Below are 115,343 nucleotides of genomic sequence, written 5' to 3' on the forward strand. Positions count from 1 at the left end.
ATCTCGCTGTTGAGCTGGCGCAGGAAAGCGACGGCCTCCAGATTCTCGCGCCCGCCATGCGCGTTGGGCACCCACTCGCCTTCGGCACGGCCATAGTCGCGGTACAGCATCGAGGCCACCGCATCCACGCGCAGACCGTCGAGGTGATAATGGTCGATCCACTCCAGCGCGCTGCCCAGCAAGTAGGCGGTCACTTCCGGCCGGCCGTAGTTGTAGATCAGCGTATTCCAGTCGCGATGCATGCCTTCGCGCGGGTCGGCATGTTCGTACAGGGCCGCGCCATCGAATTGCGCCAGGCCGTGCGCATCATCCGGGAAGTGCGCGCTGACCCAGTCCAGGATCACGCCGATGCCGGCGCGATGGCAGGCGTCGACGAATTGGGCAAACCCGTCCGGGCTGCCATGCCGCGCGGTCGGCGCGTACAGGCCCAGCGGTTGATAGCCCCACGAGCCACCGAACGGATGCTCGGTGATCGGCAGCAGCTCGATATGGGTGAAGCCGAGCTGCTGCACATACGGAATCAGTTGTGCGGCAAGTGCCGGCCAATCCAGCGGCTGGTCATGCCCATCGCGGCGCCAGGAGGCGGCGTGCACTTCGTAGATCGACAGTGGCGCCGGCGCCGCACTCGCATCGCGCGAAGCGATCCAGGCAGCATCGGTCCACGCGAACGCCGCGGCGCCCGGTACCACCGAGGCCGTGGCAGGCGGCAATTCGCTTTGACGCGCCACCGGGTCGGCCTTGAGCAGCACGCGGCCGTCGGCGGCAGTGATGGCGTACTTGTAGCGGGTACCGGCTTCCACGCGCGGCAGGAACAGCTCCCAGAAGCCGCCGATCCGCTGGCGCATCGGATGCCGCCGCAGGTCCCAGCCATTGAAGTCGCCGACCACTGCCACGCGTTGCGCGTGCGGTGCCCACACGGCAAAACGCACGCCCGGCACGTCGTTGCAATGCAGATGCTGCGCGCCCAGGGCGCTGCGTAGCGCCAGGCCATCGCCTGCGGCAATCTGCAGCAGTACGGACTCATCCAGCGTGGCGGCAAAGGCGTACGGGTCTTCGATCTCCTGCACTACATCCGGCCAGACGATGCGCAACCGATAAGGGCCCTCCACCGCCAACACGCCTTCGAACACACCCTCGATCGCGCCGGGCTGCATGCGTGCCAACAACTTGCCGCGCGGATCGATCAACCCCATCGCCTCGGCGCCGGGCGCCAGCACGCGCACCAGGCGGCCGCCGTCGGCCTGTGTCTGCGGGCCAAGTACCGCGAAGGCATCGGCGGGCAATCCATCGGCCAGCGCCTGCACGCACCGCATGACTTCGGACGCCTCTTCCATGCTCACCGCCGCTGCTTCCGTTTCCTGCCCCTGCACGCCCAACCGTTCGCTCATGACACCGTCGCAAGCGCGGGCGCAGTGGCGGCGGTGCGTTCGTAGAGGGAGAGGTACTTCTTGCCCGCCACATCCCAACCGCTGGGGCGCAGCATCGCCGCACGGCGCATCGCCGACAGCAGGCTGGGCAGGCGGAAAGTGCGGAAGGCGCGCTCCAGGCAGCGGCGCAAGGCCTCCACGCTGGCCTGCTGGAACAGGAAGCCGGTGACACCGTCATCCACCGTGTCGATCAGGCCGCCGGTGGCGTGCGCGATCGGCAGGCAGCCAAAGCGCTGCGCGTACATCTGGCTCAGCCCGCAGGGCTCGAAGCGCGAGGGCATCAGCAGGAAGTCGGCACCGGCGAACATGCGCCGCGCCAGGCCCTCTTCGAAACCGATGAAGGCACCGACCTGGCCGGGATAACGCCGGGTCAGCTCGGCAACCTGTTGCTCGATCTCGGGCTCGCCGCCGCCGATCACTGCGATCTGGCCGCCGGCCGCCACGATCTGCGGGGCGACCTCGCAGATCAGGTCCAGGCCTTTCTGGTGCACCAGCCGCGAGACCACCGCAAACAACGGGCCGGTGCTTTCGCGCAGCCCGAACGCCTTGCGCACCTGCGCGGCGTTGGCCTGACGGCCCTGCCAATGATTGACGCTGAAATGCGCGTCCAGATGTGCGTCGGTACGCGGATCCCAGCTGGCGTCGATGCCGTTGACGATACCGGTGAGCGCGCCCTTGGCCGCGCGGCCGGCCAGCAGGCGATCCAGCCCGCAGCCCTGTGCCGGGCCGGTGATCTGCTGGGCATAGCTGACGCTGACGGTGTTGACGTGGTCGGCATGCACGATGCCGCCGCGCAGGAACGACATCTGCCCGTAGAACTCCAGCTCGGCCACCCGCTCGGCGGGGATACCCAGCGCGGCCGCCATCGAATACGGCACCAGACCCTGATAGGCCAGGTTATGGATGGTCAGCAGGCAGGGCGTGGTGCCGCCGGACCAACGCACATAGGCCGCCGCCAATGCGCACGGCCAGTCGTTCAAATGCAGCAGGCGCGGCTTCCAGCCCAATCCGGCATGGCCTGCGGCAATCTGCGCGGCAGCATGCGACAAGGTAGCGAAGCGGATCGCGTTGTCTTCGAACTCCGAACCACTGGTGCTCACATACGGTGAGCCGTCGCGTTCGAACAGTTCCTTGGACAACAGGATGTAGATCGGCAGGCCATCGGACTGCACGATGCGGCCGATGTCGCAGGCCGGCAGCGCAGCATGCGCCAACACCCGGCCGACGATCTCCACCTTGCCGGCGCGCGCCAGCACCGCGCGGTAGCCGGGGATCAACACCCGCACGTCGTAACGGTGGCGCAGCGCGCGTGGCAGCGCCGCGGCCACATCGCCCAGACCGCCGGCCTTGATGAAGTCCGCCATCTCCGACACCACGAACAGCGCACCACGCGTGTCGGCCAACGAGACCGGCAGGCGCTCGTGGTGCCGGATGAAACGCCCGCGTGCATCGCGCGGTCGCCCGCTCTTCTTCAGAGTAGGGATCATCGTGCTTCGCTCTAAGCGTGCGGTAGTAGCGTGCAGCGGCATCATGGCAACCATCTAAACGTCCGTCGTAAAGTGGGTGGAGACGGAAAAACAGCGAAGCGGAAACCATCGTCTGCCACTACGGCCAGGCGACCTGCTGCGAATGAGGAGCGGGGATGACGCGCGTACTCCACGTTGTCCTTGGTGATGAATCTACACCCCGACCAAATAAAAAATGCGTGAATACGTGCTGACTTTTCTGCGACAACCGACATTCCGTTGCGCATGGTTGCGCATGCACGCAGGCATAAGCCGCATATTGCAGGGCGATGACGTGCCTCCATCGATGCACCAACACTGCAATGCAGCGCAGGCGGGATCCTTCGGCGGCGCCCGCCGTCACTTGTATGACTTGTTCATGCGCACACGCGCGGCCCTGGTGCGCCCCCTGCCTGTCCGATGCGCGCATGCTGGTCATACGGACTCCTGTCTGGCCCGCTTAAGCCACCCGCCTGCGCGCCGATAACGAGCGATAGCACTACGACTTTGAGACCCTGGCGCATGGCAGACCAGCCTGAACTTCCAAGCCGCCCGCGTGGCGGGCTGCGCCGCCTGTTGCCCTGGGGCGGGGCGGACAGCGCGCACCCGGCTGCGGCCTTGCCGGCAGTGCTGAACGGCGAGCGCGGTGGGCAAGGCCTGGCGGCGCATCAACTGGTGCCGGCCAAGACCAAATCCGGCGCGCACGATCCTGCCGCCGCCACTGCCTTGCTGATACGCCTGTTCTCGCATGCGTCACATCCGGAGGCCTTGTTGCTGTCGTTTGCCGAAGGCATCGCCAGCCTGCACGGCGAACTCGGCGACATGGGCGTGCGGCTGAGCGCGGCCTACGCGGCCGGCGACTGGCCCGGCTATGGCCGCGGCCTGCGCCAGTTGATCGACAAGTACATCCGCACCGTCGATACCGGCGACTCGCTGGCCGAAGGCCGCACCGAAGCCGAGCAACTGCGCGATCTGCTGCGTCATGCCTTGGGCAATGCGCTGGCCACGCTGCTGCAACGCAGCCCGGAGCTGGCCGAAGAGGCGCAGACGCTGGCCTCGGCGCTGCGCCATTGGCGCCCGGGGCATGAGCTGATCACGCTGGAACAACGGCTGCGCGAGCTGAGCCACCAGATCGGCCTGCGCGCCGAGGATGCCAGCGAGCAACAGAACCTGTTGCTCGGCCTGTTCGACCTGTTGCTGGAGAACGTGGGTGAACTGCTCGACGACCGCAGCTGGCTGCAGGGCCAGATCTCGGTGGTGCGGCAACTGATTTCCGGCCCGCTGGACGTCGGCTCGATCGAACAGGCACGCGGCACCCTGCGCGAGGTCATCTACAAGCAAGGCCTGCTCAAGCAAGGCATCGCCGACTCCAAGACCGCCATGCGCGAAATGATGGTGTCCTTCGTCGACCGGCTCGACGGCATGGCCACCAGCACCGGCGAATACCATGATCGCGTTGCCGGTTATTCGCAGGCGATCGGCGACGCACGCGGCATTCCCGACCTCAATCGCCTGTTGCAGGACCTGCTGCAGGACACCGCCGGGGTGCAGGCGCAGGCACTGGCCGCACGCGACGAACTGCTGGCGGCCCGCCGCCAGGTCGAAGATTCCGAACAGCGCATCGCCTCGCTCGAACAGGAACTCAAGGACGTTGCCGGCCTGGTGCGCGAAGACCAGCTCACCGGCGCGCTCAACCGGCGCGGTTTCGAAGAACTGTTCCAGCGCGAAGCCGCTCGCACCCAGCGCAGCGGGCAGCCGCTATGCGTGGCGATGCTGGACCTGGACGACTTCCGTCGCCTCAACGAGACCCACGGCCATGCCGGCGGCGACGCCGCGCTGCGCCACACCGTCGATGTGGCCAAAGCCGTGCTGCGCACCACCGACGCCATCGCCCGCTTCGGCGGCGAGGAATTCGTGCTGCTGTTGCCAGACTCCACCATCTTCGAAGCCAGCGCAGCGGTGATCCGCCTGCAGCGCGCGCTGGCGCAACGCTCGTTGCTGCACGACGACGTGCGCGTGTTCATCAGCTTCAGCGGCGGCGTGGCATTGCGCCATCTCGACGAATCCCAGGACGATGTGATCCGCCGCGCCGACCGCGCCATGTACGACGCCAAGTCGGCCGGCAAGAACCGGGTGATCAGCGCGGATTAGCGGCACGTACCGACAGGTGCGTCCCCGCGCCGGACCCGACGCCTGCGTGTGGGGCAAGCAGAGTCAGCGCCCTCCGTCGCCTCATTGGCTGGGCAGGCGTCTTGCCAGTTGCTTCAAGGGCTCTGCCAACGCAGCCTGAGATAGTCCACCACCTGCTGCGTCTGGGCCGCAGCGAGAAATCCGTGGCGAAACAACATGCAGCCGCCAACCTCAGGCAGCGATGCATTCACGTCCAGCTGGCGGGCGATCTCGGGCACACCGCCGTCCACTGTCCAATCCGGCTCCAGCGCGTTGGCAGTGCCGACCTTGTACAACGCCATGCCGATATAGAGTTGCACGCGCCGACCGCGCACGGTGTCCGCCCACCAGCGTGCGATGGTGTCGTAGCGCACTGCCTGGCGCGCCAGCGGCCAGTAGATCTGCGGCACGATGTAGTCCACGAGTTCTTCGCGAACCCAACGGCGGGTGTCGGCGTAACTGGTATCGAATGCGGGCGCACCGGCCTGTGTGTCCGAGCCCAACGGATCATCCTGGCGATTGCGCCACACCCCGGCCGGGCTGACCCCAAATGCCACCCCTGGCCTGATCGCTCGAATGGTCCTGGCCACCGCTCGCATCAATCGATAGGTGTTGTCGCGGCGCCAGTACCCTTTGTCGGCAAATCCGGCCCCATGGGCGGCATAGGTCTGTGCGTCGTCGAGGGGAGACTGCGCCGATTCGGTGTAGAAGTAGTCATCGAATTGCACCCCATCCACGTGGTAGAAGGCCACCAGTTCGGCGACCACACCACAGATCCAGCGACGCACGGCCGGAATGCCTGGATCGAGCACCAGCCGATTGGCCGCCACGCCCACCCAGTCGGGGTGGCGCAGATACACGCTCTGCGGCGAATCGGTCGACGCAGTGGCAAACGCATCGAGCGTGGCCTGGTCCAGGCCGGTCGAAACACGATAGGGATTGAGCCAGGCATGCACCTGGATGCCCCGCGCATGCGCATGCCGCAGCAGGAATGCCAGCGGGTCGAAACCCGGGTCCTTGCCTAGAACGCCGGTCATGACCGGCGACCATGGCAGGATGCGCGAGCGGTACAGCGCATCGGCACAGGGCTTGACCTGAAAGACCAGGGTATTCAGATGCAGCGCCTGGGCCTGATCGACGATTGCCAGCAATTCCCGCTGCTGTACCGCGATGCGTTCGACAGGGTCGACGATCCGTGCGGACGCGGCGCTTGGCCAGTCGAGATTGAACACGCTGGTGATCCAGGTCGCGCGCATCTGAGCGCTCGATGGCGTGGCTGCGCTGGCTGGAACGCCCATGATGGCCGCAGTCATTGCTGCAGAGCCCAAACCGAGAAAGCGCCGCCGACCGATCACGGGGGAGCCGCCAACCGGTACCGCATCCCGATCCGCTGCAGACATTGCCTGGCGCGCTTGATCCGGCTGCTGCACGGCAGGCCGCGCCGCACGCGTGCTGTCTTGTTCTTCAGCCGTCTTCTTCACGCACCCCTCCTGCATCGCGCTGCTGCAGTGTGGCCCGGTCTCTACGCACGGCTGCCATCGTGCAGCACATTCCGATACCACCCACGAAGCACACCCTAGCAATGGCGACCGCCGCAACACGCGCGCAACATCGGAATCACGAACCTCGCTTCGTCAGGTACGCAGCCGCCGTGATGCAATGCCCGAAACGGCGGCGCCATCGTGCAGATGGGCACTCGCAAACGGCCGGCAGTCACTGGAGGATCGTTGGCAGCCAACGTCATCGCCCTTGCGCTCGACCGACGCCAGCCAACGACGCCACACCGGTGCCGAGCTCCCTCCCAACCCGGCGGCCGTGACGCGGCGTCAATGCGCTGGCTTCTTCCCGCGCAGCTTCTGGAACAGCATCACCGCGCCCAGCACGATCGCGCCAGCGATCACGCCGACCAGCATGTTGCCCAACGCATCGACCAGCCAGCCAAAACCGCCGGCCGACTTGGTCAGGTCCTGCACAACATGGTGCAGCGCCGGGATGTTGTGCACCAGGATGCCGCCGCCGACCAGGAACATCGCCAGCGTGCCGGCCACCGAGAGAAATTTCATCAGCCAGGGTGCGGCCACCAGAATGCCGCGGCCCAGCGCAGCCAACGCTGCGCCCTTCTTGGTCAGGTACAGACCCAGGTCGTCCAGCTTCACGATGGCCGCCACCAGGCCGTACACGCCGATGGTCATCGCCAGGGCGATCGCCACCAGCACCGCCACCTGCTGCCCGAACGACACGCCCGCCACCACGCCCAGCGACAGCACGATGATCTCGGCCGACAGGATGAAGTCGGTGCGGATCGCACCCTTGACCTTGTCCTTCTCCAGCGCCACCACGTCCACGCTCTGGTCGGCCAGCGCGCGGGTGCGTTCGGCATGCCGCTGCGCTTCTTCGTTTTCGCTGTGCAGGAATTTGTGCGCCAGCTTCTCCACGCCTTCGAAACACAGGTAGGCGCCGCCGATCATCATCAACGGCATCACCAGCGGAATGTTGTAGCCGCGCCCGCGCAGCCAGGCCTCCAGCGCGCTGATCGCCAGGGCTGCCGGCACCAGGATCACCTTGTTGACCAGCGAGCCCTTGGCCACCGCCCACACCACCGGCAATTCGCGGTCGGCGGTCACGCCGGTCACCTGCTGCGCGTTGAGCGCCAGATCGTCGCCGAGCACGCCGGCGGTCTTCTTGGCCGCGACCTTGGTCAGGATGGAAACGTCGTCCAGCAGGGTGGCGATGTCGTCGAGCAGGGTGAACAGGCTGGCACCGGCCATGCGGGGGTCCTTCGTGGGTGGCGCTGGATTCTCGCCGATCCAGCGCCCGCATGGGGTGATGGCTTGCGTCGGATTCACCACGTCACCACCCAGGGCTGGCCACACTCAGCGATTGCACGAGTGCCGGAGATGGCCTTGAGTCCGAACGATCCTTCCCGCACGCCGGCCCAGGCCGCGATTCCGGCCGATAACGCCGTGGTGGGCGGCATGAGCCGGCGTACCCAGATCCTGCGCCTGTTGCTGCGCTATCGCGGCTCGGGCGTGTTCGCCGGCATGAACCTGGATCCGGCGGCGATCAACGAGTACGAAGTGCCTGCCGAAGGCACCCCGGACCAATTCGTCTCCGACCTGGAGGCATTGGGCCCCACCTTCGTCAAACTCGGCCAGATGCTGTCCACGCGCCCGGATATCGTGCCGCCGGAATTCGCCACCGCACTGGAGCGCATGCAGGAAAACACCAATTCGGTGCCGGTGGAGCGCATCCGCCAGATCATCGAAGAGGAACTTGGCGTGTCGGTCAACAAGGCGTTCTCGTTTTTCGATCCGGTGCCGCTGGGCTGCGCCTCGCTGGCGCAGGTGCACCGCGCCGCCTTGCGCGACGGCACCCCGGTGGCGATCAAGGTGCAAAAGCCCGAAGTGGCCGCACAGGTGCGCTCGGACCTGGACGTGCTCAAGAGCTTTGCCACCGCCGCCGACCGGCTGACCGGTATCGGCCGGCGCGTGCGCTTTGCCGACTGGCTGGGCGAATTCGGCAAGACCCTGCGCGCCGAACTCAATTACGAGGACGAAGCCGAAACGCTGGTGCGCTTCGGCAAGCACCTCAAGCCGTTTCCGATGCTGTGGATCCCGCAACCGATCTGGGACCTGAGCAGCCGCAAGGTGCTCACCATGCAGCTGGCCGAAGGCGTGCGCGTGGACAAGATCTCCGGCCTGCGGCGCACCGAACAGCCGATGGACAACCTGGCCGCAGAGCTGGTCAAGGGCTATCTGGACCAGATGTTCGTGCATGGCGAGATCCATGCCGACCCGCATCCGGGCAACCTGCGCGTGCTGCAGGACGGGCGCCTGGCGATCTTCGACCTGGGCATGGTCGCGCATGTACCGCCGCGCCTGCGCGAGCGCCTGCTCAAGCTGCTGTTCGCCGCCGTCGATGGACGTGGCGAAGAAGTCGCCGAAGAGACCATCGCGCTCAGCACGCGGCTGGAGGATTACGACGAAGACCGCTACCAGCGCGAGACCGGGCAGATGATCGCGCGCTACGCCGCCCACGACACCACCTCCGAAGGCCGCGTGGTGCTGGATCTGGTGCGCATCGCCACCGCCAACGGCCTGCGCACGCCGCCGGAGTTGAGCCTGCTCGGCAAGACGCTATTGAATCTGGAAGGCGTGTGCCGCGCGTTGTCGCCCAACCTGGATACGCGCCGCATCGTCGAGCGCCATCTGCAGCACGTGATGCGTGCGCGCCTGAAAAAATCCCTGTCCGCCGCCAACCTGGCCAGCGAGGCGATGGAGCTTCAGCATCTGGTGCGCGAAGGGCCGAGGCGCATGTCCGAGATTCTCTCGCTGGCCGCAGAAAACCGCCTGCAGATGCGCGTCACCGGGCTGGAAGAATCGCATTTGATGGAAAGCCTGCAGAAGATCGCCAACCGGGTGGCGGCCGGCATCGTGACGGCGGCGCTGATCATGGCCTCGGCGCAGATGATGCGCATCGAAACCGGGCTGAAACTGTGGGGATATCCGGCGATTGCGATGGTGCTGTTCCTGCTCGGCGTCTTCCTGGGTCTGGGTATCGTGCTTAGCGCGTTGTTCTTCGACCGCCGCGTGCGTGCACGCGAGGAACGCGGGCACCGATAGCACTGCATACAGGCCACACCTCCGCGTAGGAGCGCACCCGGGCGCGACATGGCTTCACGCGGCGTCGCGTACCAAGACAGCCACGTCGAGCTGTCAAAGTAGAACCGGCGGTGCGGGGTCATTGCGACGTCGCTGATATGCGAGAAGCGCCAACTGCGTAATGCAGATACTGCGGATCTGTAGCGAGCGCCACCGCGATCAGGCGATCGTCAGCGCGTGCAATCCGACGCGCTGCGGCCATGGCTTAACGCAACAAACATTTCAGTCAGCTTCAGCGCGGCATAGTCCGTCATCCGGGTGTCACATTGCAGTTGGCGCACAGGACAGGCGAGCAAGGCGTCCGGTACGCGCTCGCATCATTCCCCCACGGACGCTGCCGCATGCATTGGATGTTGTTGTTCTCGTTGTTGCTGTTGCTTTGGTTGTTGGTCGCCTCGCCGCGCCTGGCGTGGTTGAAGGCTGGCCTGCTGTCGTTGCTGTTGCTGCTGCTTAGCGCCTGGGGTCTGGTCGACCGGCTCAGTGGCGATGGCATCAACGCCGCAACGCTGTACCACCTGCGCGCGGACATGGACGGCGCCGGGGTCAGCGATTTTTCCGGCTACATCGCCGTGTTCATCGGCATGGTGCTGCTGTCGCTCAGCCCGCTGGTGCTGCTCAAGGTGCGGCGTTTCCGTCGCCCGCGCGGTGGTGGCGCGGTGTTCGCTGCGTTCGTGACGATGTTGCTGATCAGCATCGCGGTCAGCCCGCTGTATCGCGATGGCAAGCGCCTGTACTACCAGTTGCGCCCGGTGGATTACGCCACCGTGGTGCCGGAATATCTGGTACCGCAGCAGCCGCTGCAGAAGCGCAAGAACATCGTGTGGATCTACGGCGAAAGTCTGGAACGCACCTACTTCGACGAAGACGTGTTTCCCGGCCTGATGCCGAACCTGCGCGCGCTGGCGACCGAAGCGGTGGACGTACGCAACCTCACCTCCACCGAGGGCAGCGGCTGGACCATTGCCGGCATGGTCGCCTCGATGTGCGGCGTGCCGCTGACCACCGCGCCCGGCGATGAAAACAGCATGGGCCGCATGGGCCTGTTCCTGCCGGAGGCGCGCTGTCTGGGCGACTATCTCAAGGATCAGGGCTACCGCAATCACTATGTTGGTGGTGCCGATGCCAGCTTTGCCGGCAAGGGCAGTTTTTTGTCCAGCCATGGCTTCGATGTGGTGAACGACGTCGGCTACTTCCGCGACAAGGGCGTGGCGCCGAAACATTTTTCCGCCTGGGGCGTGCACGACGATGTGCTGCTGGACGATGCCTGGGACAGCTTCCAGACGCTGTCGCGCGCCGGCCAGCCGTTCATGCTCACCACGCTGACCATGGACACCCACCATCCTGCCGGCCACTTGCCACTGGCATGCAAGGGCCAGCACTACGACAGCGCGCTGGGCGACATCGGTTTGTTGCATGCGATCAAGTGCAGCGATCGGTTGATCGGCGAGCTGGTCGCGCGCATTCGCAACAGCCGCTACGGCAAGAACACCATCATCGTGATCGCCTCCGATCACCTGGCGATGCCCAACGATCTCAGCGACGTGCTCGCCAAGCAGAAGCGCGAAAACCTGCTGCTGTTCCTGGGCAAGGATATCGCCCCGCAGCAAGTGGTCACGCGCGCCGGCAGCACACTGGATTCGGGTGCAACGCTGCTGCAATTGCTGGAACCGGGCATGCGCACGCTGGGCTTCGGCCGTTCGCTGCTGGCCAGCGATGCGCCGCCCAGCGCCAGCGTCGCGGCCAGTCGCGACAGCGGCAAGGACTACCCGCGTTATCTGGCCTACGCACGCACGCTATGGACCGGGCGCAGCACACGCATGCTGTGCATCAACGGCAATGGCGATGTGGTAGTGGGCGTGCAGCAGGTACGCCCGCCGGTACTGCTGGAATACGACGAGGACACCAATCTGAAAACCGTCTATCTGGAAAACACTTCGCGCCAGTTCGATCGCACCCACGCCGAGGGCACGCTGGCCTACGTGGACCGCTGCACGGCATTCGAAGACGGCTCGGCCGACGGCGACTGGTGCGCGCTGGTGGTCGATCGCCAGCAGAGCATGAAGCTGTATCGCGATCCGGACCTGACCCGCGGCATCGCCGTCGATGCGCCATTGGATGCCAGCCAGCAAGGTCCACGCCCGCGCGTGCGTCAGCCGATCATGCTCACCCAGACTGCGCGCAAGACCGAGGCCGGTCGTTACATGCTGGAGCTGTACGCCAAGCGCCGGCCGACGCGTGCGTTCTGGGTGGAAGCCGTCTCGTCAGAACGCAAGGTCGTGCTGGCCCAGCAATGGGTGGTGCCCGATGCGGCCGGTCGCATCCGCATGCCGGTAGGCCTGGAACATGCGGTGGACGATCTGGAAATCCGCGCCTGGCTGGATTACACCGAAGATGTCAGCGTGGACGATCTGGCACTGGTCAAGGACACACCCGTCGCAGACCGTTCCTGAGTTGCGGCGCTGTACGGCCATCAAGCGTGCGCCGCTGTTGCTCGATGCGGCTGCTCGGCGCTGGTTGCTCGGTGCGGCATGTACCACGCGTACATGCCGGTTCTGAGCGTATCGTCCACACTGGTTTTGCCAATTGCGCGCCACGTTTTTTGTCGGTCACTTCAAGGCCATAAGATCTCGGTCGTCTTGAAACGATTGGACAACATGATTGGACGGTGCTGATAGATCAGCTATGGAGCGGATGATCTTTGGCCTGGCTGCGGGGCCCTTGCCCGCTCACCATCGCGGGACACGCCGCAACTACGTCCCTCAGAACGGATGATCTTCGGCTTGGCTGCAGGGCCCTTGCCCGCCCACCATCGCGGGACACGCTGCAAGTACGTCCCTCAGAGCGGATGATCTTCGGCTTGGCTGCAGGGCCCTTGCCCGCCCACCATCGCGGGACACGCTGCAAGTACGTCCCTCAGAGCGGATGATCTTCGGCTTGGCTGCAGGGCCCTTGCCCGCCCACCATCGCGGGACACGTCGCAATCAGAGCGGATGATCTTCAGCTTGGCTGCAGGGCCCTTGCCCGCCCACCATCGCGGGACACGCCGCAAGTACGTCCGTGTAGCAACTGTGTTGTTGGAGGGGGTTCTGACCGTTGTGGAAGCCTGGCACGGGAACGCCGGCCGCTGGTCAGCAGCCGGCGGATCCATCGAGAGCATGGCCACTCAGGTCGGGACGGTTTGGACGTCTGCGGCGTGAGCGTCTCGTGCTCGTGCGTTGAGGATGACGAGCATCTTGCGCATCGCCGCCACGATGGCGACCTTGCCGGGCTTTCCGCGTGCCCGCAGCGATCGATAAAACTCCCGGATCCGCGGCTCGTGCTGGATCGCAGACAGGCACGCCATGTACAGCACGTTGCGCACCTCGATCCGCCCGCCGCGGATCCGGCGCAGGCCGCGCATCTGTCCGCTGTCATGGGCGATGGGAGCCACGCCGACCAGCTTGGCAATTGTCTTCCCATCGAGGGTGCCCAGCTCCGGCAGGTAGCTGGCGATCACCGCTTGCAGCGGTCACCCCGACGCCCTTGAACGAGCGCATTGCTTCCAACTGCGGTTGCTGGCCGACCTGCTCGGCAATCTGCTGTTCCAATCGCACACAGGTCTTTTTCATCTGCGCGATATTGGCATGCAGCACGCGGCGCAAGCGCGTGTCCGTTACCTGCTCCAACTGGTTGTGCGCGCTTGTTGTCAGCTCCACGAGTTGCTGTCGCGCACGCACAAACTCGCGCAGCCGTCGACGCCAAGGCTCCATCGGTTGATAGGGACGTAGCTCCAGCGTGTGGGCCATGCAAGCCAGATTGATCGCGTCTAGACGATCTGTCTTTGCCGGCAGGCCGACGGCGGCGGCGAACGCATGGCAGCGGTGCGCATTGGCCCGCACGATCCGGTGGCCGGCGTCGAACAAAGCATCCAGTACCCGCTGTTCATAGCCGCCAGAGGCCTCCAGGACAATCTGGCCAACCTCGCGCTGTGCCAGCCAGGACACTAGCTTGCGATGGCCTGCGGGGGTGTTGTGAAACTGCGCGCACGGGCCGCGGTAGACGGCCACATCCAACCGGGCCTTGCACACATCAATCCCGATGCCATTCATGGGCAAACTCCGTTAGGCTTGAAGGGTCGAGAGCTCCCCTGCCTGCCCAGCCTTACGTCTACGAGTGGCCACTCTGGCAACCGTTCGGGCGATACAGGGGAGAAACCGGCGTGGGCACCCAGCTACACGACGATCGGTAACGATCCAGGCTCTCACGGTGGCCCACGCCGGCTCTCGACGCCCAAACTGCCAGAATCCGAACAGATAAGGCTCTTACGCGGCATCCATGCCGCGTAAGGTCCCGCGACGGTAGGCGGGCAAGGACCAGTCGAGATGGTCGGTGTGCTTGGTGCAAGCAATGCACGATGCATGTTGTTCGGATAACGGAGCGTTCGGTCATCTTCCCAATACAGGTCGAGCAACAGACAAGCTTTTAAGAAAGCAGCCGACCAACTTTCTGGTGCGGTGCCCTCACCGATTGCGGGACCGTGTGGCGGCATGGATGCCGCCACCGAGCCTACATGGACGTACTTGCGGCGTGTCCCGCAAGCGGTGAGGGCACCGCACCCTCGACTCGAATAACCAAGCTTTTGACTTAATCGTTTGACTGTATCCAAACAAAGCGAAGCCTCGACATCCCGGTTATTTTGGAGCAGTTGGACAGTGCGGATAGATCAGTCGTACGGCAGCTGATCTACGGCGTGGCTACGGGGCCCATCCCCGCACACTACGTGCACTCGCAGGCTCAGTCTTCCGATGCAGGCGTGCCATCGCCTGCATCGCGCGCCACCGCAGCACCGGCTCGACTAAAGCGAATTTCCTGCGGCGATTGCAGCGCAATGCCCACGGTTTCCATCCGCTGCAGCAGCGCAAAGAACAACTCGCTGCGCACGCCATATGCATCGCGCGGGCTGCGGACATAGGCGAACGAATTGAAGTTGACGTGGCCGCCGGCCAGCGAATCGATGAACACCGCCGGCGCCGGCTCGGCCAGCACCTTGGTGTGCTCGGCGAACAGTTCCAGCAACATGTCGCGCACCTTGCCCACCTCGGCTTCCAGCGGCACCGAGAACTGCAGCTGCACCCGCCCCATCGGGTTGGACAGCGTCATGTTGCGCACGCTTTTGGTGATCAATTCCGAATTGGGCACGATCAGGGTGGAGCGGTCGCCGACCTGGATTTCGGTGGCGCGCACGCTGATCTTGCGCACATCGCCCTCCTGGTCACCAATGCGCACCCAATCGCCGATTTTCACAGGCCGCTCGGCCAGCAGAATCAGGCCGGACACGAAGTTCTGCGTGATCGCCTGTAAGCCGAAACCGATACCCACCGACAATGCGCTCAACACCAGCGCGAGCCGCTTCAAATCCAGGCCCAGTGCGGTCAGGCCCCAGATCGCCACGATCAACCAGCCCAGATAGCGCGCCACCGTGCTGATCGAATTGCGCGCACCGGCATCCAGTTCGGTCTTGGGCAGATAGGTATTGAGCAGCCACTGCTGTACCACGTGCACCAACCCCATGCCGAGCAGGAACACGCACAGCGCCCTGAACACATCGCTGGGGGTGATCACCAGTTCCTTGCCAATGGGGATGCCGTGGGTAATGTTCTCCGCCCAGCCGGTCACCACATTGATATTGGCTCCGTAAGGCGTCAGTAGCACTGCGATGCCCAACAGCACCAGCAGCACCCGCGTCGCTGCGGACATCAGCAGCCCCAGCTGGACCAGGCGTCCGCTCCCGATGCTCAGCGCATGCGACAGCGCGCGGCTGAAACGGCCGTCGGGATTGAACATCCAGCTCATCAGATCGTCGGCAAACACCACCAGCAAACCGAGCAGGCTGCAGATCAGGGTGATCCAGATGATCTGCCGCTCCACGAACAGCGCCAGATTGAGGTAGCCGAACAAGGCCGATATCAGGGCGAAGATCACCGCCAGATGGCCCAGCAGCCGAATCAGCACGATGAAGCCACCGCCCCGCGACACCACCGGCGTTGGTGCATCGCTGTCGGGATCGACTGCGCCCGCAGTCGCCGCCTGCGCCCGCAACGACAGGCTCAGGCCGGCCAGCGCCGACAGGATCAACCCCGCATACAACAACGCGGCGACCGCATCGGTGGCGGTCGTCAGCGCAGGGCTGCTGCCTGCGGCTTCACTGATCTTTGCGGCCATGCCGCTGAGCCAGATGACCGCAGCGGTAGCCAGGCAATGCACGCGCAGGCGATCGACAGTGGCATCGTCCAGCGGAAACAAGCGCCAGCTGGGTTGGTGCTTCATCAACAGGCTTGCACTGAGCGAACCGACGAAGGCGGCCACCAGACTGACGGCGACAAACCCGGTCAGCAGTTGATCCAGATCGTCCGGCAGCTCGCCGAGCGCGCGGATGCCTTCAACCAGCACGAACGCCGCAATCCCAAGGCTGAGCGTACCGACCAGCAAGAACCACAGTGCCAGCCCGGAGCGTCGCAGGCGTCCGCCGGGCGCACGCGAGGCTGCGTAACGGCGCCCCAGGTGGCGCAGGAAGATCCGCAGCGGGAGTGCCAGCAGCAACGCGATCACGGCGGCGGTGATCAGCCCGCCCACGCCGTTGGCTGCAGTTCCCGCCTGCACCATCTGCACCGTCTTGGCGGAAAGCGCCTGCAGACGGGCACGATCGTCAGGCCATTGCTGTGCGATCTGGTTCCACAATGTCGGCGACAGCGGTGAGGCGACACGCGTGGAGAGCTGCACGCTGAAGCGTTGCACCCGTTCGCGTTCGAGCCGATCGGCCAGGTCCTTGGCATTGGAGACCAGCAGCGTGGCGCGCTTGAACTCGGCATCCAGCCGATCGCGCTGCTTGGTCAGCGACTGGCGCTGCTCGCGCAAGTCGGTCGGTTCGTTCTTTTGAGCGACGCCAAGCCCCTCCAGCCGCACGTTGAGTTCCTTCAGCGGCGGCTCCAGCGTGCGCACCAGATCCTGCGCCTGCCGCTGCGCGCCGGTGACGTCGTCGGTCAGCTTGCCGAGCTGGTCCTTATCGGCCTTGTCCATGCCGGTGTCGGCCTGGCTCAGCACCTTCTGCATGCTGTCCAGCTGGGTCTGCACGTTCTCCAGCAGCGTGTCGTCGTCCTGCGCCACTGCGGCGCCCACGCACACCATCCATAACGCAGCCAGCAACAGCACACGCCGCAACACGCCGCGATGGGCACCCAGAACAAATCGGAATTCAGACACAGGCAGGCATTGGACAAGCGCGGACTACCGCAGTGACGGCATCTTAATCCACTGCTTCGGGTACAGCAGATCGCTGCTGCCGTGAGGATTCAGTCTGGCAGAGCTCGCCAGTGTCGGCTGGCAATCCGCGATTGGCGGTTCGTGCGCGACAGCCGCGACACAGCTGGCAGCCGCAGGAGATGGACGTCCCACCCACCCCGACCTGCGCATGAACGCGGTGCAGCTTGTCACCTCGCGGCAACGGTGCGCTGTCGCAGAATCGAGTCACCGCTACGGCAGACGCAGCGGATGACCGCGAAGGAGACACTCTATGCAGATTCAGATCCAGACCGACAAGCACGTGCCGCATGACCCCTCTGTCGTGCAGCATGTCGAGAAGACCTGCTCCGCCCAGCTGGCGCATTTCTCCAACGACATCACCCGCGTCGAAGTGCATTTGCGCGATGAGAACGGTCAACGCGGCGGCGCGGCGGATCGCACCTGCAGCATCGAGGCGCATGTCGCCGGCCTGCCGCCGATCGCGGCCACCAATAGCGCCGAAACCACCGCGTCCGCCGTCACCGGCGCCGCACGCAAGCTGCGCACCGCCATCGAACATGCGCGCGGCAAGCAGCACGCCAAGGCGACCGCACCGCCGCCGGACATGCTCTGACTCTGAGCATCTGAGCTACGGCAGGGCCGCATTACGCCCTGCCGTGCCAAACCGAAAAAGACATCGGCCCGCTGCGGTGACACTGCAGCGGGCCGCTTTGCTAAAGCGAGGTGGAGGCACCAGCCACTGCAGCGAGCTGGCGCTTGGACGCCGTCGTTTGCGGCACTACTTGCCGCAACCATGCGTGATGGCCTGCGCTTGCGCAACAACGCGGAATCACCGTTTTGCCGGCTGCCATCCGGCTTCCAAGGCTTCTCTGGAACTGCAGAACATCCGCTCGCCGCGGGCGGTCGCAATGGAGGTGCGTTCGTAGTCGCGCTGACCGGGCATGTGGAAAATCTTTTTCCCCTTGCCAGAGATATTCCCTTTGATCTTGCAACCCGCGATGACAACAGTCGATGCGTGGGATGACGCCTTCACCGATGACGCGCGTTTGGCGCGCCGGAAGTCCGATGGCATCTGAAAGGATCCGCTCCAGATGTTGCGCTTCTGCTGCTGGGCAATGCGTTCGTCTGCGACGAAGGAGGTGGCGTATTGGCGATACGCCACTGCCCAACCCGAGCGGACCATCCAGCCGTTGAGGGACTGTCCCTGGACGAAGCACTCCGCAACAACCCTTCCATAGCGATCCATGTCATGCGGTTCACAACGCACGGTTTTGTCCAGCAGATGGCTGTCCAGCGCTGCGGCTGAGCGTCGGCCACAAGGCCAGGCGCGCCCGTCCTTGGCTGTGCACTGCTGTGCGCTTTCCGGAGCATCGATGCCCCAAAGACGGATGCGCTTTTGAGCGACGGTGATGGTGTCTCCGTCGGTCACCGTCGCGCGGCCGCTGAGCTCTTGTGCGAAAACGGATGAAGCAATAAACGCGAGCGAAAAAAACAGCGAACATCTGAACAACATCAACAGCAACTTCCTTCAAAAAATCGGCAACGCGCGGTCCTTTCTGCTCGCCTTGTTGGCAACGTGTCAGCCGGTTGGCTGTGTCAGGTCGGCTCCGTCGGCCTGATCGCTGGGCAAGCAATAGATGCGTGCCAAAACGGCCCGGCACTGTAGCGGGAAGCGGCTGCGAAAGGGAGGGCGACCCCATCCCCTTGCCGCCAGGCTGACGTTCTTCCGGCCGCCGATGATCAGATGGTCAAGCGCTCCGATGTCGAGCAGGTCCGGTGATTGCTGCAGGCGCTCAATGAGCTTGCGGTCGGCTACGGGTTGAGCGAGCGGACAACAACCAGCCGGCCGCCGGCGCTGTCTGGCGGGGGTGAGGCCGGCGCACCTGCGAAGGTGGATCCGCATACTCGTCCCTGTCCTGGGGCTAGCGCCCTCATCCATGCCCCCAATCACGACGGATTCGAGTGAATCGAGGTGGACACACAAGGACCCACAGGCAACAAAAAACCCCTGATTTTTCAGGGGTTTTGGACTTTCTTGGATGTCCCCGGAGGGTTCATCTGGTGCGCCCGGAGGGATTCGAACCCCCGACCAATGGCTTCGGAAGCCACTACTCTATCCGGCTGAGCTACGAGCGCCTGGCCGCGCATTATGCCAGAACAGCCGCCGCCCGCGGGAAACCCCGCCGCGCAGGCTGCCGAGCGACTGGAGCATCCCGGTGTTGCCCCAACCTCGGCGTTGCCCGATTTGGGCGGTCCTTGAGGTCTGCCGCCTGCTGTGGTCACGGCTGCCCCATGAGCAACTGCCTCTACGGCACGCGCTGACAACGAGGTCACTGCAGCAAGCATCGGCTCGCATAGCGCGACCACCAACCGGCGCATGACCGCATCCAAGCCGCGCTGCTACCCTTTGCGACATGAGCAAGCATGGTTTCGAACACGTGCCCGTGGCACCCGGGCTAACCTGGACGCAGCGGTTGGGGCAGTACTGGCAGTTGATCCGCGGCGATCGCCCGATCGGCAGCCTGTTATTGCTGTGGCCCACGTGGTGGGCATTGTGGCTGGCCGCCGACGGCATGCCGCCGCTGTGGACGTTGTGCGTGTTCACCGCCGGGGTCTGGCTGACCCGCTCGGCCGGTTGCGTGATCAACGACTACGCCGACCGCTGGTTGGACCCGCACGTGGAGCGCACCAAATCGCGTCCGTTGGCCACCGGTGCGGTGTCCGGGCGCGAGGCGCTGTGGGTCTTCGTGGTGCTGATGCTGGTGGCGTTCGCGCTGGTGCTCACGCTCAACTGGCTGACCGTGGCATTGAGCGTGCCGGGTGTCTTCCTGGCCGCCAGCTACCCCTATCTCAAACGCCATACCCATCTGCCCCAGGTCTATCTGGGCATGGCCTTCGGCTGGGGCATCCCGATGGCCTTCGCGGCGGTGCAGGGCAGCGTGCCGCTGCTGGCCTGGCTGCTGTACGCAGCCAATATCCTGTGGGCCACCGCCTACGACACCTGGTACGCCATGGTCGACCGCGAGGACGACATCCGCATGGGCAGCAAGTCCACCGCGATCCTGTTCGGCAAGTTCGATCTGGTTGCACAAGGCGTGCTGTATGCATTGATGTTCGTAGCCCTGGTACTGGTGGGCCTGCGTGCCGGTCTCACCATCGCCTACTGGGCCGGGCTGGGCATCGCCGCGCTGCTGGTGGCCTACGAATTCCGCATCGCCCGCCATCGCGAACGCGGCCCCTGCTTCCGCGCCTTCCTGCACAACAACTGGGTCGGCCTGGCGATCTTCGTCGGCATCGCCGCGGCGCTGGCGTTGCGCTGACGGGCAGGTGCGGCAATCGCGCCGCGAGTTAAGCCCGGGACGAGAAGGTACTGTTTGCGCGCCTTGAAGCGCCCGCGAAACGCGGGCTGGGGCGCGGAGCGGGGTTTGGGGTACGGCATGGTTCCACTTGTCAGGTGCCGGCTTCGGTGGGATGCGACAGCGCGACCGGGAATTGGCTACTCGGCTCGGTCAGACATCCTGTCTGACTCGCCGCCGCGACACATCCCTGTGCCGCTCTCCGCCAATACCCGGTCACGCCGTCGCTTCGGCACGTCATTTTCATGACTTAGGTGGGCTCGCGACTTGATGACCAGTCGCATCAAACAGTGCTGGCGAAGCCACACGGTGCAGGCTACAACGCGCAAGCCACCAAGCCTCACGGCACACGCGCACATACCCACGCATCCACCCGTTGCACGCCTGCGCGGCGCAACGCCTGCGCTGCCGCGTGCAGCGTGGCACCGGTGGTCATCACGTCGTCCACCAACGCCACATGCGCTGGCAACACGCCGCGCGCCACGAACGCATCGCGCACATTGCGTTGGCGTTCGTCCGCATCCAGCTCCGATTGCGGTGCGGTCGCCCGCACGCGGCGCAATAACGGCAGGCAGGGCAACCGCAGCGCGCGGCCAATCGGTTTGGCCAGCTCCAGGGCCTGGTCGTAGCCGCGCTGGCGCAAGCGCTGCCGATGCAGGCTCACCGGCACCAGCGCCTGTGGGCGCGGCAGGCCTGCACAGCGCTTGGCCATCAACTCGCTGAGCAGGCGACCGGCGGCCAGATCCTGATGAAACTTGAAGCGCCGCAGCAAGCCATCCACCGGCCAGCGATAGGTGAAGCACGCATGCACGCGCTGCAGCGGTGGCGGATGCTGCAGGCATTGCCCGCACAGCAGCGCGCTATCGGAGGCGTACAACGGTGTCGCGCAGCACAGGCAGGCGTGGCCGTGATCGGGCAACGCGGCGCGGCACGACGGGCACAGATCGCAATCGGCGCGGCCGGCTTCCGCGCAGACCAGACACAGGCTCGGCAGCAGCAACCGCAACACCCGGCGCGGCCACCTGTAAACCGAACGCACCTCATCGAAGTTGACAGCCTCTTGCATGCTCACCAGACTGCCTGGCTTCCAAGCCGCTGACTGTCAGGAAACCCCGATGTCTGTTGTCGTACGCCATGACTGGGATCGCAACGAGCTGCAAGCGCTGTTCGATCTGCCGTTTCCGGAGCTGCTGCACCGCGCCGCCGGCGTGCATCGCGCCCATTTCGATCCGGCGGAAGTGCAGGTCTCCACGCTGTTGTCGGTCAAGACCGGCGGCTGCCCGGAAGACTGCGCGTACTGCCCGCAGGCGCAGCGCTACGACACCGGCGTGACCGCGCAGAAGCTGATGGAGACCGAAGAGGTCGTCGCCAAGGCGCGCCAGGCCAAGGCCGCCGGCGCCTCGCGCTTCTGCATGGGCGCGGCCTGGCGTTCGCCCAAGGAGCGCGACATCCCCAAGGTCGCGGCGATGATCCGCGAGGTCAAGGCGATGGGCCTGGAAACCTGCGCCACGCTCGGCATGCTCGACGCCGGCCAGGCGCGCGCGCTCAAGGAGGCCGGGCTGGACTACTACAACCACAATCTGGACACCGCGCCGGATTACTACGATTCCATCATCCACACCCGCCAATACCAGGACCGCCTGAACACCCTGGAGCACGTGCGCGATGTGGGCCTGAAGACCTGCTGCGGCGGCATCGTGGGCATGGGCGAAACCCGCGAGCACCGCGTCGGCCTGCTGCTGGCGCTGGCCACGCTGCCGTCGCATCCGGATTCGGTACCGATCAACCAGCTGGTGCAGGTCGCCGGCACGCCGCTGCATGGTACCCAGCAACTGGACCCGTTCGAGTTCGTGCGCATGATCGCGGTCGCCCGCATCGCCATGCCCAAGTCGATGGTGCGCCTGTCTGCAGGCCGCGAAGCGATGAGCGACGAACTGCAGGCGCTGTGTTTCCTGGCCGGTGCCAATTCGATCTTCTACGGCGAAAAACTGCTGACCACCGGCAACCCGGACACCGAACGCGACCAGGCCCTGTTCCAGCGTCTGGGCCTGCGCCCGATGCAGATCACCGTCGACGCCGCCGACCACGACCACCCCGGCACCGTGCATGCGGACATCACCCGCAGCACCGCCTGCGAGCACGCTGCGTAACCGCGAATCCAGCGCCCGGCACCGGCCGTCGGTGCCGGCTGGGCGGGCTGCGCCGGGCACGCTACGCTAGCGGCCCTTCCCGCCGTTGAACGCCCCCATGGCTCGCCCCGATCTGCACGAACGGATTTCGTCGCTGCGCACCTTGCGTGTGGCCCAGGAACGGGTGCGGGTACGGCGGCTGGTGGGCCGGCGCGATGGCGTGCGGCTGGAAATCGATGGCCGCTGGCTGACCGGCTTCTGCTCCAACGATTATCTGGGCCTGTCGCAGCAGTTCGAAGTGGTCGCCGCGCTGCAGGACGCCGCCGCGCGCGATGGTGCCGGCGCCACCGCCTCGCATCTGATCTGCGGCCACCACACGGCGCACGAAACGCTCGAACGCGAGATCGCCGACTGGCTCGGCTATCCCTCGGCGCTGTTGTTCGGCAGCGGCTTCATCGCCAATCTGGCGGTACAGCAGGCCTTGCTCAGCGAAGAAGACGATGTCTGCGTGCAGGACCGGCTCAATCACGCCAGCCTGCTCGATGCCACCCGCCTGGCCGGCTGCCGGCTGCGGCGGTATCCGCATCTGGATGTGGAAGGTGCAATGCGTCAGCTCAAGGGCGCACCCGAGGGCGCGGCGATGCTGGCCAGCGATGGCGTCTTCAGCATGGATGGCGACGTTGCGCCGCTGCGTGCATTGAGTCTGGTCGCGCGCATGCAGGAAGCGCTGTTCTACGTCGACGATGCGCATGGCGTGGGCGTGCTCGGCCCGCAAGGGCGCGGTTGCGTTGCCGATGCGGGGCTCGGCATGGCCGAAGTGCCGCTGCAATTGGTGACCCTGGGCAAGGCGCTCGGTGGCTATGGCGCGGTCGTCGTTGGCGACGAAGCGCTGGTGCGCCATCTGGCCGAAACCGCGCGCCCTTACATCTACACCACCGCATTGCCGCCGGCACAGGTCGCCGCGACCCTGGCGGCCGTGCGCCTGGCGCGGCGCGACGATTGGCGGCGTGCGCGGCTGACCGAATTGATCAGCAGTTTTCGCGATGGCGCGCGCCGGTATGGCTTCGAACTGGTGGCTTCCGATACGCCGATCCAGCCCTTGCTGTGCGGCGAAGAATCCACGGTGATGGCGATGTCCGCTGCGCTGGAACAGGCCGGCTTTCTGATCGGCGCGATCCGCCCGCCCACCGTGCCCGAAGGCAAGGCGCGCTTGCGCATCACCTTGTCTGCATTGCACACGCCGCAGCAGGTGCAGGCGTTGATCGAGGCCCTGGTACAGGCGCGCGATGTGGTGAGCCGGCAACCGCTGCGCGCCTCCGCCTGAGGGCGGCGATCGAAACGACTGCGCAACCGCCGGGCAGCGCAGCCGGTACGCGGGGTGACATGGACCACCCGGCCACTGCAGTGCCGAACGCGCAGTCCACGCCCAGCTGACACTTGCTGGATCAGTGGCGCTGGCGCGGTCATGGTCATGCGAGCACGCAACGGAACTGGCTCGAATTCAGGGGCAACGCGCCACGCGCAAGCGCCACGCACCGACTCAAGACTCACCGTCCCTTCCGCGCGGATCTGTGCACGCCGATCGGCGACAATGCGCGCATGCATATCGAAGTCATCGGCCACGGGCCTGCGCTGGTTCTTCTGCACGGCTGGGCGCTACACGGCGGCGTGTTTGCACCGCTGGTGGAGCGGCTGGCGCCGCACCATCAACTGCATCTGGTGGATCTGCCCGGGCACGGTTTCAGCCGCGACGACAGCACGCCGCTGGCGCTGCCGTACGTGGTCGCCGCGATCGCTGCGGCCACACCGCCGGCAGTGTGGATCGGCTGGTCGTTGGGCGGTTTGTTCGCACTGCATGCCGCCGCCACCCAACCGCAGGTACGCGGGCTGGCGATGATCGCTGCCACGCCGCGGTTCGTGCGTGGCAACGATTGGCCGGAGGCGGTCGAACGCGAGGTGTTCGTGCAATTCGGCCAGGACTTGTCGCGCGATTATCGCGGCACCCTGGAGCGCTTTCTGGCGCTGGACACGCTGGGCTCGGCGCATGCCCGCGCCGAGCTGCGCAGCCTGCGCGAGACGCTGGTTGCGCGCGGCGAACCGGCCGCCGACGCCTTGCAACAAGGCCTGAGCCTGCTGGAACGCACCGACCTGCGCCGCGCGCTGCCGCACTTGGCCCGCCCCAGCCTGTGGATTGCCGGCCAACGCGATCGCCTGGTTCCGGCAGCCGGCATGCACGCAGCCGCGGCGCTGGCCCCGCACGCGCAAGCACTCACCATCGCCGGCGGCGGACACGCGCCATTTCTCGGCCACGCCGATCAGGTCGCCGAGGCGCTGCAACGCTTCGTTGCGTCCGTACCGTGAGCGGATCGCCGATCATGCCAACTCACTGATCGAGGAGCAGCGCATGGACTTGGGAATCGCCGGACGCTGGGCGTTGGTATGCGCCGCCAGCAAAGGCTTGGGGCTGGGCTGCGCACGCGCGCTCGCCAGCGAAGGCGTCAACGTGGTGATCGTCGCGCGCGGCCGCGATGCATTGGAGCGGTCCGCCCATGCGCTGCGCGCGCTGCCGGGTGCCGGCGAGGTGCGCAGCGTGGTGGCCGATATCGCCACCCAGCAAGGACGCACCGATGCGCTTGCCGCCTGCCCGCAGGTCGACATCCTGATCAACAACGCCGGCGGCCCGCCGCCCGGCGATTTCCGGCAGTGGGAACGCGACGATTGGTTGCGCGCACTGGATGCCAACATGCTGGCGCCGATCGAACTGATCCGCGCCAGCCTCGATGCGATGCGCGCGCGGCGCTTCGGCCGCATCGTCAACATCACCTCCAGCGCGGTGAAGGCGCCGATCGACATCCTCGGCCTGTCCAACGGCGCGCGCGCAGGCCTGACCGGCTTCGTCGCCGGGCTGGCGCGCAGCACGGTCGCCGACAACGTCACCATCAACAATCTGCTGCCCGGCCAGTTCGCCACCGACCGGCTTCGCGGCAACTTCGCCGCGATCGCGCAACAGCAAGGCGGCACCGCCGAGGACGTCGCCGAACGCAAGCGTGCGGGCATTCCGGCCGGGCGCTTCGGCGAGCCGGACGAATTCGGCGCTGCCTGCGCATTCCTGTGCAGCGCACAGGCCGGCTACATCACCGGGCAGAACCTGCTGATCGACGGCGGCAGCTATCCCGGCACGTTCTAGCCAAATCGCATCGCCTCAGGCGAGCTGTGACACATCGCATGGCGGCTTGCATACCCCACACCCTGCAGCGCATCTTCGGTCCACGTCGCGCGAACGCAGCAAACGGCAGGCGGGCACGGATCAAATGCGCACAGCGGCGGGCGTGCAGCGAGATACCGATTCCGTGCGTCAAGGCACCGCGCCTTGCAATCAACGCGGCGATCTCTACCGCTGTCTGATGTCTGCTTGGCAACACACAGTGCACATCGCTCGAGCCTCCAGCCCCGGCCAATGCCGTATGACCACCTGCGCAGCGCCCAGCCCGAATGCCTTCTCGCACAACACATCGATTCCCTCCGCCGCGCGCAGCGGCGACAATAGCGACGCAATGAACAGTACTTTCGACCCCCGCCACGTCCGGCGCGCCTTTGCGCGTGCCGCCAGCAGCTATGCCGCCGCCGCCGCGCTGCAGCGCGAAGCGGAAACGCGCCTGCTCGAATCGCTCGACTACTTTGACGACCAGCTGCCCAAGGTGGTGCTGGATGTCGGCGCCGGCCCCGGCCATGCCAGCGGCGCGATCAAGAAACGCTGGCCCAAGGCGCAGGTGATCGCCCTCGATCAGGCCATGCCGATGCTGCGCCAGGCGCGCAAGGCCGCCGGCTGGTGGAAACCGTTCGCACAGGTCTGCGCCGATGCGCGCGCCTTGCCTGTGGCCGACGGCAGCGTGGATGTGATCTTCAGCAATCTGTGCCTGCAATGGGTGGAAGACCTGCCGGCGGTGTTCGCCGGCTTCCGCCGCGCGCTGCGACCGGGCGGGCTGTTGCTGTGCTCCACCTTCGGCCCGGAGACGCTGATCGAACTGCGCGAAGCCTTCGCCCAGGCCGACCCGGCCCCGCACGTCAGCCGGTTTCCGCCGATCGCGCAGTTCGGCGATGCCCTGCTGATGTCCGGCTTCCGCGACCCGGTGCTGGACCGCGACCTGTTTACGCTGACCTACACCGACCTGCCCGCCTTGATGCGCGAACTGCGGGCGATGGGCGCCACCAACGCGCTCAGCGATCGCCGCGCCACCCTGACCGGACGCGGTCGCTTCGCCGCCGCCAGCGCCGCGTACGAGCCGTTACGGCGGCCCGACGGCACCTTGCCCAGTTCCTGGGAAGTGATCTACGCGCACGCCTGGGCGCCGGCACCGGGCGCGCCCATTCGCGAACAAGGGCACGACATCGCCAGGGTACCGTTGGCCTCGATCCCGATCCGCCGCCGCATCGACTGAGCGGCGGTACAGATCGCTGGCCGCAATGCACCTGCTGCCGGTGAGACACACAATCTTGGGCCGATGCCAATGCCGACCTGTCAGGCTCGGCGGCGACACCCGGTAGAATTCAGTCGTTAACGGCCGCATGTTCCTGTGACGGCTCACCTTGTTCAACGCCTCAACCAGCAGAGTGGCTGACAAAACGTGGCAAGCAGTCGTCAGGTGCGTACAGACGGCGCGGAGGAACCGGTGTGCGTGCAAGTACATGCAGGTTCCGAGCACCGGCAGCGCCCGCCCGGCCACTGCACCATCGTTTTGATCCCGCTCTTGCGTTTGCGGCCCCCGCTCCCTAATTGGCCTTCTCCATGTTGAAGTGGCTCATCATCGCGCTGTTCATCGCATCGGCGCTGTACATCCATTACCGCGGTCGCGTGCGGCACCGGCTCAGCCGGCAGTTGCTGGACCATTCCACCTTCATGGCACCGATCAACACGCTGATGTATCTGTGTTCGCGGGTGCCGACCACCCCATTCATCGATCCCGGCAAGGAATTTCCGGAACTGGCCCCGTTGCGCGCCAACTGGTCGCTGATCCGCGACGAAGCGGTGGCCCTGCAGCAGATGCAGAAGATCCGCGCGGCCGACGGCTACACCGACATCGGCTTCAACTCGTTTTTTCGCCGTGGCTGGAAGCGCTTCTATCTGAAGTGGTACGGCACCGCGCACCCGTCGGCGTCTGAACTGTGCCCGCAGACCACCGCCTTGCTGAAGTCCATCCCCACGGTGAAAGCGGCGATGTTCGCCGAGTTGCCGCCGGGCAGCGAACTGCGCCCGCACCGCGATCCGTTCGCCGGGTCCATGCGTCTGCATCTGGGCCTGGCCACGCCCAACGACGACCGCTGCTTCATCGACGTCGACGGCCAGCGTCACAGCTGGCGCGATGGTGAATGGACGATGTTCGACGAAACCTACATCCACTACGCGCGCAACGATACCGATCAGGACCGCATCATCCTGTTCTGCGATATCGAGCGCCCGATGCGCTGGCGCTGGGCGGCGGCGGTGAACCGCTTCGTCGGCCGCAGCCTGCTCTCGGCCGGCGCCTCGCCCAATCAGGAAGGCGACAAGACCGGCGGCATCAACCGCGTGTTCCGCTATTTCTACGCCGGCCGCCTGAAGGCCAAGGCCTTGAAGGAACGCAACAACCCGCTGTACCAGATCCTCAAGTGGGGCATCTTCGTGCTGGTAGTGGTCGGCATCGTGTTGCTGTAATTCCGGACCACCCGCGTAGGAGCGCGCTTGCGCGCGATGAAGCGTTACCGAGAAAGCCTTATCGCGCGCAAGCGCGCTCCTACATAGGGATAGGTCCGGCCGCAATACCGCACCAACCACGTAGGAGCGCACCCGGGCACGACCAGGCATTCCCGGTAGCGCCTCATCGCGCCCAGGTGCGCTCCTACGCAGGTCTAGCCCGTGCCGGCCATGCAATCAGCGCGAGACCTGTGCGATCCATTCCTGCAGGTTGTAGTAGTTGGTGACGCGGGTGATCTTGCCGTCGCGCACATCGAAGAACGCACCACCCGGCAATACGTAGGTCTGCCCGTTGGCCTCCGGCAGGCCCTCGTCGGTGGTGTGGTAGACCCCGTGCACCACGTACTCGGCGCCAACCCGGGTGCCGTCGTCGTTGGCGGTGATCACGATGTCGCGCAACTGCTCGCGGTAACTGTCGTTCATGCGTTGCAGGAAGGCAGCGAATTCCGCCCGGCCGATCTCGCGCGGCCCCTGATTGAGGTCATGCGCCACATCGTCGGCCAGGAACGCCAACATGGCGTCCCACTCGCCGCGGTTGAATGCTTCGTAGTAGGCCTGGACCAGGCCGGTGGCGCGTTGCCGATTGCTCTCGCTCATGCTCGAACCTGCCGCTGGGAAAGCCGCATCATAGAGCGCGTCTTGCACTGCAACGTCATCGCACGCTGCAGACCCGGCATCAGGCGCCCTGCACCACCAGGTCGCGGTGGAAGTAATAGACCTCCTGCAGCAGAAAGCGCCAGCTGGTGTGGAAGCTGCGAAAGCGCGTGCTGGGGGTGGAGGAGGCCAGCGCATCCACCCCCAGCTCCTGGCTCAGCCGCAGCGCGCGCGCCATGTGCAGCGGGTCGCTGACGATGATGGCCCGATGCATGCCGTGGCGCTCCATCAGCGCGCGCGCCTGCTGCAGGTTCTGCCGGGTGGTGCGTGATTCGGTTTCGATCACGATCGCTTCCGGCGGAATGCCGTGACGCAGCGCATAGCGCCGCGCGACCTGCGACTCGGCAAAGCGTGCGCCATTGCCGAAGCCGCCGGTGAACAGCAGCCGCGGCGCATACCCCTGCGCGTACAGATCCAGCGCATGCCGGATGCGTTCTTCGAACACCGGCGAAGGCCGCGCGTCGTAGGCGGCCGCGCCCAGCACGATGATCACATCGGCCGGCGCGGCCTGGTCGCGGTCGCCGATCCACACGATCCAGCCCGCCACGCCCACCAGCCAGATCGCCGCCAGCATGCATAACCGCCAGCCCCAGCCCCACAGGCCGAGCCCGCGCGAGCGCCTGCTCACGCCGCAGCCCATGGCAGCGCGTCCAGATCGATATTGCCGCCGGACAGGATCAGCCCGACCCGGCGCCCGGCAAAGCGCGCCGGCTCGGCCAGCACCGCCGCCAGCGCAATCGCCGAGGACGGCTCCACGACTTGTTTGAGCACCTGCCAGATCAGCCGCATCGCCTGCACCACCGCGGCATCGTCCACAGTGATCACCTGCGCGCCGGCCGCCTGCAACAGCGCGAAATTCGGCGCGCCCAGGGTGCCGCGCAAGCCGTCGCAAATGGTGTCGGGGACAAAATCGACCAGGCGCTCGCCTGCCGCCAGCGAGCGCGCGGTGTCGGCCGCGCCGCTGGGCTCGGCCAGGACCAGTGCGCAACCCGGCGCGGCCTGCAGCGCCAAGGCCGCGCCGGCAGCCAGCCCGCCGCCGCCGACCGGCGCCACCAGCACGTCCAGGCCGCCGCTCTGGTGCAACAGTTCCAGCGTGGCGGTGCCCTGCCCGGCGATCACGGCCGGATCGGTGTAGGGATGGACCAGCGTCGCGCCGCTGCTGGCCTGCACTTCCGCGCACAGCTGCTCGCGCGCGGCGATGGTCGGTGCGCAGCGCCACAGCGTGGCGCCGTGCCGGGAAATATTGGCCAACTTGGCGGCCACCGCACCCTCCGGCACCACTACATGGCAACCGATGCCACGGGTGCGCGCGGCCAGCGCCAAGGCGGCGCCGTGGTTGCCGGACGAATGCGTGACCACGCCACGCGCGGCCAGCTCCTCGGGCAACGACCACACCGCATTGCAGGCGCCACGGAACTTGAACGCACCGCTGCGCTGCAGGTGTTCGGCCTTGAAGAACAGCTGCGCGCCGCAGAGCGCATCCAGGCTGTGCGAAGTCAGCAACGGTGTCGGCGCGCACTGCGGCGCGATGCGCGCAGCGGCTTGCAGGACGTCGGAATGGGCAAGAGAAACCGTCTCGATCATGCCCGCAAGATTAACGTATCCCCCACTCTTCACGGTTGCGCGCACAATTCCCGCGCATGCTGGATCGATGAAAAAGCGCCACATAGCGACACAGTTAAGGACCGATTCAATGCATCGGTTCGAAAGTGGCACCATGGTTGCAGGAGGGCACCATCCATGAAATTCCGTCTGATCTTCGTCGCCGGGCTACTGGCTTTGAGCGGCTGCGCGACTTACGACTACACCGGCGGTGGGTCGGGCGGCTATTACCGTGGCGCTCCGGCCGTGCAGTATCGCTACCCGCCTGGTTACTCGCCGTATTTCTACGGCAATCCGTACGGCAACCCCTATGGCGCCGGTTCGATCGGGTTGTACGACTACCCGGTGTATCCGGTCTATCGCGGCGGTGGCGGCTACTACTACCGGCAGAACGATCGGCGCCCACAATACCGACCGCCGCGCCCGAACGGCTCGTACCACAATGGCCCGCGTCCGAACGGTCCCCGCCCCAATGTCCCACGTCCGCCGCAGCCCAATCGTCCACCGGCAACCGGCGCTCCGCCGTCGCGGCCGCCGGCACGCATCGGTGCGCCGCCACGGGTGATCCGGCAGATTCAGCAGCAGACCGCACCCCGTAATACCCGTTAGCAGATCCCCTGAGTTGCTGACTGCGACGCGGCCCACAAATGGATAGATTGGGGGCTTGCGTTCAGCCGGCACTTGGTTGCAAGCTAGGTGCTCTGTGTGACCCGCCACGTCATTTTTTGACCTGACTCGCCGCACTGACTGCCTTATGTCGATGTCCGACAGGGAAATCTGGATCCCCCCTGTTCCGGCCCTGTCGGATATCGGCGCCTTCAACGCATAAAGCCCCGGCACGCCGGGGCTTTATGCGTTTGTCCTTGCTTAACCTGGCAGCGCCTGACCGCATCAGCTTGGCAGAGCGCATCGGCAGCGGCGCCAACCGCAGAAAAAAATAAGGGTCGGCAGTCCCCCGACTACCGACCCTTACGCTACCCCATCGCACGCGCGGCTGGCCCCTGTTCCAATTCCAGCCTTGCGCCCATGTCGCAATGCCACGACGGGTGCATTAGGGATATCCGCACGGAACATGCCAACTTGAGTGCCACTGTTCGAAAATGTGATTCACGTCACATTTTTATCGATTGAGTGACCTCAAGCGCCCTTCAGCCGATAATTCCGCGGCCGCTTGTCTTCCTTCCGCTTCCCAGTCCACGCCATGTCCGACTCCTTTTATCGCTACGACGTCATCGTGATCGGCGGCGGCCATGCCGGCACCGAGGCCGCGCTGGCTGCCGCGCGCGCCGGTGCCCGCACCTTGCTGCTCACCCACAACATCGAGACGGTGGGCGCGATGAGCTGCAACCCGGCCATCGGCGGGATCGGCAAGGGCCATCTGGTCAAGGAGATCGACGCGCTGGGCGGGGCGATGGCACGCGCGGCGGATCTGGCCGGCATCCAGTGGCGCACGCTCAATGCCTCCAAGGGACCGGCGGTACGCGCCACCCGCTGCCAGGCCGACCGCACCCTCTACCGCAACGCGATCCGCTGCATCGTCGAGGCACAGCCCAACCTGACCGTGTTCCAGGCGGCGGTAGACGATCTGCTCATCCACAACGGCGCCACCGAAGCCGACAGCGTGCGCGGGGTGATCACCCAGACCGGGCTGCGCTTCGAAGCGCCGGCAGTGGTGCTCACGGCCGGTACCTTCCTGGCCGGCAAGATCCATGTCGGCGAAACCCAGTACGCGGCCGGGCGCATGGGCGACCCGCCGGCCACCACACTGGCCGCGCGCCTGCGCGAGCGGCCGTTTTCGATCGACCGGCTCAAGACCGGCACCCCGCCGCGCATCGACGGGCGCACGCTCGACTACGGCGTCATGCAGGAACAGCCGGGCGACGATCCGTTGCCGGTGATGTCATTCATGGGCCAGCGCAGCGATCACCCGCGCCAGGTCAGCTGCTGGATCACTCACACCACCGAACAGACCCACGCCATCATCCGCAGCGCGTTGCATCGCTCGCCGCTGTATTCGGGGCAGATCGAAGGCATCGGCCCGCGTTACTGCCCGTCGATCGAAGACAAGGTGGTGCGCTTCGCCGAGAAGACCAGCCACCAGATCTTCGTCGAGCCCGAAGGCCTGGAGGTCACCGAGATCTATCCCAACGGCATCTCCACTTCGCTGCCGTTCGATGTGCAGCTGGCGCTGGTGCGCTCGATCCATGGGTTTGCGCAGGCGCATATCACCCGCCCCGGCTACGCGATTGAATACGACTTCTTCGACCCGCGCGGGCTCAAGGCCTCGCTGGAAACCAAGGCGGTAGGCGGGCTGTTCTTCGCCGGGCAGATCAATGGCACCACCGGTTATGAAGAGGCCGCCGCACAGGGGTTGCTGGCCGGCCTCAATGCCGCGCGTCATGTGCAGGCCTTGCCGGCGTGGTCGCCGCGTCGCGATGAGGCGTACCTGGGCGTGCTGGTGGACGATCTGATCACCCACGGCACCACCGAGCCGTATCGCATGTTCACCAGCCGCGCCGAATACCGGCTGCAGCTGCGCGAAGACAATGCCGACGCGCGTCTGACCGGTGTGGGCCGTGCGATGGGCCTGGTCGAGGATGCGCGCTGGGCGCGCTTTTCGGCCAAGCAGGAAGCGGTGCAGCGCGAAAGCGCGCGCTTGTCCGCGCTATGGGCGACCCCGGGCAATGCGCTGGGCCGCGAAGTAGCCCAGACCCTGGGCGTGGCGGTGAGCCGCGAGACCAACGTCCTGGATCTGATCAAGCGCCCCGAACTCAATTACGCCGCGCTGATGCGCGTGCCGACGCTGGGGCCGGGCGTGGAGGATGCGCAGGTGGCCGAGCAGGTGGAGATCAGCGTCAAGTACGCCGGTTACCTGGACCGCCAACGCGACGACATCGCGCGTCAGCAACGCCACGAAACCACGCCGATTCCGGAAGGGTTCGATTATGCCGGCGTGCGTGGCCTGTCGATCGAAGTGCAACAGAAACTCGAACGCGTGCGCCCGCAAAGTATCGGCCAGGCCCAGCGTATTGCCGGCATGACGCCGGCGGCGATCTCGCTGCTGCTGGTGCATCTGGAACGCGCGCGGCGTAGCCAGGTGGCGTAAGGGGCTTGTGGTCAGTTAATCGATTACGTCGCCGCCCGGCAAGCATGTCGTCCGACGGATTCCACGATGACGTCGGTCATCCATCGCGCTGCCACTCGGTCGCCAGCGAAGCGCTCGCGTACAGCTAGATCAATCAACCAGCCGTCGCTGGTCCCACAACCACCGACAACAGTCGGTGATGACTGCGCGCGTGCCGGCGTGGGACCTTATGCGGCAGGGACGCCGCATAAGCGCCTACAGGGACGTACTTGCGGCGTGTCCCACGCCGGTACGCGTGCAAGCACCCTCGGTGGACAAATGCGCGAAACGTTGCCAACAGATGTCAGCATGCGATGCCATGTCGCCACGTGCGAAGCCACCGGTACGCGCAGGCTTGCCGCTCGTCCGACGGACTCTAGCGGCACAGGGGAAGTTGCTATGCTCGATCAACTATGACGACTTTCTAATCCATGAACAGATCGAGTGCGATGTTGAAGGCAACTGTGCGCAGTGCCTGTCTGCTTTCAGTGCTGATGCTTGCGAACATCGCGCCGGCGATGGCCACTACCGAAGAAGATGGCCGTTACTGGTTAAGTGTGTATGCCCAGGGCAAGTTGCCGGTCGAAAATCTGTACTGGAGCATGGATATCCATCCGCGCTGGCGCGAGGAAGGCGAGCAGTTCGACCAACTGATCCTGCGCCCCGCCGTGTTTTACCGGCTCAATCCCAAAGCCAGTGTCTGGATGGGCTACGACACCATTATCAGCCACCCGGCCGGGCAATCCTCCAACCGCGAAAATCGCTGGTGGGGGCAGTTTCAATATCAGTTCGATCCGATTGCCAATATCACCATTACCAGTCGCACACGTCTGGAGCAACGCCACCGCGAAGGCTTCAGCGATGAAGGTTACCGGGTGCGCCAGATGATCCGGGCCGTGCGCCCCAGTGCGTTGTCGCCGCAATTGTCGTGGGTGGCGTTCAACGAACTGTTCGTCAATCTCGATCAGACCGAGTGGGGGGCGCGACGCGGTCTCGATCAAAACCGCGTATTCGTTGGCATTAACTGGAAGTTCAACGCCATCTCCAATGTCGATGTCGGGTATCTGAATCAGTTCGTCAACACACCTGCAGTGGACCGCGAAAACCACGTGCTGATGACCACCTTCCGCTTCAATTTCTAGTCACTCGCCCACCGCCCGATGGCGGGCAGCAAACGCTGGCGCAGCACCAGTGCCGCCAGCGCCAAGGTCTCATCGGCGGCGCGCAGTACGCCGCCCATGTTGATGAAACCGTGGATCATGCCGGGAAAGCTGTGCAAGGTGACTTCCACGCCGGCAGCACGCAGCCGCTCGGCATAGGCGCGTCCTTCGTCGCAAAGCATGTCGCGATCGCCCACCACGATCAGTGCGGGCGCAACGCCGGCCACATCCGGCACCAGCATCGGCGAGACGCGCCAGTCCTGTGCAATGGCAGGGTCGGGCAACAGATGTCGATTGAAAAAACGCACCGCATCTGCAGTGAGCGGCTGCAGGCCGGCATTGTGCGATCGCGACGGGTACACGCCCGTGTCCTCGCGTGCATCGGTGAGCGGATACACCAACACCTGGCAGCGCAGCGCGATCCCGGTGTCGCGCGCGGCCAGCGCTGCAACTGCGGCCATGGCGCCGCCGATGCTGTCGCCGGCTATGGCCAGGCGCTGCACATCGGCACCAACCGCATCGGGCTGGGCCACCAGCCACTGCAGGGTGGCAATCACGTCTTCCACGCCGGCCGGTGCGGGGTGTTCCGGCGCCAGACGATAGTCGACCGCCAGCAGCTGACAGCCGGCACGCGCGGCCAGTTGCCGGCAGACGTCGTCATGGGAGTCCAGATCGCCCACCACACCACCGCCGCCGTGCACGAACAGGCAGGTCGGGGCGGGGCCGGGGGCAAGATCGGATGGGCGATACACCCGCAACGGCACCGGGCCGGCAGCGGTGTCGGCACGCAGATCGCGCACCTGCGCCATCTCCACGCGCGGGAAGCCGAGCTGCGCGCCGAGCGCGCGCATCATCGCGCGCGCACCTTCGATCGGCAGGGTGTCCATGGCCGGTTGACCGGATTGTTGAAGCTGGGCAAACAGGCGCACGACATCAGGATCAAACGACATGACAGACCCTCCAGGAGACGAGGAGCGAGCCTGCCAGATACTTATGATCAATCACCATTAAATTGCATAAATAATTTCAATGGCATTGCCTGATGCACGCCGCAGCGCTGCAAAACCCTTGGCTGGCCTTGCATGGGGCGGCAAGGGCGGTACCCGGCGGGCTGTGCAACAGTTGCGCAGTCAGCGTCAGTTGGTTTTTTTGCTGCGCCGCATCGCGTCTGCACGCGCTGGCATCGATGCGCTCAGCGCGCACCGATACGTTGCCCATGAACAGTGCACGCTGGCAGCGCGCCATGTGCGCCGTTGCCAGTGTCGCGCCGCGTAGGGCGCGACAGCCGCTGGCTAATCTTCGTCTTCCGCAGCTGCCTCGCGGCCTTGCTGGCGAATGAGATTTTCCTGGCGTGCGTCTTCGATCGAGGCACGGATGGCGCGTACGTCGGCGCGGTGGGTGTCGAACTTGAAGCGTCCGGTCAGCACGCTGTCCGGGCGCAGCTCGCCCTTTTCGAACAGCGCCCACATCTCTTCGCCGTAGTAGGTTTCCAGCAACTCCGGCGCGAAGCGGCCGAGGCAATCGCGCAGGTTGTGCACGTCGCGCAGCAGCATGTCGCGCGCGGCATTGTTGCCGGCGGCGCTGACCACCTGGGGGAAGTCGATCAACACCGGGCCCTCGGGCGAGACCAGCACGTTGTATTCGGACAGATCGCCGTGCACCAGGCCCAGCGACAGCATCTTGACCACATCGCCGATCAGGCTGGTGTGGAACACGCGCGCCTGCTCCGGTTCCAGCTCCACTTCGCCCAGCCGCGGTGCGCTGTGGCCGGCTTCGTCGGTGACCAGATCCATCAGCAGCACGCCGTGGAAATAGCCGCGCGGCTTGGGCACATGCACGCTGGCATCCATCAGCTGGTAGAGCACCTCGGCTTCGGTGTTCTTCCACGCGGTCTCGGCTTCGCGCCGGCCGAACTTGGTGGCCTTGCCCATCGCGCGCGCCTGGCGGCTGCCGCGCACCTTGCGGCCTTCCTGGTATTGCACGCGCGCCTGGAAGCTGCGCTGCGCCATGTCCTTGTAGACCTTCGCGCACAGGATGTCGGCGCCCGTGCTGACCACATAGACGGATGCTTCCTTGCCGCTCTTCAGTGGTCGCAACACTTCGTCGATGATGCCGTCGTCGATCAGCGGTTGCAGGCCCTTGGGGGTTTTCATGGACTAAGAGGACCGATCCGGAACAAACCAGCGGCGATTATGCGGCAAGCAGGGTGAAGCGATTACATGTCCAGGCACAAGCTGCGACCGGGGGCATGCATCGGCGTGAGCGCTTACCATGCGCAAACCTGTCCAGCCTGCGACCCAATGCCCGAGCCCGCCCCCAGCCGACGCAAACGCCCCACCGCCGTGCCCGCAGTCGGGAGCGAACGCGGCCTGCCGCACGAGTTGATGCAGCAGATCGCCGCTGCCCAGGGCGACCCGGACTTCATGACCTCGCTGGGACGCGGGCTGGTGGTACTCAGCGTGTTCGCCCAGCACGCGCGCGAGGTGACGATGTCGCAGATCAGCCTGGAGACCGGCATCTCGCGCGCAGCGGTGCGGCGGGTGCTGCATACGCTGGCCAAGCTGGGCTATGTCGGCGAGCAGGGCCGCGGCTATGTGCTGCTGCCGCGCGTGCTGGGGATTGGCGGTGCGTATGCGGCCTCTTCATCGATGACCGCGGCAGCGCAGCCGGTGCTGGATGGCTTGCGTGACCAGCTGCACGAATCCTGCTCGCTGGGCGTGCTGGACGGCGACGACCTGTTGTACGTGGCGCGCGCCGAGACGGTGCGCATCATGTCGATCGGGCTGCGCCCGGGCACGCGTCTGCCGGCCTACTGCACCTCGATGGGCAGGGTGCTGCTGGCCGCCCTGCCCGGCGACACCTTGCAGGCGTATCTGGAACGCACCACGCTGCGCCCGCGCACCGACCGCACCGTGACCCAGGCCTCTGCACTGCTGGAGCTGCTGGCACGTACGCGCCGCGAAGGCATGTGCCTGACCGACCAGGAACTGGAAATCGGCCTGCGCTCGATCGCGGTACCGGTGCGTAACCTGCGTGGCGAGGTGATCGCCGCGCTCAACATCGGCGCCCAGGCCGGGCGCGTGAGCCTGCAGACGATGCAGACGCAGCTGCTGGAACCGCTGAAGCAGGCGGCGCAGCGGTTGGGGGCGTTGTTGAGTTAGGGCTTGTCGAACACGCTCAACGCGGCCGGCGCAGAAAGCCGACCACTGCATCCACCCAGGCGGCATGCGTGTCTTCGACATGCGCCACATGGTCGGCGTACGGCAGCGTGACCCAGCTGCGATCTTCGCTGCGCAGGCGTGCGTACAGGTGGGCATTGTCCGGCTGGGTCGCGATGGGATCGTCGACGCCCCGCAGCAGCAGCACCGGCAGCGTTGCCACCTGCTCGGGCTGGAAGGCGAACTGTTCCATCGCGCGCCAGTCGGTGCGCACCGGGTCGGCCGACACCGCCTGCGCAGCGTAGGCCGCACGCACGCCGGAGGGCGCGGCATTGGCGGTGATGAAATCCTCGCCGGCTGCTTCGACCGTGGTGCGTGCGCGCAATGGCTGGGCTGGCGTTGGTGTGGCATCGGGAGCCGCATCGACATCGTCCGGAAAACCGTACAACACCAGCGCAGACAGCGCCTGCGGGTGTTGCTGGCCGATCAGCAGCGCCACCCGCGCGCCGTTGGAATAACCGAGCAGCGCCGGCGGCGGCAAGCGCGCGTGCTTGCGGGCGATCCAGGCCAGCACCTCGCGGACATCGGCCACCGCGCGCGTGGGCGTGTTCCAGCCACTGCCATCGCGCGCACTGCCGCCATAGCCGCGCAGGTCCACCGCGTAGGCGGCATACCCGGCCTGCGCCAAGGCCGCGAGCACCGAGCGCGAATCGCGCGCTTCGCCGGGAACCTGCAGGTCGAAATTGGGCAGCGCACTCCAGGTACGCCCATGCACCAACAGAATCGTGCCACGCGGCTGTGCCGGTACGCGCGACCACACCGCCAGCGTCTGGCCATCGTCGGCGCGAACCTGCGACAACTGCGTGCCCGGTCCGGGATGCGGCTGTGCCTGCAGCGCACAGGTGGCGAGCAGCAGCATCAGCAGGCAGACGAAGCGCAACGTCATGAGTCATCTCCGTGAGACGTGATGTCCGATAGCGGCCATCTTGCCTGCGATGCTTGGCGGTGTACGAGTAGTACATGCCGATTCCGGGCACCGACCCTGCCCGCCTGGCGGCTGCGTAATCGTTTTTTGGCCGCTCTTGCTGCTCGCGCCTCGAGCACGGCACAGGTGGTTGCGCTGCCGGCATGCGCAGCGTTTTCCGGTTCGGCTTCACTCGGTCGCTCGGTCGCTTTGTCGCTCGTCAGAGCGTCTGACCCGATGCTAGCGGCTCAGCCTTCGGCGGCCTGTTCTTCGAGAATCGGTTTGGCCAGCGCGAATGCGTGATTGGCCGCCGGCACGCCGCAATAGACCGCCGCCTGCAACAACACCTCCTTGATCTGATCGGGCGTGACGCCGTTGTTGCGCGCCGCGCGCACGTGCAGCTTGAACTCTTCGTCATGGCCCAGCGCCACCATCATCGCCAGCGTCAGCAGCGAGCGGGTATGCGCGGGCAGGCCGTCGCGGGTCCAGATGCTGCCCCAGGCGTAGCGGGTGATCAGTTCCTGAAACTCTTCTGTGAACTCGGTGCGTGCGGCCAGCGAGCGATCGACATGCGCATCGCCAAGAACGCGCCGGCGCTCGTGCAGGCCGGCCTGATAACGCTCGTCTTCGTGCATCGGATCTCTCTTGCTTGGGGAATGGTTGGAGCGGCCGTGCAGCGCAGGCGTGTTGGCAGCTGCTTTAGTCGGCCTGGAGAAAGCGCAATACGGTGTCGTTGAACGCGGCCGGCGATTCCAGATTGCAGATATGCCGGCCGGGCACCCGCGCGTAATGGCCGTGCGGAGCGGCAGAGGCGATCTCGCGCAGATCGGTGGGCGGGCAGACCGGGTCGTCGTCGCCAGCGACTGCGAGCAATGGCAGCGCCAGCGTGTCGAGCGCGCCACGAAAGTCGGCATCTGCCACGGACTGGCAGCAGGCGATATAGCCGTCCGGCGAGGTCGACACGAACGCGGCCACGATCATCTCCAGCCGTTGCGCATGGCTGATGGCAAACGGCGGCGTGAACCAGCGCTGCAAGGTGGCATCGACCAGCACGGCCAGACCTTCGCTGCGCACCTGTGCGATGCGCGCGTTCCAGCTCTCGCTGCTGCCGATCTTCTGCGCCGTGGCGCAGACCACCAGCCGCCGCAGCCGTTGCGGTGCGTGCAGGCCCAGCCACTGCCCGGTGAGGCCGCCGATCGACACGCCGCAGAAGTCGCTCTGATCGATCTGCAACGCATCCCACAGCGCCAGCACGTCCTGGCCCAGGTCGGCGATGCTGTAGGGGCCGGGCGGCGTGTCCGAATCGCCATGGCCGCGGCGGTCGTAGCGCAGGATGCGGTAGTGCGGCGCAAAAGCAGCGATCTGCGTGTCCCACATGTGCAGGTCGGTGCCCAGCGAGTTGCAGAAGGTCAGCCAGGGGCGGCCTTCGGTGCCATCCAGCCGATAGTGCAGGCGATGCGTGGGCAACTGCAGATGGGTCATCGAAGTACCGTCAGCTAACAAGAAGAAGAAGCGGCCAGCACGCGGTCGATCCAGACCGAGGACATGCCGCGCCAGCTGTCCACATCGAACAGCGCCTGCAGTTGCGCATGCGTGAGCACCGCACTGACCAGTGCATCGTCGGCGAGGACCTCGCGCAGATGCCGTTGCTGCGCGTGCGCGCGTGCCACTGCCTGCTCCACCACCGTATGCGCCTGCGCCTTGCCAAGATGCGCTGCGAGCGCGAACACCGCCGCTTCGGCATACAGCACGCCGCTATGGCTCTCCAGATGCGCGCGCATGCGCTCGCGGTCCAGGTCCAGATCGGCCAGGCACAGCTGCATCTGCGCAAGACTTCCGGCAGTGAGGCACACGATCTGCGGCAAGGTCTCCCATTCGGCGTGCCATTGCCCGGCGGCGCGCTCATGCGGCTGCGCCATCGCACTGAACAAGGTCGCCACCAGGCCGGGCACCCGCGTGGCGGCGGCAATCGCGGCGACGCTGGAGACCGGATTGCGTTTGTGCGGCATCGCCGAGGAGCCACCCTTGCCGGCAGCGGCAGGCTCGAACACTTCGCCGACTTCCGATTGCATCAGCAGCACCACATCGCCGCCGATCTTGCCCAAGGTGCCGGCCAACAGGCCGAAGGCGCAGCCGACCTCGACGAGGCGGTCGCGCGCGGTATGCCACGGCAAGGCGGGCAACGGCAGCAACAGCGTCTTTGCCAGCGCTTCGGCGACCTCGAGGCCGCGCTCCTGCAGCGACGCCAACGTGCCGGCGGCGCCACCGAATTGCAGCACCAGGGAATCTTGCTGCAACCCCTGCAGGCGGTGGTGCGCGCGCTGCAGCGCATCCAGCCAGCCGGCGACCTTGAGCCCGAAGGTGACCGGCACCGCCTGCTGCAACAAGGTGCGACCGGGCAGGCCGGTGTTGCGTTCGCGTTCGGCCAGTGCGGCCAGGTCGGCGCACAGGTGTTGCAGACGCGGTAGCAGCAGGTCGAGCGCAGCGCGCAGCTGCAGCACCGTGCCGGTATCGATGACGTCCTGACTGGTGGCACCCCAGTGCACCCAGCGCGCGGCTTGCGCATCGTGTTCGGCCACGCGTGCAGTCAGCGCCTTGACCAATGGAATGGCGGGATTGCCGGCGAGTGCGGTGGCCTGCGCCAACGCAGCCAGATCGTAGTGCTGCACGTCGCAGGCAACGGTAATGGCCTGCGCGGCCTCGGCCGGGATCACACCGCATTGCGCCTGCGCGCGGGCAAGCGCGGATTCGAACGCCAGCATCGCCTGCACACGCGCCGCGTCGTCGAACAAGGCGTCGCACACAGGCTCGCCAAACAAGGATCCCAACAAGGAAGACGTCGCAGTCATGCAGGGCCTCTCTTGACGTGCGGGCAGCATGGCACCGATGCGCAGCAGTGCCAACTGGCATGCGCGGTGCGCACGCGCGCGCATCGCAGCATGGGCAAACGCGCAATGATGCTGCGATCAATAATGGAAGAACACCGTTTCCGCATCGCCCTGCATGTGGATGTCCCACACGTAGTTGCCACTACCGCGCGATTGCGCCAGCAGCGTGGCGCGACGCTCGGCCGGCACCAGGGCAAGGATCGGATCGCTGCGCAGTTGCGGATCGTCGGCGAAGTACAGCCGTGTCGACACCCCGCGCAGCAGCCCGCGCATGAACACCAGCACGGTCAGATGCGCGGCCTGCAGCTTGCCGTCGGGCCCGGCGACCTGGCCTGGCTTGATGGTGCTGAAGGAAAATCGCCCCTGCGCGTCGGTCGGCACGCGGCCCCAGCCATCGAAGCTGTGGTCATGCGTTTCAAAGCGGGTGTCGGCGGCATGCGCATAGATGCCGGCCGCATCGGCTTGCCACAGTTCCAGCACCGCGTCGGCCACCGGAGTGCCGGCGCCATCGAAGACACAACCGCTGATCTGCACGTGCGTGCCTATGGCCTGCGCAGATGCGAGCTGGTCGCGATACAGCGGCTCCAGCCCGAGCCGGTAATACGGGCCAACGGTTTGCGACGGGGTGGTGTGCAGGCTCATCGATTCACTCCCAGACCGTTTGCTTGCGACCGCGCAACACGATGTCGAAGCGGTAGGCCAGCGCGTATTCGCTCACCGCGTTTTCCCAGTCGAAACTGGACACCATGCGTTCGCGCGCCAGCGGATCGTCCACGCAGTTGTAGATCGGGTCGTGCGCCAGCAACGGATCGCCGGGGAAGTACATCTGCGTGATCAGCCGCTGTCCGATGCCATCGCCATGCAGCGAAAAATGGATATGCGCCGGCCGCCAGGCGTTGTAGTGATTGCGCCACGGATACGCACCCGGCTTGATGGTCTTGAACGCATAGCGGCCGTGGTCGTCGGTGAGCACCTGGCCAGTACCGCGAAAATTGGGATCCAGCGGCGCATCGTGCCGATCACCGGCGTGCTGATAGCGGCCGGCAGCGTTGCATTGCCACACTTCCACCACGCTGTTGCGCACCGGCTTGCCGTTCTCGTCGAGCACGCGGCCGGAGACGATGATGCGCTCGCCCAATGGCTCGCCGGCAAAGCCGGCAGTGAGATCGGCGGCATGCTCGCCCAGGGTCAGCCGATCCAGTCGCGGCCCGGTGACTTCCGACAGCGTGACCGGGATGTCGATCGGCGCGCGCGTGGGGCCGCGCAAGGCAGTGGATGCATAGGGAAGATGCAGATACGCCGGCTGCGTGCCGATCCGGATACGGCGATAGCCGAGCAGCGGATCGATTGGCGTGTCAGAGCTGGGGTCGCGCATGCGGGATCTCCATCGGTTGGGCTGCGGCGCGGTCGAGAATGCTGGCGTCGACGCTGCAAGCGTCGAGAACGCCATGTGTGTGCGGTAACGGCAGCGGTGGTTGCAACGGGCGCACTACACGCGCTCGATCGCCAGCGCCACGCCCTGCCCCACGCCGATACACATGCTGGCCAGGCCAAGCCGTCCGTTGCTGGCTTCCAGTTGCCGCAGCAAGGTCAACGCCAGCCGCGCGCCGCTCATCCCCAATGGGTGGCCGAGTGCGATGGCGCCGCCGTTGGCGTTGACGTGCGGCGCATCGTCGGCCAGCCCGAACGCGCGCGTGCAGGCCAGTGCCTGCGCGGCGAAGGCTTCGTTGAGTTCGATCGCATCGAACTGCTCGATGGTCAGGCCCAACCGCGCCAGCAAGCGCTGCGTGGCCGGCACCGGGCCGATCCCCATGAAGGCCGGCTCCACGCCCGCCGAGGCGAAGCCGAGCACGCGTGCGCGCGGGGTCAGCCCATGCGTCTGCACCGCCTGCGCGGAGGCCAGCAACAAGGCAGCAGCGCCGTCGTTGAGACCGGATGCATTGCCGGCAGTCACCGTGCCGGGCTGGCGGAAGACCGGCTTGAGCTTGGCCAGCATCTCGGCCGTGGTATTCGGGCGCGGGGGCTCGTCGCGATCGACAGCGGTTGCCTCGCCACCTTTGCGTGGGGCCACGGTCACCGGCGTGATTTCTCCATCGAAGAACCCGGCCGCCTGTGCAGCAGCAACGCGTTGCTGACTGCGCAATGCAAAGGCATCCTGGTCTTGGCGCGCAATGGCATGGCGCTGCGCCACGTTCTCTGCGGTTTCGCCCATCAGCTCCACGCCATAGGCGCCCTGCAGGCGTGGATTGACGAAGCGCCAGCCCATGGTGGTGTCTTCCAGTTGCTGGGTCCGGGCGAAGGCGCTCTCGGCCTTGCCCATCACCCACGGCGCGCGTGACATCGATTCGACCCCGCCGGCAATCGCCAGACCCAGTTCGTCGGCGCGAATGCCGCGCGCCACCGTGCCGATCGCATCCAGCCCGGAACCGCACAGACGATTGAGCGTGCTACCCGGCACCGAAGACGGCAACCCCGCCAGCAACAGACTCATGCGCGCGACATTGCGATTGTCTTCGCCGGCCTGGTTTGCGCAGCCCAGATACACGTCGTCGATCAGCGCCGGTTCCAGTTGCGGATTGCGCGCCATCAATGCGGCGATCGGGACCGCGCCGAGGTCGTCGGCACGCACGCTGGCAAGGGCGCCGCCGTAGCGGCCGATTGGCGTGCGGATGCCATCGATCAGATAGACCTCGCTCATGCCTCGGCTCCCGCAGCCTGCTTGCCATGCGCTGCATCGGTGCGTGCCTGCAGCGCGCGCAGCGCCTGCAATTCCGCAGCGCTCGGTGGCGTGGTCTGCGCCAGATCGGCGGCGAAGCGGATCGGCCAGCCGGTGGCCGCACTCACCTGTTGGCGGGTGCTGCCGGGGTGCAAGGCGGTGACGGTGAGTTCGCGGGTCACGGGATCGGGCTCCATCACGCATAGATCGGTAACCACCACGGTCGGGCCGGCGCCAGGCAGGCCGGCACGCTGGCGCGCATCGCCACCGTCCAGATGCCCGACCGTGGTGATGAAGTCCAGCGTGGGCACGAAACTGCGTGTGGATTGGCGAATGATGATGAACACCTGTTTGGCGCTGGCCGCGATCTCCGGTGCGCCGCCGGCGCCAGGCAGCCGCGTTTTCGGCGCGTCGTAGGGGCCGATCACGGTGGTGTTGAGGTTGGCATGGCGATCGATCTGCGCCGCGCCCAGAAAGCCCACATCGACGCGACCGCCCTGCAGCCAGTAGCGGAAGATTTCCGGCGTGGAGACCACGGTGTCGGCGGTGTCGGCCAGTTCGCCATCGCCGATCGACAGCGGCAGCACGTCCGGGCGCGCGCCGATCGGACCGGATTCGTAGATCAAGGTGACGTCCGGCGCATGTGTCAGCCGCGCCAGGTTGGCGGCAGTGGATGGCAGGCCGATGCCGACGAAGCACACCGCGTTATCGGGCAGACGCCGCGCCGCCGCCACGGTCATCATTTCATTGGTGCTGTAGTCGCTCATGCGGCCACCTGCAGCTGCGAGTGCGCGTACACGCGCTGGAAGGCAGCGAAATCCTCGGTGTCAAGAATATGCGCCTGGATCCATGCCTGGAAGCGCGTGCGGTCGCGTGCGATCGCATCCCAGGCCAGGTAGAAACGATTGTCGCGGGCGTAGTAGCCATGCGCATACGAGGGCGCCGCGCCGCCGGGCACGTGGCAGACCGCATCCACCACCCAGCGCGGCAGGATGCAGGCGTTGGGCGGCGCATCCAGCGTGTCGACAATTTCTTCCACCGTCACGATCACCTTGCGCGCCGCCAATGCGGCCTCTTTCTGCACGCCCAGAATGCCCCATAGCAGCACATTGCCGCGGCGATCGGCCTGTTGCGCATGGATCACGGTGACATCGGGATTGACCGCCGGCGTGGTGGCCAGCGTTTCGCCGGTGTACGGGCATTGCAGGAACTTGATACTGTCGTTGACGCGCGGCAAGTCCGAGCCGACATAGCCGCGCAGCACCGCGAACGGCAGGCCCGAGGCACCGGCCACGTAGGCATTGGCCATGTCGGCATGGCTGTGTTCGCGGATCTGCAGCGGCTGCGGCCAGGCATGTTCGACCGCATCGCGCAGCCGGTGCAGCGAGCCGACGCCGGGATTGCCGCCCCAGGAAAATCGCAATGCCGCCGCGCACCCGGCGCCGATGAGCTGGTCGTAGATCAGATCCGGCGTCATGCGCACCAGGCGCAGGTCGCGCTTGCGCTGGCGGATCACCTCATGGCCGGCGGCGTGCGGGATCAGATGGGTGAAGCCTTCCATCGCCATGCAATCGCCATCGGAGATCAGCTGGGACACCGCTTCTGAGAGGGAGACGATTTGGGCCATTGCAAGGGTCCTGCACAGCGAGCGTGCGGTCACGTTAGGCGCAGCGGCACGGCCCGGTCAATCCGATTATCGGTGTGCATATTCGATAATCGCACAATTTCGCTTGGCGACTGGCGCTCCAACATTGTCTCCGGTGTATACATAACTTCGCTTGCAAGCAGACGCCAGCGCTGGCAAGCGCGTCAACTGGTTGCCAGCCGGCGTACCACTGCCGATCCGCACCCCAGGTTGTATACAAACCCCAGGAGTCACGGTCATGTCCCAGTCCAAGCAGCTGTTTCCCCTCAACGCGTGGTATGCCGTCGCCTGGGACCACGAGATCAAGCACGCGCTGGCCCCGCGCAAGGTCTGCAACCTGGATGTGGTGCTGTATCGCAGCACCGCCGGGGCCGTGATCGCACTCGAAGACGCGTGCTGGCATCGCCTGGTGCCGCTGTCGATGGGCAAGCTGCGCGGCGACGATGTGGTCTGCGGTTATCACGGGCTGGTCTACAACACGCAAGGCCGCTGCGTGCACATGCCTTCGCAGGAAACCATCAATCCGTCCGCCTGCGTGCGCAGTTTCCCGGTGGCCGAGAAGCATCGCTATGTGTGGATCTGGCCGGGCGATCCGGCCCAGGCCGACACCCGCCTGATTCCCGATCTGCATTGGGCGCACGACCCGGCCTGGGCCGGCGACGGCCGCACCATCTACGCCAAGTGCGACTACCGGCTGGTGCTGGACAACCTGATGGACCTGACCCACGAGACCTTCGTGCATGGCTCCAGCATCGGCCAGGACGAGATCGCCGAAGCCCCGTTCGAGGTGATGCACGGCGACCGCTCGGTGGTGGTGTCGCGCTGGATGCGCAACATCGACGCGCCACCGTTCTGGGCCAGCCAGATCGCGCGCCATCTGGATTACCACGGCAAGGTCGATCGCTGGCAGATCATCCGTTTCGAAGCGCCCGGCACCATCGCCATCGATGTCGGTGTGGCCATCGCCGGCACCGGTGCGCCGGAAGGCGACCGCAGCCAGGGCGTCAACGGCTACGTGCTCAATACCATCACGCCCGAAACCGACACCACCTGCCACTACTTCTGGGCGTTCATGCGCAACTACGCGCTGCACGATCAGTCCTTGACCACGCTGACCCGTGCAGGCGTCACCGGCGTGTTCGGCGAAGACGAGGCGGTGCTGGAAGCGCAACAGCGCGCCATCGACGCGCATCCGGATCACACCTTCTACAACCTCAACGTCGATGCCGGCGGCATGTGGGCGCGCCGCGTGATCGACCGGCTGATCGCACAGGAACAGCGCGCGCAGGAATTGTCGCTGCGCATGGTGGGCTAAAGCACCGCGACGGAGGTTCGCATGTCACCGACCACCCCGTTTCGCAGCAGTGCCGCGCAGACCACGCGCGCGCTGCTGTCGCTACGCGAACTGATCCTCGACGGCACCCTGCCGGCCGGCGCGCGGCTATCCGAGCTGGCGGTGGTGCAGCGGCTGGGCATGTCGCGCACGCCGGTGCGCGCCGCGTTACAGCGGCTGTGCGAAGAAGGCCTGGCCAGCGCACTGCCGGGCGGCGGCTACGCGGTGCAGGCCTTCAGCGAACGCGATGTGCACGATGCGATCGAACTGCGCGGCACACTCGAAGGCCTGGCCGCGCGCATGGCCGCCGAACGCGGGGCATCCGCCGCGTCGCTGGCTCAGGCTCGCCAGTTGCTGGACACGCTCGACAACATCGTCGGCTCGCCGCTGCACGCCATCGACTTCACCGCTTACGTGCAGGCCAACGCGCAGTTCCATGCGTTGCTGGTGGCCATGGCCGGCAGCGATGTGCTGGGCCGCGAACTCACCCGTGTGCTGCAGTTGCCGTTCGCCTCGCCCAACAGCCTGGTCATGGCGCAGACCACCAGCGCCGAAGCACAACTGATTCTGACGCTGGCGCAAGACCAGCATCGCGAAGTCATCGCTGCCATCGAATACCGCCAGGGCGCGCGTGCCGAAGCACTGATGCGCGAACACGCACGGCTTGCGCATCGCAATCTGCGTCACGTGCTGCAAACCCCGGCGGCGATCACCCAGGTGCGCGGTGGCGCCTTGATCGGCCGCGCCCATCCGTCCAACGCTGGCAACAGCCAGCACACCCTTCTGCCCGGAGTTCCCCATGCGTAAAGACACCCAGTGGCACCGCGCCCATGTCGTCAGCATTGCCGATGCCTGCGAGGGCGTGCGCGAGATCGTGCTCGATCCCGGCACTGCGGCGCGCCCGTTCGAGGTGGGCAGTCATCTGGATTTTCGCGTGCAATTGCATGGCCGTGCCGATGTGCGTTCGTACTCGCTGGTGGGCGAACCGCGCTCCGATGGCTATTACCAGATCGCGGTACGGCAGATGCCCGACAGCCGCGGCGGCTCGCGGCATATGTGGACCCTGCAACCCGGCGATGTGGTGGAGATCTCGCCGCCCAGCAACAACTTTGCGCTGGATGAGAGCGGCGAGGAAATCCTGCTGATCGCCGGGGGGATCGGCATCACCCCGATCATCGGCATGGCGCAGCGGCTGTCACGTCGTCACCGCTCTTTTCGCCTGCTGTACGTCGGTCGCTCGCGTGCCGCGATGGCGTATGCGGACGAGTTGGAAACCTTGCTCGGCGAGCGCCTGCAGCTGCATTGCGACGACACCGCTGGGCAGCCGGATCTTGCCGCCGAATTGGCGCGCCTGTCGCCCAATGCCGAGGTGTATGTGTGCGGGCCGCTGGGCATGCTCGAAGCGGTGCGCCAGCACTGGCACGCCGCCGGGCGTTCGCGTGCGCGGCTGCATTTCGAAACCTTCGGCAATAGCGGGCGGGTGCCGGCGCAGGCCTTCGTGGTCAAGCTGCCCGGGCTCGGGCTGGAAGTGCCGGTGGCGGAAAACGAATCGATGCTGGATGCCCTGGCCGATGCCGGGGTGGAGCTGATCGCCGAATGCCGTCGTGGCGAATGCGGGCTGTGCGCGGTGGAGGTGCTGGACAGCGCGGCCGATATCGACCACCGCGATGTGTTCTTCAGCGACGAACAACGCCGCGAGAACCGCAAACTGTGCGCCTGCGTCTCGCGCGCGGTCGGTGGCAGCATCAGTATCGATACAGGGTATCGCGGCGAGCTGGGCTGAGAGCGCAGCAACTGCCGCGCCAACCATCAGCCATCCGCGGCAGGCGCTCGCTGCGGTTTCTGCGCGCGCCATCCACGCCCACCTGACGACTGCTCGCTACGGCTTGCCTACAGCGCGTGTTTGCATCCTCACGCACATGCGCGATCATCTGCGCATGGAGTCGACTCACTACAGGACGGTCCCGGCGCCGGCGCTCAACCCGCGCCAGGAGCAATTGGTGGCATTGGTGCGGCAGCAGGGCTTTGCCGAAGTGGAAGGGCTGGCAACGCGCTTCGACGTCACCCCGCAGACCATTCGCCGCGACCTCACGTTGCTCTGCGATGCCGGCGTGCTGCGCCGCTATCACGGCGGCGTCAGCATGCCCTCGAGCGTGGAAAACCTGGCCTACACCGCGCGCAAGGCGTTGCAGGCGCGCGAGAAACAGCACATCGCCGCCCAGGTCGCCCGCTTCATTCCCGACGATGCCTCGCTGTTCATCAACCTGGGCACCACCAATGAAGAAGTCGCGCGTGCATTGCTGCAGCACCGCGGCCTGCGTGTGATCACCAACAACCTCAACGTGGCGGTGATGCTCAGCGCCAATCCCAGCTTCGAGGTCATCGTGGCCGGCGGCGTGGTACGCGGACGCGACCAGGGCGTGACCGGCGAGGCAACGGTGGAGCTGATCCGCCAGTTCAAGGTGGACTTCGGGGTGATCGGCATTTCCGGCATCGACCTGGACGGCACCTTGCTGGACTTCGACTACCAAGAGGTGCGCGTGGCCCAGGCCATCATCGAGCACTCGCGGCAGGTGCTGCTGGCTGCCGACCACAGCAAGTTCGGTCGCAATGCCATGGTGCGGCTGGGCGCGATCGCCCAGGTGCACGACTGGTTCACCGACCGGCCACCGCCGCAGGAGCTGGCCGCAGTGCTGGCCGAGGCTGGCACCCGCGTGCATCTGGCAAACCCTGGCGACGCCAGCTGAGCTGATTGTTCGTTTTTGTGCGTTTGCGATAAGCGTACACCTCTGGATCGCCATTTTCGATCCCGAATGGCGATCGAAATTCCCCTCCAATAGATCTTCCAGCGGAAAAGTGTCCTGAAACGGGAGTCTGATGCCCTTCACGTCCCGACAAGGTTTGATGTTCGAATATGTTCGAACATGACAACTTGGGTTCGCTCTTGTGGCGCGCCCGGACGGAGACACCGATGGGCGAGATATACGATCTTCTGGTGATAGGCGGCGGTATCAACGGGGTCGGCATCGCCCGCGATGCGGCCGGGCGCGGCTTGTCGGTGTGCCTGTGCGAGCAGGACGATCTGGCTGCGCACACCAGCAGCGCCAGCACCAAGCTCATTCACGGCGGCCTGCGCTACCTGGAGCAGTACGAGTTCGCGCTGGTCGGCAAGGCGCTGGCCGAGCGCGAGGTGCTGCTGCGGCTGGCCCCGCACATCATCTGGCCGCTGCGTTTCCTGCTGCCGCATCAACCGCATCTGCGCCCGGCGTGGATGATTCGCGCCGGCTTGTTTCTCTACGACCATCTCGGCGGCAGCAAGCGCAGCCTGCCGCGCTCGCGCCGGCTGTCGCTGCGCACGCACCCGGTCGGCCAGCCGCTGCAGGAATCGCTGCGCACCGGTTTTGTGTACTCCGATGCCTGGGTGCAGGACGCGCGGCTGGTGGTGCTCAATGCGATGGACGCTGCAAAGCGTGGCGCGCAGATCCATACGCGCACGCGCTGCGTCGGTGCCTGGCGCGATGCCGGGTTCTGGTATGCCGAACTCGAAGGTCGCGACGGCCGCCGCCGCACCGTGCAGGCGCGCGCTCTCGCCAATGCGGCCGGTCCGTGGGCAGTGTCGTTCCTAGACAAGGTGGCCGCGGTGCCGCACAAACATGCGCTGCGCCTGGTCAAGGGCAGCCACATCGTGGTGCCCAAACTGTTCGACCACGACCATGCGTACATCTTCCAGCAACCGGACCGGCGCATCGTGTTCGCCATTCCGTACGAGCACGACTTCACCTTGATCGGCACCACCGATGTCGACCACGAAGACGACCCCGCCACGCCCAAGATCGACGCGGCCGAGGTGCAGTATCTGTGCGAAGCGGTGAACCTGTATTTCCAGCAGCAGATCAGCCCCGCCGATGTGGTGTGGAGCTATAGCGGTGTGCGCCCGCTGCTCGACGATGCCGAGGACAACGCCGCCGAAGTCACCCGCGATTACCAACTGGAAGTGCTCACCGACGGAGCGCCGTTGCTCAATGTGTTCGGCGGCAAGCTGACCACGTATCGCAAGCTCGCCGAAGAGGCGGTCGATCGGCTGACGCATGCGCTGGGCGCACGCAAGCCGGCGTGGACGGCGCGCGGCGACGCGCTGCCGGGCGGCGAACAGCGCGATATCGCCAGCCTGCTCGAACGCGTCAGCAGCGCGCGGCCGTGGCTGCCGGCACCTACCGCACAGCGGCTGGTACGCAACTACGGCACCTGCGCGGAGCAGCTGCTGGGCGAGGCGCAGGACATCGCGGCATTGGGTACGCACTTCGGTGCCGATCTGTACCAGGCCGAGGTGGACTACCTGCGTGCCCACGAGTGGGCCGTGACCGCCGACGACATCCTGTGGCGCCGCAGCAAACTCGGTCTGCGCATCGATGCGGCCGGGCGCCAGCGCCTGGAAGACTATCTGCAGACGCAATCGGTCCCGCAGGCGGATGTGGTACCGGCCTGATCGAACAGCGTTGCAGGCGAGGACGGGTCGTTCGGCAACGTATCCTGGCGCATTCGCCAGCATCATCCTGAGTCACGTGGAGGGCAACCCAGATGAGCACCAACCAACACCCCTGCGCGCCAACATGCGCGCCGCACCACCCTGCCTGCGTCATTGAGACCAGCATCCGCACTGTCGCAACCATGAGGTCGCGCGCATGAGCCGCCAACTCGTAGGTGAGTTGATCTCCGAGGCGGTGGCGATGTTCATCATCATCGCGCTCGGCGATTCGGTCGCGGCGATGTACATCCTCTACGACCCCAGCCCGTATCAGAACGCCTACTGGGGCGTGTGTATCGCCTGGGGTCTGTCGGTGACGCTGGCGATCTATGTCACCGGCTCGGTGTCCGGCACGCATGCCAATCCGGCGGTGACGCTGGCGCTGGCGTTGTTCCGCGATTTCTCATGGAAGAAAGTGCTGCCGTACTGGGGCGCGCAAGTGATCGGTGCGTTTCTGGGCGCGGCCATCGTCTACCAACTGTACGGGCCGGTGATCGATCACTACAACCAGGTGCAACAGCTCACCCGCGAAGCCGGTGGCGCAGCCGGGGTGTTCTTCACCGCACCCGGCCTTGCGGTCACGCCGATGCATGCGCTGGTGGACCAGATCATCATCACTGCGTTCCTGATCTTCGGCATCTTCGCCATCACCGAACAGTTCAACGAAGCCGCGCCGACCGCCAACTCAGGCGCGCTGATGATCGGTCTGCTGGTGGCCACGCTGGGCGCCTCGATGGGCTATCTGGAAGCCTGGGCGATGAACCCGGCGCGCGACTTCGGCCCGCGCCTGTTCGCCTACGTTGCCGGCTGGGGCGAGGCTGCGCTGCCGGCCAAGGACAATTACTGGTGGATCCCGATCGTCGGCCCGTTGATCGGCGGCCCTATCGGTGCGCTCGCCTACCAGTGGCTGATCCTGCCATTTCTGCCGGCACGCGTGCGGCATCTGCAAGGCGGCAAACCGCCGCTCGACCCGCGGTAATCACACTGCTGCGCGACTGACAGCACAGCGCCGCCGTTGAGCAGGTCTTGAGTTGTTACCGGCCTCTCACGCAACGGCGTGCATCACCCACTTTCTCGCCGTGCGCCAGCGCCGGCACTGTTTGAGGAACCTCCGATGGAAAAGCAATACGTCCTTGCGATCGATCAAGGCACCACCAGCTCACGCGCGATGTTGTTCGATCGCCAGGGCAAGGTGGCCGGTGTGGCGCAGCGCGAGTTCGGCCAGATCTTTCCGCAGCCGGGCTGGGTGGAACACAACCCGCGCGAGATCATGACCAGCGTCTACACCACCATCACCGAGCTGCTCAACAACGCGCAGATCGATGCGCGCTCGATCGCCGGTATCGGCATCACCAACCAGCGCGAAACTGCGGTGGTGTGGGACAAGGCCACCGGCCAGCCGATCTACAACGCCATCGTGTGGCAATCGCGGCAGACCAAGGACATCTGTACGCAGCTCAAGGAAGCCGGGCACGAGCAGATGGTGCGCGACAAAACCGGCTTGCTGATCGATGCGTATTTTTCCGGCACCAAGGTCAAGTGGATTCTCGACCATGTGGAAGGCGCACGTGAGCGGGCGCAGAAAGGCGAACTGGCCTTCGGCACCATCGACAGCTGGCTGATCTGGAACCTCACCGGCGGCAAGGTGCACGTCACCGACTACACCAATGCCTCGCGCACGCTGATGTACAACATCCACACGCTGGAGTGGGACGCCGAGCTGCTGGCGATGCTCGACGTGCCGGCGGCAATGCTGCCGGAGGTGCGCTCGTCCAGCGAAATCTACGGCATGACCCAGACCCAGTATTTCTACGGCGAGCAGGTGCCCATTGCGGGCATCGCCGGCGACCAGCAGGCCGCGTTGTTCGGCCAGGCCTGCTTCGAACCGGGCATGGCAAAGAATACTTACGGCACCGGCTGCTTTGCATTGATGAACACCGGCGACAAGGCGGTCGCCTCCAAGGCCGGGTTGCTGACCACCATTTGGGGCATCGACGGCAAGGTCGAATACGCGCTGGAAGGCTCGATCTTCGTTGCCGGCTCGGTGGTGCAATGGCTGCGCGACGGCCTGCGCATGCTGGGCAAGGCAAGCGACTCGCAGGCCTACGCCGAGCGTGCCGGCGACAACGACGGTGTGTACCTGGTGCCGGCCTTCGTTGGCCTGGGCGCGCCATATTGGCGCAGCGATATCCGTGGCGCGGTATTCGGGCTGACCCGCGGCACCACCAAGGAACACTTCGTGCGTGCGGCGGTCGAATCGATGGCGTATCAGACCCGCGACGTACTCACGGCAATGCAGGCCGATTCGGGCATCGAGCTGAAAGAGCTGCGTGCCGACGGCGGCGCGATCGCCAACGACTTCATGGCGCAGTTCCAGAGCGACATTCTCAACGTACCGGTGCTGCGTCCGGAAGTTTCAGAAACCACCGCACTCGGCGCGGCCTATCTGGCAGGGCTGGCGACCGGCTTCTGGAGCAGCCGCGAAGAGATCGCCAAGCAGTGGGCAGTGGATCGCCGGTTCGAGCCGAACATGGCCGACGACAAGCGCGAGCAACTGTATGCCGGCTGGCAGCAGGCGGTGGAGGCCACGATGGGCTTCCGCATCAGCTAAATACCGCCATCGAAACGACGGCGCCCACCATCCGGTGGGCGCAACGTTTGGCTAGCTACTCTCATGGACCACGCATTGCAGGGCTGCACGCTGCAGCCCTGCAATGCTGCAGCACTTACTGGCCGCCGGTATTGGCGCGGCCGGCAATGGTGTCCGGATCCCAATGTTCCTTGATCAGGCCGTTTTCGATGCGGAACATGTCGAACCAGGTGGTGGTGTAGGTCTTGCTCGGATCGCGCGGATCCGGCAGCGTGCGCACCGACACCAGCGTGACCAGATCGCGATCTGCGGTGATGGCCACCAGCGGCAACTGCACGCGTTCCTGCACCGGCGTCGGCGGCACGAAGGCGGTCAGGAATGCGATGAACGCATCGCGCCCGTTGGCCACGTTCGGGTTGTGCTGAATGTAGTTCTTGTCCATGTACATCGGCGCGTACTGCACCTGGCCGGCTTCGAACACGATGCGCCAGAAGTCGTAGACCAGGCGCTTGTTGGCGGTTTCGAACCAGGTGGAACCGACCAGCATCTTCTGGTGGTTGGGATTGGCGGTCACTGCGGTCTGCGCGAACGCAGCCACGGGCGCCACCAGCATGACCAGTAACAGGGCACGGGAGAACAGGGTTTTCATGGAGCACTCCTGGGTGGAGACGGGCACTGCGCTCGCTGCAGGCAGCAGCACGATGCTCCGCTGATTGGGGGAATGACGCGCCCTTGAACACAGCGATGTCTACGCGTCGCCGCCAGCCTACCGGCCGCGTTCGCTCGCCCGCTAGCCGCCTCAAAGTGCACCAGGGCACTTCTGAAATGGATGGTGAGAAAAACATCACCTCTTAACGTGATGCGTGTCGTGTTAGCAAGCATGGCCAATGCATGCCAGGAGCGCTCCGATGTGTGAGCTCGAGTGGCGCGCAAAGCGCACAATGCACGAATCCGTGCCGATTCCGGGTAGCAAGAATACTTGCCTGACGACCGCGCAGCGGGGGGCGACCGTCCTGGTCAGGTCATTCGTCAGGCAACTCCACCAACGGCAGGCCGGCATAGTTTTCTGCCAGCGTGGCGCGACCGGCTTCGCTGCTCAGCAGATAATCCAGCTCGGCAGCGCGAATACGCGCAGTAAATGCATCTTCGTCGTCGAAGGTGTGCAGCAAGGTGGTCATCCACCATGAAAACCGCTCGGCCTTCCAGACCCGTTGCAGCGCGAGCGCCGAATACTGCTGCAGCACACCGGCATCGCCGGATGTGTTCCAGCGTTCGAACAACTGTGCGAGCAAGCCGACATCGGCAAGGGCCAGGTTCAAGCCCTTCGCGCCGGTCGGCGGCACGATATGCGCCGCGTCGCCGGCCAGAAACAGACGACCGTACTGCATCGGTTCGGCGACGAAACTGCGCAACGGCGCAATGCTCTTTTCGATCGATGAGCCGGTCACCAGTTGCGCAGCCAAGGTGTCTGGCAACCGCGCGCGCAATTCATTCCAGAATGCCTGGTCGCTCCAGGCCTCAACACGCGCATCGGCAGGCACCTGCACGTAATAGCGCGTGCGTGTGGGCGAGCGCATCGAACACAACGCAAACCCACGTGGGTGACGTGCGTAGATCAGCTCATCGTGCACTGGCGGTGTGTCGGCAAGCACGCCCAGCCATCCGAACGGGTACACGCGCTCGAACAGGCGCAGTCGCTCGGGCGGAATGCTGGCGCGGCTGATGCCATGGAAGCCGTCGCAGCCAACGATATAGTCGCAGGCGATACGCTGGCGTTGGCCATCATGGGTGAATTCCACTGCCGGCGCATTGCTTTGTACCTCGCACAGGGTGACGTCCTGGGCGTTGTAATAGGTCGGCGCAGCGCTACGTGCACGTGCCTGCATCAGATCGGCGGTGACCTCGGTCTGGCCGTAGACGGTGACGCCACGCCCGCAGCCGCGCAGCAGGTCGATGCGCTCACGCTGGCCATCCAGAGACAGTTCGAAGCCGTGATGCAGCAAGCCTTCGCGCTGCAGGCGCTCGCCGACGCCGGCGCGCTGCAGCAGCTCCACACTGCCCTGCTCCAGCACGCCGGCGCGAATACGGCCGAGCACGTGTTCCGGTGTCTGCCGTTCGATAATGACGGTATCGATGCCGGCGCGCAGCAACAGCTCGCCAAGCAACAGGCCGGAGGGACCTGCGCCGATGATCGCAATCTGGGTTCGCATGCAATGCTCCTGCCTCAGCGGGCTGATGCAGGCCAGTGTCGGTAGCCAAGCGTGCGCTTTGAAGGGATGATTGCGTGCAGTGCTTGGACTTTTCGACGATGCCGACACGCGCGCCCGATATTGCTGCAGCCACCCCTGTTCCCGCCTTCGGTCTGTACGGCGAGCACGATGCCGACGCGCCGGAGTTATTGCACTGGGAGTCGATCCCCGCACGTAGCCGGTTGCACGATTGGCAGATCGTGCCGCACCGCCACGAAGACCTGGCGCAGCTGCTGTACGTGCAGCGCGGGCCGGCAACGCTGCAGCTGGATGGCCGCAGCCAACGCGTGCGCGGCGCAACCGTGGTGTGGTTGCCACCGTTATGCGTGCACGGCTTCGGATTCGATCCACAGGTGCGCGGGCACATCATCACCTTGTGCATGCCGCTGGTACGCAGTGCACTCAGTGCCACACCACTGCTGCAGCGCGCCTTGGCGGCACCTTTGGTGCTGCAGGTCAATCAAGCACGCGGATTGCTCGACGTGTTGTTCGCCACCATTGCCGACGATCACGCACGCCAGCGCATCGGCCACGAGGCCGCGTTGCAGGCGGCTGCGGCGCAGCTATTGATCTGGACCGCGCGCACGGCACTGGAACGCGCACAAGATGCAGCTGCGGTAAGCCCGCAGGCCGATCCGGCATTGCGCCATCTACGCGGCTATCAAGCCTTGATCGACCAGCACTATCGCGCGCATTGGCCGATCTCCCGCTACGCCGATCAATTGGGACTGACCCCGGGCCATCTCAACGCGCTGTGCCAGCGACTGGCAGGTGCCTCGGCATTACACCTGCTGCAGCGCCGGATCATGCTGGAAGCACGCCGCAGCCTGCGCTACACCAGCCTGAGCGTGCAACAGATCGCGGCCAGCCTTGGATTTTTCGACGCTGCGTATTTCAGCCGCTACTTCGCCCGCCACACCGGCTGCTCGCCGACGCGCTTCCGTGCTGACGATTGAGAGCGGCTGACAAGACTATGGCGCTCACCGCCAGTTGGGCGCAGCCGGCTATTACTCAACCCCCGTACACGTCTTGAAGTGATTGCAGAGCATGGATAGCTCAGTTGCAGGGCGGCTGATCTGCGGGTTGGCTGCAGGGTCCTTGCCCGCTCACCCTCGCGGGACACGCCGCAAGTACATCCCTGTAGGCTCTTACGCGGCATCCATGCCGCGTAAGGTCCCGCGACGGTGAGCGGGCAAGGACCAGTGGAGATGGTCGGTGTGCATGTGCAGGCAAGGCATGAGGTGCGTTGTCCGGATAATGCAGCAGCCGATTAGTTTCGCAACGCAAAACGCAACACGATCAGCAGGCAGCTTTCATCCAACTACCGACTAACTCTCTGGTGCGGTGTCCTCACCGCTTGCGGGACCGTGTGGCGGCATGGATGCCGCCACCGAGCCTACATGGACGTACTTGCGGCGTGTCCCGCGAGCGGTGAGGGCACCGCGCCCTCGGCTAACCAGGCTCTTGGCTGCATCTCCAAACGGCGCCAGTGGTACATCCAAACGACGCAGGCGAGTGTGACCAACAAGTTGCCGCCATCAACGCAGCGTTCGAGAGGTTTCGTCAGCAACCCCATTCGGCTGCATTACTCCGCTCAGAACGGGTACTGCGGCACCGTGTTCTTGATCGTCAACCACTGCCAATGCGTGTACTGCTCCCAATCGGCCGGGCCGCCGACGCTGGTGCCATTGCCCGACGCACCGGTGCCGCCGAACGGATTGATGACTTCGTCCACCACCGTCTGGTCGTTGATATGCAGCGAGCCGATAGACAGTTGCTCGCCCAAGTTCATCGCACGCGACACCGATGCCGACATGATGCCTGCGGCCAACCCATACTCGCCGTAGTTGGCCAGTTCCGCCGCTTCGTCGTCGGTATCGAATACGGTGATGTTGATCACCGGGCCGAACACCTCTTCGTCGAATGCGCGCATGCCCGGACGCACGTTGGACAATACGGTCGGGGCATAGAACAGACCTTCGTTTGTCGCGCCGGCTTCGACCACCGCACCGGCGACGACACTGTCGCGCACGATATCGATCACGCGTTGCAGCTGGCGTTGATCGATGATCGGGCCCAGCGCCACGGTGCCGCTGACCGGATCGCCAACGGGTAGATGACGGGCTTTTTCCGCCAGCCGCTGCGTCAATGCCTCGGCCACACTGCGCTGCACCAGCACCCGGCCGGTGGCCATGCAGATCTGGCCTTGATGCATGTAGGCGCCAAACGCGATTGCCGATGCGGCCTTGTCCAGATCCGCGTCGTCGAGCACGATCACCGCGTTGTTGCCGCCAAGTTCCAGCGCGACCTTCTTCAAGTGCCGCCCCGCAATCTCGCCGATGCGTCGGCCGGCAGCGGTGGAACCGGTGAAGGCGATCATCGGCACATCCGGCGATTCCACCAGCGCCTGACCGATCTGCGCATCGCCATGCAGCACATGCAGCAAGCCCTTTGGCAGACCGGCTTCTTCCAGCACCTGCGCGATGATCACGCCGCCGGTATACGGCGTGCGCGGATCGGGCTTGAGCACTACCGCATTGCCCATTGCCAGCGCCGGTGCGACCGAACGCAGCGACAGGATCAACGGGAAGTTGAACGGCGAAATCACCGCAATCACGCCCAGCGGCAGATGCCGTGCCAGGCTGAGCTGACCGGAAACGGTCGGCAGTACCTGGCCCACGGCCTGCAGCGGCAGCGCTGCAGCCTGCTGATAGAACACCACCGACTCATTCACTTCGCGCTGGGCCTTGGGCAGGATGCCGCCGGTTTCGCGCGCAATCAGCAGCGCCGCTTCCGCACTGCGCGCTTCCATCAGCTGCGCGGCGCGGTGAAATATCGCAGCGCGCTCACGCGGCGCGGTGGCGGCCCACGCACGCTGCGCGTGTTTGGCTTGCGCCACCGCAGCTGCGACATCGGCCAGATCGGCCTTGCTCACTTCATGCAACAAGTTGCCGGTGGCAGGCTCGTAGATCTGCAAGGTGCCGCCGTTACCGGGCACCCAGTCGCCATTGAAAATGCAACCGTGCCACGCCGGGGTGGTGGGCGCGGATACTGCAACGTTGGGGAGAGCATTCATGGTCTAGCCTCCTGCTGTGGGGTGGTGTTACAGAGTGGTCGACGCCAGCCCGCCATCAACCGGCAGCGTGATGCCGTTGATCCAGCGCGCAGCATCGGACGCAAGAAATACGATGGCCTCGGCCACTTCATCGGCATACGCGGGGCGGGTCATGCGCTTGGCATCTTCCTTGACGCGCTCTTCGCCGAGCATGGCGGCAAAGTCGCCCAGAATCGGCGTGAAAACCGGCCCTGGCGAGACGTTGTTGACGCGCACGCCACGCTCGGCAAACCACGGCCGCGATTGCAGCAGCGTCCACACGATCAGCGCTTCCTTGAAATATTGGTAGCAGGTGTCGTGTGCCACCGGATGTTCCGCCAACCACGCGCTGCCGGCAGCAAAGCTGTCGGTGGCCGCCAGTTGCTTGTGCAGGTCCAGCCGCTGTGGCCATTCGGCGCCCAGAATCGAGGCCACGTTGATGATGCTGCCGCCCGGCACGATACGCGGCAGCAAGGCCTGGCTGAGATGACGCAGTCCCAGATAGTTGACGCGTGCCACCAGCTCGAGCGGTGCGGTGCCGGGGACGCCGGCCACGTTGGCCAGCGCGTCGATACGTTCTGGCAACGCCTTCACCAACGCATCGATAGAGGCCGGGTCGCCGAGGTCGGCCTGATGAAACCCGTGCAGCGTCATCTGCACCGGTGTGCGGTCGATGCCGATCACGGTGGCGCCATGAAAGCGCGCCAGCCGCGCGACCTCTGCACCGATACCCGAGGCCACACCGGTGACCACGATCGTCTTGTTCTGCAAATTCATTGCCACTCTCCGAAGAGGCCGGCTACGCCGGCACTAGAACACATGGACGTACTGCAGGTTGACGTTGTTGCCGGAGGCGGCGTTCTTCACTTCCACCGGCAGATAGAGATTGGCGAACACGATGTTGCTGGCATCCAGCCGCCATGAGCCGCCTGGTCCTGCGTAGAACACGCTTTGACGCGTGTCTGCAACGCGCTGCCCATTGGTGCGGTTATCGCGGAACTGGGTGAGGTAATACGCATTCACGCCCAGATGGATATCCGGTGCCACTTCCCAGGAGGTTGCGAAGTTGATCCAGCCCGCATCGCCGGCCTGCCCATTGCGGAATTCGAAGCCGGGCGGCAGATTCGGACGACGCTCGCTGCGAAAGTTGTAGATGTAATTCAGGCGCGCACTGATTTCCCAACTCGGCGTCGGCAGCCAGGTCAATGCGTAGCTCGGCACCACCGACCAATAGCCTGCACTTTGATTGAGGTCGCGGTCGCGATCGAACTTGCCGATCGGTGCGATGGCATCGATCTCGAAACGCTGCGAAAACACCGGCCTGCCATCGCGTATCACCGGCAGCATCTGCAGATACGGCCCGAACGTCAGATCGCCCACGCCGGCGCCGTTATCGCGCAGTGTGGCGACGCTGTTGCGGCCGAACGAGGCATCCAGGTTGATCAGCGGAACCAGCGTATTGATGCCCAGTGCGCCGCCAAAGAGCTTGTAGGGCGTGACATAGGCGATCTGGGTCAGCAACAGCGTGGAATCGATGCGTGGATTGTCGAACACCGGCACATCGTTGCCGCGCGCGTCCTTGATCGCATCCAGCGAACTCTGACGCAGATAGGTGATCACCGCCCAACCCGGCGTGGTGCGCGTGAACCCGTCGAAGAAGCTGGTGCCGCCGGTGTTGATGCCATTGGTCAGCGTTGCACTCTGCGGCACGCCCTGCGCAAACGCAGGCCCGGCTGCCAGCAGCGACATCACCCCGAGCAGGACACTGCACTGCAGTAACCCAAGCCAACCCACGTGGCGCACAACCGATAGATAACTCACTGCGAACATCTCCAGCGTTGGGAGGAAACAGCGGCAGATAGGACGTGGCAACGGTCAGGCAGGCGCGATCGCCGCGCCGCTCACGGCACGTGCGATGGTCAAGTTGGTGGGACGGTACTGCCGAGCGCGGACTCGGCAGTGGCGGATCACTGCGTGTCGAGACGATCCAGCCGGTCGAGTGCGCGCAGCAACGGCGCTTCGCTGCTGCCAAGCACCGCGCTGAGTTGCTGTTCCATGCGCAGCACCTCGGCTTCGGCATCGGTCAGCAAGGCCACGCCGGCAGCGGTCAGCGACAGATGCTGCATGCGCCGGTCCTGGCGTCCACGCACCTGCCGCAGCAGGCGGCGCTTGACCAGCCGCGCCACCACGATCGCCAGATTGGGCGGCGACACGTGCAGCACATCGCCGATCTGGCGCTGGTTGATCCCCGGGTTGCCGTCCACCAGCATCAGCAGCGAAAAATCCACCGGCTTGAGGTCGAACGCCGCCACGCAGTCCTGAAACATCCGCCGCACCAGCAGTTCGGTGCGGGTGATGCGGTAGCCCAGCAACCGCAGCAGGCGCGCCTGGTCCACCGTGGTGACGGCATCGGGCAGCAGTGCGGCATTGGCAGTGACGGACATGACGGTTCTCGCAACGATGGCAGCGGGCGGACCGGTGCGCGCAACACTCCCCGCCCGCAACGCCGATCCGCGGCGTGAGCTGCATTGTAGACGTGGCCGGGGCTACCGATGCGGGCGTGTGCGTTGCCGATGCTGCCCGTTGCTGCCTGCAGACCAGCGCAGCCGGCCGCCAGCAGCCGGCCGACGCCAGCGCATGGCAGCAGGGTGCGCCAGCTGCAGCACGTAGGGAACGGCGGTGATCCAGGCACGGCATGGACATGAAATCCGGGTCGGCATTGATTGCGTTCCGGAATAGTTATGGATCATAACTACATTGCCAAGCTGCAGCGCAGCATGGTCGCGCTCGCCAGCGTATTCACGCGGTGCAGCCGATTACGGCAGCCAGAGTTTCTCGAGATCGCGAAAGCCCCAATCGGTGGGGCTTTCCATCTGCGCGATGCGGTCCTGGCAGTCCGGCCGCGACAGATCGATGTCCTGCACCAGCACGTGGCTGCGCAGCTTGGCCGAATAGAACACGCGCACCTTGGGCTTGAGCAGCGCATCGGCCGTCTGCTCGATCACCACCGCCAGTTTCTGCGACTCCAGCCGCACCAGCGAACCGACCGGATAAATACCCAGCCGCCGCACGAATGCCTGGAATACCGCCGGGTCGAAATGGCCCTGCCACGATGCCATGCGCTTGAGCGATTCGGCCGGATCCCAGGCCCGTTTGTACGGGCGATCCGAGCTGATGGCGTCGTACACATCGCACACCGCACCCATCCGCGACATCAACGAAATCGTCTCGCCCGCCAGCTGATTCGGATAACCGGTGCCGTCCATCTTTTCGTGATGATGCAGCGCGATCTCCAACACCACCGCGTTCTGCACACCGCCAGCCACCAGCAGGCGATGACCATCCATCGGATGCTGGCGCATGATGTCCATCTCTTCGTCGGTGAGCTTGCCGGGCTTGTTGAGAATGTCCAGCGGCGTCACCGCCTTGCCCATGTCGTGCAGCAGGCCGCCCATCGCCGCCTCCACCACCTGGGCCTCGGGCAACCCCAGCTGACGCGCCAGCCCGCTCATCAGGCCGGCAACGGCCATCGAATGCAGGTAGGTGTAGTCGTCGGCAGTCTTGAGCCGCGCCACGCTGATCAGTGCCTGCGGATGCCGCAGCACCGAATCGTTGATGGCCTGCACCAGTGGCATCGCCGCCTCGGTGTCGACGGTACGGCCAAGCCGCACGTCGCGGAACATTGCCTCGACCATGTCGCGGCCGTCTTCGAAGATCTTGCGGGCACGCACCACTTCGGACTCGATGCCGACCTGTGCGGTGACGCTGTTGGTGCGCGCGGTGCGGGAGGTGCATGCAGGCTTGGGCGGCTCCGATGGCTCAGGCAGCTCCGGTTCGGGCGCTGCATCCGATGCTGCGTGCGCTGCGGCCGGCGCTTCCAGATCCAATCCACGCGCGGTATCGATCACCAACTGCTCGATGCGGCTGCCATGGATCTTGTCCACATCGTCGGAGTCGACCAGAAACGAGGTCTTCCAGAACGGGTGGTGCACCCACGCGCCCAGCAGCTTGTAGACATACATGCCGGGGCGGAGTTGATCTGAGTCGATGGTTCTGAGCATGCCGGCGCTGGTCTGCTTGAAATCCGCGGAAGAGCCCGCCACAGGGATGGGGGGTCTGACGGGTTATCGGCAGTGCAGTGGATTTCTTTGGCGCGGTCGACTCCGCTAGCGGCACAGGGCTGACGCAGCGTGAGCGGTTCAGCGAGGGGGCAGACGCATGCTCAGCACGGCCGCCGCAGCTAGCAGCAGAGGCAGGCTGCAGGCCAGGTAGAGCGTGGCCGGCGACCACCCTGCATCCACCAGCACGCCCACGCACAGCGGCGAGGCAATCGCGCCGAAGCGGCCCACGCCGATCGCCCAGCCCATGCCGGTGGAGCGCACCGCCGCCGTGAAGACCACTGGCGCTACCGCATACAGGCCGGCAATGGCGGCAAACATGGCCGCACCGGTCGATAGCGCGATCACGAACGCCCAGCTCAACACCGTGCTGTAGAGCCCGAACGCAAGCATGGCCAGCGCCGACAACAGCAGCGCCCCGCCCGTCAGCCGCGACAACCGCGCACGCGCGGCCAGCCAGCTGAACATCGCGCCGCCAGCGATGCCGCCCAGATTCAATAGCACCCCGCCGGTCACGCCCTGCTGCGCCGACAGCCCGGCCACCACCAGCAGCTTCGGCGTCCAGCTGAGCACGAAGTAGAACGCGAACATCAACAGGAAGAACGCCAGCGCGATCAGCAGCGACTGCCGCCGCAAGCCAGGCACGAACAGGGCCGCGTAGCCCTGCGCATCATCGGCAACCTGTGGCGGCGGCAATGGCAAGTCGGCACGCGGCGGCATGCCCATGCGGGCAAGCACCGCGTTGAAGCGCGCAGACGCACCCAGCGGGCGACGCGCGATCAGAAATTCCAGCGATTCGGGCAGCCAGGCCAGTACCAACGGCACGCACAGCAGCGAGCCGGCCGCACCAAGCAAGAACACCGCGTGCCACGACCATTGCTGCAGCAACAACGCCGCGATCGCACCGCCCAGAGTCGCGCCGATCGGATAACCGGTAGCCTGTAGCGCCAATGCGGTGCTGCGCCAATGCGCGGTGGAATATTCGGCGGCGATCACCGCAACGCAGGCCAGCATGCCGCCGATCCCGATACCGGTGAACGCGCGCAGCGCACCGAGTTGCCACGCGCTGCTGGCCAAGGCGGAGGCGCCCATGCCGACGGTCAATATCGCCAGGCACACCAGAATCATCGCCCGACGCCCGATGCGGTCGGCCAACGGCGCCAGCAACAACGATCCCACCGCCATGCCGACCAGGCCGGCACTGAACAACACGCCGAGCAACTTGCCCGACAACTGCCACTGCGCCGACACATGCGGCGCGGTGAAGGCCATTGCCATCACATCGAAGCCGTCGAGCATGGTGAGCAGCACGCACACCGCCACCGCTCTCCACTGGAAGGGCGTCATCCGCTGCAGCACGAAGCTTGCGGGTGTTGCTGCGCTATGCGGCATGCGTAAATCCTGTGATGGAGATGGTGATTGCTGCAGTACGCCGACCCACATGCAGGTCGTCCGAGGGCGCCGCACAGTTGCGGCGCAGATCGAGCCCATGGATGCAGCCGACGCGGTTACACGAATCAGCAGTTTCGACGACATGTCGCGTTGCGATGCAGTGGCAAACCAAAACCGCTGCAACAGTGCGTGGCCACGCTAGGCCGATCGCAGGCAGCGTTCAAGACGACTGCCTGCACTGGTGTGCGCTTATCGGACAGGCCGGCATGCCGCTTCGTTTCGAGGCTCACGCGTTCGTTGCTGGTCACTGCAATCAAACGCCTGCGTCGAGTGCATCGCATGCACTACGGCAAGGAAGGCGTAACCACTCTTCTTTGCAGCCTTGATGACCTCGATGCGCAGCCACCGTGTCGTGCATGATCGCAACCACGCGGTACACCCACCACGCGCAGCCTGTTCTGCACACCTGCAGACGGCCAGTTATCATGCAAGCAGTGCATGCATTGGGCGGCACGCTGATTTTCCGGAGACTGTCGTGACCCCGATTCGTTCGTTCCTGGACCACAACCCGCAGCTGGGCGCACGCGTCTATATCGACCCCGCCTGCACCATCATCGGCAAGGTGAGCCTGGGCGATGACGTCTCGGTGTGGCCGGGCACGGTGATTCGCGGCGACGTCAATCATGTGCAGATCGGCGCACGCACCAACGTGCAGGACGGCACCATCATCCACGTCAGTCACCATAGCCCGTTCAACAAGGCCGGCTATCCCACCGTGATTGGCGCAGACGTCACCGTTGGCCACGGCACCATCCTGCATGCCTGCACCATCGAAGACCTGTGCCTGATCGGCATGGGCGCCTGCGTGCTCGACGGCGCGACCGTCAAACGCTACGGATTCGTCGGCGCCGGTGCGGTGGTCGGCCCGGGCAAGGTGGTTGGCGAAGGCGAACTGTGGCTGGGCAATCCGGCACGGCTGGCACGCACGCTCAGCGACAAGGAAATCGAGAGCCTGCATTATTCGGCGCAACATTATGTGCGGCTCAAGGATCAGTATCTGGGTGTGCCGGCTGGCGATTGATTGAGGGTCTGCGAGGCGGGCTCGCGCCTGGCGTTGACGTACCGGTTCAAGGCTGCGTCGCACGCTCCAAGGTCGTCAGCATCGTCAACGCCTGCTCACGCGAAGCGCCGCACATCTCCAGCGATGGCCGCAGGCTGCCGCATACCGCCGGGCGCTGCGGCGAGCCGAACAAGCGGCAGCCCAGCTGCGCATCCAGCTGCACGCACGCCACCCCGGCCGGCTTGCCATCGGGCATGCCGGGAATCGGCGAACTGATCGAGGGCGCGATGCAGCAGGCAGCGCAGCCCGGGCGGCAGGAAAGCGTGGAAGACATCGGCACAGTGTAGCGGCGCGGCGCAAGTGCGGCGCTGGCAAAAAACCACATTTGCCGAGCCCCCTATCCGGAACGCCGCCAGCCGGGCGCGCTGCCCGTGCACTCCACTTGCGTTGAAACCAGCCCACTGCAGCCTGATCGCACGGCAGCGTGCACGCTGCAATGACGGCCGCGCCGAACAGCTGCGTGCTAACGTGCCAGATCACCGGAACGCGCCGCGACGGTTGCAGCAGCAACAGTTGCGACGCGCTCTAATTGCCAGCCACCGCTCGCCAATCAGCCGTCGACTTCGCCATGCCCGAGTACCGCTCCAAGACCTCCACCCACGGCCGCAACATGGCCGGCGCCCGCGCACTGTGGCGCGCCACCGGCATGCGCGATGGCGACTTCCACAAGCCCATCATCGCCATCGCCAACTCGTTCACCCAGTTCGTGCCCGGGCATGTGCACCTGAAGGATCTCGGCCAGCTGGTCGCGCGCGAGATCGAGCGCGTCGGCGGCGTCGCCAAGGAGTTCGACACCATCGCCGTGGACGACGGCATCGCGATGGGCCATGACGGCATGCTGTATTCGCTGCCCAGCCGCGAGATCATCGCCGACTCGGTCGAGTACATGGTCAACGCGCATTGCGCCGACGCGCTGGTGTGCATTTCCAATTGCGACAAGATCACCCCCGGCATGTTGATGGCCGCGCTGCGGCTCAATATCCCCACCGTGTTCGTCTCCGGCGGCCCGATGGAAGCCGGCAAGACCAAGTTGTCCGAACATAAACTCGATTTGATCGACGCAATGGTGATCGCCGCCGACGACAGCGCCTCCGATGAAAAGGTGGCCGAGTTCGAACGCAGCGCCTGCCCCACCTGCGGCTCGTGCTCGGGCATGTTCACCGCCAACTCGATGAACTGCCTCACTGAAGCGCTGGGCCTGTCGTTGCCTGGCAACGGCACCGTGGTGGCCACGCACGCCGACCGCGAGCAGCTGTTCTTGCGCGCCGGACGCGTGGCGGTGGAGCTGTGCCATCGCTGGTACGGCGGCGAAGATCCCACCGCCCTGCCGCGCGGCATCGCCACCTTCGAAGCTTTCGAGAATGCGATGACCCTGGATATCGCCATGGGCGGCTCGACCAACACCATTTTGCATTTGCTCGCCGCCGCGCAGGAAGGCGAAGTGCCGTTCGGCATGCAGGATATCGACCGCCTGTCCAAGCGCGTGCCGCAGCTGTGCAAGGTCGCCCCGAACACGCCGAAATACCACATCGAAGACGTGCATCGCGCCGGCGGCATCATGGCCATCCTCGGCGAGCTGGCGCGTGGCGGCCTGCTGCACACCAACGCGGCCACGGTGCACGCACGCACGCTGGCCGATGCCATCGCGCAGTGGGACGTCACCCAGACCGACACCGAAACCGTGCACACGTTCTACAAGGCCGGCCCGGCCGGCATCCCCACCCAGATTGCCTTCAGCCAGGCCACGCGTTGGGACACCCTGGACACCGACCGCAGCGAAGGCTGCATCCGCGATGTCGCGCATGCGTTCTCGCAGGAAGGCGGCCTGGCCGTGCTGTACGGCAATATCGCCCGCGACGGCTGCGTGGTGAAGACCGCAGGCGTGGACGAATCCATCCACGTGTTCGAAGGAAACGCCCGTGTCTACGAAAGCCAGGATTCGGCGGTCAAGGGCATCCTCGCCGACGAAGTGAAGGCCGGCGATATCGTGGTGATCCGCTACGAAGGCCCCAAGGGCGGCCCCGGCATGCAGGAAATGCTCTACCCCACCAGCTATCTCAAATCCAAGGGCCTGGGCAAGCAATGCGCCCTGCTCACCGATGGCCGCTTCTCCGGCGGCACCTCGGGCCTGTCGATCGGCCACGCCTCGCCGGAAGCCGCCGCAGGCGGCGCGATCGGCCTGGTACGCGACGGCGACAAGATCCTGATCGATATCCCGAATCGTTCGATCAACCTACTGATCTCTGATGAGGAACTTGCCCTGCGTCGCGCCGAGCAGGATGCCAAGGGCTGGAAGCCGGTCGAGGTACGCCCACGCAAGGTCACCACGGCGTTGAAGGCGTACGCGTTGCTGGCGACCAGTGCGGACAAGGGTGCGGTGCGGGATAAAGCGATGCTGGACGGCTGAGCTGTTGAAGCGTTGCACCGGCGGCGGCACCTGTCCCTGCATGCGCGAAACGTGTGGCAGGTGGCAGGTTTGGCAATGCCGGCACACCGTCGCGCCATCTGCACTGCACACTGCACGACCTCCGCGGACACGTGATGGCGACCGACACGGCCAGTGTGCGGATCGCGCGACTGGCGCGTAGACGGAAACAGGTACTGCCACCCCGGCTCGGCGTCGGCATTAGGATACTTGCGTGCCAGGGCATGCGGCAGGAAGACCCGTCCGGTACCGGCGCCAGATCGGCGGCATGCACTACCAGCGTCCGTTCGCGCTGCCGTTGCAGCGCCTCTCGCAGGCTGAGCGGTAGCAGCACCCGGCGGTCCCTTCCGCTTTGCTATCGCGCACCACGATCTCGCCGCGCGCGTCGTCCACGTCCTTGATGCGCAGCCGCAGGCATTCCATCAACCGCATTCCGCTGCCATACAACAGGCTGGCCATTAACCAACATGGACCCTCCAGCACTGCCAGCAGCCGTGCAACTTCCTCGCGCGCGAGCACGACCGGAATGCGCCTCGGCCGCTTGGCACGCACCAAGTTCTCCATCCACGGCAGCTCGATGCGCAGGACCTCGCGGTAGAGGAACAACAGCGCGGCCAATGCCTGGTTCTGCGTCCCCGCAGACACCTGCCCATCGGTCGCCAGCCGGGTGAGGAACGCCTCGACCTCCGCCTGCCCCATCTGCGCCGGATGGCGCTTGTCGCTGGCGAGTATGAAGCGTCGTATCCAACTGAGATAAGCCTGCTCGGTTCGCGGGCTGTAATGCCGTACCCGCAGGCGGTCGCGCACCTGATCGAGCAACCGGACCGGTGGACGAGCTGTTACGCCGTCGTGTTTGGGGATGTATTTCATACGCCTGCGTCCTTGCTGGATAAACCCAGCAAGCATCCGCATGGTGACAGTGACCCACCATCGTGCGATCCCGTGACTGGGGCTAAGAGTTACCCATTCACAAAGCGTCCGTGATCGCAGATACTCACCACAACACCGCATTTCGGCGGTCCAATAGTAGTTAGGGTCCACAGCAATCAACATGGCCACTGAACTCTATCCGCTAACCACTTCCAAGCTCGATGAATTCTCTCGCCCAACGAACGAGAGGATCATGAAGTGGCGCTTTTTCAACGCACAGAAGGGCGTTGAAACTACAAAGCAGGATGGCTCTGTTGTCTCAATTCATGGGGTCAAGTACGCGGGTTCTGTCCCACTTGTCTATTGGTCGGGCTTCTTTGAGCCCTTCATAATGCACGCCGCATCCGAGACACTGAGATGGGTGTCAGACCACTGCAAGGCTAATGGCCTTGATCCCACTGCGTACATTGACGAAGCACGCATGCTAATTCATGGATTCATTAGAAAGAGCTACAGAGAGATCGCTCGCACTGATCAACTTCTGCGTGGCAATGGGTTTCCGGACACCGTCACCCCTCGGGACGTCTCTGGCAAGGAGCAAGCCGCGTGTGATCACATTGATCAGCTGGCAAAAGCATATCTTCTGTCTGGTCCGGCTATAGCTGTGGTGGCAAAGGAAGACATATTGGAGCTAAAGCCCAACTTGTGGGGGATCGGCCTCAATCTAAACGCCGCATGGCGTCGTTTCAGGGGCAAAGTAGGTGGGCACTAAAAGCATCACGCATCGGTATTAGCTGGGAGAAACAATGGAAATCTCGCAGGACACTCTCACTCGCTGGGCGGATAGCTGCCTGCACATGAATCATCTCGGCACTCTTATTCAGAGGGAAATTCAGCAAGGAGATCCCGCTCGCGCCCAAGATCTCGCAGATCGTGCAAGGACTCGGGCATGGGTTCTACTCAACGAGCTCTTTGACGCAGGTGCAGTGAAACCCGAGGGGTACGCAAAGCCTGGCGTGGGCCCTAACAATTCATTCAAGCCGAACCCGCCTCGCGGGTCGGCTTAATTCAGGCGTTAGGCCGCATGACCAATTGCCCCATATGCTTAGCTCAACTGCAAGAGATTGAGGTCGCCCCGTGCTTCGACTGCGGGCATGTACATCGTGAGCTAGACGAGTGCATTCGCGGAGAGCACGAGTACCACGTCTTTGAAATTTGGGGCCAAGAGATTGTTCTTTGCGACTTCTGCGATGCAGATTTTGGGTCGTACTTCCCGGACTACTTGGGCTTGCCGGAGGGTCCACTGCCAGATTACCCGCTGCATCTTGTTCGCAAGGTTGAGAGCCCCAGCATCAGACGGGACCTATACTGCGCTAACTGCAATCACCGCCTGGAGTTTCTACTGTTCCGGTCGCGTGCGATGGCGCACAATGCGGCCTAACAGGTCAATCAAGCCGACGTGCCTACGGCACGCGGCTTATTTCTAGCGTTAGGCCGTGGTGGAGCAAATGCGTTGGCGGTTGCCGCTTCGGTGAGTTCGCAGGCATGCATGCGGCTGGCTCCGGACAGCAGTCATCACCGTTGCGGGGGGTGGCAAGTTCGGCGCTTCACCCTAGCCCGGTGTTACTGCGCTGCGCTCATTGCATTTGGTTTCGGTGGCATCACGCGCCGCTGTATCGCTGGGGCAAGCTCCATCCCGCAAGCTGTGGCACACTCTGCCCAGGCGGCAGTGCTGGGGAGCATGGTTGCACCATCCAACCTTCGCGGCCACTCACTGCCTAACAACTCATTCAAGCCAAAGTTGCTTCGCAACTCGGCTTAATTCAAGCGTCAGGGCTCAGGAGAAGGGTGCTGTGAACTGGAAGCGCATCATTGGATGGTCGGCTCTACTCATGATCTTGACCAATGGTGTCGGTGTTCTTAGCGGAGTCTGGGTGGCTCACTCGCAGATTGATCAGACGACCATTGACCAACTAGTGGAGAGAGCCCGCCTTTTCCGGCTCGTTGCAATTGGGCTTATTGCTGTCGTCTGCTACTGGCGCCTTGCCGTTGGTGCACCGACTCGTAGGGCCTGGCATGTCGTCGCTGCATTCTTGCTAGTACAGCTCACCGACATGGCTCTATCTTTGGTTCTCGGTGCGCATTTCAGTGAGTTGCTCGAGCCGTGGGGTATGTTGCGTTCTGTATTGTACGCACTAGCAGGCTACGTTCTAGCAAAGCTGAGCCCTAACAATTCGTCCAAGCCGACGCCGCTTCGCGGCGCGGCTTAACTCAGGTGTTAGACCGCACAGGAGAGATATGCAGGCCAAGACGCCTTTCGCAAGTCGACTAGCCGCATCTTTTATGGCGGTCCTGGTTGCCATGCACCTTCTGGTTACACTTGACCTGCTCTTCAAGTTCTTTCCAGCAACGCCTGAGTTCCTGGCCATGTGGTCGATTTCCGTCTGGGCAAAGCTGCTCTGGGCCGCGACCTGCGCTTTCGGAGCCGTTGCAGTGCTCATGCTCTATCGTCGCGCGTGGTTGGGTTTCTTCGCATCAATCGTGTTTTGTGTAGGCTTGTATTTCGCCAGCGTGCAATTGTGGGGCGCCGTGAAAGGTGGCTTCTGGCTAGCTGTCGGAGTGACGGTTCTTGCATTGGTAGGCGCGATGCGGTCTAACAATTCATTCAAGCCGAACCCGCTTCGCGGGTCGGCTTAATTCCGATGTTAGGGCTCATGTCCAGAACTCGATTGCTCCTGTGGAGTGCAATAGTGGCAGGCATGTTGAGCGCTGCCGTTTTAGTGGGGTACAAGCCACTCATGATCTGGTGGCTGCATAGTCGGCCCTTCTCAAGGGATGACTTTCAGCCAGAAAGGTGGTCAGCTGGCCTTGCGGCATCACAAGATGGTGAATGTGTGCGTGGCCGCATGGCAAGAAACATCATCGATACTGTTGTCCTGCCCGGCAGCCCTCGATCTTACGTAGAGGCCGTGCTTGGCTCTCCGCAGGATACTGAAGATAATTTAGCCAGTTACGATCTGGGAATGTGCAGTGGCTTCGGCATTGATTACGACTCACTGAAGATCGAGTACAAAGCCGGGAAAGTGGTACGGGCCTATCACGTTCAAAACTGATGAGCCCTAACAATTCATTCAAGCCGAACCCGCTTCGCGGGTCGGCTTAATTCAGGCGTTAGGTACAATGAAAAGAATAGTCGCACTCGGAGCAGCAACTAGCGCCATTGCGATTCCTGTTCTTACTGGTTATGCCTTACGGCCTACGCCCGGCCAGAACAATCACGCCATGATGTGGCTAGTGCTTATGCTGGCTGCACTTGTTTTGTCTGCCGGCCTATCGGTAATTGCCATCCAGTTTGGGCGTGCTTCCTACCAATCGCTTGCAGCCCCACGCCCATTGGGTCGCACACTTGAGCTGACCCTGGTTTTGCTGCCAATACCGCTTTTCTTAGCTGTTGTCGTTTGGCGTATTCTGTCGTCTGGCACCTAACAATTCGTTCAAGCCGAACCCGCAGCGGGGCAGCGCCTGGGTACCTATACGCTACGCTAGCACCCAGTCGCCGCCCCGCTGCGGGTCGGCTTAACTCAGGCGTTAGGCAGTGGTGGAGCAAACGCGTTGTTGGGTCGTGCTTCGGTGCGCTGACTGGCATGCATGCGGCCGGCTCCGGGCGGCAGTCATCACCGTTGTGGGCTGCGGCAAGTTCGGTGCTTCGTACTCGCACGTTGTTACTGCGCCGCGCTCATTGCATTTGGCTTCGGTGACATCGCTCGCCGCTGCATCCACGGGCATGCTCAATCCCGCAAGCTGTGGCACACTCTGCACAGGCGGCAGTGCTGGGGAGCATGGTTGCACCACCAACCTTCGCGGCCACTCACTGCCTAACAATTCATTCAAGCCGAAGCCACTTCGTGGCTCAGCTTAATTCAAACGTTAGGCCGCATAATGAATATACCTATTTCCCATAGCTCAAAGATCACATTTGCCGGACGCAGCGGGCAACCATATGAGTTCGTACCGCAGCATGGCTTTCCGGCGTCCGACTGCTACGGCTCGGAGAAAGACGTGGCGGTGTGCACCTTCGAAACCATGTCCTTAAGTACGCAGGCGTTACACGTTGAGCATTTCGCGGTAACGAAAGCCATGGCCGGAAGAGGCTATGGGGAACGCTGTTTGAGAGACTTTGCTGAAATGATCCAGGCGCAGATGCCTTTGGTTTCTGAGATCACTTTCGATCTAGTGCGCTCGCTTAGTGGCAGCGACATCGCACGTCTGGCTAAGGCACGTGAGGCCTTGTTTCAGCGGCTCGGCGCGATTCAAATAGGTGTCCGGAGCCCAAATCAGTGGTGCCACGTTGTGAGCGCTACTTGGCCAAGGTCCAGCTGGTGATCACGAGTGCGCCCTAACAATTCGTCCAAGCCGACGCCGCTCCGCGGCGCGGCTTAGCTCAGGTGTTAGGCCGCTATCAGGAGTTCTCACAAGATGGAAAGGACACAAGCAGACGCAATCGCGCAGGCTATTTTGGAGCCGCACAGAAGTGCTCAGGATGAGATTCGCCAGAAGCGCGCAGCGGATACCGCCTATCTGTCGCGCAAGCGCAAAGTGGCATGGTTTGCTCTAGCAGGCTCGGGCATCGGTGCTAGCGTTGCATACTTTGCCGGCGTGCAGTTTCCAATCGGAGTAGTTTGGGGCGGGCTTGCTAGCTTTGCAGTTGGCTGGCTGGTCACGCGTCAGGCCGCGGCCTAACAAGTCATTCAAGCCGAAGCCGCTTTCGCGGCTCGGCTTAATTCAAGGTGTTAGGCGTGCCATGAATCATTCGGACCACCCGAGCATATCAATCGCTGCGAACGTCAAGCGGAGATCCCACCGGAACGAGGCTATTTCCTTTCTGGTAGTGCACTCACTGATGTGCGAAGACGGCGGCTTCGTCTATCTACTTATCAGATATATAGACTTTGACTCGGAGCAAATCGATGGTGACCACCTACATCTTTCCCTAGACGAGGCGCTTGTAAATGCAGAGCACGAATTTGGTGTGCAAAGTAGCGATTGGTTCGCGCTCACTGCCTTGCAAGCTGAACGAATTGATCGAAGCATCGGTAGCTAGCACGCCTAACAGTTCGTTCAAGCCGACCCGCTTCATTGCTTCATTGCTTTGTTCGAATGTATCGGAGGCATCGCATCGTCGGATCAGGGTCGGCTCGTTGCGGGTCGGCTTAACTCAAGCGTTAGGCTGCGGAAGAGCGTTCTAGATGTAGTGGGGTTCGACGCTCGTCTCTTCATGGCTGTCCCAGCAAACGTCTACGTCGGTCAGGTCTGTGCAGTTCGCCGGGTCGGGTCTGTGCAGGTCGCTTCGGACCGTCGGGTCGTGCCAGGCAACGGGTGCCGCGCGGACACCTTCGGCAAGTTCCGGACCAGTGTCCGGGCCGGCGCAACCAGGCTGCCGCATCTTCGGGGCTATCCAAAACCGCAACTCTTGCGGCCATTCACTGGCCGGAGTAGCGTGCGGCCTAACAAATCATTCAAGCCGAACCTGTCCCGCTGCGCGGGCCAGGCCGGCTTAATTCTGGTGTTAGGGGGCTTCGGGAGTGAGCAACGTGGGCAAGATCCTTGGGTTCGTACGCGGCATGCTGGGCCTTGGCCAAGCCGATACCACCAGCAAATTTGAGCAACCCGAAGACGAACCTCTGTTTATGGCGATTCCCAACGGGGAGCTTGCGGACGCCGCCCGAGCAGCTCACGGCTCGCTAAGCTACTTTCGTCGGCTCCTAACCGATGGGACACCGACTGATGTCCCGCCGATGGTAAAAACATACATCTCTGATCCGGCAGGTGGCGGCATGTGGCTTTGGCTAAGCGTGGAGTCCGCTACGCCCTCTGGGCTCAACGTGGCCGTCTTCGAGGCGCCGCCTGAGTTCACTGACCTATCCCCCGGCACAAGGAAGTTCGTGCCGGAATCGGAAGTAGCCGATTGGGCTTTGGTCAGCTCGGGCGTTATGCAAGGCGGCTACTCGCTTCGCATTCAACGGAGCCGCCTTCCTGCAGCCGAGCGCGAGCCGTTTGATCGCTACGTCGGAGTGAGCAGTTATGCACCGCTGCCTGCCCCTTAACAATCCGTCCAAGCCGACGCCGCTTCGCGGTGCGGCTTAACTCAGGTGTTAGAGTTGATGAGAGCGTTTGTCGCCGTTGTAACGGCCGTTCTGGCAGCAGCACTTGCGCCTGCCCTGGCTTTTGTTTCTGCTTCTATGGCCTTGAACGGAAAAGTACTAAGCAGCGGTGAAGACGTCATTTCTTTCTTGGCTCTAGTCGGCTTCTGCATGATGTTCGCCATTGCTCACGCAGTTATTCTTGGTTTGCCGGTGTCACTCTTGCTATTGCGTACTAACAAATTTGTGCTTCGCTCAATGCTTTTGGCGGGATCCCTCATCGGATCCCTGCCCATTGCATTGTTAGCCAACCCCCTATTGAGATCCGACTGGATTGACTATCTTCAGCTTGTTTTCAATGCCGGCGCCCTCGGCATAATCGGCAGCACGACCTTCTACTTCACGTTCAAGGGCATCAACTCTAACAATTCATTCAAGCCGAAGCCGCTTCGCGGGCCGGATTAATTCAGGCGTTAGGCTGCTATGGGACAACCACTCGGTTCTGAACAAAAAGCCATGCATCGCATTGTCAGTGAGGTTCTCCATTACATCTGGGATCCCATTGGCATCGCTGGATCTGTCGGCGCACGAGATGAGTACGATGGGTATGCTGACCACGTCTTCTCGCTGCTCTGGCATGGCACGGACGCATCATCAATTGCGCAATATCTCGTAAAAGTAGCTGGCGAACGCATGGGGCTTTCTGGCACAGAGTGGCGAGCGTCGCTGGCAGCTGACAAGTTGGTGGAGTGGCGTGCCGAGCTGCTTAGGATACCGCCTAACAATTCATTCAAGCCGAACCCGCTTCGCGGGTCGGCTTAATTCAGGCATTAGCGCCCAAGATCAACTGTCAAGGCTCTCAGACATGAAGCTCCTCACAGGTCTACTCGCAGCAACTGTTGTTTGCTCTGTCCCGGGCAACGCATGGGCTTCTACCCCGCAAGGCTTTTCAGCACGAGACCTCTACGACGCCTGTAAACACACCGTTGAAAAGCTAGAGGAAGGCCCACAATCTGTAGGCGAGCCAAAGAAGGTTCAGAGCTGCTTCTTCTATGTCATGGGCGCTGCTGACATGGCCGCGAGCATGTCGCCCTCGTCCATTTACGGCGGACAAATCTGCGTTCCCAAGAATTACGCATTCCAGGATGTTGCGCGCAAAATTATCGCACTTGGGGTAGAGCATCCGACACTGTTCGATCGTGAAGCACCGGCAGGGTTGTTGGCGTACTACGCAGTAAAAGAAACCTACGGCTCTTCCCAGGCCTGCCCTAACACTGACGCCAAAATCGAGTAGCCATGGCGCGTTACATTGGGCGCTAACAATTCATTCAAGCCGAACACGCTTCGCGTGTCGGCTTAATTCAGGCGTTAGGCCGTGGTGGAGCAAATGCGTTGATGCATTCTACTTCGGTGAGTTTGCTGGTCTGCGCGTGGTCGGCTCCATGGCGCAGTCATCGCCACTGCTCGTGCCGGTAGGTTTGATGCTTCGCCGTCAAACGTTGTTGCCGCACGGCGCTCATTGCACTGGCTTCGGTGGGATCACGCGTCCGGCATCGCTGAGCAGGCTCCATCTCGCAAGCTGTGGCACACTCGGTCCAGGCGGCAGTGCTGGGAGCAAGGTTACATCATCCGACCTCTGCGGCCACTCACTGCCTAACACCTCATTCAAGCCGAAGTTGCTTCGCAACTCGGCTTAACTCAAACGTTAGGCCTCATGACAGAATCCCAAACTTTGTCCTTCTCCAATTGGCTCCACCAAGCCGTACCATCCAGCACTCCCGATGGAGTCGTGGCTTACAACTTCAACTTGGCGGAATGCGGCGACTGGATCGTAGAGTTGATTGGAGCTGGCACTTACGACCAAGATGATCCTGAGTGGGCTTGTCCACCTGAGTTATGGTCATCTCAACCACTCGAGTTCGTACTCGCACGCTCTGTCGCGGGCACCGAGTGGGAGCAAGCACTGGCGTACGTGACTAAAGAGGTCAGATCTTTTATTGAGAACTCATCTACCTCACAGGCAAATGTGCTTCGCATCGCTACCGCAGTATGTGTCGGCTTTGTCGACGGTGACTTGGTCGAGGTTTGGCCCGCAGATGAGGCCTAACAATTCATTCAAGCCGACGCCGCTTAGCGACGCGGGTTATTCAGGTATTAGGCCGCAAGGGAGATCGCGTGGCCCAACCAACAAGCTCCTCATCGTCGGCGGCGCACTGAGTGGCGTTGCAGCACTGATACATCTTGCGTGCTTAGTAGTGGGCGCGCCGCTCTTCCGCCTCTTGGGCGCCGGAGAGCAGATGGCGCAACTTCACGCTGAAGGCGGCTGGTACCCCACAGTAGTCACGCTCGCGATCGCCACCGTCTTGGCCACCTGGGGTGCGTACGCATTCTCGGCCGCGGGCGTATTCCGGCCGTTTCCGCTACGTCGAACAGTCCTCACGGCGGTCACAGGTGTTTACATCGTTCGCGGTATGGCGTTCGTCCTGGTCATGGCCTACTTCCCTGGCAACAGCCTCACGTTCTGGGTCGTGAGCTCGGTGATCTGTCTCGCCATTGGTCTAGTGCACCTTGTGGGGCTTCGCCAGTCGTGGGGCAGGCTGCGTCGGCCTGCGGCCTAACAATTCATTCAAGCCGAAACCGCTACGCGTTTCGGCTTAATTCCGGCGTTATGCTGTGCTAGAGCAAGAGCATCGGTGTTCTTGCCTTCGGCCAGTTCCCTCACACGCAGGCCGTCGGCTCCGGACATTGGTTCTCACCCTAACTGGCATCGGACAGTCCGCCGCTTCGTCATCTCGTGTCACTGCCGCGCGGCGCTCATTACACCTGGCTTCGGAGCCATCAGCCCGGTGGTATTGCGGCGCAAGCTTCATCTCGCAAGCTGTGGCACACTCGGTACAGGCGGCAGTGCTGGGGAGCATGGTTGCACCATCCAACCTTTGCGGCCACTCACTGCCTAACACCTCATTCAAGCCGACGTTGCTTCGCAACTCGGCTTAATTCAAGCGTTAGGCCCCATGACAGAATCCCAAACTTTGTCCTTCTCCAATTGGCTCCAGCAAGCCGTACCATCCAGCACTCCCGCTGGAGTCGTGGCTTACAACTTCAACTTGGCGGAATGCGGCGACTGGATCGTAGAGTTGATTGGAGCTGGCACTTACGACCGAGATGATCCTGAGTGGGCTTGTCCACCTGAGTTATGGTCATCTCAACCACTCGAGTTCGTACTCGCACGCTCTGTCGCGGGCACCGAGTGGGAACCAGCTCTGGCGTACGTGACTAAAGAGGTCAGATCTTTTATTGAGAACTCATCTACCTCACAAGCAAATGTGCTTCGCATTGCTACCGCAGTATGTGTCGGCTTTGTCGACGGTGACTTGGTCGAGGTTTGGCCCGCAGATGAGGCCTGACAATTCATTCAAGCCGAACCCACTTTGCGACTCGGTTTAATTCAGGCGCTAGACCGCAATGTTAGAACTCCGCAATCCTCGGACAATCGCACTTGAGCTACTTTCAGCTTCTGATTTGCCTTATTTAAGCCAGGATCACAGTCTTCCATTCATTGAGATTGCGGGAGACTTCGCTTTTCTTGACTCTCTCTCTGCCAAGAATGAGACAGAAGGCCGTGATGCGCCCCTGGCAGGACTTGGTAAAGACTGGTGGGTCTTTGCAACATCGGGCACGGGAGACGCTTGGCTTATTTCTACCGGCAACGATCAACGCGTTGCTTTTTTGAATCATGATTCCGGACTGGACGCGACACCGCAAACTCTCGGGATCAATTTTGGCCAATGGCTTCAATTAGCCGACATCATTCGTCAATTCGAATCTGTTGATGATCCAAATCTGATCGCACACGCGGAACAGTCAATTGAGCAAGTATCATCTGGTCTGTCTCTGCTGTACCCATACAGCCTTGCGGTCTAGCAATTCATTCAAGTCGACGCCGCTTCGCGGCTTAATTCAGGCTTCAGATGCTTACCACACTCACCAACCTCTACCCACAGATAAGCGCTTGGCTTAATGACAACGAGGGTGTTGTCGGCGCGGCTATATTTGCCGCTACAGTACTCTTCGGTTGGGCAAGCGGCATCTTCTCCGCCCTCCGTAGGCGCCCCAAGTTTGATATGTCGCTGATCGAGGGGCCGACCTTCTGCTGCACGTATCCAACAGGAAACATGCGCGGGCAATACGAGGCCCATCGCACGGGTGTTGCCTTGTATCTTTCAATCTCAAACATTGGCTCAGCGCCATCGAACATCGGGGGCATTTCTATTGGGTATCACTGGCACCTGCGCCCATTCAGCAGTCAATGGCTCAAGTACACAATTGGCTGGTTCTGGCTCAGCAACCAGTCCGTAGCCCTTGAGGACTTTCAGGTTGCTATCGGTAAAAGCATCAAGGTCTACCCGTTTCTCACCCAGCGGAACCATCTGTCTCCTGTGCAGACAGACACATTTCTTGATGTTGGCCGATCAACTAATGGTGTAGTCTACTTTGAGCAGTCAGAGAGCTGGGGTGGCTGCTTTCCCACCACAAAGAAAGGCCATGTGCGCTTGAAGGTTCGGGTGCGCGACGTGTTCGGCGGCAAGCATACTTCTACATTTTATGTGCCGGCCGTAGCCCCAGAGGATGCCCGTAAATACTGTCCCGCTTTCGGCAAAACCTTATCGGAGTTGAATGGCGAGCAAGCTCCAGACGACGCATCTAACAATTCATTCAAACCGAACCCACTTCGCGGGTCGGCTTCATTCAGGCGTTAGGCGGCATGGGTAGTTCCATGGACATTGAGGCTTGGGCATCGGCGTACATTGCCTTTCAGCAAGCTGGCTTGCACTCAACTGACAGCCATCCATTTTGGTGGGCTTCGGAAAAATTCATGGAGGATCCGGGCGCTGAGGATTCCTGGGCCGCGATTCTCGCAATCCTTCTCAAAAGCCCACCGGATTCTGTCATTGGCATGCTTGCCGCCGGGCCACTGGAAGACCTGATCCATGGTCGGGCCGCAGTACATTGAGCGCATTGAGCTGGAAGCTCGCCGCAATCCCGCATTCTGTCACTTGCTCGGTGGTGTCTGGGAGAGCAGTACGCCAGACATTTGGGCGCGTGTAGAGTCGGCACGTGGCAGCGCGTGGTAATGCTGCCTAACAATTTATTCAAGCCGAGCCCGCCTCGCGGGCCGGCTTAATTCTGTTGTTAGAACTCATGGACGTTCGTTGTTACATATTCGCTGATATCTGTAGGAAAGAGTTTGCAAGCTGCAGCTTTCAGGGCCAGCTCATAGCTGAGTGCCAAGGCAACGAAGACGTTGCTTAGGCAACATACTTTCACTTCCGCGAACACGCGCTGGACTGGTTCCACAAGCATGTGCCTGCCCTAGGCAAGGACATGTCAATAAAGCTACTCACATCCGGTAGGGACAACGAAGTACGTCACTGTCTTGGTCAATGCCTTGCTAGACCGTTCTAACATCTCGTTCAAGGCGGACGGCTTCGCCGCCGCTTAACTCAAGCGTTAGAAGTCACCTGGACTATCCCAATGGCCGAACCCTACAAAGATCGCATCGTGGCCTACTGCATGGACGTTGGCGTGCTAATTCCGTCTGGATTTCATCGACACTCCGCGAACCGCTATGCGGTAGTAGACTTGGAAGAAATTCCCCCTAAGCTCGTAGCCAAGACTTGGTTCAATCGAGAGGACGTCGCCTATTACCTCTCCAATTTCGCGACCGGCAGGCCCATGCGCGTTCTTGACTTCAAAGATCGCTGCGAGCTCGTTTTCAACGGTGTCAGATTTACCGCTGGTAGCGATTTCTAACAATTCATTCAAGCCGAAGTTGCTTCGCAACGCGGCTTAATTCAGGCACTATGCATCGGAGAAATACTCTTGCCAAATGGATAGTCATCAAAGACTTGCAGAGATTCATATTGCACAGGCAAGGTCGAGATCCCTGCGCCTGTTTGCATTTACAAGCGCTGTGTTCCCTGGCGAGTGGAGCAACCAATGGATAGAAACAATAGTGACAGACTTGGTTGAGTTCGCCTTCCATGCCAGAAATTTTAACGAGTTTTGCGGTCTGACAAGCCACTCATTCCATTCGATTGACAGCAAGCTTGTAACCATCTCGATCGGCGACCCGGGGGAGTGGGAAACTAGCTACCGCAATGCACTCAATGCACTGATGCACTGATGCACTGATGCACTGATGCACATGAAGTATTTTGTGGTTGGTAACACACACGCAGATCACCGGCGGATCTTTCTAGCGGCGAAGGCAAATTTGATCACCACATACATACGGGTTTCTACAGATAAATTTCCTGCAGCAACCATTAGCATCTTTGGACTAGTAAACTGCTTTCTCAACGAAGTGCTTCCGCAAGTTCGCTCAAGGCACCCGGACCTCGCTTTCTAGCGGCCTGCACCTAACAATCCATTCGAGTCGAAGCCGCTTCGTGGCACGGCTTAATTCAAGCGTTAGACCGCACGTGAGGAATATGGCTACTGCACACAATCTATTTCTGTTAATAGCTGCCGGTCTGAACGCGCTCGCTGCACTGCTGCATCTCGGCTGCATCGCTGCCGGTCCAGCGGGGTACCGTCTTCTCGGCGCCGGCGACGGCATGGCTCAAATGGCATCCGCCGGGCACTGGTACCCGACCGTAGTTACATTGATCATCGTCACCATTCTGTTGGTGTGGGCCCTTTATGCCTTATCAGGCGCAGGTCTTGTTCGCCGGCTCCCTCTACTCCGCTGGGTTCTACTAGCCATTACCGGTGTTTACCTGCTGCGCGGTCTTTTCTTCGTCCCTCTCATGGCACACTTCCCGGGCAACAGCATGACATTCTGGTACGCCAGCTCAGTCATCTGTCTGGCCTTTGGCATTGTTCATGCCGTCGGTCTTCGGCAATCCTGGTCGCGCCTGTGAAACGGGTGCGGTCTAACAATTCATTTAAGCCGAAGCCACTTCGCGGCTCGGCTTTTACATCGACCGTGTAGGTGCTTGCTCAACCGTCTCCTGCTGCGACCGCTGCGCATCCAAGGCTTGAGACTGGCGGACGCTTTCCTGCAGTGGAGGCACGGCCTCAGACAGATCCACCTTGGCCCGGAAGCCCGGCGTCTGGCCAAGAATAAAAATGCTTCCTTGGTGGAGGGTCACGCTCTGCAGCTGATCGTCACGAAGGATGCCCGCGCGCTTGGCTTCGACGGTGGCGTGCATTGCAACTTCATCAGAGGTGCCCTCTGGTAGCTTGCTGTGAATCGATCGATACAGAGGGTCGTTTGAGACCATCGCAGGAGCAGGCGCAACGCAGCGCTCCAACGACTCACCAATTGGCATCTTCCAGCCCGGTGGCACATACGCTGGCGCAGCCTCGCTTTGCATGCGCTGCTGCACCTCCTGCCACCGTGTCGCAGCCATTTCCGTGCGTCCAGCACCTGGGGGAAGCGGATCGCGCAAGTGATCGATGCCATCCGCCAGGCTCGTCCCTTGGATGACCCTCGCATTGAAAGTCACGCCCATCCTCAACGCCTCAACATCGCCGCGATACTTGTCGATCATCGGCGCATGTTGCCGAGCCAGCAGCTGCGTTTGAGCATCTTCCAACACCGAGTGGTCCGGTTTGCCGTTGGCGTCAAACGGCAGGAAGTTGTGGATCCGATGCGAATCTCCCAAGTCCTTTGCGACCATCGGATTGCGTGCATCCACAAGACTGCTGTCGTTGGCGTAACCGGCCCTATCCAACGCAGTGATCTCATGCGACGCGGCGTATACCTTCACCTGCCCATAGTGCTTACTTGCAGCACTCACGGCATCGCCTGCCATCACGTGATTGATCACGTCGTTGCCACCTTCCGGAATGCGCCGGTCCAGGCTGACCGCGCCATAGGCGTTAAAGGTCTCTCCCTTGAGGCCGAAGTGGTGGGCAGTGACCTGGGCGAGGTTGCCGCCCAGAGAATGACCCGTAACGGTCACTTCCGGTGTCTTGCCGTCCTTGCCGAATTTTTCGGCATATTTCAGCGCGTGCTGCGTTAGCTCAACCGCATCGGCGGCCTGGTTGTTGTGTCTCCCCGTAAACATGCCGCCGTCGGCGTAGAGACCATCCTGCTTTGGTTGACGATCAAACTCGGTTCCACGGTGGGCGACAACAATTTCGCCCGTATCCGCTCGCTGATAGATGATGCCCTGATAGCCAGATGGGCGATCCATATACTCAAGACGTTTGTAAGAGACGCCACCAATATCGACAGGACTACTCTCAGGCCCCGTCTCACGCGGCATCTTGTAGGAATCATCCGCAAGCGCTGCATATTGCTGACTTGTAAGGCTCATGGAGCCACCTTCTCAGTGGTTAAGGTGATCTTGAATATGTTGTTGCGTGCACTATCATTGAACTGATCAATACTCGTCTTACCACCATCAGGAAAGTTATCCATATCCTCTTTTGGATAGCGCCCCTTCCAAAAGTAAGTAACCTTAGGGGTAGAACTTAGTATTTCACTCTTGAATAGCGCTGGTTGAAAGCGTGTATCCGCTTGTTTGCCGGTTGCTTTCAGCGAGATACCAACACCATTGAGTTCAAAATTACACACACCCTTTCCGTAATAATCCGCATCGACCATGCCGTCTGCATAGATCGTCGCCACATATGTCGTCGGATCTATTTTTTGAAAATTGATGGGTATCCCATCTTCCTTTGACTTACTCCAAACACCCGCAATAGGCTCTATCGGCGTGCATTGCTCATGGTTCGTCATTTGATAAAAGGCGGTGCCCGATATCCACTCAAATGGACCCGGCGCATCCTCGATCGTCATGGTGAGCTTGTAAGCTTCCGTCGGATGTTGATTTTTCCGATAGACCGGGTCTCCGTCAGCCGTGGTCTCGCCGTTTTTTTCGTACTTCTCAGACGCATCATTCATTGGGTTGCACCCTGTCAAAAGGACTAGGAAAAGACATCCGACAATCTTGATTTTGAAATACACGTTCATGCCACCTCGGTGCCCTGCGTGTTTAGAGTTGGGAGCGAACGACCTGCCGGTGCGGTACGGCCTGAGTCGCAGTGACTGCAAACCAAAGACCTATCATCAGCCGTCCGGCACCCACGAAGCAGCTACTAGGCCTTGGACAAATCCAGGAACACCGTTTGTGCAGCTGGAAGATCCTTTGTCGGAGTGTAGCGAATGTGCATCGACTAACCCGCTCTTGTCCAATGCCCAGCTCTGACTTTGCCGGGTGAAGCGCCAACGCGCAGATCTTCTATCGACGCTATCCAGAGCGCCAGCATCAACCGGTTGACATGTCACGCAGCGCGTAGCAGTCTCCTCGGCAAGGAGCGTAGAAACTCCCCTAACAGCGGTACCCACCTCCGTCAAACCGGTGGGTTTTTTGTGCCTGCAGATTCTTGTCGGTGCAACCGATGCGATGCCTGCGTCGGGAGGGCGGCTAATACAACACCCTTCGGGGAAATACGCCCGCCGACTGTTAGCGGTTTCTAACCTCCCGACATCCCGTCGCCATCCGGCGGCGGGGCCTGTTCGTCAAGGAGGGCTTTGCCATGCGCCGATCCACATCCCGTCCCACATCAGCACGCAAGCGCGCCACCGAGCCGCCGCCCCGCGAGATCGGCTGGCACTCGCTCGACCCCTCGATCAAGCCACGGCCCTACGTCGAGCGCACCCCCATCCCCCAACCCCGCACCGAAGCCCGCCCACCGCGCCCCGGCCACCCGCGTGCCCCGCACCACTGCACCGTCGGCTACGGTTACTACCCGGCCAGCGACCAACGCGTGCCCACGCTGCGCCTGCGTGGCCGCTGGCTGGAACAACTGGGCTTTGCCATCGGCAGCAAGCTGCACATCCGCATGCGCGATGGCGAGTTGGTCGTCAGCGTGGCACCCACCGACTGACCCGGTGTGCCGCGCACGCGCAGCATGCACGTGCGCGCCCGCATCGAGTGCAACGCGCATGTCACACACCGTGCGCGCTCACCGCTCCCCGCGCAGAGGAGGACACAGATGGACCACCCCGCCGCCGTCTTGCATCTCACGCTGGACCAACGCGACCAGCTCGACCGCCTGCTACGCATCCTCATCGCCCACGGCGACGTGATCGCCATGAGCAAACCGGAGTGCCTGGAGGCGCAGACGTTGCCAACGTTGGGACAAGCCATCTTCGATGCCGCCCATGCCGTGCGCGAGATGCTTGAGCGGCGAGTGGAGCAAAGGCAGGGCAGGTCGTCTCTGCACGCCGAAGATGGCAGTTAGGTTCTAAGGTATCCCCACGTTTTACAGCACCAATGTCATCTGCGCGCGTGCGGCTTCCGGCAATGTGCGCAAGCGGTCCAACCACCGTGAAACAGGTTCCATCGGCCAACGTCTGATCAACGCCTCGCGGCCGACACGCAGTGTCGAGTAGAGCTTGCGTGTGCTGTTACGTGGCGATAGCCACTGGGCGATGCCGGTAGCTTCGCATCCCAGCCCTGCCAACTAGCTGGCGAATGCAGCCAGCGTATTGATCAGCAGCAGGATCTGCAGTCGCTCACCGCGACGGCTCAAGCTATCTTCCATTGCCTGACCGTAGCGATGCGACTTCAGATCACGAAATGCCAGCTCGATCTGCATCCTTCGTGCGTACAGGTTGACCAACTGTTTTGCGCTGGGTGCTTGCAACTGTGGGGAGGCAACGATGAGCCAGGGTTCGCGCTCACGCGCTGCTGCTTTCAAACTTGATGATGCACGCGAGGCCTTGGCGGGTGAGCGTCGGTTGCGTTGCTGACGTCCCTGCCGTGTCTTGGCATAGAGCACCAGACGGCAATCGAGTGGATCGCTGCGATTGGCCTGCATCGGTGGCAATTCGCATGCATGGTTGGACGCCAGCGCATGCAGGCGTCGGCTATCGATCCATTGCGCTGCCTCATCGGGCACGTCTTGCGGCTTGACCTGCGTGCGCCCGCGCAGGCGCCCGACCCAACACCAGCCCATGGCCGATACGGCGCGGAACCACGGTGTCCGGAAGCCGGCGTCAGTGACCAGGATCGGGCGAACATCGTCCGGAACCAGTGCCCTCAGCTGTTGCAAGAAGCGTCTTTCTGCACCAGGCGATCCCTGCTGCTTTCCTGGCACCACCATGTCCAGCAAGGTGAGCGTGCGGCCGCCCACCGGCACCGCTGCGCGCAGCAGACACCACGATTTGTCTGGCGTCAAATCGCTCCAGTCGATGACGATGACCAACTGCGCGCCGCGCACCAGCCACTGCGCCATATCGTGGTCGATCACTGATCGCTCAACCTGCAAATTGCGATTACTCAGCAGGCGATCGACTGCCTTGAGAGGCGCGCGCACCCGCAGTGCGCCGGGCCACGAACGTGCGATGTCCATCAGTGTCAGCCTGCGTCCGTGCAACAACGCCTCAACCGCATGCAGCAACGCGCGTTCGCGCAACGCATGCATCCCGGACAGTGAGTTGGGCGGGCACTTCTGCAATACTTCGCTGGCGCGCATGGTCGTCAACCTTCTCTGGCTTAGTCACCTTGAAGATTGCGCCATGCGCGCACTTTCTTCCAGACGATCATGGCGCAAGTGATTGATCTGACAGGAGCAAATGTGGGGGAAACCTCAGAGTTAGGTTGGTTTGGACCTACTGATGGCTCACGTGCTTTCGCATGACGGCATCTTGAAATCTCAGCGGCTTGCCTCGTTACGCCGCACGTCGTCGAACGTAACGGGTTGTTCCTGCAAGATGCGGCATGGCACATGGCCGTGGGCAGCCGCACTGCTGCGCAGACCGTGCGATTCACAGGCTTGCAGCGATTGACGGCCGTCAACGCCTCGGCGAGGATCGTGTTACACCGCGCTCAGGCGGCCCAATGATAGCCAGGCGGCTTGGAGGTTTCGATGGAGTTGATACTTCTATTGGGTGCGGTGCTTGCTCTTGGCAATATCGTTGCATCGGTTGCAGTACTTCGCGTTTCGGTGTTCTCGCCATCGACATCCCTAGCAGCCGGCGGAAGTTGAGGATCATGGTCTCGTTCGGCACATCATCCAGCCCGCCACTCCCGGTGAAACGACGCATCGACACCGTGTCAGACAAAGCTTCTTCCGCACCTGGGTCGCTCAGTGCGTACCATTGCTACAAAAAGTTGATGCGAAGCACCGCTTCCGGCGGGCGCGGCTGACGGCCCGGCAGGCTTGACGTCGGATAATGCCGTTTTATCAGTGCTAGAAGCTCCTTTAACGCCCCCCTGATCCATCTCGGGAAGAAACACCTCTCGACACGTCCGCTTGCGCTTGCCGTTGTACTCCAAGTCGCCAAAAGAAAGCTGCATCGTCGTCGTCCGGTTGGGGCCGGTGGGAGTCTCGCAGCATCAGGGGGAGTTGTTCAGACCTTCCTAGGGAACTGTCGTTCGCTTGCCTCCACCACAAGAAGGAAGCCATGAGCGCTGATGGTGAGCTCGCTTAGCTATAGAGAAAAATCGCATTTAGATAGGCAACTTCGCTGTGGACTTTTGCCGCCCAGGTAGAATCAGTAAAAATAGCGCTCACGACTTAATTTTGACTCAATAGTACATGGATTCACCTCATTATTCTAGAACATGAATAAAGGTTGTAAAACCTCCAATTGCGAGGTGAGTTCAGCTGCCTTAAAAGCCGCCGAAGCTGCGCGTTAAGAGTGTCCATGAGCATGGCGAGATGTCGCACGTGCTTCGAGCCTGATGCTGTAAACCGCAGTTGCTAGTAATTCATGCACGTCAAGTGCGCCGGATTATTTTAAGAAAATTTTTACCATACGTTGGATTTGAAATGTTAAAGGCCAAGTCAGTTATTTCAAAATATTCACCGTTTGAAACATCAGAAACATCGGCGGATTCGGTGAGAGATGAATTTAATAATAAATCAATTATTGATGAGAAGGAAAGTGAAACCTCACGCCTTTCAGTGCTGAGCTCCTCATTGTCCCCTGCTCCACAACGTGCTCTTAAATTTAAGAAAAGCTATAGCGCAGCAACTATTGATGGAAAAATATATCATCCTAATGAAAAAACAGATTCGAGCATAGTTGACTTTCTTTCGCAGTCTTTGTCGAACAATGCCTATCGTTCGGAAAAGCACCTCCATAAGCGTGCGCTTGCATATATAAACCATATAAATGCCGAGAACAAACTTATTTCTAATGCTTGCTTAGCAATGAGAGATGTAAGCTCATTTGCTCACAAACAGTCAGAATGGCTTTGCCATCTAGAGCGTAGTTCATGGAAAGATGAGCCTGCGCTACAACGTCGTGACCGTCAACAGCTTGGCGATGAGATCCTTGGACTCAAACAGCCGGATGCACAATCCCCTTATGCCAAGCCACGTGCTTGGAGAATCTCGGACCAGGCAGCGTCCGCTTTTGCGATGATGTTGAAAGGAGAGTTGGGCCCCTTCACTAAAGAGCAAGTAAAAACAGGCTTTGAACTGTGTCAAGAGGGCGAATTGTTGGCAGGACGTTTAAAAATACATGCGAGAATGGCGTTTCGCTTGAAGAATCGCCACGACGCTAACCGCTCAGGGACACATTCAGTTAAGAGCACATCAGGAATGCATCTGTCCAACGATGTAGGGACCGAGATCCGCGAATTCTTTCAGGTTCCAGTTATGTCAGGAACATCAGGGACATCGTCGGACGTGGTTATCGCTGCCCGCTATGCAGCTATGCATTCAGGTCTTCAATGGTCCGCGCCAGAGTTGACCATTGATCAAGCGAAAGACGCCTTAATTGATTTGTCGTTGGATTTCTTCAGGCAAAATAGCCCGGCTATAGTAATGGCCCTACGTATGAATAGCCTGCGAAAGAACCAAGGTCTTCCCCACAAGGAGGTGGATAGATATCAGGTATTTACCCATAGTTACGCTGAAATTCATGGCGCGATTTCACTCACGATTGATGGAATCGATCCGACTGACAAGCTCAGAGTGGAAAGTCAACTATATGGTTATACTCTTGATTCGAAGGCAACATTGATGAAGACAGCTGGTCGTTTGATTGAAGAAGCTACCGGTAAAAGTGAAACCGCTAAGATCAACGTCGCCTCTCTGCAAACTCCGCAACTTCGGCGAGTTATAGAAAAAAAGAAGATAGTGCAGAAAGTAGCGGAACTTTACGACAAAATGGTCAGGGTCGGAAATTTTTCCGCGCTTGAGGGAACAATCAACGAATCGTCTGTCAAAGATATTCTAGTGAATAACAATTCGGAAGTTTCTAGAGACTACGCTGATGGAGAACCTTTGATGGTTCGAAGTCTGCGATTCTCGCATGATCGTGAGGCTACCAACAGTTTTGGCTCAGCTGGGAAAACTCCGGCAAAAAGAGAAATTGATACGCTTTGCAATAATTCAACGGCATTTGATATTGCGATGACGCCTTTTTCCATTATAAATGCAAAGGCAAAAGGCGCGACCATATCCGAGATGAAAGTTCCTCATAGGCCAAAGTGGAAAGGGTTGCCTTCAGTACTATATAAAGCTACTGCAGTTGGCGATCTCCCGGAATATGCTAATGCACGACCAGGATTTGGAGACGTTCATTCATTTAATTCGAACAAGGCATTTAATTCTGAATTTGCAAAGGTTTGCAACTCACTTAGCCACGCGGAGAAAATGAGGCTTATTGAAAATAGTTTAAAGTATTATATAAAGCATGACCCGGATAGAAATTCATATGATTTCCACCACTCTCTTGATGAATTAGTCGATGCCCAGTGCATGCTGCAGTCAAGAAAGCCCGGCTCTATTTTGAGGCACAACGAGTATTGCGCCAAGCTGGAATTATGGGATGCCAAAGCTATAGAAGTTGGAGAGTCACGCCCGGTAGCTGTGGCAACGTTGATAGAGTTCAATATCGAAATGTTGTCCGCTGCGCGTTATATTGAGGATGAGGGCTACGATGGAAAACTAATCTCGGATTTTCTTGAGCGTCAATTGTCTTGGCTTGGCCAAAATGCTGCACTCGGCAAGGAAGACACGCTAAAAAAGCTTCGGGGCCTGTCTTTTCATGAAAGAAAAAATATTGCGGAAAAGGTTTGTGAGGCGCTCCGGCAAGGCGTTTCGCTTTGTATTTACGAGAAAAATAAGGAAGGAAGTCGAATTCGAGAATTGAGCCTGCTTGACTTCAATGCCTATGACATTATGCGTGGGATCGAGCTCTTTCTTTCTTCCAAGCTTCTCCAGCCTCCGACTGCGGCCGGTCCAACTATCAAGTCCAGCCTGTAGTGGTATGCGCTGATGCTGGTCAGCCGGATTACTCGTCCGTATTCAAAGGCCATTACCGGCGGGTTCTTTGTGCCTGCAGCGGGGGCAACCGACGCGATGCCTGTGTCGACTCCCAGCAATTCAATGCCAGCTAAAACTAGAGGTCTGCGGTTGATGTTGATCACGGAACTCGGCGGGCGTCAGCCCGCCCAGGCTGTCGTGCGGTATCTGCTGGTTGTAGTCGGCCAGCAAGTGTTCGGTCTGTTCGCGGACCTCGCTCAGCGAGCGGAAGAGATGCATGTCCAGCACGCCGCGCCGGTAGCTGCCGTTGAAGCGTTCGATGAAACCGTTTTGCATTGGCCGTCCCGGCTCAATGAAATCCAATGCGATGCCTTTACGCTCGGCCCACTCAGCCAAGGCTAAAGCGACAAACTCCGGGCTATTGTCCAGGCGAAGTTGGCGGGGTAGCCGCGCCAGGCTGCGATGCATTCCAATATGCGGATGACGCGGGCGGCCGGAAGATTCAAGTCCACTCCTGATTAGCCCTGACCTTCAGCCGCCTGTTGCAGGATCTGCGCCGCGCTTTGTGGATGCTGCTGTCATCTGAAGCCAACATCGACGATGCTTATCTCGGCGGCGAGCGTAACGGTGGCAAGGCCGGACGCGGATCGGAGAAAAAAGCTGCAACCGAAGCGGCCGGTGCACGTTGGGTCAACGTGGTGCTGGGAAATCTCAAACGCGCCATCAGTGGCGTGTATCACGCCATCGCGCAAGGAAAATACGCAAGGCGTTACCTGGGAGAAGCGGCCTATCGTTTTAATCGTCGATTCTGCTTGCGCGAGATGCTGCCGCGACTTGCCACGGCCATGACGCAATCTACACCATGTCCAGAGCCGGTTCTGCGAGCAGCGAGCAATTTTCATGGCTGAGAGTCAGGGCTAATCAGGACACCTTTTGGGGAAATACGCCCGCCGACTTTTAGCGGCTTCTAACCTCCCGACATCCCGTCGCCACCCGGCGACGGGGCCTGCTCGTCAAGGAGGGCTTTGCCACGCGTCGACACACATCCCGTCCCACATCAGCACGCAAGAGCGCCACGGAGCCGCCGCCCACCGAGATCGTCTGGCACTCGCTCGACCCGTCGATCAAGCCGCGGCCCTACGTCGAGCGCACCCCCATCCCCCAACCCCGCCCCGAAGCCCGCCCCCCACGCCCCGGCCACCCACGTGCACCGAAGCAATGCACCGTCGCTACGGCTACTACCCCGCCAGCGACCAACGCATCCCCACGCTGCGCCTACGCGGCCGCTGGCTGGAACAACTGGGCTTTGCCATCGGCAGCAAACTCCACATCCGCCTGCGCGATGGCGAGCTGGTCGTCAGCCTAGTACCCGCCGACTGAGCCGGTGTGCTGCGCACGCGCAGCATGCACGTGCGCGCCCGCATCGAGTGCAACGCACATGTCGTACACCGTGCGCGCTCCCGCTCACCGCGCCGAGGAGCACACAGATGGAGCACCCCGCCATCGTCTTGCATCTCACGCTGGACCAACGCGACCAGCTCGACCGGCTGCTACGCACTCTCATCGCTCATGGCGATGTCATCGCCATGAGCAAACCGGAGTGCCTGGAGGCGCAGACACTGCCAACGTTGGGACAAGCCATCTTCGATACCGCCCATGCCGTGCGCGAGATGCTTGAGCAGCGGGTGGAGCAAAGGCCGGGCAGGTCGTCTCTGCACGCCGAAGATGGCAGTTGGGTTGGTTTGGACCTACTGTTGGCTCACTTGCTTTCGCATGACGGTATCTTGAAATCTCAGCGGTTTGGCTCGTTACGCCGCACGTCGTCGAACGTAACGCGTTGTCCCTGCAAAGATGCGGCATGGCCCATGGCCATGGGCAGCCGCACTGCTGCGAAGGCCGTGCGATTCACAGGCTTGCAGCGATTGACGGCCGTCAACGCCTCGGCGAGGATCGTGTTACACCGCGCTCAGGCGGCCCAATGATAGCCAGGCGGCTTGGAGGTTTCGATGGAGTTGATACTTCTATTGGGTGCGGTGCTTGCTCTTGGCAATATCGTTGCATCGGTTGCAGTACTTCGCGTTTCGGTGCTCTCGCCATCACAACGCGTACTGCAACTTGCCCTCATCTGGCTTGTTCCAGTCATTGGCGCGGTCGTTTGTGCGGCGTTTGCTTCTTCTCAGGCACTTGGCCCCAGATCGTCCAGTACAATTGACCCGCTCTATCCATCATCCGATGGTGGCGCATCGGAGGGTCAAGACCTTGGGTTCTCTGGCTGCGATTCCGGGGACTCTGGCTGCGCCGGGAGCAGTGACTAATGGCGACGCCTGGCAATTCGTTCAAGCCGGATCCACTTCGCGGGTCGGCTTAATCCAGTTGTTAGACCGCTAGAAAAATTTCGAGAGAAACAGATGATTCTTTGGGGATGGGGCGAGCGAGTGCTGATCTTCGACCTGGCAGAGCATGAGCACTGCCAGAGGTGCGAGCAGCATCAAGATTTTGTGCTGCGTCTCAAGTACAAGTACGGACACTTCTACCATCTTTTCGGATGGGTCATCTCCAAGCAGTACCAGCTCATTTGCCCCGTTTGCTCCCACGGCTGGATAGTCAACGCTTCGGCCGCAGAAGAGCAGATTGGTCGAAATCCAGTGCCGTTCCATCAAAGATCCGGATGGATTGTCATGCTTGCCCTTGCAGCAATCATTGGATTTGCAACTGTGACGTATCAGCATGCGGCCTGATAATTCACTCAAGCCGAAGCCGCCTAATGGTCCAACTTAGCCAGGCTGTTGAAATCCATGTCTGATCCCCCACAAATATTGGCAATTGAAGCATCACACCTCTCATACAATGTTTTCCTCTTTACTGTAGAGACGTTGGCCGAGCCAGCGGAAGAGCAGTGCCAGGCGATGGGCGATTACAACACCGCTTGGGAGCTACGAGATGATGCTCTGTACGGACATAACCTGATAGGTACTGGCTTCTTCACAGAACAGCAGGAATCTGCTGTTCTTGCATTTATAGCTGCGGTACATCCTGTTCCGGTCAATGACATGCCAGGAGGCTCGGGACGCACCGCAAATCTTGCAGCAATGCAGCACCCCGCTTGGGAGCAGGTTCGCTTGTTGGCTAAAGCTCTCCTCGAAATACTTGCTCCAGTGACCGAGGCAAACAGGACATTTATTGGTTCTCACGCTGATTTTTCCTAGTATTTTAATCAAGCCTCATCCGCCTCTCAGATCGAATGAGCGTAGCCGTTCGGTGCTACAGGGAATTTGCAATGACTCATTCAATGCCCTATCGCGTTGTGCATCAAATACCGACTGTCGAAGCGTATCGGCATCTTCGGCAAGCAAGCGGCTTGAGCCCGAAGGCACTGGAAGCCGCCGAGCGCGGGCTGCCCAACTCGCTCTTCAGCGTGCAGGTGCTTTGCGATGGCGAGCCGGTGGCGATGGGGCGCGTCATCGGCGATGGCGGCTGTTTTTATCAGGTGGTGGACATTGCCGTTTTGCCAGAGCATCAGGGCCGTGGTCTGGGTAAGGCCGTCATGGGTGAGATCGCAGGCTACATAGAGCGGGAAGTATCCGCGTCCGCGTATGTCAGCCTGATTGCGGATGGTCAGGCGTACAGGCTCTATCAGCAGTTCGGTTTCGTGTTGACTGCGCCTGCCAGTGTAGGCATGGCCTTCAAGAGGAACACGTCGAGCGCGAGCGCAGCGCCGAACCTTCGGTAGAGCTACCATTGTTCTGCTGCGCTCGCGCTCAGCGCTCCAATCTGCCACTCACGCATTACCGCCAGGGAAAGCATGTTCTCCATCTTCAAGAAGAAAGCCGCTCCGTTACTGATCGTTCGAGCCGATGGGCGAGAGTTGTGTCGCGTTAGCCAGAGCGATGTCCCGTGCGAGATCAAGCCTTGCGCGTGGTTGAAGCCCAATAGCGTCCTAGAGTTTGCCGACTCGGCGGGAGAGGTGCATCGGCATGAACTTGGTGCTGCGACGGGGTGGTTCCACTTTTCCGTTCGTGTGCATCCCAACCTGGGGTGCCAAGCAGACTGCGTCATTTCGCAGACCGAGCAGCTCGATCCAGATGCGTTTGCGAATGGCCAAGCATCCGGGATCAGGTTTCAGCCGTTCTTCCTGCCGGGCGCCAGCGTCAGCAGTTCCGCACTTGCAGGCAAGGGGCTTTTTGCCAGGGGCCTGCACTTCAGCGGATTAGTCACCGGTGGCAACGTGCTGCTCTCCTGTGAATGCGACCACTGCAAGCGGTCATTCCTGATCCGCTCCTATCACGCGGGTTTCAGCAACGCGGGATACTTCTACTCGGGATCTGGCAGTTACACCATCACGGTCGATAGCCATCTGCCTGGCAGCCCTGCAGCGCTGTCCGAGCCCGATGCCAAAGCGCTTGCTGCGCTGGAAGACGCACTACCGTTGGCACCGGATAGGTCCCGCTACGCCTACCTCAATCCCTTTCGCTGCCCACATTGTTCCGAGCCTTACATCGATTTTGAGGCGAATCCGGGTTTGCGGGCGGGCGAGTATTACGGGAACTACTTTGAGGGTTCGATGCTGTTGCGCTACGACCCTGAGCCTGTTTAGCGTCAGTGCACTGAGCGATGAATGCAAGGTCGATCGTTGTCACTGCGACCGATCGGCGTACCTGCTGAGATGGTGGCCTGTTGCGCTAAGATTCGGCTGATGAACGCTAAATTTTTTCTGATCGCACTCCTGCTCAGCGCCTCTGCATCGGCGCAAGATGTTTCGCCGGCCACGACGCGTGAGGTTGGTCAGCTTTTCAAAGTTCTTGCGCAATCCAACTGCGAATTTTCGCGCAATGGGTCGTGGTACGCGGCACCGAAAGCCAGCGAACATCTGCAGCGCAAGTACGAGTACCTGCAGAAGAAGGGGCTGGTGACCTCCACCGAGTCCTTCATCGAACTTGCCGCCACCAAGAGCAGCATGTCGGGCACGCCGTATCAGGTGCGCTGCAGCAACGCTGCGCCGGTATCGAGCCAATCCTGGTTCACCGCCAAGCTGCGGGAGCTGCGTAACTAATACGCCAGCGTAGATCAGGCAACGCGCAGCCTCTGTACTGCATCAGCGCTGCCGTCGCGCGCCTCCGCCACAAACGCACTCACTGCATCTTGCAGCTGCGCGGCATGGTCGCCCATGGCGCGTGCGGCGGCGCTGGCGCCCTGCATGCGGGTAACGCCGTCGCGCATGTCGGTGTCCACGCCGGCGAGGGTGTGATGCACCTCGGCAATACTGCCGGCCTCTTGTTGTGAGGCGACGGCGATCTTGCTGAGCGTGCTGCTGACCTGGCCGATGGTGGAGACGATGTGCTGCATGCCTTCGCCTGCGCGGCGGACTTGTTGCACGCCGGCTTGCATGTGGGTGACCGATTCGCCGATCAGCGTCTTGATCTGGCTGGCGGCGGTGGACGAGCGCAGCGCCAGCGCGCGCACTTCGCTGGCGACCACGGCAAAGCCGCGACCTTCGTGGCCAGCGCGTGCGGCTTCGACGGCGGCGTTCAAGGCAAGGATATTGGTCTGGAAGGCGAGGCCGTCGATGACCGAGACGATGTCCTGGATACGCCGCGAGGCCTGCTCCATCTTCTGCATGGTGCCCATCGCCTGATGCATGGTGTCGCCGCCAGTGCGTGCGGCCTCCGATGCGGCGGCGGTAAGTTTGTCCGCATCCGCTGCCTGCGCGGTGTGTTGCTGCATGGTGCCGAGCACCGCCTGCATCTGGGTGGCAGTGCGGCCCAGGGTGGCCGATTGGCGCTGCACCTGCTGCTCCAACGCGTCGTTGCGGGTGAGGATGTGGCCGGCGGCGTGATTGATGGCGGTGCTGGAGCTGCGGATCTGCGGATCTGCGTGATGATGCGCGCCAGCTCGTCGGCGGTGGCATTGGCATCGCGCTTCATCTGCTCGAACACGCCTTCGCAATGACGATCGATGCGCAGCGACAGATCGCCACGCGACATCGCCGCCAGCATGCGGCGCATGTCCTGCAGGCTGTCGTCGGTGATGGCGAGGAATTGGTTGATACCATCGGCCAGCTGGCCGAGCGTACCGCCCCGGGCATGCCCCTGCAGCCGTGCGCCAAGCTCGCCACGCGTGGCATGTGCGATGACCGTGGCCAGTTGTGCTTCCAGCGCCAGTTCCTGGGTGCGGTCTTGCCACTCCACCACCACGCCCAACGAGGCGCCGTCGTGGTCGCGGACGGGGGTGATGTTTTCCTGCAGCTGCAGCGCAGCGAGCGCGCGCGTTCTGCTGGTGCCGGCGTCATGCCCCAACTGCACGGCGTCGGCGAGCGCGGTGTGCAGCACGTGGGTGTCGACCTGCGTGCTCAGTAGCTGGAACGACTGATTGCGATAGATGGCTTCGCCCTGCCCATCAACAATCGCCACGGCCATCGCCGATGCATCCAGCGCCAGGCGGATGCGCCGATTTTCCAGCACTAACTGCTGTTGCTGGGCGATGCGCTCTTCCACCTGCACGCTCATGCGCACCAGCGCCTGCGCCAGCGATCCGCTGCGGAAGCTCTGCTGCAGGATGGCCGGCGGCAAGGTGGCGCCGGTTGCCAGGGTGTCGGCCAGTTCCACCAGCGATTCGGCCTCGTGGTCGAGCGCATCGACCTGGCGACGTAGTTGAATCGCCATGACGCAGACGAAGGCGGTTTCGACGATCACATACCCCGCATGCAGCAGCACGATGCCGAAGCCGCTGCCGACGGTGAACGCCTGCACCGGCATGCCACGCGATTGCAACCAATAGAACGCCAGGTGATGCACGGCGATGGCACCGGCGGCCGCCACCACCGGCAACCAGTCGCGGTAATAGAGCAGCAGCGCCAGGATCAAGAAGACGCCGAAGTGCATCTCCACCAGGCCGTGCGCTTGCTGGATGGTGGCAGCGACCAGGGCCATCAGCACCAAGGCGTTGGTGATACGGGTCAGGCGCGTGCCGGGGTTGGCATGCACCTGCCAGGCCATCAACGACAGGCTGGGCAGCGTGACTGCGAGAAAGGTGGTCCATTGGCCTTGGTACCAGGCCAAACCCAGCGAGCCAATGCTCTGCAGCACGGCCAGCCACAGAAACAGCCGATCGGCCTTGATCGCCAGGCGGGTGGCGTAGGTGGAGGTCGGCGATGCCGATGCGGACAGTTCCATCATGACAGCGACTCCACGGCACAAGGACAAGGGAACGCCACCGCAGCACTCGCGGTGCGCGCCAGCACGTTGGGAAGCCAGCGCGACCAATCGGCCGCGCCTGCGGTGCCGCACACGGCACCGCCGTCGGCCGGGCCGGCATAGCGCGGTTGGCCGTCAGCGCCGAGCAACCACACCGAGTAGCCGCTGCCACGCAGCGTTGGCATGTCGAGCATGCGCACCTGGCCGCCACGCGCACGCACCGCGCTGCTGAGCACGGCCCAGGCGCGATTGGATGCAAGGTCGATACAGGCGCAAGCGCCTGCGACGCCGATCAACATCGGCGCCTGCTGCGTGGCCGGCAGGCTGGCCTGCACCTGCGCCCAGGCACTGGCCACATCGTTGCTCGGCATGCGTGGCGTGGACCAGGCCACGGCGATCCAGCCGCACCACAGCGCGAGCAGGGCAACGCCCAGGGTGCGTCGCGTCGAGGCGGACAAGGTGCCGAAGACAGGCATGGCGCAGCGGGTTCGCGAGATAAGGTGAGCCCTTATCGGGTGCGAGCGCCTACGCTTGAGTCGGCTTTCGATTGAAGTTTGCGATGGCGGCGATAGGCCGCGACATCGTGCTGACGCTGCAAGGGTTTGCGCGCCGCAGCCGGCATGATTGCGCTACCAGGCGTTTATCCCGCGCGGGACTTTGTGAGCACACGCTCACATCGTTGCACTGGGTCCATTATGGAGACGCAAGCCGCTGGCGAGTGCCAGGCGGCAACAGTCGATCCCTGTTTGGCACGCGCGCAAGCCAACGATCAACCAACGCAGCGACGCAGCGACGCGCCAACCTAATCAGGCCAGCGCCGTCAGTTCCCTCGGCAACAGTGCAGTGCAGCGCTTACGCCATCGCTTCGTCGGCATCCAGCGCGACCGCCGCCTGCTGGGCATGATCGAAGCGTTCGCGTGCGGAGCGAATGGCCGCATGGTTTTCGCCTGCCCAGTTGAGCAGCTGCGAGATCGGGCCGAGCAGCGCCACGCCAAGCTTGGACAAGGCATATTCCACGCTGGGCGGCTTGGTGGCGTAGACCTTGCGGGTGATCATGCCGTTGCGCTCGAGGTTGCGCAGGGTCTGGGTCAGCATCCGCTTGGAGATGTCCGGCACGGCGCGCTGGATGGCGCTGAAGCGGGAGGGGCCGGGGATCAACGTCAGCAGGATCAGCATGGTCCATTTGTCGCCGATCTGATCGAGCACGTCGCGCACCGGGCACTTGGTGGCGTCGAAGGGCATGCCTTGCAGGGACGGCGGCGGTGGAAACAGAGCAATCGCGTTCACGGGGGTATCTCACGGTAACCAGGGGGAAGAAAACTGCCTCCTTGTGGAGGATCGAACGGCCCTGATAATGAGTGCGCGGACCTAGAGTCTAGATAGTAGACCACACCTCTTATCAATACCAACTGGAGTTCACCATGGCACACACGTCCCCCCTGATCCTCGTCACCGGCGCCAGCGGGCAGTTGGGCGCGTTGGTCGTCGAAGCCTTGCTGGAGCGTGTGCCAGCGGCACGCATCGTAGCAACGGCCCGCGATACTGCGTCACTCGCAAAGTTCGCAAAACGCGACATCAGCGTGCGTCGCGCCGACTATGCAGACCCTCAGAGCCTGGATGAGGCCTTCGCCGGGGTGAGCCACGTTCTGCTGGTGTCGTCCAATGCGGTGGGCGAACGCGTGCCGCAGCACCGCAACGTGATCGAGGCGGCCAAACGTGCCGGCGTGGAATTGCTGGCCTATACGAGCGTGCTGCACGCCGACAGCAGCACGCTGTCGCTGGCCGACGAGCATGTCGCCACCGAAGCGCTGTTGCGCGAGAGCGGCGTGCCGCATGCGCTGCTGCGCAATGGCTGGTACACCGAGAACTACACCGGCTCGATCGCGGCCGAGGTGGCGCATGGCGCGGTGATCGGGAGCTCCGGCGAGGGCAGGATCAGTGCGGCCACGCGCGCCGACTATGCCGCCGCCGCAGCAGCGGTGCTGGCCGCCGACACACCGCAGGCCGGCAAGGTCTATGAGCTGGCCGGCGATACCGCCTTCACCATGGCCGAGTATGCCGCCGAGCTGGCGCAGCAGTCCGGCAAGCCGGTGGCCTATCACGATCTGCCCGAAGCCGACTATGCGGCGGCGCTGGTGCAGATCGGCTTGCCGACTCCGTTCGCCCAGGTGCTGGCGCAGTGCTCGGCGTCTTCGCGCGGCGGCAGCCTGTTCGACGACAGCCACACCTTGCGCGGGTTGATCGGCCGCCCGACCACCTCGCTGCACGATGCGGTGGCTACGGCATTGGCGGCGGCACCGGCAGCCTGAGTCGGGCGTCGGCACGGTGCATGTCGACATGCGTTGACCGGCACCTGCTCGGCGATACGCCAGGGTGTTTGACCAGACGACGGCGGGCTCTGACCCGCCTTCGCCGCGTTTTGATCCATTCGTCCCCTCGCCCACCGCTGCTCGGAACGGCGACCGCAGCGGCGCGGTTGCCGTACATGACACGCGCCTTCCGACTTGCATCGCCATCCGCCTCCTGGCATTGCTGCGCGCCAGTGGCACTGCAAGCTTCAAGGCGTGTGGCAGCCACGACGGCGTTGCAAAAACGCCCCGCACCTCACATTGCGCGCTGATGGGTTCGCCTCCCGCACGTCGCATAACTGACATCCGCCGGAAACGCAGCTGACACATGCGCGGCGCTGACCAGTTGCTTCCGATGTCACCAAACTGACATCAAATCTAAATATAACTGCTGCCATTGCCGCTACGTCAGGACGACCTGGGCGCCTGGCAGGCGCTCAGACGCCATGTTCGCCGCCCCGGTTGGGGGGCCGCCACAGGCCTGACGCTGCCGCCGACCCGTTTCCCTTGCACGAGCCGGACCCATGAAAAAACGCAATCTCGCCACCGTTCTGTGCGCCCTCGGCGCGACCGCCAGCGGCAGTACGCTGGCTGCAGAGCTGGAGCTGTACGTCGACCGCAAGACCAAGCAGATATTCGCCGAGCCGGCACCGGGGCGCGACAAGCTGGGCAAGTTCGTGCAGGTGGACGAGAACGGCAAGCTGCCGGCGTCTGCACTGCCGGCCGCGCCGGCATTGCCGCCACCGCCTGCCGCGCCAGTGGCGGCCGACACCGCCGTCGCACAGACCGCACCTGCACCCGTGCCGGTAGCAGCGCCGGCCAAGCCCGGCGAGGCCGGCAAGAAGTGGTACGAAAAGCTGAGCCTGCGCGGCTACACCCAGATACGCTACAACCAGGGCATCGGCGGGGACGCGCAGGACCTGCGTGCGCCCGGCGACCGCTTTATCGGTAACGACCAGAGCCTGGGCATCCGGCGTGCGCGCCTGGTGCTGAGCGGCGATCTCAACGAGCACGTATCGCTGTACTTCCAGCCGGACTTTGCGAGCACGCCAACCGGGTCGACCACCTCCAACTTCGCGCAGCTGCGCGATGCGTATGCCGATATCTACTTCGACAAGAAGCGCGAATACCGCGTGCGTGTGGGCCAGTCGAAGATGCCGTACGGTTGGGAGAACCTGCAGTCCAGCCAGAACCGTCTCACCCTGGACCGCGCCGACGCGCTCAACTCCGGCCTGCGCGACGAACGCGATATCGGTGCAGTGTTCTATTACAGCCCCACCGTGGCCAAGGGCCGCTTTCAGGATCTGGTCAAGTCGGGCCTGAAGGGCTCGGGCGATTACGGCGTGATCGGCGCCGGCGTCTACAACGGCCAGGGCGCCAACCGCGCCGAGCGCAACGACGGCATGCATGCGGTGGTGCACGCCACCTACCCGTTCAAATTCGCCAACGGCCAGTATCTGGAAGTGGGTGCCGACGCCTACAGCGGCCGCTTCGTGCCGACGGCGGCGGCGGTCAACATCGGTGGCCGCAGCTTCACCCCGGCCATCACCGACCCGAACGGCTACACCGACCAACGCGTGGCCGCCCACATCATTTACTACCCGCAGCCGTTCGGCCTGCAGGCCGAGTGGACGGTGGGCCGCGGCCCGGAGCTGGATGTCGCGCAGCGCCGCATCCGTACCCGTTCGCTGAGCGGCGGTTATGTGCAGGCGATGTTCAAGCACGACTTCAATTACGGCACCCTGCTGCCGTACCTGAAATGGCAGACCTACCGCGGCGGCTCCAAGTTCGACACCAATGCGCCGCGCATGCGTCTGGACGAAGTGGAAGCCGGTGTCGAGTGGCAACCGATGGATGCGCTGGAGTTGGTGTTTGCGTATTCGAAGATGAAGCGCACCGATGTCACCACGGCGCCGTATCCGGTGGTGGAAGGCGATCTGCTGCGGCTGCAGTTGCAGGTCAATTACTGATCCCTGCAACCCGATGAAGAACAACAGAAAAGCCCCCGCATGCGGGGGCTTTTCTGTTGTTGCCTGTTGCGTCGCCGGGAGTGGTCACCCGTTGCACTGCGGGAGGATGGAGTACGCGCCCCCTCCTTCGGCCGACGATCTACGCAAGCACCAGCGCGCTAGCGTGCCGCCAGTTCTGCGCGAATGATGTCTGCGCCCGCACTGAGGGCACTGAGTTTGCCTCGTGCGACGTGCCGGGCGAGCGGCGCCATTCCGCAGTTGGTGGACGGGTAGAGCTTGTCGGCATCGACAAACCGAAGCGCCTTGCGCAGGGTGTCGGCCACCTCCTGCGGTGTTTCGATCGTATTGCTTGCCACGTCGATGGCGCCGACCATCACCTTCTTGCCGCGAACGAGTTCGATCAGATCGATCGGCACGTGCGAGTTGTGGCACTCCAGCGAAATGATGTCGATATTGGATGTCTGCAGCTTGGGGAACGACTCTTCGTACTGACGCCACTCCGACCCCAGCGTCTGCTTCCAGTCGGTATTGGCCTTGATGCCGTAGCCATAGCAGATATGGACGGCGGTCTCGCAGGTGAGCCCTTCGATCGCGCGTTCAAGGGTGGCAACGCCCCAGTCGTTGACCTCGTCGAAGAAGACATTGAAGGCCGGCTCGTCGAACTGGATGATGTCCACGCCGGCCGCTTCGAGCTCCCTGGCTTCCTGATTGAGGATCTTGGCGAATTCCCACGCCAGCTTTTCGCGGCTTTTGTAGTGCGCATCAAAGAGGGTATCGATCATCGTCATGGGACCGGGCAATGCCCATTTGATCGGCTGCCGGGTTTGCTGGCGCAAGAACTTGGCATCGTCGACGAAGACGGACTTCGGGCGGCTCACCGCGCCAACAACGGTAGGGACGCTGGCGTCATAGCGATCGCGGATCCTGACCGTCTCGCGTTTTTCGAAATCCACACCGCTGAGGTGTTCGATGAAGGTGGTGACGAAATGCTGGCGGGTCTGCTCGCCGTCGCTCACGATATCGATGCCTGCGTGCTGCTGTTCCTGCAGCGACAAGCGCAATGCGTCCTGCTTGCCTTCGATCAGTTCCTCGTCCTGCAGCTTCCAGGGAGACCAGAGTTTCTCGGGCTGCGCGAGCCAGGACGGCTTGGGCAGGCTACCGGCGGTTGAGGTGGGGAGCAGCTTATTCATGATGAGTGATGTCTTGCGTTCGTGTTGATTAGACAGCGTGGCCGGAGGCCCACTGCTCGAGAATGTTCCCGTAGGGCTTGATGAAGTGCTCCTGCGTGAATTTGCCCTGCGTCACCGCGAGCTGACTGCGCTCTTCGCGGTCGTAGACGATCTGGGTAGACGAGTAATCCTGATGCTTCAGGCTCGGCTGGTAGATGGCACCTGCTGCGGAATTGGCGTTGTAGATCTCCGGCCGGTAAATCTTCTGGAACGTCTCCATGGTGCTGATGGTGCCGATCAGCTCGAGATTGGTGTAGTCGTTCAGCAGGTCGCCGAGAAAGTAAAACGCCAACGGGGCGACGCTGCTGGGTGGCATGAAATAGCGCACCTGCAGGCCCATCTTCTCGAAATACCGATCCGTCAATGAACCTTCGTCCTGCCGGTATTCGATCCCCAGGATAGGGTGCCGGTTTCCGGTGCGGTGATAGACCTTGCTGCTGGAGACGCTGATGCAGATGACCGGCGACTTGGTGAACCGCGCCTTGTAGGCGTCCGATTTCACGAAGTGCTTGAACAGCTTGCCATGCAGGCTGCCGAACTCCGCCGGCAGGCTGAAGTTGGACGTGTCCTGATTATGCGCTGGCAGCAGCACGCTGAAATCGTAGTCGCGCACATAGGAGGAAAAATTATTCCCTGCAATGCCGTCGATGCGCGCACCGGTCGTTTTATCGAGGATGCTGGGTTTCAATATCTCGATCAACGGAAATGCATCGCCTGTTTGACATCCATCGCCTGTTTCGCTCCCACCGATCTTCATCTCGACAGAGATGATTTCGAGTTCGACCGCGTAGCGGTCAAGCGTGGGATTATCCCAATGCGCCAGGTCGTTGAAACGGTTGTTGATCATCGCCAGCGTGTTACGCAGATTTTCCTGACGACGCTGCCCCCTGGCCAGGTTGGCAAAGTTGGTCGTGTTGCGCGTATTGGCCGCGGGACGGTAGTCCTCATCGAACCAAAGGCTCTTGATGCTGAAGGTCAATTCCTGAGTCATTGCAAGCTGACGCCTTGTTTCGAGATTAAATACGAGCGCACTTTTCAGCGAAGCTGTTGATGCCTGCTGGATGGAGCCGGGACTTCTGGATCAACGGGCCATTGCCAGCGGATCCGGCGGCCGAAGAGGACGTGGTGGCCCGCCAGGCAACCGTGGGCGGGATGACCCTCAGGCCGCAGCCACTTTTTCTGCGGCGATGGAACTTGGCTGCCGCGTCAATGCGATCAGCGGCAATGCCCGCTGCACCGCCAGCCTGGCCCGCTCGGCCAGGGCCTCGTTGTGCACGCGGTAGTCCAGAAAATCCCGGTCGGTGGCGTAGATGCCCAGCGGCAACGTACGTGCCTGGAAGAAACTGAAGAGCGGCCGCAGCTGGTGGTCGATCACCAATGCATGGCGGTCGCTGCCGCCGGTTGCAGCCAACAGGACCGGCGTGTCGATCAAGGCGTCCTGATGGATGAAGTCGAAGAAGTGCTTGAACAGCCCGGTGAAGGACCCGCGATAGACCGGCGTGGTCACCACCAGCACGTGGGCCTGCTCCACGGCGATCAGCTCCTGCTCCACCGTTGCGGGCAGCTGCGAGCGCCAGACTGCCCCGGCGAACTGCGGTGCCAACGCCCCGAGTTCGACCAGATGTTGCTCGCACGGCACGGCATCGGCGATCAGGGCCAGCAGATGCTCGGCCAGGGCGACGGCCTTGGACGGGCGTTGCATCCCGCCGGAGACCGCGACGACGCGGAGGGGGTGTGGCACGTTGACAGTCATGCAGGTGGACCTAGAACGACGAACCCCGATGCTAGGGCTCGCATTCAATGAAGTAAAATGGTGTTATTTCAACAATCCATGAATTCGGATCATCTGAATGCTTGAGCGCATCCACCTCACCATCGTCCAGCAGGTCGAGCAGCAAGGCTCGCTGACGGCCGCAGCCGGCGTGTTGAACCTGACCCAGTCGGCGCTGAGCCACAGCATGAAAAAGCTGGAGCAGCAGCTGGGTACCGACGTCTGGCTGCGCGAGGGGCGCAGCCTGCGGCTGACCCAGGCCGGCCAGTATCTGCTGGCGGTGGCCAACCGGGTGCTGCCGCAACTGGACCTGGCCGAAGAGCGCCTGGGGCAGTTCGCGCAGGGCGAACGCGGCGCGTTGCGCATCGGTATGGAATGCCATCCCTGCTACCAGTGGCTGCTCAAGTTGGTGGCGCCTTATCTGGCCACCTGGCCGGATGTGGATGTGGACGTCAAGCAGAAGTTCCAGTTCGGCGGCATTGGCGCGCTGTTCGGCTACGAGATCGATCTGCTGGTCACGCCCGACCCGCTGTACAAGCCAGGGTTGCGGTTCGAGCCGGTGTTCGACTACGAGCAGGTGCTGGTCGTGGCCAGCGGCCATGCGCTGGCGTCGGCTGCCTACGTCAAGCCCCAGCAGCTGACGCGGGAAGTGCTCATCAGCTATCCGGTGGACCTCGAGCGCCTGGACATCTACAGCCAGTTCCTGCTGCCGGCCGGTGTCACGCCCAGACGCCACAAGGCCATCGAAACCACCGACATCATGATGCAGATGGTGGCCAGTGGCCGCGGCGTGGCCGCCATGCCCCGCTGGCTGGTGGAGGAATATGCGTCCAGGATGGACGTGGTGCCGGTCCGGCTGGGTGCGCGCGGCATCGCCAAGCAGATCTTCCTGGGCGCACGCGAGGCGGATATCGCCATCGACTACCTGCGGGCCTTCATCGAACTGGCGCGCGCGCCTGGCAATGGCAGCGCCACTCCGCCGGGAGCCCACTGATGGATACCATCGCCAGGCGCGCGTGTTGCACGGGCCGCCTTCCCGCTCGATCAGCGCTGACATGCGGGAGCCACCCAATCGCCACCAGAGGACGGCACCCCCTTTGATGTATCCGGAACCGCCCAGCTTCGCCAGCACCCTCACCGACGCCTATTCGCTGGAAGTCGGCGCAACCGACATGCCCGCACTGGCCGCAGCGGCGCCGCAGATCCTGCGTGGCTCAACCATTGCCATCCCCTACCTGCCCAGCCAGAACGACGACGCGCGACTGGCCGCAGCACAGCGGGTGCGCACCCTCGGCTTCGCGCCCATGCCGCACCTTTCGGCGCGCCGCATCGCCTCGCTCGATGCGCTACATGACTTCGTCAGGCGCGCAGTCGATGAAGCCGGCGTTGAGCGCTGCCTGGTGATCGCGGGTGATGCGCCTTCTGCGATCGGGCCGTTTTCGGACAGCGTGTCGTTGATCGATACAGGTGTGTTCGAGCGCGCGGGCATCACCACCATCGGCGTGGCGGGACATCCGGAAGGCCATCCAAGCATGCCTGCAACCGATCAATGGGATGTGCTGGAACGCAAGTGTCGCAGCATCGCCGAGCGCGGCATGGCGCCGCTGATCGTCACCCAATTCGCGTTCGATGCCGACATCGTGCTGACGTGGCTGGAAGCGCTGCGCGCGCGTGGCATTGCACATCCCGTGCGTGTGGGCGTTCCCGGTCCTGCCGGCGTCGCGGTGCTCGCGCGCTATGCCGCACGTTGCGGTGTGGGCGCATGCACATCGATGTTGTCCAAGTACGGCATCTCGATCGGCAAGCTGTTCGGTAGCGCGGGGCCGGATCGTTTTGTGGATCGCCTCGCCACCGGCCTCACCGACGCGCATGGAGACGTCAGCCTGCACTTCTTTCCCTTCGGCGGCATCGCGCAGTCTGTCGCGTGGGTAGAGCAGTATCGCTCCCGCACCGCCGCCCACATCTTGTAGACCTCGGCATCGCGAAGGTCACAGTAGCTTTCGCACGATCGTCTTGGTGGACGAATGCCCTCCGAGTACGGCGCTCGACATCGACCACTGACCATGCGTGTGATCCCGCAGTGCGGTGCGCGGAGTCGACGTGTCCACTACCTGGATCACATTCCGTACTATTCATTTGTGTGGATTTGTTGGCTGCGCGTGAGGTGCTGCAGCGCACAGCAGACCTGTCACAAGCGCGCGGTATAACCATCGGCGAATCGCGGCGAGGGGGCGCTGCATCCGGTGTCGTTGCCATGCGCAGCGGCATTGCTTCGCAACGTTCAAGGAGAGATGTCGCCATGCCGAAGCCGTCGCTATTGTCGTTACTGTGCAGCCTGTCGCTCGTGTCCCTGCCGCTTGCGGCGGCGGAGCTGCAGCCCAAACAACTGGCTGGCCCACCGGAGGAGTTCGCACAGATGCGCGCACCCGATCCGGCCGAGTCGGCGATCCTTTCCAAGAGCGCCTTGTTACCGGTGGAGTTGGCCCCTGCAGGTAAATCCGCGCGCTGGCAAGGCACCTTGCCGGTGGAAAACGGCCACCTGCGTTTCATGGTGTTGGCCGGCGACCAGCCGTGGGATGCGGCAGTGACCGCACCACGCATTGCCGGCGCGCGTGCCGCTGCCGTTGCACCGCAGCTGCAGGCACAGCGCACATTGCTGGGCAGCCCAGAGAGTGGCACCAGCGGCATGCGTTACGCAGTGGAATCGGCACAGAACGGTGCATGGTCGCTGACCCTGCAATCGGCATCGCCGGTGGCGCAACGCGGCTATATCTTGATGGAAGGCGATGCACGCACGCAGTTGGCTTCGTATGCGCGCAATCGTCGCCAGCAGGTGGGTCAATCGTTGACGCTCAATGCGCTGCTCAGCGGCAACGATGCGCGCGGCGCGACCTTGCTTGCCGCGCAGGCTGGGCAGATCGAGACAGCCAGTCTGCGTGTGATCGATCCGCAAGGCGGCATCCGCATGCTGCCGATGGCCGATGACGGGCAACACGACGATGGTGCAGCCGGCGATGGCGTGTATGGCGGTACGTTTCAACCGACTGCCGAAGGCACCTGGGTCGCACAGGTGATCGTGCGTGGTCACGACCAGGCCGGGCAGCCGTTCGTGCGCACCAGCGAGCATGTGCTGCCGGTGCTGGATACCTCGTTGCGTTTGCTCGGCAATGCACTGAGCGCACGTGCTGCCGATGGCACGCGGCTCAGCATTGCGTTGCCCATCGTCGCGCGCGGCAAGGCGCCGTCGCACTACCGTGTGTTCGGCCAGGTGTGGGGCACCGATGCCAAAGGCAAGGAGGTGCCGGTAGCATGGATCGGCGGCATGCTGACGCCGCAACAAGGCCAGCTGCCGCTGAGCCTGGACGAACGCTGGATTGCGCGTGCCGGTGCACGTGCGCCATTTAGCGTGCGCGGGCTGCGTATCGAGGACCCGGACCATTACATCCCTTTGGTGCAGGCCGACATGCTGCCGTTGCAGCTGCCCGCGTTACGGCGTGCCAGCATCGCGCGGTTTGCCGGTGCGATCGACGAAAGCATGCGTATGGGGCCGCGCCCCGCTGCATTGGTCAGTGCCAGTGCAATGGCGCAGCCGCAGGCGGCCGGCTCGCAACTGGTACTGGTGCACGGCTATTGCTCCAACGGCGTGTGGCCGCAGGCGCAATTCACCAATGCCTCGTCGTTTATCGACGCCAAACAGAACCGCAGCAACGACCAGTTCGCGCAGCGGCTGGCGCAGTTCGCCAGCCAGTGGTCTTCGTTCGCCACGGTGGCGCACAGCCAGGGCGGCATGGCTGCGTTGCATCTGTATACCTACTACTGGAGCGGGCTGGATAACGCCAGCGGCGGGCGGGTGATGCAGTCGGTGGGCACGCCGTATCAAGGCACCAACCTGTCGGGCATTCTGGCGGCGGTGGGTTCGTGGTTCGGGGTGGGTTGCGGCACCAATACCGACATGACCTACGACGGTGCGAAGGCGTGGCTGGCCGGCATTCCGGCCGATGCGCGGGCCAAGGTCAACTACTACACGACCTCGTTCGCCAAGACCAACTGGTACACCAACGATTACTGCAATGCGGCCTCGGATCTGGTGTTGAACGACCCCGAAGACGGCACCGTGGAGCAGGTCAATGCGCAGCTGCCGGGCGGCGTCAATCGCGGCCACACCACCGGGCAATGCCACACCACCGGCATGCGCGATCCGGCGCAGTATCTGGATGCCAGCCGCAACGCGGTGATGAACGCCAACGCTGCGAAGTGATGCGTTCTTAGCGACGTGCAATGCGATGGCCGGCGTTCGCGTCGGCCATCGCAGTACGCGTGGGAACACTTAGAGCGGTTAACAAAACGTAGCGAGTAGTCGTCAGGTGGGTGCGCAGTAGTTTTGATAGCCGCTCTTTGCGTGTTGCATGCAGTTAGTACTTGCTCGCCTAAGCGCGGCCAACACAACTCCTACGTTCACGGATCTTGGTTGGCTTGAGAGGTGATTGAACGGCGTGGGTGCTTGGGCTTTTAGAGCGGATGATCTGCGGGTTTGCTGCAGGGCCCTTGCCCGCCCACCCTCGCGGGACACGCCGCAAGTACGTCCCTGTAGGCTCTTACGCGGCATCCATGCCGCGTAAGGTCCCGCGACGGTGGGCGGGCAAGGACCAGTCAAGATGGTCGGTGTGCATGGTTTTCAATAAAACAGCCGGCAAACTTTCTGGTGCGGTGTCCTCGCCGCTTGCGGGACCGTGTGGCGGCATGGATGCCGCCACCGAGCCTACATGGACGTACTTGCGGCGTGTCCCGCAAGCGGTGAGGGCACCGCGCACTCGACTCACCGACGCTCGCGCCTCCATGCAGGGCTACTGTTGCGCCAACGGTTGCGACTGCGCATCGGCGCCACCGCCGAGCACCTTGTACAGGCTCACCCGATTGCTCGCCTCGGTCAGACGCAGGCTGATCAGGGTCTGTTGCGCGCTATAGAGCGTGCGTTGCGCGTCCAGCGCGACCAGATAGCTGTCCACGCCATTGCGGTAGCGCGCGTCCGACAGGGTGAAGCCGCGTTGCGCGGCATCGACCAGGGCGCGCTGCGCGTCCATGCGCTCGTCCAGCTGTGTGCGTTCGGCTAGTGCATCGGCCACTTCGCTGAAGGCAGTCTGGATCGCCAGTTCGTACTGCGCGATGGTGATGTCTTTCTGCAGCTTGGCCACATCCAGTTCGGCCTTCAAGGCGCCGGCACGGAAGATCGGCACGCTGACGCTGGGCGAGAACGACCAGGTGTGGTCGCCCTCGAACAGGCTGGACAAGGCATCGCTGCCGCGCCCGACATTGCCGGTGAGCGAGATGGTGGGGAAGAACGCGGCGCGCGCGGCGCCGATGTCGGCATTGGCGGCCTTGAGGGTGTGCTCGGCCGACAACACGTCCGGACGCTGCAGCAGCACGCGCGATTCCAGCCGGGCCGGTAGCGGTGCCAATGCCACGCCGGTATCGATCGCATCGGCAGCCGGCAGCAACGCCGCTGGCACCTGTGTGCCGGCGACCAGATTCAAGGCATTGCGCGACTGCGCCAGCTGGGTGGTGAAACTGGCCACATCGGCACGCGCACTTTCCACACTGGTCTGGATCTGCGCCAGATCCAACCCGGAGACGATGCCGTTGTCGTGTTGCAACTCGGTCAGGCGTAGCGTCTTGCGCTGGCTCTCCAGCGTCTGCCGGGCAAGCGCCAGCCGCTGCTGATCGGCAGCCACGGTGAGCCAGCCGCTGGCCACTTCGGCCACCAGGCTCAGACGCGTGCTGCGTTGGGTCTGCTCGCTGGCCAGATAGGTTTCCAGCGCCTCGTTCTTGAGGCTGCGGATGCGCCCGAACAGATCCAGCTCCCAACTGGTGATGCCCACTTGCCCGGTGGCGCTGCGGATGATCTGCGGCGCACCGGTGAAACTGGTCGCTGCCGCAGCACGTTGCGCACTATGCGAGACGGTGACATCCACCGCCGGGAACAGGTCCGCACGTTGAATGCGGTACTGCGCACGCGCCTGTTCGATATTGAGCACCGCCACGCGCAGATCGCGATTGTTGTCCAGCGCCAGAGCGACCACTTGCTGCAGGCGTGGGTCGACCAGCACTTGCCGCCAATCCAGCGCAGCTGCATTGGACGTAGCGCTATCCGCGCTGCCGGTGTCGCCGACAACGCTGGGCACCGGCGCATCCGGGCGTGCATACCGCGGCGCCATGCTGACGCAGCCGCTCAATGCGATGGCACAGGCTACCGCCAGACTTACGGACAGGTTGCGCTTCACGGGGTCACCTCGGACGTACGGACGACGGTGGAGTGATCGGCGGTTTTACCCGGAAACAGGCTGCGCACCATCACGTAGAACAACGGCACAAAGAAGATGCCCAGCACGGTGGAGGCCAGCGTGCCGCCGAGCACGCCGGTGCCCAGCGAATGCCGTCCGCCGGAGCCGGCGCCGCTGCTGATCACCATCGGCAGCACGCCGAGCATGAAGGCCAGCGAGGTCATCAGGATCGGGCGCAGACGCATGCGTGCGGCATGCAGGGTGGCCTCGATCAAGGGCTGGCCCTTTTCTTCCAGTTCTTTTGCAAATTCCACGATCAGGATGCCGTTCTTGGCGGCCAGGCCCATCGTTGCCAGCAGGCCGACCTGGAAGTAGATGTCGTTGGACAGATCGCGCATCCAGGTCGCCAGCAGCGCGCCGACGATGCCCACCGGCACCGCCAGCATCACCGAGATCGGGATCGACCAGCTCTCGTACAACGCGGCCAGGCACAGGAACACGAACACCAGCGACACCGCATACAACATCCAGGTCTGGGTGCCGGCGGCCTGTTCCTGATACGACATGCCCGACCAGGCGTAGCCCACGCCCTTGCCCATGCCGTCCACTTCGCCGGCGACCGCCGTCATCGCATCGCCCGAGCTGATGCCCGGCGCAGCGCTGCCGGTGATTTCCATCGATTCGCTGCCGTTGAAGCGGGTCAGCACCTGCGGTGCGTAGGCCCACGCACTGCTGGCGAATGCCGAGAACGGCACCATCGCGGCATCGCTGTTGCGCACGTACCAGCGCTCGATATCGGCGGGCAGCATGCGTGCGGACGCCTCGCCTTGCACATAAACACGCTTGACCCGGTTATTGTTGAGGAAGTCGTTGACGTAGCGCCCGCCCATCACCGTGGACAAGGTGGTGTTGATATCGGCCGCGGCCACGCCCAACGCGCCGGCCTTGGCATCGTCGATCTGCACGCGGTAGGTGGGCGCATCGTCCAGGCCGTTGAAGCGCACTGCACTCAGGCTCTGATTGCCGTTGGCCAGCTGCAGCAACTGCTTGCGTGCTTCCACCAGGGCTTCGTGGCCGTTGCCGGCGGCATCCTGCAACTGCAGGGTGAAACCGGAACTGGTGCCCAGCCCGTTGATGGCCGGTGGCGTCAACGCAAACACCTGCGCATCCTGCAGCGTCATCATCATCGCGCCGGTGATGCGTTGCGCCACTTCCTGCGCCGAGCTGTCGCGGTCGGCCCAGTCCTTTAGACGGATAAAGCCCATGCCCGAGTTCTGGCTGCTGCCGGCCAGGCTGAAGCCGGAGATGGTCATGATGCCCTGCACTTCCGGTTGCTTGAGGATGAACGCGGTGGCCTGGTCGATCGACTGCTGGGTGCGTTGCTGCGTGGCACCGGCCGGTGCGCTGAACATCACCATCAGCATGCCCTGGTCTTCCTCTGGCAGGAACGCGCTGGGCAGGCGCCAGAACAGCAGGCCCAGCACCACCAGCAGCACCACATAGATCAGCGAGCCGAGCTTGCGATGGCTGACGATGCGCTCCACACCGCGCCCGTAGCTGTCGGTGCCGCGATCGAAGCGGGTGTTGAACCAGGTGAAGAACCTGCCCAGCACGCCCTTGCGCGAGACATGGCCGCCCTTGTCGATGGGCTTGAGCAAGGTGGCGCATAGCGCAGGGCTCAAGGTCAGTGCGACCACCAGCGACAGGATCATCGCCGCGGCAATGGTCACCGAAAATTGCCGATAGATCTCGCCGGTGGCGCCGCCGAAGAAGGCCATCGGCAGGAACACCGCAGTGAGCACCAGTGCGATGCCGACCAGGGCGCCGGTGATCTGGCCCATCGAGGTATGCGTGGCTTCGCGCGGCGACATGCCTTGCTCGGCCATCAGCCGCTCGACGTTTTCCACCACCACGATGGCATCGTCGACCAGCAGGCCGATCGCCAGCACCATCGCGAACATGGTCAGCGTGTTGATCGAAAAACCCAGCAGCGACAACACGCCGAAGGTGCCCATCAACACCACCGGCACCGCGATCACCGGCACCAGCGTGGCACGCCAGTTCTGCAGGAACAGATACATCACCACGACCACCAGCACGATCGCTTCGATCAGAGTCTTGACCACTTCCTCGATGGAAATGCGCACGAACGGCGTGGTGTCGTAGGCGACCTCGTATTTCAGCCCGGCCGGGAAGTACGGCTTGAGCGCGTCGAGCTTGGCTTCCACCAGTTTGGCGGCGTCCAGCGCATTGGCGCCGGTCGCCAGCTGCAGGCCCATGCCCGAGGCGGCCTTGCCGTTGAACTTGGAACTGGAGCCGTAGGATTCCGCGCCGAGTTCCACCCGCGCGACATCGCGCAGGTACACGGTGGCGCCGCTGGCATCGGACTTGAGCACGATGTTCTCGAACTGCGCCGGCGTGCGCAGCTTGCTGCGCGAGGTCACCGTGGCATTCAATTGCTGGCCCTGCAGCGCCGGCAATGCACCCAGCGCGCCGGAGGACACATCGGCATTCTGCGCGGCGATCGCGGTGCTGACATCGGAGGGCATCAACGCATAGGTGTGCAGTTTTTCCGGATCCAGCCATACGCGCATCGCGTATTCGGCGCCGAACACGTTGACGCTGCCGATGCCGTTGAGGCGGCTGATCGGATCCTGCAACGTGGACACCATGTAGTCGCCGATGTCGGTGCTGTCCATGCTGCCGTCTTCGGAAGTGAAGGCCAGCACCATGAACATGCTGCCGCTGGCCGACTTGGTCACCGTGATGCCGTTGGTCTTGACCTCGTCGGGCAGCAACGCCTCGCCTTGCGATACCTTGTTTTGCACCTGCACCTGCGCGGTATCCGGGTCGGTGCCGGAGTCGAAGGTAAGCGTGAGTTGCGCGGTGCCGGCCGAGCTGCTGCTGGAGGACATGTAGAGCAGATTGTCCAGGCCGGTCATCTGCTGCTCGAGGATCTGCGTGACCGAGTTCTGCACGGTCTCTGCGGAGGCGCCGGTGTAGGTGGCGCTGACCGTCACCGAGGGCGGTGCGATGTCCGGGTATTGCTCCAGCGGCAGCGAGAGGATCGAGATCGCGCCGGCCAGCGTGATGACGATGGCGATGACCCAGGCGAAGATGGGGCGGTCGATAAAGAAACGAGCCATAAGAGTTCCTCAGTCGGCCTTGGGCGTTGCGCTGGCCGGCGCTGCGGGTGCTGGCGCGGTCGTAGGCTTAGCCGCAGCAGGTGCACTCGGCGTCACTGCTGTGGGTGCAACCGGTGTAGGTGCAACCGGCGCCGCTGCAGCT

Annotated in this window: 96 protein-coding genes, 1 tRNA gene, 1 other RNA gene and 8 pseudogenes (2 of these 106 only partly in view); 56 read left to right on the plus strand and 50 right to left on the minus strand. The window is 63.0% G+C overall.

What is annotated here, in order from left to right; all coding sequences use genetic code 11:
* On the minus strand, positions 1-1,388 hold the 5' portion of the coding sequence (locus NYR97_RS05825; RefSeq protein ID WP_316697060.1) for a 1,4-alpha-glucan branching enzyme. 844 nt of this gene lie to the left of the window's left edge; only the first 1,388 of its 2,232 coding nucleotides appear in the window; its start codon is at positions 1,386-1,388; its stop codon lies beyond the left edge, outside the window.
* Positions 1,385-2,968, minus strand: coding sequence for a glycogen synthase GlgA (gene glgA, locus NYR97_RS05830; protein ID WP_006449759.1), 1,584 nt, complete (start codon positions 2,966-2,968; stop codon positions 1,385-1,387). The genes NYR97_RS05825 and glgA overlap by 4 nt, the downstream gene beginning before the upstream one ends.
* Positions 2,969-3,454: 486 nt before the next feature.
* Between glgA and NYR97_RS05835 the strand changes: the two genes are divergently transcribed.
* Positions 3,455-5,083, plus strand: coding sequence for a GGDEF domain-containing protein (locus NYR97_RS05835; RefSeq protein WP_316697061.1), 1,629 nt, complete (start codon positions 3,455-3,457; stop codon positions 5,081-5,083).
* A gap of 113 nt (positions 5,084-5,196) precedes the next feature.
* Here NYR97_RS05835 and NYR97_RS05840 read toward each other — a convergent pair whose 3' ends face one another.
* A complete protein-coding gene (locus tag NYR97_RS05840) occupies positions 5,197-6,501 on the minus strand; it encodes a glycoside hydrolase family 10-like protein (RefSeq protein WP_316698053.1) in 1,305 nt (434 codons plus the stop codon).
* Positions 6,502-6,927: 426 nt separating this feature from the next.
* Positions 6,928-7,869, minus strand: coding sequence for a DUF808 domain-containing protein (locus NYR97_RS05845; RefSeq protein WP_316697062.1), 942 nt, complete (start codon positions 7,867-7,869; stop codon positions 6,928-6,930).
* A gap of 129 nt (positions 7,870-7,998) precedes the next feature.
* Here NYR97_RS05845 and NYR97_RS05850 point away from each other — a divergent pair, with 129 nt between their 5' ends.
* Both NYR97_RS05850 and NYR97_RS05855 read left to right on the plus strand, forming a co-directional pair.
* Positions 7,999-9,723 (plus strand): ABC1 kinase family protein, encoded by a 1,725-nt coding sequence (locus NYR97_RS05850; RefSeq protein WP_205393452.1) that lies wholly within the window; start codon positions 7,999-8,001, stop codon positions 9,721-9,723.
* Between the two features lie 380 nt (positions 9,724-10,103).
* Positions 10,104-12,212 (plus strand): phosphoglycerol transferase I, encoded by a 2,109-nt coding sequence (locus tag NYR97_RS05855; protein WP_316697063.1) that lies wholly within the window; start codon positions 10,104-10,106, stop codon positions 12,210-12,212.
* A 713-nt stretch (positions 12,213-12,925) separates the two neighbouring features.
* Here the strand turns inward: NYR97_RS05855 and NYR97_RS05860 are convergent.
* Together NYR97_RS05860 and NYR97_RS05865 are read right to left on the minus strand one after the other, a co-directional pair.
* Positions 12,926-13,850: pseudogene (locus tag NYR97_RS05860) on the minus strand (IS110 family transposase).
* A gap of 685 nt (positions 13,851-14,535) precedes the next feature.
* Positions 14,536-16,959 carry a DUF3772 domain-containing protein gene (locus NYR97_RS05865; protein ID WP_316698055.1) on the minus strand — a complete coding sequence of 808 codons (2,424 nt, stop codon included), beginning with the start codon at positions 16,957-16,959 and terminating at the stop codon, positions 14,536-14,538.
* Positions 16,960-17,311: 352 nt separating this feature from the next.
* Here NYR97_RS05865 and NYR97_RS05870 point away from each other — a divergent pair, with 352 nt between their 5' ends.
* Positions 17,312-17,653, plus strand: a complete 342-nt coding sequence (locus tag NYR97_RS05870) for an HPF/RaiA family ribosome-associated protein (RefSeq protein ID WP_316697064.1) — start codon at positions 17,312-17,314, stop codon at positions 17,651-17,653.
* Between the two features lie 216 nt (positions 17,654-17,869).
* On the opposite strand, the gene NYR97_RS05875 is transcribed toward NYR97_RS05870, so the two are convergent.
* The 3 genes from NYR97_RS05875 to NYR97_RS05885 all read right to left on the minus strand — a co-directional run bounded on the left by NYR97_RS05875 (position 17,870) and on the right by NYR97_RS05885 (position 19,176).
* Positions 17,870-18,553, minus strand: coding sequence for a thermonuclease family protein (locus NYR97_RS05875; RefSeq protein ID WP_316698057.1), 684 nt, complete (start codon positions 18,551-18,553; stop codon positions 17,870-17,872).
* A 66-nt stretch (positions 18,554-18,619) separates the two neighbouring features.
* The gene (locus NYR97_RS05880; protein ID WP_425613040.1) at positions 18,620-18,979 is read right to left on the minus strand and encodes a JAB domain-containing protein; all 360 of its coding nucleotides are present in this window, start codon (positions 18,977-18,979) and stop codon (positions 18,620-18,622) included.
* Between the two features lie 120 nt (positions 18,980-19,099).
* Positions 19,100-19,176, minus strand: a tRNA-Arg gene (locus tag NYR97_RS05885).
* A gap of 278 nt (positions 19,177-19,454) precedes the next feature.
* On the opposite strand from NYR97_RS05885, the gene ubiA reads away from it, so the two are divergent.
* Positions 19,455-20,360 (plus strand): 4-hydroxybenzoate octaprenyltransferase, encoded by a 906-nt coding sequence (gene ubiA / locus NYR97_RS05890; RefSeq protein WP_316697065.1) that lies wholly within the window; start codon positions 19,455-19,457, stop codon positions 20,358-20,360.
* A gap of 376 nt (positions 20,361-20,736) precedes the next feature.
* On the opposite strand, the gene NYR97_RS05895 is transcribed toward ubiA, so the two are convergent.
* A complete protein-coding gene (locus tag NYR97_RS05895) occupies positions 20,737-21,462 on the minus strand; it encodes a ComF family protein (RefSeq protein WP_316697066.1) in 726 nt (241 codons plus the stop codon).
* Between the two features lie 49 nt (positions 21,463-21,511).
* Here NYR97_RS05895 and bioB point away from each other — a divergent pair, with 49 nt between their 5' ends.
* The 5 genes from bioB to bioC all read left to right on the plus strand — a co-directional run bounded on the left by bioB (position 21,512) and on the right by bioC (position 26,964).
* Complete coding sequence (bioB, locus tag NYR97_RS05900) at positions 21,512-22,546, plus strand: biotin synthase BioB (protein WP_316697067.1); 1,035 nt, start codon at positions 21,512-21,514, stop codon at positions 22,544-22,546.
* A gap of 97 nt (positions 22,547-22,643) precedes the next feature.
* On the plus strand, positions 22,644-23,849 hold the full coding sequence (bioF, locus tag NYR97_RS05905) for an 8-amino-7-oxononanoate synthase (RefSeq protein ID WP_316697068.1): 1,206 nt from the start codon (positions 22,644-22,646) through the stop codon (positions 23,847-23,849).
* 275 nt (positions 23,850-24,124) lie between these two features.
* Positions 24,125-24,886, plus strand: coding sequence for a pimeloyl-ACP methyl ester esterase BioH (bioH, locus tag NYR97_RS05910; protein ID WP_210763445.1), 762 nt, complete (start codon positions 24,125-24,127; stop codon positions 24,884-24,886).
* A gap of 43 nt (positions 24,887-24,929) precedes the next feature.
* Positions 24,930-25,712: an SDR family oxidoreductase gene (locus NYR97_RS05915; protein ID WP_316697069.1), complete on the plus strand. Its 783-nt coding sequence runs from the start codon at positions 24,930-24,932 to the stop codon at positions 25,710-25,712.
* 367 nt (positions 25,713-26,079) lie between these two features.
* The gene (gene bioC, locus NYR97_RS05920; protein WP_316697070.1) at positions 26,080-26,964 is read left to right on the plus strand and encodes a malonyl-ACP O-methyltransferase BioC; all 885 of its coding nucleotides are present in this window, start codon (positions 26,080-26,082) and stop codon (positions 26,962-26,964) included.
* 174 nt (positions 26,965-27,138) lie between these two features.
* On the opposite strand, the gene NYR97_RS05925 is transcribed toward bioC, so the two are convergent.
* A non-coding RNA gene (locus NYR97_RS05925) (sX9 sRNA) lies at positions 27,139-27,213 on the minus strand.
* Positions 27,214-27,311: 98 nt separating this feature from the next.
* Here NYR97_RS05925 and lpxO point away from each other — a divergent pair.
* Positions 27,312-28,217 (plus strand): lipid A hydroxylase LpxO, encoded by a 906-nt coding sequence (gene lpxO / locus NYR97_RS05930; protein ID WP_210762770.1) that lies wholly within the window; start codon positions 27,312-27,314, stop codon positions 28,215-28,217.
* Positions 28,218-28,433: 216 nt separating this feature from the next.
* Here the strand turns inward: lpxO and NYR97_RS05935 are convergent, their stop codons facing one another.
* The 3 genes from NYR97_RS05935 to NYR97_RS05945 all read right to left on the minus strand — a co-directional run bounded on the left by NYR97_RS05935 (position 28,434) and on the right by NYR97_RS05945 (position 30,494).
* The gene (locus NYR97_RS05935) at positions 28,434-28,853 is read right to left on the minus strand and encodes a nuclear transport factor 2 family protein (protein WP_006451967.1); all 420 of its coding nucleotides are present in this window, start codon (positions 28,851-28,853) and stop codon (positions 28,434-28,436) included.
* A gap of 79 nt (positions 28,854-28,932) precedes the next feature.
* A complete protein-coding gene (locus NYR97_RS05940) occupies positions 28,933-29,550 on the minus strand; it encodes a YdcF family protein (RefSeq protein ID WP_205393429.1) in 618 nt (205 codons plus the stop codon).
* A complete protein-coding gene (locus NYR97_RS05945; RefSeq protein WP_205393428.1) occupies positions 29,535-30,494 on the minus strand; it encodes a pyridoxal-phosphate dependent enzyme in 960 nt (319 codons plus the stop codon). Before NYR97_RS05945 ends, NYR97_RS05940 begins: the two co-directional genes overlap by 16 nt.
* 156 nt (positions 30,495-30,650) lie before the next feature.
* Here NYR97_RS05945 and NYR97_RS05950 point away from each other — a divergent pair, with 156 nt between their 5' ends.
* The 3 genes from NYR97_RS05950 (at position 30,651) to NYR97_RS05960 (ending at position 34,778) form a co-directional block, all read left to right on the plus strand.
* Entirely contained in the window at positions 30,651-31,121 is a 471-nt protein-coding gene (locus tag NYR97_RS05950; RefSeq protein ID WP_316697071.1) for a hypothetical protein, read from the plus strand.
* Between the two features lie 592 nt (positions 31,122-31,713).
* The gene (gene mnmG / locus NYR97_RS05955) at positions 31,714-33,618 is read left to right on the plus strand and encodes a tRNA uridine-5-carboxymethylaminomethyl(34) synthesis enzyme MnmG (protein ID WP_316697072.1); all 1,905 of its coding nucleotides are present in this window, start codon (positions 31,714-31,716) and stop codon (positions 33,616-33,618) included.
* Between the two features lie 449 nt (positions 33,619-34,067).
* The gene (locus tag NYR97_RS05960; RefSeq protein ID WP_210762768.1) at positions 34,068-34,778 is read left to right on the plus strand and encodes a DUF2490 domain-containing protein; all 711 of its coding nucleotides are present in this window, start codon (positions 34,068-34,070) and stop codon (positions 34,776-34,778) included.
* On the opposite strand, the gene NYR97_RS05965 is transcribed toward NYR97_RS05960, so the two are convergent.
* Both NYR97_RS05965 and NYR97_RS05970 read right to left on the minus strand, forming a co-directional pair.
* A complete protein-coding gene (locus tag NYR97_RS05965) occupies positions 34,775-35,746 on the minus strand; it encodes an alpha/beta hydrolase (RefSeq protein ID WP_316697073.1) in 972 nt (323 codons plus the stop codon). The genes NYR97_RS05960 and NYR97_RS05965 overlap by 4 nt on opposite strands.
* 342 nt (positions 35,747-36,088) lie before the next feature.
* On the minus strand, positions 36,089-36,949 hold the full coding sequence (locus tag NYR97_RS05970; protein ID WP_006451961.1) for a PA4780 family RIO1-like protein kinase: 861 nt from the start codon (positions 36,947-36,949) through the stop codon (positions 36,089-36,091).
* A gap of 147 nt (positions 36,950-37,096) precedes the next feature.
* On the opposite strand from NYR97_RS05970, the gene NYR97_RS05975 reads away from it, so the two are divergent.
* The gene (locus tag NYR97_RS05975; protein ID WP_210762765.1) at positions 37,097-37,957 is read left to right on the plus strand and encodes an IclR family transcriptional regulator domain-containing protein; all 861 of its coding nucleotides are present in this window, start codon (positions 37,097-37,099) and stop codon (positions 37,955-37,957) included.
* A 16-nt stretch (positions 37,958-37,973) separates the two neighbouring features.
* On the opposite strand, the gene NYR97_RS05980 is transcribed toward NYR97_RS05975, so the two are convergent.
* The 9 genes from NYR97_RS05980 to NYR97_RS06020 all read right to left on the minus strand — a co-directional run bounded on the left by NYR97_RS05980 (position 37,974) and on the right by NYR97_RS06020 (position 46,149).
* Positions 37,974-38,900, minus strand: coding sequence for an alpha/beta hydrolase (locus NYR97_RS05980; protein WP_316697074.1), 927 nt, complete (start codon positions 38,898-38,900; stop codon positions 37,974-37,976).
* Positions 38,901-39,166: 266 nt separating this feature from the next.
* Complete coding sequence (gene pcaC / locus NYR97_RS05985; protein WP_006449044.1) at positions 39,167-39,553, minus strand: 4-carboxymuconolactone decarboxylase; 387 nt, start codon at positions 39,551-39,553, stop codon at positions 39,167-39,169.
* Positions 39,554-39,617: 64 nt separating this feature from the next.
* On the minus strand, positions 39,618-40,400 hold the full coding sequence (gene pcaD, locus NYR97_RS05990; protein WP_316697075.1) for a 3-oxoadipate enol-lactonase: 783 nt from the start codon (positions 40,398-40,400) through the stop codon (positions 39,618-39,620).
* 14 nt (positions 40,401-40,414) lie between these two features.
* Complete coding sequence (locus tag NYR97_RS05995) at positions 40,415-41,767, minus strand: 3-carboxy-cis,cis-muconate cycloisomerase (protein ID WP_316697076.1); 1,353 nt, start codon at positions 41,765-41,767, stop codon at positions 40,415-40,417.
* Positions 41,768-41,884: 117 nt separating this feature from the next.
* Positions 41,885-42,448 carry a protocatechuate 3,4-dioxygenase subunit alpha gene (gene pcaG, locus NYR97_RS06000; RefSeq protein ID WP_316697077.1) on the minus strand — a complete coding sequence of 188 codons (564 nt, stop codon included), beginning with the start codon at positions 42,446-42,448 and terminating at the stop codon, positions 41,885-41,887.
* 4 nt (positions 42,449-42,452) lie between these two features.
* Positions 42,453-43,181 carry a protocatechuate 3,4-dioxygenase subunit beta gene (pcaH, locus tag NYR97_RS06005; protein WP_316697078.1) on the minus strand — a complete coding sequence of 243 codons (729 nt, stop codon included), beginning with the start codon at positions 43,179-43,181 and terminating at the stop codon, positions 42,453-42,455.
* A 114-nt stretch (positions 43,182-43,295) separates the two neighbouring features.
* A complete protein-coding gene (gene pcaF, locus NYR97_RS06010; RefSeq protein ID WP_316697079.1) occupies positions 43,296-44,504 on the minus strand; it encodes a 3-oxoadipyl-CoA thiolase in 1,209 nt (402 codons plus the stop codon).
* A complete protein-coding gene (locus tag NYR97_RS06015; RefSeq protein ID WP_316697080.1) occupies positions 44,501-45,289 on the minus strand; it encodes a CoA-transferase subunit beta in 789 nt (262 codons plus the stop codon). Before NYR97_RS06015 ends, pcaF begins: the two co-directional genes overlap by 4 nt.
* Positions 45,286-46,149 (minus strand): CoA transferase subunit A, encoded by an 864-nt coding sequence (locus NYR97_RS06020; RefSeq protein ID WP_316697081.1) that lies wholly within the window; start codon positions 46,147-46,149, stop codon positions 45,286-45,288. Before NYR97_RS06020 ends, NYR97_RS06015 begins: the two co-directional genes overlap by 4 nt.
* 256 nt (positions 46,150-46,405) lie before the next feature.
* Between NYR97_RS06020 and NYR97_RS06025 the strand changes: the two genes are divergently transcribed.
* The 7 genes from NYR97_RS06025 (at position 46,406) to glpK (ending at position 54,636) form a co-directional block, all read left to right on the plus strand.
* Positions 46,406-47,482: an aromatic ring-hydroxylating dioxygenase subunit alpha gene (locus NYR97_RS06025; RefSeq protein WP_205393414.1), complete on the plus strand. Its 1,077-nt coding sequence runs from the start codon at positions 46,406-46,408 to the stop codon at positions 47,480-47,482.
* 21 nt (positions 47,483-47,503) lie between these two features.
* A complete protein-coding gene (locus tag NYR97_RS06030; protein ID WP_316697082.1) occupies positions 47,504-48,307 on the plus strand; it encodes a GntR family transcriptional regulator in 804 nt (267 codons plus the stop codon).
* Complete coding sequence (locus NYR97_RS06035) at positions 48,300-49,283, plus strand: PDR/VanB family oxidoreductase (RefSeq protein ID WP_210762758.1); 984 nt, start codon at positions 48,300-48,302, stop codon at positions 49,281-49,283. Before NYR97_RS06030 ends, NYR97_RS06035 begins: the two co-directional genes overlap by 8 nt.
* 136 nt (positions 49,284-49,419) lie before the next feature.
* A complete protein-coding gene (locus NYR97_RS06040; protein ID WP_104551345.1) occupies positions 49,420-50,247 on the plus strand; it encodes a DeoR/GlpR family DNA-binding transcription regulator in 828 nt (275 codons plus the stop codon).
* A gap of 224 nt (positions 50,248-50,471) precedes the next feature.
* Positions 50,472-51,986, plus strand: a complete 1,515-nt coding sequence (gene glpD / locus NYR97_RS06045; protein ID WP_316697083.1) for a glycerol-3-phosphate dehydrogenase — start codon at positions 50,472-50,474, stop codon at positions 51,984-51,986.
* A gap of 196 nt (positions 51,987-52,182) precedes the next feature.
* Positions 52,183-53,004, plus strand: a complete 822-nt coding sequence (locus NYR97_RS06050; protein ID WP_316697084.1) for an MIP/aquaporin family protein — start codon at positions 52,183-52,185, stop codon at positions 53,002-53,004.
* Between the two features lie 135 nt (positions 53,005-53,139).
* Positions 53,140-54,636, plus strand: a complete 1,497-nt coding sequence (gene glpK / locus NYR97_RS06055) for a glycerol kinase GlpK (RefSeq protein ID WP_316697085.1) — start codon at positions 53,140-53,142, stop codon at positions 54,634-54,636.
* Between the two features lie 115 nt (positions 54,637-54,751).
* On the opposite strand, the gene NYR97_RS06060 is transcribed toward glpK, so the two are convergent.
* Together NYR97_RS06060 and pobA are read right to left on the minus strand one after the other, a co-directional pair.
* Entirely contained in the window at positions 54,752-55,264 is a 513-nt protein-coding gene (locus NYR97_RS06060; protein WP_316697086.1) for a nuclear transport factor 2 family protein, read from the minus strand.
* A 373-nt stretch (positions 55,265-55,637) separates the two neighbouring features.
* Positions 55,638-56,825, minus strand: coding sequence for a 4-hydroxybenzoate 3-monooxygenase (pobA, locus tag NYR97_RS06065; protein ID WP_316697087.1), 1,188 nt, complete (start codon positions 56,823-56,825; stop codon positions 55,638-55,640).
* 98 nt (positions 56,826-56,923) lie between these two features.
* Here pobA and NYR97_RS06070 point away from each other — a divergent pair, with 98 nt between their 5' ends.
* Positions 56,924-57,820, plus strand: a complete 897-nt coding sequence (locus tag NYR97_RS06070; RefSeq protein WP_316697088.1) for a helix-turn-helix domain-containing protein — start codon at positions 56,924-56,926, stop codon at positions 57,818-57,820.
* Positions 57,821-58,458: 638 nt separating this feature from the next.
* Here NYR97_RS06070 and NYR97_RS06075 read toward each other — a convergent pair.
* The 6 genes from NYR97_RS06075 to NYR97_RS06100 form a co-directional block, all read right to left on the minus strand.
* Entirely contained in the window at positions 58,459-59,940 is a 1,482-nt protein-coding gene (locus NYR97_RS06075; protein WP_316697089.1) for a benzaldehyde dehydrogenase, read from the minus strand.
* Positions 59,941-59,967: 27 nt separating this feature from the next.
* On the minus strand, positions 59,968-60,735 hold the full coding sequence (locus NYR97_RS06080; protein ID WP_268213859.1) for a coniferyl-alcohol dehydrogenase: 768 nt from the start codon (positions 60,733-60,735) through the stop codon (positions 59,968-59,970).
* A 33-nt stretch (positions 60,736-60,768) separates the two neighbouring features.
* Positions 60,769-61,788 (minus strand): SphA family protein, encoded by a 1,020-nt coding sequence (locus NYR97_RS06085; RefSeq protein ID WP_425613041.1) that lies wholly within the window; start codon positions 61,786-61,788, stop codon positions 60,769-60,771.
* 137 nt (positions 61,789-61,925) lie between these two features.
* Entirely contained in the window at positions 61,926-62,402 is a 477-nt protein-coding gene (locus tag NYR97_RS06090; protein ID WP_006451709.1) for a MarR family winged helix-turn-helix transcriptional regulator, read from the minus strand.
* A gap of 372 nt (positions 62,403-62,774) precedes the next feature.
* On the minus strand, positions 62,775-64,019 hold the full coding sequence (locus NYR97_RS06095; protein ID WP_205393397.1) for an HD-GYP domain-containing protein: 1,245 nt from the start codon (positions 64,017-64,019) through the stop codon (positions 62,775-62,777).
* A 138-nt stretch (positions 64,020-64,157) separates the two neighbouring features.
* Positions 64,158-65,468 (minus strand): MFS transporter, encoded by a 1,311-nt coding sequence (locus NYR97_RS06100; protein ID WP_316697093.1) that lies wholly within the window; start codon positions 65,466-65,468, stop codon positions 64,158-64,160.
* A 535-nt stretch (positions 65,469-66,003) separates the two neighbouring features.
* Here NYR97_RS06100 and NYR97_RS06105 point away from each other — a divergent pair.
* Complete coding sequence (locus NYR97_RS06105) at positions 66,004-66,549, plus strand: gamma carbonic anhydrase family protein (RefSeq protein ID WP_316697094.1); 546 nt, start codon at positions 66,004-66,006, stop codon at positions 66,547-66,549.
* Positions 66,550-66,595: 46 nt separating this feature from the next.
* Here NYR97_RS06105 and NYR97_RS06110 read toward each other — a convergent pair whose 3' ends face one another.
* Positions 66,596-66,862 (minus strand): YkgJ family cysteine cluster protein, encoded by a 267-nt coding sequence (locus NYR97_RS06110; RefSeq protein WP_316697095.1) that lies wholly within the window; start codon positions 66,860-66,862, stop codon positions 66,596-66,598.
* A 294-nt stretch (positions 66,863-67,156) separates the two neighbouring features.
* On the opposite strand from NYR97_RS06110, the gene ilvD reads away from it, so the two are divergent.
* A complete protein-coding gene (ilvD, locus tag NYR97_RS06115) occupies positions 67,157-68,995 on the plus strand; it encodes a dihydroxy-acid dehydratase (protein ID WP_316697096.1) in 1,839 nt (612 codons plus the stop codon).
* 44 nt (positions 68,996-69,039) lie between these two features.
* Here the strand turns inward: ilvD and NYR97_RS06120 are convergent.
* Positions 69,040-69,883: pseudogene (locus NYR97_RS06120) on the minus strand (integron integrase); the annotation flags it as partial.
* A 181-nt stretch (positions 69,884-70,064) separates the two neighbouring features.
* Between NYR97_RS06120 and NYR97_RS06125 the strand changes: the two are divergent.
* From NYR97_RS06125 to NYR97_RS06195, 15 genes and pseudogenes are all read left to right on the plus strand, one after another.
* A complete protein-coding gene (locus NYR97_RS06125) occupies positions 70,065-70,655 on the plus strand; it encodes a hypothetical protein (RefSeq protein ID WP_316697097.1) in 591 nt (196 codons plus the stop codon).
* Between the two features lie 1,526 nt (positions 70,656-72,181).
* Entirely contained in the window at positions 72,182-72,580 is a 399-nt protein-coding gene (locus tag NYR97_RS06130) for a hypothetical protein (protein ID WP_316697098.1), read from the plus strand.
* 101 nt (positions 72,581-72,681) lie between these two features.
* Complete coding sequence (locus NYR97_RS06135; protein ID WP_316697099.1) at positions 72,682-72,996, plus strand: hypothetical protein; 315 nt, start codon at positions 72,682-72,684, stop codon at positions 72,994-72,996.
* A gap of 826 nt (positions 72,997-73,822) precedes the next feature.
* Positions 73,823-74,266, plus strand: coding sequence for a hypothetical protein (locus NYR97_RS06140; RefSeq protein ID WP_316697100.1), 444 nt, complete (start codon positions 73,823-73,825; stop codon positions 74,264-74,266).
* A 93-nt stretch (positions 74,267-74,359) separates the two neighbouring features.
* Positions 74,360-74,623 carry a hypothetical protein gene (locus tag NYR97_RS06145; RefSeq protein WP_316697101.1) on the plus strand — a complete coding sequence of 88 codons (264 nt, stop codon included), beginning with the start codon at positions 74,360-74,362 and terminating at the stop codon, positions 74,621-74,623.
* A gap of 851 nt (positions 74,624-75,474) precedes the next feature.
* Positions 75,475-75,987 (plus strand): DUF2314 domain-containing protein, encoded by a 513-nt coding sequence (locus tag NYR97_RS06150; protein ID WP_316697102.1) that lies wholly within the window; start codon positions 75,475-75,477, stop codon positions 75,985-75,987.
* A gap of 57 nt (positions 75,988-76,044) precedes the next feature.
* The gene (locus tag NYR97_RS06155) at positions 76,045-76,488 is read left to right on the plus strand and encodes a hypothetical protein (protein ID WP_316697103.1); all 444 of its coding nucleotides are present in this window, start codon (positions 76,045-76,047) and stop codon (positions 76,486-76,488) included.
* An 18-nt stretch (positions 76,489-76,506) separates the two neighbouring features.
* Positions 76,507-76,845, plus strand: a complete 339-nt coding sequence (locus NYR97_RS06160) for a hypothetical protein (RefSeq protein WP_316697104.1) — start codon at positions 76,507-76,509, stop codon at positions 76,843-76,845.
* 43 nt (positions 76,846-76,888) lie between these two features.
* Complete coding sequence (locus NYR97_RS06165; protein WP_316697105.1) at positions 76,889-77,317, plus strand: Rap1a/Tai family immunity protein; 429 nt, start codon at positions 76,889-76,891, stop codon at positions 77,315-77,317.
* Between the two features lie 1,003 nt (positions 77,318-78,320).
* Positions 78,321-78,641 carry a hypothetical protein gene (locus NYR97_RS06170; protein WP_316697106.1) on the plus strand — a complete coding sequence of 107 codons (321 nt, stop codon included), beginning with the start codon at positions 78,321-78,323 and terminating at the stop codon, positions 78,639-78,641.
* A gap of 847 nt (positions 78,642-79,488) precedes the next feature.
* Complete coding sequence (locus NYR97_RS06175; protein ID WP_316697107.1) at positions 79,489-79,947, plus strand: hypothetical protein; 459 nt, start codon at positions 79,489-79,491, stop codon at positions 79,945-79,947.
* A 47-nt stretch (positions 79,948-79,994) separates the two neighbouring features.
* Positions 79,995-80,783 (plus strand): hypothetical protein, encoded by a 789-nt coding sequence (locus tag NYR97_RS06180; protein WP_316697108.1) that lies wholly within the window; start codon positions 79,995-79,997, stop codon positions 80,781-80,783.
* A gap of 116 nt (positions 80,784-80,899) precedes the next feature.
* Positions 80,900-81,158, plus strand: a pseudogene (locus NYR97_RS22410) (DUF6869 domain-containing protein).
* A 400-nt stretch (positions 81,159-81,558) separates the two neighbouring features.
* Positions 81,559-81,837 (plus strand): hypothetical protein, encoded by a 279-nt coding sequence (locus NYR97_RS06190; protein WP_316697110.1) that lies wholly within the window; start codon positions 81,559-81,561, stop codon positions 81,835-81,837.
* Positions 81,838-82,517: 680 nt separating this feature from the next.
* The gene (locus NYR97_RS06195; RefSeq protein ID WP_316697111.1) at positions 82,518-82,949 is read left to right on the plus strand and encodes a hypothetical protein; all 432 of its coding nucleotides are present in this window, start codon (positions 82,518-82,520) and stop codon (positions 82,947-82,949) included.
* 54 nt (positions 82,950-83,003) lie between these two features.
* Here NYR97_RS06195 and NYR97_RS06200 read toward each other — a convergent pair whose 3' ends face one another.
* On the minus strand, positions 83,004-84,353 hold the full coding sequence (locus tag NYR97_RS06200) for a Tle-like phospholipase domain-containing protein (protein WP_316697112.1): 1,350 nt from the start codon (positions 84,351-84,353) through the stop codon (positions 83,004-83,006).
* The gene (locus NYR97_RS06205; protein ID WP_316697113.1) at positions 84,350-85,012 is read right to left on the minus strand and encodes a hypothetical protein; all 663 of its coding nucleotides are present in this window, start codon (positions 85,010-85,012) and stop codon (positions 84,350-84,352) included. Before NYR97_RS06205 ends, NYR97_RS06200 begins: the two co-directional genes overlap by 4 nt.
* A 566-nt stretch (positions 85,013-85,578) precedes the next feature.
* Between NYR97_RS06205 and NYR97_RS06210 the strand changes: the two genes are divergently transcribed.
* Together NYR97_RS06210 and NYR97_RS06215 are read left to right on the plus strand one after the other, a co-directional pair.
* The gene (locus NYR97_RS06210; RefSeq protein WP_316697114.1) at positions 85,579-85,929 is read left to right on the plus strand and encodes a SymE family type I addiction module toxin; all 351 of its coding nucleotides are present in this window, start codon (positions 85,579-85,581) and stop codon (positions 85,927-85,929) included.
* A gap of 108 nt (positions 85,930-86,037) precedes the next feature.
* Positions 86,038-86,286 (plus strand): hypothetical protein, encoded by a 249-nt coding sequence (locus tag NYR97_RS06215; protein WP_316697115.1) that lies wholly within the window; start codon positions 86,038-86,040, stop codon positions 86,284-86,286.
* 21 nt (positions 86,287-86,307) lie between these two features.
* On the opposite strand, the pseudogene NYR97_RS06220 reads toward NYR97_RS06215, so the two are convergent.
* Positions 86,308-87,522: pseudogene (locus tag NYR97_RS06220) on the minus strand (IS4 family transposase).
* A gap of 493 nt (positions 87,523-88,015) precedes the next feature.
* Positions 88,016-88,346 (minus strand): annotated as a pseudogene (locus NYR97_RS06225) (transposase); the annotation flags it as partial.
* A gap of 475 nt (positions 88,347-88,821) precedes the next feature.
* Between NYR97_RS06225 and avrBs1 the strand changes: the two are divergent.
* On the plus strand, positions 88,822-91,269 hold the full coding sequence (gene avrBs1, locus NYR97_RS06230; RefSeq protein ID WP_316697116.1) for an AvrBs1/Avra family type III secretion system effector: 2,448 nt from the start codon (positions 88,822-88,824) through the stop codon (positions 91,267-91,269).
* A 120-nt stretch (positions 91,270-91,389) separates the two neighbouring features.
* Here avrBs1 and NYR97_RS06235 read toward each other — a convergent pair.
* Positions 91,390-91,781 (minus strand): annotated as a pseudogene (locus tag NYR97_RS06235) (integrase core domain-containing protein); the annotation flags it as partial.
* A 63-nt stretch (positions 91,782-91,844) separates the two neighbouring features.
* Here NYR97_RS06235 and NYR97_RS06240 point away from each other — a divergent pair.
* The 8 genes and pseudogenes from NYR97_RS06240 to NYR97_RS06275 form a co-directional block, all read left to right on the plus strand.
* Positions 91,845-92,177 (plus strand): annotated as a pseudogene (locus NYR97_RS06240) (transposase); the annotation flags it as partial.
* 98 nt (positions 92,178-92,275) lie between these two features.
* Positions 92,276-92,649, plus strand: a pseudogene (locus tag NYR97_RS06245) (SymE family type I addiction module toxin).
* 107 nt (positions 92,650-92,756) lie between these two features.
* Entirely contained in the window at positions 92,757-93,251 is a 495-nt protein-coding gene (locus NYR97_RS06250) for a hypothetical protein (RefSeq protein WP_316697117.1), read from the plus strand.
* Between the two features lie 426 nt (positions 93,252-93,677).
* Positions 93,678-94,007 carry a hypothetical protein gene (locus NYR97_RS06255; RefSeq protein WP_316697118.1) on the plus strand — a complete coding sequence of 110 codons (330 nt, stop codon included), beginning with the start codon at positions 93,678-93,680 and terminating at the stop codon, positions 94,005-94,007.
* 57 nt (positions 94,008-94,064) lie between these two features.
* A complete protein-coding gene (locus tag NYR97_RS06260; RefSeq protein WP_316697119.1) occupies positions 94,065-94,475 on the plus strand; it encodes a hypothetical protein in 411 nt (136 codons plus the stop codon).
* Between the two features lie 71 nt (positions 94,476-94,546).
* Positions 94,547-94,999, plus strand: a complete 453-nt coding sequence (locus NYR97_RS06265; protein ID WP_425613042.1) for a GNAT family N-acetyltransferase — start codon at positions 94,547-94,549, stop codon at positions 94,997-94,999.
* Positions 95,000-95,071: 72 nt separating this feature from the next.
* Entirely contained in the window at positions 95,072-95,863 is a 792-nt protein-coding gene (locus tag NYR97_RS06270; RefSeq protein ID WP_316697121.1) for a hypothetical protein, read from the plus strand.
* 99 nt (positions 95,864-95,962) lie between these two features.
* Complete coding sequence (locus tag NYR97_RS06275; RefSeq protein WP_316697122.1) at positions 95,963-96,319, plus strand: YfeK family protein; 357 nt, start codon at positions 95,963-95,965, stop codon at positions 96,317-96,319.
* A gap of 14 nt (positions 96,320-96,333) precedes the next feature.
* On the opposite strand, the gene NYR97_RS06280 is transcribed toward NYR97_RS06275, so the two are convergent.
* The 4 genes from NYR97_RS06280 to NYR97_RS06295 all read right to left on the minus strand — a co-directional run bounded on the left by NYR97_RS06280 (position 96,334) and on the right by NYR97_RS06295 (position 99,746).
* Positions 96,334-96,906 carry a methyl-accepting chemotaxis protein gene (locus NYR97_RS06280; RefSeq protein ID WP_316697123.1) on the minus strand — a complete coding sequence of 191 codons (573 nt, stop codon included), beginning with the start codon at positions 96,904-96,906 and terminating at the stop codon, positions 96,334-96,336.
* Entirely contained in the window at positions 96,795-98,441 is a 1,647-nt protein-coding gene (locus NYR97_RS06285) for a methyl-accepting chemotaxis protein (protein ID WP_316697124.1), read from the minus strand. Before NYR97_RS06285 ends, NYR97_RS06280 begins: the two co-directional genes overlap by 112 nt.
* A complete protein-coding gene (locus NYR97_RS06290) occupies positions 98,438-98,935 on the minus strand; it encodes a hypothetical protein (RefSeq protein WP_316697125.1) in 498 nt (165 codons plus the stop codon). Before NYR97_RS06290 ends, NYR97_RS06285 begins: the two co-directional genes overlap by 4 nt.
* A 376-nt stretch (positions 98,936-99,311) precedes the next feature.
* A complete protein-coding gene (locus NYR97_RS06295; protein WP_104534397.1) occupies positions 99,312-99,746 on the minus strand; it encodes a winged helix-turn-helix transcriptional regulator in 435 nt (144 codons plus the stop codon).
* Between the two features lie 134 nt (positions 99,747-99,880).
* Here NYR97_RS06295 and NYR97_RS06300 point away from each other — a divergent pair, with 134 nt between their 5' ends.
* Positions 99,881-100,768, plus strand: coding sequence for an SDR family oxidoreductase (locus tag NYR97_RS06300; protein WP_316697126.1), 888 nt, complete (start codon positions 99,881-99,883; stop codon positions 100,766-100,768).
* 563 nt (positions 100,769-101,331) lie between these two features.
* On the plus strand, positions 101,332-102,777 hold the full coding sequence (locus tag NYR97_RS06305; protein ID WP_316697127.1) for an OprO/OprP family phosphate-selective porin: 1,446 nt from the start codon (positions 101,332-101,334) through the stop codon (positions 102,775-102,777).
* A gap of 158 nt (positions 102,778-102,935) precedes the next feature.
* Here NYR97_RS06305 and NYR97_RS06310 read toward each other — a convergent pair whose 3' ends face one another.
* The 3 genes from NYR97_RS06310 to msuE all read right to left on the minus strand — a co-directional run bounded on the left by NYR97_RS06310 (position 102,936) and on the right by msuE (position 105,759).
* Positions 102,936-103,967, minus strand: a complete 1,032-nt coding sequence (locus NYR97_RS06310) for a methionine synthase (protein ID WP_316697128.1) — start codon at positions 103,965-103,967, stop codon at positions 102,936-102,938.
* A 28-nt stretch (positions 103,968-103,995) separates the two neighbouring features.
* Positions 103,996-104,997: a DUF1852 domain-containing protein gene (locus NYR97_RS06315; RefSeq protein ID WP_316697129.1), complete on the minus strand. Its 1,002-nt coding sequence runs from the start codon at positions 104,995-104,997 to the stop codon at positions 103,996-103,998.
* A 168-nt stretch (positions 104,998-105,165) separates the two neighbouring features.
* Positions 105,166-105,759 (minus strand): FMN reductase, encoded by a 594-nt coding sequence (gene msuE, locus NYR97_RS06320; RefSeq protein ID WP_316697130.1) that lies wholly within the window; start codon positions 105,757-105,759, stop codon positions 105,166-105,168.
* Positions 105,760-105,856: 97 nt separating this feature from the next.
* Here msuE and NYR97_RS06325 point away from each other — a divergent pair, with 97 nt between their 5' ends.
* From NYR97_RS06325 to NYR97_RS06335, 3 genes are all read left to right on the plus strand, one after another.
* Positions 105,857-106,771 carry a LysR family transcriptional regulator gene (locus NYR97_RS06325; RefSeq protein WP_316697131.1) on the plus strand — a complete coding sequence of 305 codons (915 nt, stop codon included), beginning with the start codon at positions 105,857-105,859 and terminating at the stop codon, positions 106,769-106,771.
* 106 nt (positions 106,772-106,877) lie between these two features.
* Complete coding sequence (locus tag NYR97_RS06330; protein WP_425613043.1) at positions 106,878-107,747, plus strand: methylenetetrahydrofolate reductase; 870 nt, start codon at positions 106,878-106,880, stop codon at positions 107,745-107,747.
* Positions 107,748-108,076: 329 nt separating this feature from the next.
* A complete protein-coding gene (locus tag NYR97_RS06335; RefSeq protein ID WP_316697133.1) occupies positions 108,077-110,035 on the plus strand; it encodes a choice-of-anchor X domain-containing protein in 1,959 nt (652 codons plus the stop codon).
* A gap of 586 nt (positions 110,036-110,621) precedes the next feature.
* Here NYR97_RS06335 and NYR97_RS06340 read toward each other — a convergent pair.
* The 3 genes in view from NYR97_RS06340 to NYR97_RS06350 are tightly spaced (at most 9 nt apart) and all read right to left on the minus strand, a layout consistent with a single transcriptional unit that may run on beyond the window.
* Positions 110,622-112,055 (minus strand): efflux transporter outer membrane subunit, encoded by a 1,434-nt coding sequence (locus NYR97_RS06340; RefSeq protein WP_316697134.1) that lies wholly within the window; start codon positions 112,053-112,055, stop codon positions 110,622-110,624.
* Positions 112,052-115,201 carry an efflux RND transporter permease subunit gene (locus NYR97_RS06345; protein ID WP_316697135.1) on the minus strand — a complete coding sequence of 1,050 codons (3,150 nt, stop codon included), beginning with the start codon at positions 115,199-115,201 and terminating at the stop codon, positions 112,052-112,054. The genes NYR97_RS06340 and NYR97_RS06345 overlap by 4 nt, the downstream gene beginning before the upstream one ends.
* A 9-nt stretch (positions 115,202-115,210) precedes the next feature.
* Positions 115,211-115,343: the 3' end of an efflux RND transporter periplasmic adaptor subunit gene (locus NYR97_RS06350; RefSeq protein ID WP_316697136.1), read on the minus strand. It continues 1,157 nt past the right edge of the window; only the last 133 of its 1,290 coding nucleotides appear in the window; its start codon lies off the right edge, out of view; it ends in the stop codon at positions 115,211-115,213.

The organism is Xanthomonas hydrangeae (assembly GCF_032697525.1).
In the GTDB taxonomy this organism is placed as follows: Bacteria; Pseudomonadota; Gammaproteobacteria; order Xanthomonadales; family Xanthomonadaceae; genus Xanthomonas; species Xanthomonas hydrangeae.

Bases quoted from the DNA above. Each gene is read 5' to 3' on its own strand.
- glgA (WP_006449759.1), bottom strand. From the start codon at position 2,968: ATGGTTGCCATGATGCCGCTGCACGCTACTACCGCACGCTTAGAGCGA.
- NYR97_RS05835 (WP_316697061.1), top strand. From the start codon at position 3,455: ATGGCAGACCAGCCTGAACTTCCAAGCCGCCCGCGTGGCGGGCTGCGC.
- NYR97_RS05840 (WP_316698053.1), bottom strand. From the start codon at position 6,501: ATGTCTGCAGCGGATCGGGATGCGGTACCGGTTGGCGGCTCCCCCGTG.
- NYR97_RS05845 (WP_316697062.1), bottom strand. From the start codon at position 7,869: ATGGCCGGTGCCAGCCTGTTCACCCTGCTCGACGACATCGCCACCCTG.
- NYR97_RS05850 (WP_205393452.1), top strand. From the start codon at position 7,999: ATGGCCTTGAGTCCGAACGATCCTTCCCGCACGCCGGCCCAGGCCGCG.
- NYR97_RS05855 (WP_316697063.1), top strand. From the start codon at position 10,104: ATGCATTGGATGTTGTTGTTCTCGTTGTTGCTGTTGCTTTGGTTGTTG.
- NYR97_RS05870 (WP_316697064.1), top strand. From the start codon at position 17,312: ATGCAGATTCAGATCCAGACCGACAAGCACGTGCCGCATGACCCCTCT.
- NYR97_RS05875 (WP_316698057.1), bottom strand. From the start codon at position 18,553: ATGTTGTTCAGATGTTCGCTGTTTTTTTCGCTCGCGTTTATTGCTTCA.
- NYR97_RS05880 (WP_425613040.1), bottom strand. From the start codon at position 18,979: ATGGATGAGGGCGCTAGCCCCAGGACAGGGACGAGTATGCGGATCCAC.
- ubiA (WP_316697065.1), top strand. From the start codon at position 19,455: ATGAGCAAGCATGGTTTCGAACACGTGCCCGTGGCACCCGGGCTAACC.
- NYR97_RS05895 (WP_316697066.1), bottom strand. From the start codon at position 21,462: ATGCAAGAGGCTGTCAACTTCGATGAGGTGCGTTCGGTTTACAGGTGG.
- bioB (WP_316697067.1), top strand. From the start codon at position 21,512: ATGTCTGTTGTCGTACGCCATGACTGGGATCGCAACGAGCTGCAAGCG.
- bioF (WP_316697068.1), top strand. From the start codon at position 22,644: ATGGCTCGCCCCGATCTGCACGAACGGATTTCGTCGCTGCGCACCTTG.
- bioH (WP_210763445.1), top strand. From the start codon at position 24,125: ATGCATATCGAAGTCATCGGCCACGGGCCTGCGCTGGTTCTTCTGCAC.
- NYR97_RS05915 (WP_316697069.1), top strand. From the start codon at position 24,930: ATGGACTTGGGAATCGCCGGACGCTGGGCGTTGGTATGCGCCGCCAGC.
- bioC (WP_316697070.1), top strand. From the start codon at position 26,080: ATGAACAGTACTTTCGACCCCCGCCACGTCCGGCGCGCCTTTGCGCGT.
- lpxO (WP_210762770.1), top strand. From the start codon at position 27,312: ATGTTGAAGTGGCTCATCATCGCGCTGTTCATCGCATCGGCGCTGTAC.
- NYR97_RS05935 (WP_006451967.1), bottom strand. From the start codon at position 28,853: ATGAGCGAGAGCAATCGGCAACGCGCCACCGGCCTGGTCCAGGCCTAC.
- NYR97_RS05940 (WP_205393429.1), bottom strand. From the start codon at position 29,550: ATGGGCTGCGGCGTGAGCAGGCGCTCGCGCGGGCTCGGCCTGTGGGGC.
- NYR97_RS05945 (WP_205393428.1), bottom strand. From the start codon at position 30,494: ATGATCGAGACGGTTTCTCTTGCCCATTCCGACGTCCTGCAAGCCGCT.
- NYR97_RS05950 (WP_316697071.1), top strand. From the start codon at position 30,651: ATGAAATTCCGTCTGATCTTCGTCGCCGGGCTACTGGCTTTGAGCGGC.
- mnmG (WP_316697072.1), top strand. From the start codon at position 31,714: ATGTCCGACTCCTTTTATCGCTACGACGTCATCGTGATCGGCGGCGGC.
- NYR97_RS05960 (WP_210762768.1), top strand. From the start codon at position 34,068: ATGAACAGATCGAGTGCGATGTTGAAGGCAACTGTGCGCAGTGCCTGT.
- NYR97_RS05965 (WP_316697073.1), bottom strand. From the start codon at position 35,746: ATGTCGTTTGATCCTGATGTCGTGCGCCTGTTTGCCCAGCTTCAACAA.
- NYR97_RS05970 (WP_006451961.1), bottom strand. From the start codon at position 36,949: ATGAAAACCCCCAAGGGCCTGCAACCGCTGATCGACGACGGCATCATC.
- NYR97_RS05975 (WP_210762765.1), top strand. From the start codon at position 37,097: ATGCCCGAGCCCGCCCCCAGCCGACGCAAACGCCCCACCGCCGTGCCC.
- NYR97_RS05980 (WP_316697074.1), bottom strand. From the start codon at position 38,900: ATGACGTTGCGCTTCGTCTGCCTGCTGATGCTGCTGCTCGCCACCTGT.
- pcaC (WP_006449044.1), bottom strand. From the start codon at position 39,553: ATGCACGAAGACGAGCGTTATCAGGCCGGCCTGCACGAGCGCCGGCGC.
- pcaD (WP_316697075.1), bottom strand. From the start codon at position 40,400: ATGACCCATCTGCAGTTGCCCACGCATCGCCTGCACTATCGGCTGGAT.
- NYR97_RS05995 (WP_316697076.1), bottom strand. From the start codon at position 41,767: ATGACTGCGACGTCTTCCTTGTTGGGATCCTTGTTTGGCGAGCCTGTG.
- pcaG (WP_316697077.1), bottom strand. From the start codon at position 42,448: ATGAGCCTGCACACCACCCCGTCGCAAACCGTTGGCCCGTATTACCGG.
- pcaH (WP_316697078.1), bottom strand. From the start codon at position 43,181: ATGCGCGACCCCAGCTCTGACACGCCAATCGATCCGCTGCTCGGCTAT.
- pcaF (WP_316697079.1), bottom strand. From the start codon at position 44,504: ATGAGCGAGGTCTATCTGATCGATGGCATCCGCACGCCAATCGGCCGC.
- NYR97_RS06015 (WP_316697080.1), bottom strand. From the start codon at position 45,289: ATGAGCGACTACAGCACCAATGAAATGATGACCGTGGCGGCGGCGCGG.
- NYR97_RS06020 (WP_316697081.1), bottom strand. From the start codon at position 46,149: ATGGCCCAAATCGTCTCCCTCTCAGAAGCGGTGTCCCAGCTGATCTCC.
- NYR97_RS06025 (WP_205393414.1), top strand. From the start codon at position 46,406: ATGTCCCAGTCCAAGCAGCTGTTTCCCCTCAACGCGTGGTATGCCGTC.
- NYR97_RS06030 (WP_316697082.1), top strand. From the start codon at position 47,504: ATGTCACCGACCACCCCGTTTCGCAGCAGTGCCGCGCAGACCACGCGC.
- NYR97_RS06035 (WP_210762758.1), top strand. From the start codon at position 48,300: ATGCGTAAAGACACCCAGTGGCACCGCGCCCATGTCGTCAGCATTGCC.
- NYR97_RS06040 (WP_104551345.1), top strand. From the start codon at position 49,420: ATGCGCGATCATCTGCGCATGGAGTCGACTCACTACAGGACGGTCCCG.
- glpD (WP_316697083.1), top strand. From the start codon at position 50,472: ATGGGCGAGATATACGATCTTCTGGTGATAGGCGGCGGTATCAACGGG.
- NYR97_RS06050 (WP_316697084.1), top strand. From the start codon at position 52,183: ATGAGCCGCCAACTCGTAGGTGAGTTGATCTCCGAGGCGGTGGCGATG.
- glpK (WP_316697085.1), top strand. From the start codon at position 53,140: ATGGAAAAGCAATACGTCCTTGCGATCGATCAAGGCACCACCAGCTCA.
- NYR97_RS06060 (WP_316697086.1), bottom strand. From the start codon at position 55,264: ATGAAAACCCTGTTCTCCCGTGCCCTGTTACTGGTCATGCTGGTGGCG.
- pobA (WP_316697087.1), bottom strand. From the start codon at position 56,825: ATGCGAACCCAGATTGCGATCATCGGCGCAGGTCCCTCCGGCCTGTTG.
- NYR97_RS06070 (WP_316697088.1), top strand. From the start codon at position 56,924: ATGCCGACACGCGCGCCCGATATTGCTGCAGCCACCCCTGTTCCCGCC.
- NYR97_RS06075 (WP_316697089.1), bottom strand. From the start codon at position 59,940: ATGAATGCTCTCCCCAACGTTGCAGTATCCGCGCCCACCACCCCGGCG.
- NYR97_RS06080 (WP_268213859.1), bottom strand. From the start codon at position 60,735: ATGAATTTGCAGAACAAGACGATCGTGGTCACCGGTGTGGCCTCGGGT.
- NYR97_RS06085 (WP_425613041.1), bottom strand. From the start codon at position 61,788: ATGTTCGCAGTGAGTTATCTATCGGTTGTGCGCCACGTGGGTTGGCTT.
- NYR97_RS06090 (WP_006451709.1), bottom strand. From the start codon at position 62,402: ATGTCCGTCACTGCCAATGCCGCACTGCTGCCCGATGCCGTCACCACG.
- NYR97_RS06095 (WP_205393397.1), bottom strand. From the start codon at position 64,019: ATGCTCAGAACCATCGACTCAGATCAACTCCGCCCCGGCATGTATGTC.
- NYR97_RS06100 (WP_316697093.1), bottom strand. From the start codon at position 65,468: ATGCCGCATAGCGCAGCAACACCCGCAAGCTTCGTGCTGCAGCGGATG.
- NYR97_RS06110 (WP_316697095.1), bottom strand. From the start codon at position 66,862: ATGTCTTCCACGCTTTCCTGCCGCCCGGGCTGCGCTGCCTGCTGCATC.
- ilvD (WP_316697096.1), top strand. From the start codon at position 67,157: ATGCCCGAGTACCGCTCCAAGACCTCCACCCACGGCCGCAACATGGCC.
- NYR97_RS06125 (WP_316697097.1), top strand. From the start codon at position 70,065: ATGGCCACTGAACTCTATCCGCTAACCACTTCCAAGCTCGATGAATTC.
- NYR97_RS06130 (WP_316697098.1), top strand. From the start codon at position 72,182: ATGCAGGCCAAGACGCCTTTCGCAAGTCGACTAGCCGCATCTTTTATG.
- NYR97_RS06135 (WP_316697099.1), top strand. From the start codon at position 72,682: ATGATCTGGTGGCTGCATAGTCGGCCCTTCTCAAGGGATGACTTTCAG.
- NYR97_RS06140 (WP_316697100.1), top strand. From the start codon at position 73,823: ATGAATATACCTATTTCCCATAGCTCAAAGATCACATTTGCCGGACGC.
- NYR97_RS06145 (WP_316697101.1), top strand. From the start codon at position 74,360: ATGGAAAGGACACAAGCAGACGCAATCGCGCAGGCTATTTTGGAGCCG.
- NYR97_RS06155 (WP_316697103.1), top strand. From the start codon at position 76,045: ATGAGAGCGTTTGTCGCCGTTGTAACGGCCGTTCTGGCAGCAGCACTT.
- NYR97_RS06160 (WP_316697104.1), top strand. From the start codon at position 76,507: ATGGGACAACCACTCGGTTCTGAACAAAAAGCCATGCATCGCATTGTC.
- NYR97_RS06165 (WP_316697105.1), top strand. From the start codon at position 76,889: ATGAAGCTCCTCACAGGTCTACTCGCAGCAACTGTTGTTTGCTCTGTC.
- NYR97_RS06170 (WP_316697106.1), top strand. From the start codon at position 78,321: ATGGCGCAACTTCACGCTGAAGGCGGCTGGTACCCCACAGTAGTCACG.
- NYR97_RS06175 (WP_316697107.1), top strand. From the start codon at position 79,489: ATGTTAGAACTCCGCAATCCTCGGACAATCGCACTTGAGCTACTTTCA.
- NYR97_RS06180 (WP_316697108.1), top strand. From the start codon at position 79,995: ATGCTTACCACACTCACCAACCTCTACCCACAGATAAGCGCTTGGCTT.
- NYR97_RS06190 (WP_316697110.1), top strand. From the start codon at position 81,559: ATGGCCGAACCCTACAAAGATCGCATCGTGGCCTACTGCATGGACGTT.
- NYR97_RS06195 (WP_316697111.1), top strand. From the start codon at position 82,518: ATGGCTACTGCACACAATCTATTTCTGTTAATAGCTGCCGGTCTGAAC.
- NYR97_RS06200 (WP_316697112.1), bottom strand. From the start codon at position 84,353: ATGAGCCTTACAAGTCAGCAATATGCAGCGCTTGCGGATGATTCCTAC.
- NYR97_RS06205 (WP_316697113.1), bottom strand. From the start codon at position 85,012: ATGAACGTGTATTTCAAAATCAAGATTGTCGGATGTCTTTTCCTAGTC.
- NYR97_RS06210 (WP_316697114.1), top strand. From the start codon at position 85,579: ATGCGCCGATCCACATCCCGTCCCACATCAGCACGCAAGCGCGCCACC.
- NYR97_RS06215 (WP_316697115.1), top strand. From the start codon at position 86,038: ATGGACCACCCCGCCGCCGTCTTGCATCTCACGCTGGACCAACGCGAC.
- avrBs1 (WP_316697116.1), top strand. From the start codon at position 88,822: ATGTTAAAGGCCAAGTCAGTTATTTCAAAATATTCACCGTTTGAAACA.
- NYR97_RS06250 (WP_316697117.1), top strand. From the start codon at position 92,757: ATGGAGCACCCCGCCATCGTCTTGCATCTCACGCTGGACCAACGCGAC.
- NYR97_RS06255 (WP_316697118.1), top strand. From the start codon at position 93,678: ATGATTCTTTGGGGATGGGGCGAGCGAGTGCTGATCTTCGACCTGGCA.
- NYR97_RS06260 (WP_316697119.1), top strand. From the start codon at position 94,065: ATGTCTGATCCCCCACAAATATTGGCAATTGAAGCATCACACCTCTCA.
- NYR97_RS06265 (WP_425613042.1), top strand. From the start codon at position 94,547: ATGACTCATTCAATGCCCTATCGCGTTGTGCATCAAATACCGACTGTC.
- NYR97_RS06270 (WP_316697121.1), top strand. From the start codon at position 95,072: ATGTTCTCCATCTTCAAGAAGAAAGCCGCTCCGTTACTGATCGTTCGA.
- NYR97_RS06275 (WP_316697122.1), top strand. From the start codon at position 95,963: ATGAACGCTAAATTTTTTCTGATCGCACTCCTGCTCAGCGCCTCTGCA.
- NYR97_RS06280 (WP_316697123.1), bottom strand. From the start codon at position 96,906: ATGCATCAGGCGATGGGCACCATGCAGAAGATGGAGCAGGCCTCGCGG.
- NYR97_RS06285 (WP_316697124.1), bottom strand. From the start codon at position 98,441: ATGATGGAACTGTCCGCATCGGCATCGCCGACCTCCACCTACGCCACC.
- NYR97_RS06290 (WP_316697125.1), bottom strand. From the start codon at position 98,935: ATGCCTGTCTTCGGCACCTTGTCCGCCTCGACGCGACGCACCCTGGGC.
- NYR97_RS06300 (WP_316697126.1), top strand. From the start codon at position 99,881: ATGGCACACACGTCCCCCCTGATCCTCGTCACCGGCGCCAGCGGGCAG.
- NYR97_RS06305 (WP_316697127.1), top strand. From the start codon at position 101,332: ATGAAAAAACGCAATCTCGCCACCGTTCTGTGCGCCCTCGGCGCGACC.
- NYR97_RS06310 (WP_316697128.1), bottom strand. From the start codon at position 103,967: ATGAATAAGCTGCTCCCCACCTCAACCGCCGGTAGCCTGCCCAAGCCG.
- NYR97_RS06315 (WP_316697129.1), bottom strand. From the start codon at position 104,997: ATGACTCAGGAATTGACCTTCAGCATCAAGAGCCTTTGGTTCGATGAG.
- msuE (WP_316697130.1), bottom strand. From the start codon at position 105,759: ATGACTGTCAACGTGCCACACCCCCTCCGCGTCGTCGCGGTCTCCGGC.
- NYR97_RS06325 (WP_316697131.1), top strand. From the start codon at position 105,857: ATGCTTGAGCGCATCCACCTCACCATCGTCCAGCAGGTCGAGCAGCAA.
- NYR97_RS06330 (WP_425613043.1), top strand. From the start codon at position 106,878: ATGTATCCGGAACCGCCCAGCTTCGCCAGCACCCTCACCGACGCCTAT.
- NYR97_RS06335 (WP_316697133.1), top strand. From the start codon at position 108,077: ATGCCGAAGCCGTCGCTATTGTCGTTACTGTGCAGCCTGTCGCTCGTG.
- NYR97_RS06345 (WP_316697135.1), bottom strand. From the start codon at position 115,201: ATGGCTCGTTTCTTTATCGACCGCCCCATCTTCGCCTGGGTCATCGCC.